This window comes from Hydrogenophaga sp. (genome assembly GCF_030373225.1).
Lineage (GTDB): Bacteria > Pseudomonadota > Gammaproteobacteria > Burkholderiales > Burkholderiaceae_C > Hydrogenophaga.
This window is the reverse complement of record NZ_JAUCZG010000004.1, coordinates 1-111,604: the sequence shown is the minus strand read 5'-3', so window position 1 is coordinate 111,604 and position 111,604 is coordinate 1. Positions and strand designations below refer to the sequence as shown.

The window sequence follows — 111,604 nt, the reverse complement described above, 5'->3', positions numbered from 1 at the left end:
AGGTCTTGCTCTCGCCCTGCTTCATGCCGCGCACGGCGTCCTCGAATTCCTTGAGCATCTGGCCATCGCCGACGATGAACTGGAAAGCCTCGGCCTTGCCGCCTTCGAACGGCTCGCCGTCGATCTTGCCGGCGAAGTCGATGGTGGCCCGGTCGCCGTCCTGGGCGGCCTGGTCCTGGGCGCGCTGCGCAAAGGTGCGGCGCTGCTTGCGCAGGATGTCCAGGGTACGGTCGATGGCGGCAGCGTCCACGTCGGCGGACACCTTTTCCACCGCGGCGGTGGTCAGGTCACCGATCTTGACCTCGGGATACACCTCGAACACGGCATCGAAGGTCAACTCGCCCTCGGGCGCGCCTTCCTTTTCGGTGATCTTGGGCTGACCGGCCACGCGCAGCTGGGCTTCGTTGGCCGCGGTGGCGAAGGCTTCGCCGACCTTGTCGTTCATCACTTCGTAGTGAACCGAATAGCCATAGCGCTGCGCGACAACGTTCATCGGCACCTTGCCGGGACGAAAGCCGTCCATCTTCACATCGCGTGCCAGCCGCTTGAGGCGGTTCGCGACCTCGTTCTGGATCACATTGGCCGGCAGCGAAAGCGTGATCTTGCGCTCGAGCTTTTCCAGGGTTTCAACGGTCACGGTCATGGTTCTCTCCAAAAAGGGGGGGTGCCCAAAAATTGCAGCTCAGCCAGCCTGCCTGGCCGAGCCGGGGAATGCATGTGTCTGTGGTGGTGCGCGGGGGGGGACTCGAACCCCCACACCATTGCTGGCGTCAGGACCTAAACCTGGTGCGTCTACCAATTTCGCCACCCGCGCGCCCTGGATGGGATTCAGGCGGGTTGCAAATGGTGCTTTGCGATCCGCCCTGTTCCTTCACGGCAACCTTCGATTGTAGCCGTTGCCCAGGTCCCTGCCCGGCGGGTCAGGCGGCCAGACGCAGCCGCAGCATGCGCACCGCGCTGCCCGGCGTCGTGAGCACCGGCAGGTCCACCGCCCGGTGCACCGCCATCTGCGCGCGGGCCATGCTGAACTGGGCCAGCGCGATCACATCGCAGCCCTGATCGGCCAGCCAGCGTGCGGCCTCCACCACCTTCGCGTCGTGTGTCTGCACGTCGCCCTCGTTGAGCGCCTCCAGCGCGCCCTCTGCCAGGCGCGTCACGAGTTCGGTGCCGCGCGGGAACTCGGGTGGCATGGACGACAGCGTGGGTGCGAAAGAAGCGATCAGGCCAACCCGACCGCCCAAGGCGACCGCATCGGCCACCATGGCCTCGTTGGGTTTGAGCACCGGCATGTGGGGCCGGCGTGCCGCCGCCGCTTCGATGCAGGGCCCGAACGCCGAGCAGGTGAACAGGATGGCCTGTGCCCCCGTGCCGGCCGCATACGCGGTCAGGGCTTCAAAACGGTCGTGCATGGCGGCGTCCAGCCCTGCTCCGCTGCGCGCCAGATCGGCCGACAGGCTGTCGTCGAGCAGGTTCATTCGCACAGCCTCGGGCCAGGCGCGTTGCAACTCTTCGTTGATCGGCGCCACCGAATGCGCCAGCGCATGGATCAGCGCGATGCGGGGCGCCGGCGGCTTGATGGTCGCGCCCATTTCAACGCGGGCGGCGGGCGCGCTGTGCGACCACCACCACCGCCAGCAACAACAGGCCCGGGATGAAGAACCACTCCTTGGCTGGGCGGTTTGAAGGCACTTCCAGCGAGGTGATGCGAAAGCCCTGCTCGATGCCCAGCTTCTCTGCGACGCTGCCGAATTTCACCCCCATGACCGACAGGCTCTCGCCATCGTTCATGACGGTCAGGCCCGCGCTGGACAGGCGCTTGGTGGCATCGCCGGCTTCACCCAGCGGAATCAGCACGCCCTTGCGCACGTCGTCCCCGTTCATGTTCATGCCTTCGATCCAGACCCGCTTGCCGGTGTTCGGCGGGGCCTCGGCAATGACCTGTGCCATGGCCGCACCCTTGACCTCGTCGAAGGGCGGATACAGCATGTCCATCCAGAATCCGGGGCGGAACAAGGTGAAACAGACAAGCAACAGGGCCACCGACTCGTACCAGCGGCTCTTGACAATGAAGAAACCCTGCGTGGCCGCCGCAAAGATCAGCATGGCCGTGATGGCGATGACCACCGTCAGGATCAGGTGGGGCCACCCGTCCAGTCCGATCAACAACAGCTGCGTGTTGAAGATGAAAAGGAACGGCAGGATGGCTGTGCGCATGCTGTAGTAGAAGGCGGTGATGCCGGTCTGGATGGGGTCGTGCTTGGCAATGGCGGCTGCCGCGAACGAGGCCAGGCCCACCGGCGGTGTCACATCGGCCATCAGGCCGAAGTAGAAAACGAACAGGTGGACCGCGATCAGCGGCACGATCAGCCCGCTCTGGGCACCCAGCTCCACCACCACCGGCGCCATCAGCGTGGATACCACGATGTAGTTGGCCGTGGTCGGCAGGCCCATGCCCAGGATCAGACTGATGACCGCCACCAGCACCAGCATGAGCATGAGGTTGCCACCCGAGAGCAGTTCAACCAGTTCGGTCATGACCAGCCCGACCCCGGTGAGCGACACCGTGCCCACGATGATGCCGGCCGCGGCCGTGGCCACACCGATGCCGATCATGTTGCGTGCACCGGTCACCAGCCCGTCGATCAGGTCGCTCCAGCCTTCGCGGGCCTGTTCGAGGAAGCGATGGTCACCCCGGAAGAAACCGGTGATCGGCTTCTGCGTGAGCATCACGAACACCATGAACATGGTGGCCCAGAAGGCCGAGAGCGCAGGCGACAGGCGTTCGATCATCAGGCACCACACCAGCACCACCACGGCCAGCAGATAGTGCAGGCCCGACTTCACGGTCGGCCCGGTTTCAGGCAACTCGAACACCGGGGCGTTGGGATCGTCAAGCTCGAGCACCGGCTGGCGCGAACCGAACCAGAGCAGCGTCACATAGGCCGACAGCAGCATCGCCCCGATCGCCGGCACCGCCGCTTCACCCAGCGCCGACTTGAAGAAGCCGATCACGTAATAGGTGACGCCGGCCAGCACGACAAAGCCGGTGACCGTCAGGAGGAACGAGACCAGCCGCTGCGAGGCGGTGCTGTTGCCGCGGCGCGGCAGGCCCTCCATGTTGGCCTTGAGGGCCTCGAGGTGGACGATGTAGAAGAGCGCGATGTAGGAAATGATGGCCGGCAGGAAGGCGTGCTTCATGACCTCGACGTAGGGAATGCCCACGTACTCGACCATCAGGAAGGCGGCGGCGCCCATCACCGGCGGCATGATCTGGCCGTTGACCGAACTCGACACTTCAACGGCGCCGGCCTGGTCGCCCCGGTAGCCGACCCGCTTCATGAGCGGGATGGTGAAGGTGCCCGTGGTGACCACGTTGGCGATCGACGAGCCGGAAATGATGCCGGTGGCCGCCGACGAGACCACGGCCGCCTTGGCCGGGCCGCCGCGCATGTGCCCGAGCAAGGCAAACGCGGACTTGATGAAGTAGTTGCCCGCGCCGGCCTTGTCGAGCAGCGAACCGAACAGCACGAACAGGAAAATGAAGCCGCTGGAGACCCCCAGCGCGACGCCATACACCCCTTCGGTGGTGAGCCACTGGTGGGTCATGGCCCGGTCCAGCGAGGCGCCCTTGTGGGCGATGAGGTCGGGCATGTAGGGCCCGGCGAAGGTGTAGCCGAGGAACACCAGGGCCACGATCACCATGGGCAGACCCAGCACGCGGCGGGTGGCCTCGAGCAGCAGCACCACACCGACCACCGCGGTCCACACATCGACCGGCAGGGGCATGCCGGGGCGGGTGGCGAGTTCGCGGTAGAAGATGAAGATGTAGGCGGCGGCATAGGCGCCCGCGATGGCAAACACCCAGTCCAGCAGCGGCACCCGGTCGCGCGGCGAACGCCGGCTCGCGGGATAGGCCATGAAGGCCAGGAACACCGCAAACGCCAGGTGAATGGCCCGTGTCTGGGTGTCGTTGAGCACCGGCATCAGGTTGGACACCAGATAAGGCAATGGCGATGCGATCCAGAGCTGGAACAGCGACCACACCAGGGCCACGCCCATCAGCAGCCTGGCCACGGCCGGGCCTGGCTGTCGCCCACCCGTGTCGTTCTCCTCCACCAGCTTGTTCACATCGATCTCGGCGATGCTGTCTTTTGCGCTCACGGGACGTTTCCTTGCGTTGGACTGAAATGCGGGGTCTCAGGCATGCCGGTGCCGGCTCCAATCAAGATCGCCCCATGTCGGAGCGTCCAACATGGGGCGATGAGAGGGACCGGATCGGGAATTATTTCATCCAGCCCTTTTCCTTGTAGTACTTGGCAGCACCGGTGTGCAGCGGGGCCGACAGGCCTGCCTGCACCATCTTCTCGGGCGTCAGCCCGGCGAACGCCGGGTGCAGCTTCTTGAACTCGTCGAAGTTGTCGAACACCGCCTTGACGAACAGGTAAACCTCTTCGTCCGACTTCTTCGACGACGTCACCACGGTGGCCAGCACGCCGTAGGTGGAGAGTGCATCGGCCTGCGACGGGTAGGTCTTGGCGGGGATCTTCGCATCCGAGTAGAACGAGTTGGCGGCCACCAGCTTGTCGATCGCGGCACCGGTGATGTTGACCAGCTGCGCACCGCAGGTCGTCATCGGGTCCTGGATGTTGGCGCTGGGGTGACCAACCACGTAGAAGAAGGCGTCGATCTTGTTGTCGCACAGGGCTGCGCCGTGTTCGTCGGGCTTGAGTTCGGAGACGGCCGAGAAGTCGCTGCCCTTGAGGCCGGCGTTCACCAGCAGCTCGTCCACCGAGGAGCGGGTGCCGGAGCCGGGGTTGCCGATGGCCACGCGCTTGCCCTTGAGATCGGCCAGGCTTTTGATGTTGGCTTCCTTGCGGGCCACCAGCGTGAGCGGCTCGGGGTGCAGCGAGAAGACGGCGCGCAGGTCGGCCACGGGCTTGCCGTCGAACGCCTTGGCGCCCTTGACGGCGTTGAACTGGGCGTCGGATTGCGCCACGCCGAAATCGAGATCACCACCGTTGATGGTGTTGATGTTGGCCACCGAACCCCCGGTGGACTCGACCGTGCAGCGGTAGCCGTGCTTGGCGCGGTCCTTGTTGATCAGGCGGCAGATGGCGCCACCGGCCACGTAATACACACCGGTCACGCCACCCGTGCCGATGGTCATGAACTTCTGCTGCGCCTGCACCGAAGACAGCGGCGCCGACAGCACCAGGGCGGCCGCCACGAGCGACAGGCGTGACGCGGAAGATTTCAAAAAGGTTTTCATGCTGACTCCTGGGGTGATGAAGATATCCGGCTCGATGCGGTCCGGGGTATGCGGGGGAGCCGGTGATGCTAACCCGCCGGCAGGATGACGCTCACCGGGTTTGCCCATGGTTTTCTGAACACTAATGGTCGAGTAGCCATACTTATAAGGCACTCAGTGCGCGAGCGAGCGGTTGATCGCGGGCACGAGCCTGTCGACGATGTCGGCGAGCTCGGCTTCGCTCGCAATGAAGGGCGGTGCCAGCAGCACATGGTCGCCGCAGCGGCCGTCCACCGTGCCGCCCATGGGATAGACCATCAGCCCGCCGGCCATGGCTTCGCGCTTGATGCGCACATGCAGCTTGCGTGCCGGATCGAACCAGGCCTTGCTGCCACGATCGGCCACCAGTTCCAGGCCCCAGAACAGGCCTCGTCCGCGAATGTCGCCCACATGCGGGTGGTCGCCGAAGGCCTGCTGCAGCAGGCGCTGCAGCACCTGGCCTCGCTCGCGCACCTGCGCCAGCAGGCCGTCGCGCTGGATCACGCGCTGCACCGCCAGCGCGGCCGCGCAGGCCACCGCATGCCCGAGGTAGGTGTGTCCATGCTGGAACAGGCCACTGCCCTGCCCGAAGGCCTCGACCAGGCGGCCCTGCGCGAGCACCGCGCCGATCGGCTGGTAACCACCCCCCAGGCCCTTGGCGATGGCCAGCAGGTCGGGCACCACGCCCTCCTGTTCGCAGGCGTGCAGGCTGCCGCTGCGCCCCATGCCGCACATCACCTCGTCCAGGATCAGCAGGATGCCGTGGCGATCACACAGCTCACGCACCCCCTTGAAGTAGCCCGGCACGGGCATGAGCACCCCCGCCGTGGCCCCGCCGATGGTCTCGGCCACGAAGGCCATCACCCGGTCAGGGCCCAGCGCGTCGATCGCATCCGACAGCTCGCCCACCAGACGCTGGCCGTAGGCCTCGGGCGTTTCGTCGTCGTGGCGGTTGCGGTACTCGTAGCACGGAGCCACATGGGTCACGTCGATCAGCAACGGCTCGAACTGCTCGCGCCGCCAGGCATTGCCGCCCACCGCCAGCGCGCCCAGCGTGTTGCCGTGGTAGCTCTGGCGCCGGGCAATGAAGTGGCGCCGCTGCGGCTGACCGATTTCAACGAAATACTGGCGTGCCATCTTCAGCGCCGCCTCCATCGCCTCGGATCCGCCACTCACGAAGTACACGTGGCTCATGCCCGCCGGTGCGGTGTCGATCAGCAGGTCGGCCAGTTCTTCGGCCACGCGGGTCGTGAAAAAACTGGTGTGCGCATAGGCCAGCTGGTCGATCTGCGCGTGCATCGCAGCGATCACGTCGGGATGGCCGTGGCCCAGGCAGGACACGGCGGCGCCACCCGAGGCATCGAGGTAGGTTTTCCCGCCCGCATCGGTGAGCGTGATGCCCCGCCCGCTGACAGCGGTGGGCAGGGAGTGGCTGAGCTGGCGGTGAAACACCCGCGAGCCGGACAGGCTGGAGACGGTCATGGTGCGATCAGGAAAAGTGTCGGGAAGGAGCCCACACGGGCAGGCCAGTGTAGGCATCGATGGCCGGCGCGAAAAATGCCTTTTTGGCGCCGCGCCATGACTTTTCGGCATGGGCGGTTGGGCAGTCGGCATTGTTCAGCCGCGCGGCGCCTGCCTACAGTCGTCCCCATGCAACAACGACGCCCAACCTCCCTGCATGTCTGCGTCCTCGGCGCCGGCATCGTCGGCCTGGCCACCGCCTGGCAACTGGTCCAGGACGGCCACAGCGTGACCGTCGTCGACAGCGCACAGGCCGGCACCGGCGCGAGCGCGGCCAACGGGGCGCAACTGAGCTACGCCTACGTTCAGCCCCTGGCCGACCCCGGTATCTGGAGCCAATTGCCCAAGCTGCTGCTGGCGCGCGACTCGCCGCTGAAACTGCGGCCGCAGATGGACCCGCAGCAGTGGGCCTGGGGCCTGCGTTTCATGGCGGCGTGCCGCGCCAGCGTGTCGGCCGGCACCACGGCCTCGCTGCTCGCGCTGGCGGCAGAAAGCCGGGCCGGCTTCGATCACCTGCTGGCCCGGGAAGACATCGACTGCGACTTCTCCACCACCGGCAAGCTCGTGCTCTACCCGGACGCCGCCAGCTTCGCGGGCGCGCGCCGCCAGCTGGCGCTGCAGCGCTCGCTGGGCAGCGTGCAACACGCGCTGTCGCCGGCCGAAGCGGTGGCTGTCGAGCCGGCGCTGGCCGGCTACGCGGCGCAGATGGCTGGCGCCATCCACACGCCGGACGAGTGCGCGGCAGACTGCTTCAAGGTGTGCCGCGAGCTGCAGCGCCTGCTGCAGGCGCGCGGCGTGCGCTTCGTGTTCGATACCCCGGTCACGCGGCTGGTGCGCCGCAGCGGCCGCATCGATTCGGTCGAGACCCCGGCCGGACCGATCGAGGCCGACGCCTTCGTCGTGGCGCTGGGCGCCGGATCGCAGCAGCTTGCCCGCCCGCTGGGCTTGCACGTGCCGGTGGTTCCGCTCAAGGGCTACAGCATCACCTTGCCCGCCACGGCAGCAGCGCCCCGCGTCAGCGTGACCGATGTGGCGCGCAAGGTGGTGTTCGCCCGCCTCGGCGAGCGCCTGCGTGTGGCCGGCATGGCCGAGCTGGTGGGACACGACCGGCGCATCGATCCCGAGCGCATTCGCTCGCTGCTGGGCAGCGTGCGCGAGGTCTTTGGCGAGATCGCTCCTGCCACCGGCGTGCAGCCCTGGGCCGGTCTGCGCCCGGCCACACCCACCGGCCTGCCGGTGCTGGGCCGCCTGCGTGGCTCACCGGTCAACCTGTTCTTCAACACCGGTCACGGTGCCCTCGGCTTCACGCTGGCCTTCGGCAGCGCCCGGCGCGTCGCGCGCGAGCTCGGCGCGTCGCTCAGGCCAGCTGCTGCAGCGCTTGCTGCATGCAGCGCGTGAAGGCGCGCGTGGTCAGCGAATGGGGCCGTGCCGTGGGCCGCAGCATGTGCACGGTGGTGGTGATCGCAGGCTCCAGCGTGAGCACATCCACGCGCGCCCGATCGGCCGACGCCGCGGTGCAGCCCTCGACCATGGCCACCCCAACCCCGTGGTGGGCCAGCGCCAGCGCCACGTGATAGGTCTGCACCGTGATGACCTCGTTCAGGCCGGCGCCCGCTTCACGCACGGTGTGGGCCAGCAGCATGCCCAGCGGGTCCTGTCCGTCGAGGGCGATCACCGGCAGCCTGGCGAGCTGGGCCAGGGTGATCGTGCCGGCCTTGACCTGTCTGGCACCCAGCAGGCCTTTGGGCACCACACATTCCACCCGCCGCTGGGCGAGCTGTTCCTGCACCAGCGCCGGGTGGGTGACGGCGTTGAACACATAGCCCACGTCGGCTTCCTGCAGCACCAGGCCAGAGACGATCTGCGGTGAGTGCAGCGCCTGGTGGTGCACCACCACGGCGGGGTGCTTTTCGCGAAACAGCCGCACGGCCAGCGGAAACACCTCGTAGCTCAGCGCCAGCACGGTGAGCACCCGCAACTCGCCCTTGCCGCGGCCGGCCTTGAGGCTGACCGAGAGGCGCTGCACCTCGTCGAGCTGGGCAAACAGGCGCTCGATGTGCGGGTACAGGGTCTGCGCCTCCACGGTGGGCCTGAGTCTTCCGCCGACCCGCTGAAAGAGCTGGAAACCCAGCTGCAACTCGGCATGCTGCAGCGTTCGGCTCACCGCCGGCTGCGTCACATTGATCATGCGCGCCGCAGCGCTCACGCTGCCGGTGAGCATGACGGCATTGAAAACCTCGATGTGTCTTAAGCGCATGCCGCCATTGTTGTTCAGGCACCGGGGGAGAGCCGCGGAGCAGGGCACGCCGCAGCCGCGCGCCTGCACGGCGTTGCGCTCAGACCGCCTCGGGCTCCCTCTTGACCCGGAACCAGGCCGCATACATCGCCGGCAGCGCCAGCAGGGTCAACACGGTGGCCACCACCAGCCCGCCCATGATCGCCACCGCCATCGGGCCCCAGAACACGCTGCGCGACAGCGGGATCATGGCCAGCACGGCGGCCGCGGCGGTCAGCACGATGGGCCGCATGCGCCGCACCGCCGACTCGACCACCGCGTCCCAGGCCGGCACGCCGCGCGCACGGTCCTGTTCGATCTGGTCGATCAGGATCACCGAATTGCGCTGGATCATGCCCATCAGCGCGATCACGCCCAGCAAGGCCACGAAGCCGAACGGGCGGTTGAGCAGCAGCAGCGCTGCGGCCACGCCGGCCAGGCCCATCGGGCCGGTGAGGAACACCAGCACCGAGCGGCTGAAACTCTGCAGCTGCAGCATCAACAGCGTGAAGACGATGAACAGCATCAGCGGAATGCCCACCGCGATCGAGGCCGATCCCTTGCTGCTCTCCTCCACCGCGCCGGCCACCTCGATGCGGTAGTCCGACAGACCGCGCGATGCCCAGCCGTCGCTGATTTCCTTGAGCACCGGCTGCAGTTCGGCCGTGACGGTGGCACCCTGCAGGCCCTCGACCACATCGCCCTGCACCGTGATCGCGTAGTCGCGGTTCTCGCGCCACAGCACGCCGGCTTCCCAGTCGAACACGGGCCGGGCGATCTGCAGCAGCGGAATGCTCTGGCCGTTGCTCGTGGGCAGGTTGGCGTTGGCCAGGTCGGTGATCGCATCGCGCTCGTCCAGCGGCTGGCGCAGCACGATGTCGATCAGCTTGTCGCCATCGCGGTACTGGCCGACCGTGCTGCCACTGAGCAGCGTGCGGGCGGCCTGCGCGATCGACTGGCTGGACACCCCCAGTGCACGCGCCTTGTCCTGGTCGATCTCCAGGCGCAGCCGTTTGACCGACTCGTTCCAGTTGTCGTTGACGCCGCGCATGTTGCTGTTGGCGCGCAGCGCCACCTTCACCTCGTCGGCCAGCGTGCGCAACTGGGTGGGGTCGGTGCCGACCACACGGAACTGCACCGGATACGGCACCGGCGGGCCATTGGGCAGCAGCTTCACGCGGCCGCGCACTTCGGGGAATTCGGTGGCCAGCAAGGCCGGCAGCGCCTTGCGCAACCGCTCCCGCGTCTTCAGGTCTTGCGGCAACACGATCAGCTGGGACACGTTGGTCTGCGGAAAGATCTGGTCCAGCGGCAGATAGAAGCGCGGCACGCCCGAACCGACCCAGGTGCTCACGCTGCGCACGCCCTCCTCGGCCGCCATGCGGGCTTCCAGCCGTTTCGTGACCTCGTCCATGGCCTGGATGCTGCTGCCCTCGGGCAGCCACACATCCACCAGGATCTCGGGACGGCTGGAGTCCGGAAAGAACTGCTGCTGCACCTGGCCCATGCCGACGATGCCCAGCGCAAAGGTGAGCACGGTGGCGCCGATGGTGATCCAGCGGTGCTGCACGCACCAGTCCACCACGGCGCGAAACCGTACATAGAACGGCCCGTCGAAGACCTCGTGCACCGCGCCCACATGCGGCTTCACCTTGAGCAGGCGAACGCCCAGGTAGGGCACGAAAAACACCGCCACGATCCACGACAGCAGCAAGGCAATGACGGTGACCGCAAAGATCGCGAAGGTGTATTCGCCGGTGGTGGAGTCGGCCAGGCCGATCGGCAGGAAACCGGCGGCCGTGATCAGCGTGCCGGTGAGCATGGGCATGGCGGTGGCCTCCCAGGTGAAGGTGGCCGCGCGCATCATGCTGTAGCCCTCCTCGAGCTTGCGCACCATCATCTCCACCGCAATGATGGCGTCGTCCACCAGCAGGCCCAGCGCGATGATGAGCGAGCCCAGCGAAATCTTGTGCAGGCCGATGCCCCAGTAGTTCATGGCCAGAAAGGTCATGGCCAGCACCAGCGGGATCGTGATCAGCACCACCAGACCCGGGCGCATGTCCAGCGTGTAGCCCCGCAGGCCCTTGCTGCCGGCGCGCCGGTGCAGGCCCAGCGCCAGAAAGCTCACCGCCAGCACGATCACCACCGCCTCGATCAGCACCGTGACGAACTCGTTCACGCTTTTGGTCACCGCACTCGGCTGGTCCTGCACCTGGGCCAGCACCATGCCGGCGGGCAGCGCGGCCTCGATGCCGGCGACCGTGGTCTTGAGGGCCTTGCCCAGCGCGATGATGTCGCCGCCCTTGGCCATGGAAATGCCCAGGCCGATGCTGTCCCTTCCGTTGTGGCGCACCAGCACCTGCGGCGGGTCCACGTAACCCAGGCCGATCTCGGCGATGTCGCCCAGGCGGATCTGCGTGCCGCTGGCCGCGCGGATCGGCATGGCAGCGAGTTGCTCCACCGAATTGAAGGCGCCGGCCACACGCACCTGCACCACGTCGTGCGGCGCCTGCACGGCACCGGCTGAGGCCACCGCGTTTTGCTGGCCCAGCGCATCGAACACCTGCTGCAGGTTCAGGCCCAGCACCGCCAGGCGCTTCTGCGAGATTTCAATGAACAGCTTCTCGTCCTGCACACCGAACAGCTCGACCTTGCTCACATCGGGCACACGCAGCAACTGCTGGCGCACCCGGTCGGCCACCTGCTTCTTGTCGGCGTAGGAAAAACCGTCGCCCTGCAGCGCGTAGATGACGCCGAAGACGTCGCCGAATTCGTCGTTGAAGAACGGCCCCACCACGCCCTGCGGCAGCGAGGCCTGCATGTCGCCGATCTTCTTGCGCGCCGTGTACCAGATCTGGGGCACCTCGGCGGCGGGCGACGAGTCCTTCAACTGGAAAATCACCAGCGTTTCGCCGGGCTTGGAATAGCTGCGGATCTTGTCCGCGTACGGCACTTCCTGCAGGGTCTTCTCGATGCGGTCGGCCACCTGTTCGGCGACCTGCTCGGCGGTGGCGCCGGGCCAGTAGGCCCGCACCACCATGGCGCGAAAGGTGAACGGCGGGTCTTCGTCCTGACCGAGCTGGAAGTAGGCGGCCACGCCCAGCAGCATCAGCACGATCATCAAGTACCGGGTGAAGGCCTGGTGGTCCAGCGCCCATTGCGAGAGGTTGAAGCGGGACACCCAGGTCGCGGCCTGGTCGGCGGAGGCGTAGTCGGACGAGCTCATGCCGGCCTCACTGCGTCGCGGCGCCGGCAAACCGGGTCACCTTCTGCCCGGGCGACAGCACGTGCACCCCCGCGGCCACCACCTCGTCGCCCGGTTGCAGGCCCGAGGCGATGACCAGGTCGTTGCCGTCGGCGCCGGCCACCACCACCTCGCGCGGCTGCACCGTGCTGGTGGCGGCATCGAACACCCACACCGCGCTGCCGCTGCGGTCGCCGGTTTCCGAACGCATCAGGGCCGAGGTCGGCAGCTTGATCGCGGCGCCCGGGGCGCCAGCGGGCGCCGCCAGCGTCACATAGGCGGTGGCGCCCAGCGGCACGCTCGCGTCGCCGGACAGGGCGAGCTTCACCTGGTAGGTGCGGGTGACCGGGTCGGCGCTGGCCGCCACTTCTCGCACCACCGCGGCCAGCGGCACGGCAGCGCCGGCCGGTGCACCGGCCCACAGGCGCACCTGGGCCGCCTGCCCGGTGCGCAAGCTGGCCAGCCGGTCCTCGGGCACGGCAAAGACCACGTCGCGCGGGCCGTCCAGCGCCAGCCGGACCACCGGCGTGCCCGCCGCCACCACCTGCCCCACCTCGGCATCCACCGCCAGCACCACACCGGCGCCATTGGCCAGCAGACGGGCATACCCGGCCTGGTTGCCCTGAACCGCGCCCTGGGCCCGCGCCTGGCGCAGCGTGGCCTCTGCCGACTGCAGGGTCGCCTGTCGCCGTTCGATCTCGGCGCCGCTCACAAAACCCTGGGCCAGCAAGTCCTGGTAACGCTTGAGGTCGGCCGCAGCCAGGTCGCGCTGGGTCTGCGCCGCGCTCACCTGCGCCTGCGCCGCCTGGCTGGAGAGGGCCAGGTCCTGCCCGTCGAGCTGCGCCAGCAAGGCGCCGGCAGCCACCCGCTGCCCCACCTGGGCCGGGCGTTGCACCAGCTTGCCGCCGACCCGAAAGCCCAGACGGGACTCGGTTCGGGCGCGAACCTCACCCGCGTATTCGGCCTGGGCGCCCACGGCACTGGCGCCCACCGTCATCAACTTGACCGAACGGATCGGCTCGGTGGCCGCCGGGGGCGGGGAACACGCCGCCAGGGCGAGGGTGGCGGTCATGATCCAGACAAAATGCGGGGTTTTCATGGCGGGGTGGGCGTTGTGAAAATGGGTGGCGCGCGGCAAGATCACGCGCCGACAATGCCCGTATATTACTGACTGACCGGTTAGTAATCAAAATCCCCGACGAAATACCCCCCGATTCATGACCCACCCAACGCCTGCCCCACCGCCTCCGACGCGCGAGCGCGCGGCCGATGCGGCGCCGCTGCCCGCAGCCGGCGCGCTGGGGGCCCTGGGCCCGGGCGTCGGCCATTACGAAAACTTTCCGGTCGCCTCCTGGCTCTGCCCGCCGCGCCTGCGTCCCACGGTGGCGGCCATCTACCGCTTCGCCCGAACGGCCGATGACATCGCCGACGAAGGCCAGGCCGGCGGCGAGGAGCGGCTGGCCGATCTGGCGGCCTACCGCGGTGAACTGGCGCGCTGCATCGAGCGGGCCGCAGGTGGTGCGGTGCTGCCCGCCTCCGAGCGCTGGCCGGTGGTGTTCGGGCCCCTGGGGCTGGCGATCGCGCGCCACGACCTGCCGGTGGCCCTGCTGCACGACCTGCTCAGCGCCTTCGAGCAGGACGTGCGCTACACCATGCAGCAGCACCGCTACGCCAGCACCGACGAGCTGCTGGGCTACTGCCGCCTGTCCGCCAACCCGGTCGGGCGCCTGCTGCTGCATCTGTATGGCGTGCATGACGCCCGCTCGCTGCAGCAGAGCGACCAGATCTGCAGCGCACTGCAACTCATCAACTTCTGGCAGGACCTCAGCCGCGACCTGCCCCAGGGCCGCTGTTACCTGCCCGCCGACACCCTGGCGCGACACGGTCTGCAGGTGGCCGATTTCGAGCGGCCCGACCTGCCAGCGAGCCCCGACCGCCGGGCGGCGGTGGCCGAGCTCTGCGCCCATGCCCGCGGGCTGATGCAGCTGGGCGCCCCCCTGGCGCGCCGGGTGCCGGGGCGTGCGGGCTGGGAACTGCGCCTGGTGGTGCAGGGCGGCCTGCGCATCCTTGAGGCCATTGAGCAGGTTGACCACCGCAGCTGGCAGACCCGGGTGACACTGCAGCGCGCCGACCTGCCGCGGCTGGCCTGGCACGCGCTGTGGATGTGAAGGCGCCCGTTTGTGAAAACCACCGATTCATGGACCTTGTCATGACCTTGTCTTGTGTTTCCCACCGACGCCTGGCGTTCGTGTTCGCGCTGGCGCTGCTGCCCCTGGCCACCGGCTCATGGGCACAGGCGCCCGCCGCCACCGCGCCGGCCACCGCCACGCCCGCGCGAACGCCGGTGGGCGTGGCGCCCTTGAACGAGGTCTGGCTCCAGCCCGCTCGCGAGGCCCCGGCCACGGTGAGCGCGCGCAACGAATCGCGCCTGGCTGCCGAGGTCTCCGGCACGCTGCTGCGCTGGACTGCCGATGTGGGCGCCACGGTGACCAAAGGCGAGTTGCTGGCGCAGATCGACCCGCGCGATGCCCAACTGGCGGTGCAGCGCGCCCAGGCCGCACTGGCCGCCGCCAGCGCCCGTCTGCAACTCGCGCAGGGACAGCTGGAACGCTCGAAGGAACTCGTCGCCCAGGGCTTTTTCTCGAAGGAAGCACTGGCGCAGCGCGAGACCGACGTCGCGCTGCAGCAGACCGAGGTCAACAGCAGCCGGGCCCAGCTCGCCACCGAACAACGCCAGCTGGCCAAGACCACGCTGCGTGCGCCGTTTGCCGGCAGCGTGAAAGAGCGCCTGGCGCAGACCGGTGAGGCGGTCGCGCCGGGCACGGTGCTGTATGTGCTGGTGGAGTCGGGCCGCACCGAGGTGAACGCCACCCTCAGCCCGGGCGACGTGGCCGGGCTGCGCCGCGCGCAGGCGATCCGGCTGGACACGCCCGACGGCAGCCATGCCGTGCGCCTGCTGCGCATCGGTGCAACCGTCACCGAGCCCTCGCGCACCCGGACCGCCCGGCTGGCGTTCGTTGCGCCCGCGCAGGCGCCCGCCGCCGGCACCAGCGGCACGCTGCGCTGGCGGGAAAGCCAGCCCCACCTCGCACCCGACCTGCTGGTCAGGCGCGGCACAGAGCTCGGGGTGTTTGTTCAGCAGGGCACGGGCGACGCCGCCACGGCGCGTTTTGTGCCGGTGCCCGGTGCGCAGGAAGGGCGCGCCACGCCGGTGCCCGCGAGCTTGCCGGCCGACGCGCGCGTGATCGTGCGCGGCCAGGCCATGCTGCAGCCCGGACAGGCCATCAGCGCCCAGGCCGCGGCGCGCTGAACCCGGGGTCACGCCATGGCTTTCCTGCGCGCCCTCATCACCAACCACCCGCTGGCCAACATCGCCTTCGTGGTGGTCTGCCTGCTCGGCCTGGTGAGCTACAACACCATGCCGCGCGAACAGGACCCGGAGATCAACTTCAACTGGGTGGCCATCACCGCGGTGCTGCCCGGCGCCAGCGCCGAAGACGTGGAACGGCTGGTGACCAACCCGCTGGAGGACGGCATCAAGGGCATCTCCGACGTGCGTTTTGTCATCTCGAACTCGCGCGAGAACGTGGCCAGCCTGCTGGTGCGCTTCCGGGAGATCGATGAGCGGACCTTCGACAAGCGCATGAACGACCTGCGCCGCGAGGTGCAGAACAAGACCTCGTCCGAGCTGCCGCCCCAGGCCGAAGACCCCACCATCGTCGAGATCACCACCAGCAACGGCTTTCCCACCGCCTCGCTGATGCTGGTGGGCCAGGCCGACGACGAGAGCCTGCGCCTGAACGCGCGCCGGCTGCAGGCCGACCTCGAACGCATCACCGGCGTCGACCAGGTCACCGCCGCCGGCCTGCGCGACCCGGAGGTGCTGGTCAGCCCGAATGCCCAGGCGCTGGCGGCACGCGGGCTGCTGGCCAGCGATGTGGCCGACGCCCTGTCGCAGTGGTGGCGCGACACCACCGGCGGCACGCTCAAGACGCAGTCCGGTGCCTGGGCGGTCAGCGTGCAGGGTGTGGTGACCGATCCGCAGGCACTGGCCGTGTTGCCGGTCTCATCGTCGGTCAACCCGGGCGCCTCGGCCCGCCTGGGCGAGGTGGCGCGCATCGAACGCGCCCGGGCGCCGGCTCAGCAGCTGGCTTCGCTCGACGGGCGCGATGCGATCTCGCTGACCGTGACCAAAAAATCCGGCACCAACACGCTGGCGCTGGTGGATGCGCTCAAGGCCTTCATCGAACGCGAGAACCAGGTGCTGGCCGCCTCCGGCCTGCAGCTGCTGCTCACCGACGACCAGACCGTGCCCACGCGCGACGCCATCGGCGTGATGGAGAGCAATGCGCTGCTGGGCATCCTGCTGGTGCTGGCGGTGTGCTGGGTGTTCCTGGGTTCGCGCATCGGCCTGCTGGTGGCCATCGGCATCCCGTTTTCGCTGCTGGCCACCTTTGCCGTGCTCGACAGCCTGGACTACACGGTCAACGTCTCGGTGCTGCTGGGCGTGGTGATTGCGCTGGGCATGCTGGTGGACGACGCGGTGGTGGTGGTCGAGGCCATCTACTACCGCATGGAGCGCGGCCAGCAGGCGCTGCAGGCCAGCCTGGACGCGATCGCCGAGGTCTGGAAACCGGTGCTGGCTTCGGTGGCCACCACGCTGGCGGCCTTCCTGCCGCTCATGCTGCTGCCCGGCATCGTGGGCAAGTTCATGTTCGTGATTCCCTTCGTGGTCACGCTGGCGCTGGTGATCTCGCTGATCGAGGCGTTCTGGATGATGCCGGTGCATGTGAGCGCCATCGGTGTGCGCTTCGACAACCCAGGGCGCGTGCAGCGCTGGCGCAACCGCTTCAACCGTGGCTTGCGGCTGCGCTACGGCCAGGCCCTGGCCTATGTGCTGCGCCGGCCGAAACGCTTTGCCCTGGTGGGCCTGCTGTCGGTGGCCGGTGCGGTGGCCTTGCTGGCCACCGGTGCCATTCGGGTGCAGTTCTTTGCGTTCGATCCGATCCGGGCGTTCTACGTGAACGTGGACATGCCGGCCACGGCCTCGCTGGAAGACACGCTGGGCGAGACGCGGCGCGTGGAACAGGCGGTGCGGGCGCAGCTGCGCGGCGTCGGACCACAGGGCGAAGCCCGCGAGGCGAACAGCTTTGCCGGCATCAAGTTCACCGAGACCGACATCGTCTATGGCGACCTCTACGGCCAGGTGTTCGTCTCGCTCAATCCGCGCACCGACGGCGCCCGCGAAGTGACCGAGGTGGTGGACCAGATGCGCGAGGCCATCACCAGCATGGGCGGCCCGGGTGAAAAGAGCTTCACCGTGCTCTCGGGCGGGCCACCGGCCGGCCGGCCGATCAGCGTGAAGGTGCGCGGCGACGACTTCGCCCTGATCGAAGCCGCGGTGGCCGACCTCAAGACCATCGTGAAGCGCATTCCGGGCACCACCGACGTGAAGGACGACGACGTGCCCGGGCGGCCTCAGCTGCTGCTCACGCTCGACCACGAGGCGGTGCGCCAGGCCGGCCTGGACGCCGCCAGGGTGGCGCGTCTGGTGCGGCTGGCGGTGGACGGCGAAGTGGTGGCCTTCACGCGCGACGGCGGCGACAAGATCGAGCTGCGCGTGCGCTCCGACGGCGCGCTTCGCGAGGGCGACGCGCGCCCGGTGGACCCGGCCAGCCTGCTGGACGAACCGGTGGCCCTGCCCAACGGCCAGATCACCCGACTGGGCGCACTCGTCACGGCCGAAACCGGCCCCGGGCGCGGCTTCATCCGCCACTACAACCTGCGCCGCACCATCACGGTGGAGGCCAACCTGGACAAGGACGTGACCGACACCACGGTGGCGAACAACGCGATCAAGGCCGAATGGGAGCAGATCCGCGCACGCCATCCCGGCGTGGACCTCGACTTCTCCGGCGAGCTCGAAGACATCGAGGAAAGCCTGGCCGCGATGCAGGTGCTGTTCATGCTGGGCCTGGGCCTGATCTACCTGATCCTGGCCGCGCAGTTCAAGAGCTACTTCCAGCCGCTGATGATTCTGGTGACGGTGCCACTGGCCTTCACCGGCGTGGCCTTTGGCCTGGCGATCTCGGGCAACCCGCTGTCGCTCTACACGCTGTACGGCGTGATCGCGCTCACCGGCATCGCGGTGAACTCCGCCATCGTGCTGATCGACGCGGCCAACGACCGGCTGCGGCGCGGCATGGGCGCGATCCACGCCATCATCCAGGCCGGGCGCCGGCGCGTGGTGCCCATCCTCATCACCACCACCACCACCATCGGCGGCCTGTTTGCACTGGCCTTCGGCATCGGCGGCAAGAGCCTGCTGTGGGGACCGGTGGCGGCCAGCATCGTCTGGGGCCTGGCGTTCTCCACCCTGCTCACCCTGTTCGTGGTGCCGCTGCTCTACCTGGCCTTCATGCGGCGCCAGGGACGGATCGCACAGGCGACAGCGGCCGCACACGAAGTCGCTGAAAGGCCCCTGCAGCCCGGCGCGTGAGTGCAAGCCCCGGGGTGAGGGGCGCAAGCCGTGTGCCATACTGATTTCCCTATGGCACAGGCATTCCCTTTCTCCGCAATCGTTGGTCAGGACGAGATGAAAACGGCGATCCTGATCGCCGCCATCGATCCCCATATCGGCGGTGTTCTGGTTCTGGGTGACCGGGGCACCGGCAAGTCCACCGCGGTGCGGGCGCTGGCCGCCCTGCTGCCGAAAATGCGGGCCGTGAACGGTTGCCGCTACAGCTGCGACCCGGCCGACCCCGCCAGCCGCTGCGCCGACTGCGCCAGCTTGCGTGCACCCGACCAGCCGCCGCCCAAAACCCACCTCATAGCCGTGCCGGTGGTCGACCTGCCGCTGGGTGCCACCGAGGACCGCGTGGTCGGTGCGCTTGACCTGGAGCGCGCGCTGTCGCAAGGCGTGAAGGCCTTCGAGCCCGGCCTGCTGGCACAAGCCAACCGCGGCTTTCTCTACATCGACGAAGTCAACCTGCTCGAAGACCACCTGGTCGATCTGCTGATCGACGTGGCGGCCTCGGGCGAGAACGTGGTGGAGCGCGAAGGCCTGTCGGTTCGCCACCCCGCGCGCTTCGTGCTGGTGGGCAGCGGCAACCCCGAAGAAGGCGAGCTGCGCCCGCAGCTGCTCGACCGCTTCGGCCTGTCGGTGGAAGTCAGGACGCCCGAGCTGCTGCAGGAGCGGGTCGAGGTGGTGCGCCGGCGCGATGCCTTCGAGCAGGACCGCGAGGCCTTCATCGCGCAATGGCAGAAGGAAGACGAGCGCATCCGCCGCAGGCTGGTGGCCGCGCGCAAGCGGTTGCATGCGGTCGAGGTCAGCGACGCCGCGCGCCAGCGCGCTGCCGCGCTGTGCATGGCCCTGGGCACCGACGGCCTGCGCGGCGACCTCACCCTGATTCGCGCCGCGCGCGCCATGGCCGCGCTGCAGGGCGACGCCGCCGTGACCGACGCCCACTTCAAACGCGTGGCCGGCCCGGCGCTGCGCCACCGCCTGCGCCGCAACCCGCTGGACAACGCGGGTTCGACCGCGCGGGTGGACCGCGCAGTGACCGAACTGATGGGCGCCTGAACGTCGGTCTCGGGCGCACCACCGATGTTCGACCACTTCGCCGCGCCCACTCCGAACGCCGACGCAGCCCTGGTCGCCGCCCTGCTGGCGGTGGACCCCACCGGCCTGGGTGGCGTGGCCTTGCGTTCGCCCGCCGGCCCCTTGCGCGACGCCTGGCTGGCGCTGCTGCGCCAGCACCTGCCACCGCAGACGCCGATGCACCGCGTGCCCCTGCACGCCAGCGACTCGGCCCTGCTCGGCGGGCTCGATCTGGCCGCCACCCTGCACGCCGGGCGCCCGGTGGCCCAGCAAGGCTTGCTCACGCGCTGCGACGGCGGTGTGCTGCTGCTGGCCATGGCCGAACGCGTGGGCGCCGGCGTGGCCTCGCAACTCGCGGCCGTGCTCGACACCCGGGTGGTGGCACTCGAGCGCGACGGCCTGACCCAACGCCGCCCCGCCCGCGTGGCGCTGGTGGCGCTGGACGAAGGTGATGGCGACGAAGAACAGATGCCCGCCACCCTGCTCGACCGGCTGGCCTTTCACCTGCCGCTGCAGGCCGCCGACTCCGAAGACGATGAGCCGGTGGACTGGACACGCGATGACATCGCCGGGGCGCGCGCGCGGCTGGCCCACACCACCGTGCCCGAGAGTGTGGTGCAGGCGCTGTGCGCCGCTTCGCTGGTCTGGGGCGTGAACTCGATGCGCGCGCCGCTGCTGGCGGTGCGCGTGGCGCGTGCTGCGGCGGCCTTGTCGGGCATGGAAGAAGCGGAAGAAGTGCACGCCTCGCTCGCGGCGCGGCTGGTGCTGGCACCGCGCGCCACGCGCCTGCCCGCGCCCCCCGCCGAAGAAACCGACGACACACCGCTGCCACCGCCCGAGGCGCAGCAGCGCACGCCAGAAGAAGACGAATCAGACGCACCCCCGCCTGAATCGCCACCGGACGAACAAGACAAGACCGATGACGATGAAGACGCCCCCGGCGCGCTGGACGACCGGCTGATCGAGGCGGTGCGCGCAGCGATCCCGCCGGGTCTGCTGGCTGCCCTGCAGATGGGCCAGGCGCGGCAGGCGCGCGCCACCGCCGCGGGCCGATCGGGCGAGCTCATGAAGAACCAGAACCGCGGCCGACCCGTGGGCACCCGCCGCGCCGAACCCCGCTCGGGCGCGCGGCTGCACATTCTGGAAACCCTGCGCGCGGCCGCGCCCTGGCAACGGCTGCGCCAGCAACAGGCACAAGGCCCGCGCCGCATCCAGGTGCGGCGCGAAGACTTCCACGTGGTGCGTTTTCGCCAGCGCCGGCCCACCACCACGCTGTTCGTGGTGGACGCCTCGGGTTCGGCCGCGCTGCACCGGCTGGCCGAGGCCAAGGGCGCGGTCGAGCTGCTGCTGGCCGAGTGTTATGTGCGGCGCGACAAGGTGGCGGTGCTGGCGTTTCGTGGCGACGGCTGCGAGCTGCTGCTGCCGCCCACGCGTTCGCTGGCGCGCGCCAAGCGCAGCCTGGCCGCGCTGCCCGGCGGCGGTGGCACGCCGCTGGCGGCCGGCATCGAAGCCGCGCGCGAACTGGCCCAGCAGATCGGGCGCCAGGGTGAAACGCCGGTGGTGGTGCTGCTCACCGACGGCCGTGCCAACGTGGCGCGCGACGGTCGGCACGGCCGGGCCCAGGCCACCGAAGACGCGCTCCAGGCCGCGGATGCGTTTCGCCTGGCCGGCTTCGCCGCCCTGCTGATCGACACCTCGGCCCAACCGGGCGAGGCCTCGCGCACCATGGCCGAGCGCATGGGCGCCACCTGCGTGCCGCTGCCGCATGCGGGCTCGGCCGGCCTGTCGCAGGCGGTGCGCCTGGCCACGCTGCCCGCCGCCCGCTGAGCGCCGCCCCATGGCACAAGGCCTCGACTGGCAACGCGACGGCCCCCACTGGCCGCACCACGAGCTGAGCAGCTTTGTCTGGGCGTCTGGTCTGCAATGGCATGTGCAGCGCTTTGCCGGACCGGCGAACGCGCCGTGTCTGGTGCTGCTGCACGGCACCGGCGCGTCCACCCACTCGTGGCGCGATCTGGCGCCCCTGCTCGCCCGGCGCTTCGAGGTGGTGGCCATGGACCTGCCCGGCCACGCCTTCACCGGCATGCCACCGGGCGGTGTTGGCGCGCCCCAGTTCTCGCTGCCCGGCATGGCGCGGGCCGTGCATGGCCTGCTGCAGACCCTGGACATCAGAGCGGCCATGCTGGTGGGTCATTCGGCCGGTGCCGCCGTGGCGGTGCGCATGTGCCTGGACGGTCTGGCCGCGCCGCGTTCGGTGCTCGGTCTCAACGCCGCGCTCATGCCGCTCGGTGGCCTGGCCGGTCAGCTGTTTTCTCCGGTGGCCAAGCTCATGGCCTCGGCACCGTTCGTGCCGCGCCTGTTTGCCTGGCACGCCAAGGAACCGGCGGTGTTGCAGCGCCTGCTGCAGAGCACCGGCTCCACACTCGACCCGGCCGGCACAGCGCTTTACCAGCGGCTGGTGCGCAGCCCCGGTCACGCTGCGGGTGCGCTGGGCATGATGGCCAACTGGGATCTCGATTCACTCTGGCGCGACCTGCCCCGCCTGGCCGTGCCGCTGGACCTGCTGGTGGGCGAACGCGACCGCACCGTGCCACCCGAGCAGGCCACCCGCGCCATGGCCCGGCTCTCACCCGCGCTCAAGGCGCAATACATCCAGCTCGACGGCCTGGGGCACCTGGCGCATGAAGAACAACCCGACACCGTGGCGCGGCTGGTCTTTGAGCGCTTTGACGCACGCGCCTGACAGCGTCTGACCCGGGCCCTCAGGGCACGACGCTGTCGATCGTGATCTGCAGTTGCGCGCTGTTGCTGGCCACCGGGCCGCTGGTGCCTTGCAGGTCGCCGCTTTGCGGCATGGCCTGGCCCGTGCGGCTGATGCGGGCTTCCACCACCACCTGAGGGTGCATCGACAGACGCAGCTCGGGTGCCATGGCCTGGCTGTCGTCGAGCGAAAACGGCAGTGGCCCGGCAGTGGCCGCCACCCGCAAGACGGCCAGCGGCATGCGTGGGCCCTGGACCGGTCGCGCGAACACGAACAGGGTGTCGCCCGCCACCAGCCGGGATTGCAGCTCGGGCGCGATGCGGATCTGCCCTTGCAAGCCGGGGTGGCGGGTGGCGGCCCGGGGCGCATCGGCGGGCGCTGCGGCCAGGCGTGCCGCGCCGCCGGGTTGGGCCGCGATGCCGGCGCGCGCGGCCTCCAGGCTGCTCTCGATGCCTTGGGCAAACGGACTCCCTGGCGCAGCCCGTTCGCGCGCGCGCTGCCAGAACCCTTCGGCCGCCACAAAGTCCTGCCGGCCGTAGGCCGAACTGCCGGCCAGCGCGAGTGCCTTGGGGTGCCCGGGGTCGATCGCCAGCGCCCGGTTGACCAGGCGCATGGGTTCACCGTCGGCGCTCTGGCCCTGCAGCAGCGACAGCAGGTCGGCCCGGTCAGCGAGCAGGTCGGGGTTGTCGGGTGTCAGCGCCAGGGCGCGCTGGTAGGCCTGGTCGGCGTCGGCGAAGCGCTGGCGACTGGCGTGCGCGCGCGCCAGCATGGCCCATGCGGGCGCGTCCTTCGCCTGTCCGGGCGGCAGGCTCTCGAGTTGCTGCGCCATCTGCCGGACCATGGCGTCGACCTCCTGGTCGGACACGTTGGTCGCCAGACGGGCCTGCTCGGCTTCGAACCGCACCGCATCGGGCTCGCCCAGCCAGACGTACAGGCCGATGGCCAGCGCGGGCACGGCCAGCAGCAAACCCGTGGCGGTGGCCGTGCGGTGGGTGGGGCGCACGCGCTGGTCGAGCGGCGCCGATTCGTCGATCACGCGCCGCGCCAGCTCGGCGCGTGCCTGCTCGCCCTGCCCGGGCGTGAGCCGGCCTTCGGCCAGATCCGCATCGAGCTGGGCACGCTGCTCGCGCAATAACGCCAGGTTGGCCTGTTGCGGCGAGGCCGGTACAGCGGTCGAACGCGTGCGCCACAGCACCGACAGCAAAGGCCACATGGCCAGCGCCAGCAGCGCCAGGGCCAGGGCAACGAAGAGCGTCATGGCGGGCCTCCGGCATCGTCGAGCAGGCGCTGGGCGCGCTGCAGTTCGGCCGCACTCAGCGGCGCAGGGCCGGCCTGCGGGTCGCGCCGCCGCAGGTTCGTCACCAGCACCAGGGCGGCCACCAGCAGCAGCACGAACGGGCCGACCCACAGCAGCACGGTGCTGAATTTCAGCGGCGGGCGGTAGAGCACGAAGTCGCCATAACGCTGTGCCATGAAGTCGAGGATCTCGGCTTGCGTGCGACCTTCGCCCAGTTGCACCCGGATCTGCTGGCGCAGGTCCTTGGCCAGGTCGGCGGTGGAGGCGGCGATGGTTTCGTTCTGGCACACCAGACAGCGCAGTTCTTCGGCGATCTTCAGCACGCGCAGCTCCAGCGCCGGGTCGGCGGCCAGCGGGGCCGCCATCGACGGTGGCGCCGCCTGCGCGGCCACGCCGCCCGCCGCCAGCGAGGCGCTCAACATGAAGGCGAACCACACGGCACGCATGGCTCAGGCACCCAGCTGTTTCATCAGCGGCAGCAGCGTGCCCTGCACCACCTCGGGCGTGACCGGCCCGGTGAACTTGAGGCGGATCACGCCCAGCTTGTCGATCACATAGGTCTCGGGCACGCCGTACACGCCGAAGTCCAGGCCGACGCGGCCGTCAACGTCGAACAGGGTGGTCCGGTAGGGGTTGCCGTGTTTGCCCAGCCAGGTCAGTGCCAGGTGGCGCTGGTCCTTGTAGTTCAGGCCGACCAGGGGCACGGATGAACGGCGCGCCAGGTCCATGAGCACCGGGTGCTCCTGCTGGCAGGCCACGCACCACGAGGCCCACACGTTGAGCAGCCAGACCTGCCCGCGCAAGTCTTCGGGAGCGACCAGCGTGTCGGGCGCGGCCAGCGTGGGAAGGCGAAAGGCCGGCACCGGCTTGTTGATCAGCGGCGAGGGCACGTCGCGCGGGTTGAGCTGCAAGCCCACGCCCAGAAAGCCCAGCATGACCACGAAGATGGCCAGCGGCCACAGGTAGGGTTTCATGGGCGCGCGCTCCGCGCCATCACCCCGCGCGCCACCGCCGGGCTGTGCGGCGCCGGCACAGCGGTGGTGGCCGCCTTGCGCACGCGGTAGCGCCGGTCCGTGACCGCCAGCAGGCCGCCCAGGGCCATCAGCAGGCAGCCGCCCCAGATCCAGTTGACCATGGGCTTGTGGTGCAGGCGCACGCTCCAGGCGGTCTCGCTCACCGGCTCTCCAAGCGCCACGTACACATCACGCATCACGCTGCGGTCGATCGCCACTTCGGTCATGGCCGTGCGGCTCACGGTGTAGATGCGCCGCTCGGGCCTCAGCACCGCCACCAGCTCGCCGTTGCGGCTGAGGTTCAGCGTGCCCTGCACCGAGGTGAAGTTGGGCCCCTGCACCAGGTTCATGGCGTCCAGCCGGATGCTGTAGCCCCCCACCTCGGCGCTCTGCCCCACTTCCATGCGAACGTCGTTTTCGGTCTGGAAACTGCTGACCACCGTGACCCCGGCAATGAACACCGCCACACCGAAGTGGGCCAGCAACATGCCGAAGTAGCTGCCGGGCTGCGCGCGCAGGGCAGCCCAGGCAGACGCCGGGTGCGAGCGCACGCGTTGAACCAGGTTGAGCACCGCCGTGCTCGCGACCCACACCGCCAGCAACAGGCCCAGCCCGGTCAGCGGCGTCCAGCGCTGCAGCACCAGCGGCGCGATCACCGCGCTGGCCACGCTCACGCCGGCGGCCCAGCGCAGCTGGTGCGCCAGGTCGCCCAGCGAGGCCTGGCGCCAGCGCGCCAGCGGCCCCACGCCCATGAGGAACAGGGCCGGCGCAACCAGCGGCACGAACACCGCGTTGAAATACGGCGGGCCGACCGACAGCTTGCCCATGCCCAGCGCATCGATGAGCAGCGGGTAGAGCGTGCCCAGCAGCACGGCCGCCGCGGCCACCACCAGCAGCACGTTGTTGGCCAGCAGCAGGCTCTCGCGCGAGAGCATTTCAAACTGGCCGCCGCCGCCCACCCTGGGCCCGCGCCAGGCAAACAGCGTGAGCGAGCCGCCCACCACCAGCGTGAAGAACACCAGGATGAACAGGCCGCGCTCGGGGTCGGTGGCAAACGCATGCACCGAGCTCAGCACGCCCGAGCGAACGATGAAGGTGCCCAGCAGCGAGAGCGAAAACGCCAGGATGGCCAGCAGCGCCGTCCACAGCTTGAAGCCGCCGCGCTTCTCGGTGACCGAGAGCGAATGGATCAGCGCCGTGCCCACCAGCCAGGGCATGAAGGAGGCGTTCTCCACCGGGTCCCAGAACCACCAGCCACCCCAGCCCAGTTCGTAATAGGCCCAGAAGCTGCCCAGCGCAATGCCCGCGGTGAGGAAACACCAGGCCAGCGTGGTCCAGGGGCGCGACCAGTGTGCCCAGGCCGCGTCGACCCGGCCGGCCAGCAGGGCCGCCACGGCGAACGCGAACGGCACCACAAAACCCACGTAGCCCATGTAGAGCATGGGCGGGTGGATCGCCATGCCAGGGTCTTGCAGCAAGGGGTTGAGGTCCTTGCCGTCCAGCGGCACCGGGTACAGGCGCTCGAACGGATTCGACGTGAGCAGGGTGAACAGCAGAAAGCCCACGCTGATCAGCCCCATGATGCCCAGCACGCGCGCGCGCATCGGCTCGTCGAGCTGGTCGGAGAACACCGCAACCGCCAGCGTCCAGCCGGCCAGGATCAGGCTCCACAGCAGGATGGATCCTTCGTGGTTGCCCCAGACCGCGGTGATGCGGTAGATCAGGGGCGCGCTGGTGTGCGAATGTTCGGCGGCGAGCAAGACCGAGAAGTCACTGGTCACGAAGGCCTGCGTGAGGCAGGCGAAGGACACCAGCAGCAGCATGAACTGCGCGAACGCGGCGGGCCGTGCCAGTGCCATCCAGTGGCGGCGACCCTGCTGCGCGCCCACCAGCGGGAACACGCTTTGCACCAGCGCCATCACCAGCGCCAGCAAGGCGGCGAAATGGCCAAGTTCGGGAATCATCGAGGGCTTCCTTCCGGCAGGACCAGCGACGTCTGCCCCGGCAACTGCACCGCCGACGCCTTGGCCTGGCGGGCTTTCGCCAGCGCTTCGGCCGCTTCGGGCGCCATGTAGTTTTCGTCGTGTTTGGCCAGCACCTGGTCGGCGCGGAACACGCCGTCGGCGCCCAGCTTGCCTTGGGCAACCACACCCTTGCCCTCCTGGAACAGGTCGGGCAGCAAGCCGGTGTAGGTCACCGGAATGCTCTGCGCGGTGTCGGTCACCTTGAAGCGGATGGTCAGTCCCGTGGGCTCGCGCGCCACGCTGCCCTCTTCCACCAGGCCACCAACGCGGAAGTTGCGCTCACGCGGCGCCTCGTTGGCCATGACCTGGGTCGGGCTGAAGAAGAACACGAGGTTGCTGTTGAAGGCGTTGAGCACGAGGGCGGTGGCCGCCCCCAGCGTGAGCAGACCCACGGCCAGTGCAACCAGGCGGCGGCTGCGCGCCTTCATGCGGTGCGCTCCACAGCGGCGTCGTCGCGCGCTTGCTGCGCCTCCTGCACCAGCAGGCGCCGGCGAAAGCGGATCGCCATCAGCTCGGCCGCCACCACCGCCGCGCACATGCCCAGCGAGCCCCACACATAGAGGCCGTATCCGCCCATGGCCAGGAAATCACCCAGGTTGTTCATGCGAGTCTCTCCAGTGCCTGCCGCGCCCAGGGCGCATGGCGTTCGCGCTCCAGCATGATCAGCCGCACCCGGGCCAGCGCCACCGCGATGCAGTACATCCAGCAGGCCAGCGCCATCACCAGCATGCCCAGCAGCATCGGCGTGGCCATGCTCGGTGCCTCGGTGAAGCTGACCGACGCGCCCTGGTGCAGCGTGTTCCACCACTGCACCGAGAAATAGATGATGGGCAGGTTGACCACGCCCACGATGGCCAGCAGGCCGGCGGCCCGGTCGGCGCGGCGCGTGTCGTCGATGGCGCTGTGCAGCGCCATGAAGCCGATGTAGAGGAACAGCAGCACCAGCTCGGAGGTCAGGCGTGCGTCCCACACCCACCAGGTGCCCCAGGTCGGTTTGCCCCACAGGGCGCCGGTCCACAGCGCGAGAAAGGTCATGAGCGCACCGGTGGGCGCCAGCGCCGTGGCCATCATCGAAGACAGGCGCGAGTTGAACACCAGGCCGATCGCCGCCCAGGTGGCCATGACCAGGTACACCAGCATCGACATCCAGGCCGTGGGCACGTGCACGAAGATGATGCGGTAGGCCTCGCCCTGTTGCGCATCGGTGGGCGCGACCCACAGGCCGATGTAAAGCCCGACCGCCGTGAGCACCACCGCCAGTGCACCGAACCACGGCACCAGCCTGCCGGCCAGCGGGTAGAAGCGCTGCGGCGCCGCGTAATGGAACCAGTTGATTGAAGCCATCGGTCACTCCATCGAGATGCGCAGGGCAGCGCTGGTCACCAGCGGTGCGGCGAACAGGCTGAGCAGCAACAAGGCGCCGAGCAGGGAAAAGTGCCCGGCCACACCGAGCCCGGCGCTGTGCGCCTGCACCGCCCCGGCACCGAAGATCAGCACCGGAATCACCAGCGGCAGCGTGAGCAGCGACATCAGCACGCCGCCGCCGCGCAGACCCAGCGTGAGCGCCGCGCCAATGGCGCCCACCAGGCTGAGCACCGGCGTGCCCACCAGCAGCGTGAGCAACAGCACGCCGGTGCTGGATGCCGGGAGATCGAACTGCAGCGCCAGCAGCGGCGACACCAGCACCAGCAACAGAACAGAGCCGCACCAGTGCGCGCAGATCTTGCCCAGCACCAGCAGCGGCAGCGGATGGGCCGAGACCAGCAGTTGTTCGAGCGTGCCATCCTGCAGGTCGTCGGCAAACAGGCGGGCCAGCGGCAGCGTGCAGGCCAGCAGTGCGGCGACCCACACCACGCCCGGCGCCATGGTGCGCAACAGCGCGGGCTCCGGCCCCACGCCCAGCGGGAACAGGCTCACCACCATCACGAAGAACACCACCGCGGCCAGCGAGTCGGTGCGTCGGCGCAGGGCGATGCGCAGGTCGCGCTGGAACATGCAGCGAAAGCCTTCCAGCCAGCCCGGCGACGCGGCGGGGGCGGGCACGCTGGTGGCCACCTGGGTGTTCACAGGTCGAGCACCTGGTGCGGCGTGTCGTCGAGCGCCACGCCCTGGTGGCTGGTGAGTACCACCGAGCCGCCGCGCAGCAACTGGGCACGGATCAGGCCCTCGAGCCAGGCGGTGGCGGCGGTGTCCAGCGCGTTGAAAGGTTCGTCGAGCACCCACAAGGGCGCCGAACGCGCCAGCACCAGGCGGGCCAGCCCACAGCGGCGGCGCTGGCCTTGCGACAGGCGGCGCGCCGGCGTGCGTTCGAAACCGCGCAGCCCGGCGTCGGACAGCGCCTGCAGGGCGGCCGCGCGCACCACACCCTGGCCGCCCAGCGTGCAGGCGTGCTGCAGGTTGTCCAGGGGAGACAGGTCTTCCTTGAGTGCGGCCGCGTGGCCCAGGTACACCAGTTCGCGGCCCCAGCGCTCGCGCTGCGCCGCCAGTGGCTCCCCGCGCCACAGCACCTCGCCCTCGGTGGGCGCGAGCAGGCCGCACATCAGGCGCAGCAGGCTGGTCTTGCCGGCGCCGTTGGCTCCGGTCACACGCAGCAGTCGTCCGCCGGACAACTGCAGGTTCAGGCCGCTGAACAGGCTGCGTTCGCCGCGCACGCAACTCACCTGGTTCAGGGCCAGGGTGCCGCTCATGGGCGAACTTTCGTTCGGGACGTCGGATGCTTCACCGGAGTGTCTCAAATTTGGTATGTCAACTTGGTGTGACACTTATAGCACCAGTCGTTTTGCCCATCCAAGCGGAAAAACCCATGGCGGGGCTGAGTTTCCGGCGTTTCGGCCCGGTCGCGGCCCGATCGTTCGGGCCATCGGACCTGTGTGCGCTGCACAAGAAAAGACCCTTTGACAATCTCAAGTGTCATGTTAGATTGACAGCCATTGATGTCACATATCGATGACATCCGACCACGGTCAAGGGGCGCTCATGGACATGATGACTCGCATACAAGCCGCGCTGGACCACGAGCTGACCCTGGCCTGCAGCCCCAGCGCCCCACCCCGTCTGATGGCCGCGATGCGCCACGCCGTGTTTCCGGGTGGCGCGCGCATTCGCCCGCAACTCTGCCTGGCCGTGGCCGGCGCCTGCGGCGAAGACGCGCCCGCCCTCACCAACGCCGCCGCGATGGCCATCGAGCTGCTGCATTGCGCCTCGCTGGTGCACGACGACATGCCCTGCTTCGATGACGCCGACACCCGCCGCGGCCAGCCCGCCGTGCACAAGGTTTATGGCGAGCCGCTGGCCCTGCTCACCGGCGACGCGCTGATCGTGATGGCCTACCAGATCCTCGCTCGTGCCGGCAGCCTGCACCCCGAGCGCCTGGCCGGCCTGATCGAGACCGTGTGCATCGGCACCGGCGCGCCCGACGGCATCGTCGCCGGGCAGGCCTGGGAATGCGAGAACCGGGTCGAACTCGGCCAGTACCAGCGCGCCAAGACCGGCGCCCTGTTCGTGGCCTCCACCTGCGCCGGTGCGCAGGCCGCAGGCGCGGACCCGCAGGCCTGGCGCCCGCTGGGCGAATGCCTGGGCGAGGCCTACCAGGTGGCCGACGACATCCGCGACGTGCTGATGCAGGCCGACGAGCTGGGCAAGCCCGCCGGCCAGGACGCACAGCATGGCCGTCCCAGTGCCGCATCCAAGCTCGGGCTGGTCGGCGCGATCGACCATTTCCACGGGCTGATGCAGGCCGCCATCGACTCGGTGCCCGCCTGCCAGAGCCGCAGCGCCATGCGCCAGCTGGTGCTGCACGAGTCGCGCCGCCTGATCCCGCAAAGCACCTGCGACCGCATCGAGTTGCAGCGCACCGCCGACCACCCCGCCGTGCGCCTGGCCGCCTGAAGGCGCTGCACCATGACCACCCTGGACAGTTTCAAGCCGATCGCGGAAGGGCCGCCACCCTCCTGGCGCGAGCGGCTGGCCAGCCGCATCGACCGCTGGATGACCAGCCCCGCGCTCAACCGCTGGGCCAGCCGCAGCCCGCTCACCCGCTGGCTGGTGCGCCGCCGCTCGGCACAACTGTTCGACCTCATGGCCGGCTTCGTGCACACCCAGGTGCTGCTGGCGTGTGTGCGTCTCAAGCTGTTCGAGCAGGTGCTGGACGCGCCGCGCACGGCCGACGAACTCGCCACGCTGTGCAGGCTGCCCACCGCCCAGCTGCAGCGCCTGCTCGATTCGGCCGTGGCCCTGCACCTGCTGGAGCGGCGCGGCGGCGCCCGCTACGGCCTGGGGCGCATGGGTGCGCCGGTGGTGGCGCACGCCGGCATCCGCGACATGGTCGAACACAACGCGGTGCTCTATGACGACATGCGCGACCCGCTGGCCCTGTTGCGCGACCCGAATGCGGCGCGCATGCACGCCTGGTGGCCCTACACCGAAGACCCGGCCGGGCAGCCGCAGGCACCGGCGCCGGGTGAACAGTTCGCGCGCTACTCCTCGCTGATGTCCACCTCGCAGCGTTTCGTGATCGAAGAGCTGCTGGCCTCGTACTCGTTTGCCGAACACCGCGTGGTGCTCGACGTGGGCGGCGGCATGGGCGGCTGGGTGAGCGCGCTGGCGCGCCGCCACCCTCACCTGCAGCTGCAGCTGTTCGACCTGCCGCCCGTGGCGGCCCTGGCCTCGGAGCAGGTGCAGCGCCAGGGCCTGGGCGATCGCATCAGCACCCACGGCGGGAGCTTCACCAAAGACGCGCTGCCGCGTGGTGCCGACCTGGTGACCCTGGTGCGCGTGGCCCACGACCACCCGGATGGCGATGTGCGCACCGTGCTGCGCGCCATCTTCAACGCCCTGCCCCTGGGCGGCGCGCTGTTGCTCGCCGAGCCGATGGCCCAGGCCGGCGGTGCGCCCGAGCCCAGCGACCCGTATTTCCATTTTTACCTGATGGCCATGGGATCGGGCCGCCTGCGCACCCCCGCCGAGCTCACGTCGCTCATGGAAGAGGCCGGCTTCACCCACATCGAACGGGTACCGAACCCGATTCCGCTGCATGCCCAGCTGCTGCTCGGCCGCAAATCCCGCGACGAAGCTAGGGGTTTACCCGGCAAAGCCCAAAGCAGTGTCACTTTCTCTTGACACTTTTTGATGTCAACTCTTTAATACACATCATGCAAGCCCAAGCCATCGTTTTCCAGAGCCCGTGCAACCTCTCGGTGCGGACCCTGGAACTGCGCAGCCTCATCGACGGCGACCTTGTGGTCGAAGTCGAGCACAGCGGCATCAGCACCGGCACCGAACGTCTGCTCTGGGACGGCAGCATGCCGCCCTTCCCGGGCATGGGTTACCCCCTGGTTCCCGGTTATGAAACGGTGGGCCGTGTGGTTCACACACAAGGCGACTGCGGCCAGGGCCAGGCCCGCATCCAGAGCGGTGACCGGGTCTTCGTGCCGGGCTCCTACAGCTTCGAGGGGGTGCACAACCTCTTCGGTGGCGCCGGCTCCCGCCTGGTGGTGTCGCACGACCGCGTGGTCAAACTCAACGAAGACCTGGGCTCGCAGATGGTGCTGCTGGCGCTCGCCGCCACCGCCTACCACTCGGTCACCTTCGGCGGCAGCCGCGCACCGGCCACGCCGCCCGACCTGATCATCGGCCACGGCGTCATGGGTCGCCTGCTGGCGCGCCTGACCGTGGCCGCCGGCGGCCCCGCCCCCGTGGTGTGGGAAACGCAGGCCGCTCGCCGTGTCGGCGCCGAGGGCTACAGCGTGATCAGCCCCGATGAAGACACCCGCAAGGACTACCGCGCGATCTACGACGTCAGCGGCGACTCCGACATCCTCAACCGCGTCATCCCGCGCATGGCCAAGGGTGGCGAGGTGGTGCTGGCCGGCTTCTACAAGAACGACATCTCGTTCTCGTTTGCCCCGGCCTTCATGCGCGAAGTGCAGATCCGCGCCGCCGCCGAATGGAAGCGCCCCGACCTGGTGGCCGTGACGCAACTGGTGCAGACCGGGCGCCTGTCGCTCGACGGCCTGATCACCCACACCGAAACGCCGGCGCGCGCCAGCGACGCCTACGCGGCCGCCTTCGGCGATCCGCAGTGTCTGAAGATGGTTCTGGACTGGAGAAACTGATGAATTCGATCCCTGTCACCCAAGTGCAATCGGCGCAGTTCATGGAGCAGCTGCGTGCTGAAGCGGCGCTGGAGCCCGCACCGGTGCACACCGGCGAAGTGAAGAAGGAAACCCAGATCATCGCCATCTACGGCAAGGGCGGCATCGGCAAGAGCTTCACCCTGGCCAACCTCTCCTACATGATGGCCCAGCAGGGCAAGAAGGTCCTGCTGATCGGATGCGATCCCAAGAGCGACACCACCAGCCTGCTGTTCGGTGGCCGCGCCTGCCCCACCATCATCGAGACCTCGTCGAAGAAAAAACTCGCCGGCGAAGCGGTGCAGATCGGTGACGTCTGCTTCAAGCGCGACGGCGTCTACGCGATGGAGCTCGGCGGCCCCGAGGTGGGTCGCGGCTGCGGCGGTCGCGGCATCATCCACGGCTTCGAGCTGCTGGAAAAACTCGGCTTCCACGAGTGGGGCTTCGACTACGTGCTGCTCGACTTCCTGGGCGACGTGGTGTGCGGTGGCTTCGGCCTGCCGATCGCCCGCGACATGTGCCAGAAGGTGATCGTGGTGGCCAGCAACGACCTGCAGTCGCTCTATGTCGCCAACAACGTCTGCAGCGCGGTGGAGTACTTCCGCAAGCTCGGCGGCAACGTGGGCGTGGCCGGCATGGTGATCAACCGCGACGACGGCACCGGCGAAGCGATGAACTTCGCCGAAGCGGTCGGCATTCCGGTGCTCTCGGTGATCCCGGCCGACGACGACATCCGCCGCAAGAGCGCCAGCTACGAAATCATCGGTCGCCCCGAATCGGTCTGGGGCCCCATGTTCGCCCAGCTCGCCGAAAACGTGGGCAACTCCACCCCCATGCGCCCCAAACCCATGACGCAGGACGAGCTGCTGGGTCTGTTCTCAGCCTCCGCCGTGGGCCGTGACGTGGTGCTGGAGCCGGCCACCCAGTTCGACATGTGCGGCAAGACAGAAAACACCAAGCCCACGCTTGAAGTGGTTTACGACGAAGTCTGAGTTTCGAGGGAACACCCCATGACCGGCACCACCATCCCCATCGTTCCCGTGAAGGCGGGCACCGCCATCGAAGGCGACGGCATGGGTTGCCACGCCGGCGGCGAGACGCTGCTGGCGGCCGCGAAATCGGCCGGCAAGAGCGAGGTGCTGGCGCAGTACGCCGCCGACTACCCGAAACGCGAGAACGCGGGCCCGCACGACCAGCCCCAGAGCATGTGCCCGGCCTTCGGTTCGCTGCGCGTGGGCCTGCGCATGCGCCGCACCGCCACCATCCTCAGCGGCTCGGCCTGCTGCGTGTACGGCCTCACCTTCACCAGCCACTTCTACGGCGCACGCCGCAGCGTGGGCTATGTGCCATTCAACAGCGAATCGCTGGTGACCGGCAAGCTGTTCGAGGACATCAGCGAGGCGGTGCACGCCCAGGCCGACCCCGAGCAGCTCGACGCCATCGTCATCATCAACCTGTGTGTACCCACCGCCAGCGGTGTGCCCCTGCAGATCCTGCCCAAGGCCATCAACGGCGTGCGCATCATCGGCATCGACGTGCCCGGCTTCGGCGTGCCGACCCACGCCGAAGCCAAGGACGTGCTGACCGGCGCCATGCTGAAGTACGCCCGCAGCGAGATCATGGCCGGCCCGGTGCCCGCACCGCGCCAGGCGCGCAGCGACAAGCCCACCATCACGCTGCTCGGTGAGATGTTCCCGGCCGACCCGATGCTGATCGCGCAGATGATCGCGCCCATGGGCCTGGCGGTGGGCACCGTGGCGCCCACGCGCGAATGGCGCGAGCTCTACACGGCGCTCGACAGCGTCGCGGTTGCCGCCATCCACCCGTTCTACACGGCCAGCATCCGCGAGTTCGAGGCCGCTGGCCGCGCCATCGTGGGCTCGGCCCCGGTGGGCGTGGACGGCACGCACGACTGGCTGGGCGCCATCGGCCAGGCCACCGGTGTGGCGCAGGCGCAGATCGACGCCGCGCGCAATGCCACGCTGGGCGCCATTCGCGGCGTGCTGGCGCAACAGAGAATCAACGGCCGCATCACGCTCAGCGGCTACGAAGGCTCCGAGCTGCTGGTGGGGCGCCTGCTGGTGGAATGCGGCGCCGACCTGCGCTACGTGGGCTCGGCCTGCCCGGCCACGCCCTGGAATGCGTTGGATGCCGAATGGCTCAAGTCCAAGGGTGTGCAGGTGCAGTTCCGTGCCTCGCTTGAAAACGACCTGGACGCGATGCGCGAGTACCAGCCGCAGCTGGCCATCGGCACCACGCCGGTGGTGCAGGCGGCCAAGGAAGCCAGCATCCCGTCGCTGTACTACACCAACCTGATTTCTGCCCGCCCGCTCATGGGTGTGGCCGGTGCCGGTTCGCTGATCCAGGTGATCAACGCCGCCATGGGCAACCAGCACCGCTTCGACCAGATGAAGGACTTCTTCGGCAGCGTGGGCAACGGCGACAAGGCCGGCGTGTGGGAAGAGGTGCCGAAGGACTATCCGGATTTCCGCAAGGAACAGCGCCGCCAGCTGGACAAGCAGGCGAAGAAGCGCAAAGCGGAAGAGATGGGGTGATTGAGATGAACCGCACACCAAAAAACCCCGCTCGCCCTGAGCTTGTCGAAGGGCCCACCAGCACCTGGGCGAAGGCTTCGACAGGCTCAGCCCGAACGGAGTTTTCTTCGGGTGTCGGGAGTTGCGAATGCTAGTTCTCGACCACGATCGCGCTGGCGGCTACTGGGGTGCCGTCTATGTGTTCACCGCCATCAAGGGCCTGCAGGTGGTGATTGACGGCCCGGTGGGCTGCGAGAACCTGCCGGTGACCAGCGTGCTGCACTACACCGACGCCCTGCCTCCGCACGAGCTGCCCATCGTGGTCACCGGCCTGGCCGAGGAGCAGCTGGGCCGCGAAGGCACCGAGGGTTCGATGAAGCGCGCCCACGCGGTGCTCGACCCCGAACTGCCGGCGGTGGTGGTCACCGGATCGATCGCCGAGATGATCGGTGGCGGCGTGACGCCCGAAGGCACCAACCTCATGCGCTTTTTGCCGCGCACCATCGACGAAGACCAGTGGCAGTGCGCCAACCGCGCGATGTTCTGGCTCTGGAGCGAGTTCGGCATGAAGAAGGTGCCGGCGCGCAAACCGTTTGCCGACCGCCCCGCCGGCGAGAAGCCACGCGTCAACATCATCGGCCCGAGCTACGGCACCTTCAACAGCCCGAGCGACCTGGCCGAGATCCGCCGCCTGGTGCAGGGCATCGGTGCCGAGATCAACATGGTGTTTCCACTGGGCAGCCACCTGTCCGAGGTGTCGCGCCTGGTCGAGGCCGACGTGAACATCTGCATGTACCGCGAGTTCGGCCGCATGCTCTGCGAAGCCCTCGACCGGCCCTACCTGCAGGCCCCCATCGGCCTGCACAGCACGACGAAGTTCCTGCGCACGCTCGGCGAGCTGCTCGGCCTGGACCCGGAACCCTTCATCGAGCGCGAGAAGCACACCACCATCAAGCCGGTGTGGGACCTGTGGCGCAGCGTGACGCAGGACTTCTTTGCCACCGCGAGCTTTGCGGTGGTCGCCGGTGAAACCTATGCGCGCGGCATCCAGCACTTCCTCGAAACCGAGATGGGCATGCCCTGCCGATTTGCCGTCTCACGCAAGGCCGGCGAAAAAACCGACAACGCCGCCGTGCGCGAGCTGGTGCGCACGAAGATGCCGCTGATCCTCTTCGGCAGCTACAACGAACGCATGTACCTCGCCGAGGCCGGCAGCCAGGGGCCGATGAAGGCGACCTACATACCGGCATCGTTTCCGGGCGCGATCATCCGGCGCCACACCGGCACACCGTTCATGGGCTACAGCGGCGCCACCTACCTCATTCAGGAGGTGTGCAACTCGCTGTTCGACGCCCTGTTCCACATCCTGCCGCTGGGCACCGACATGGACAAGGTCGACCCCACGCTGGCGCGCGGCGAAGTCGCCGGCCTGTCCACCCCGTGGGACGACAAGGCCCAGGCCCGGCTGCACGCGCTGGTCTCCAACCAGCCGGTGCTGGTGCAGATCTCGGCCGCCAAGCGGCTGCGCGACGAGGCCGAGCGCCAGGCGCGCGAAAGCGGTGAAGCCGCTGTCAACGAATCCCATGTGAACACCGCCGGCCAGTCGATGGGCCTGGGGGAATTCGCATGAGCCGGTTTTCATTCTTCGATCACGGCGTGTGCGCCGGATCCACCTCACGTTGCGGCATGTCGCTGCAGCTGCCCATGGTGCGCGGGCTGGGCGCATTGATGGCCTCACGGCCAAACTGAAAAGGAGCATCCCATGTCGACACGGACATCTGTTTCCGGCCTGACGGACGATGAAGCTCAGGAGTTCCACCAGTACTACATCCAAGGCACGATCGGGTTCACGGCCATCGCCGTTGTTGCCCACCTCCTGGTGTGGTTCTGGCGGCCCTGGTTCGTCTGACCCACAAGGCCTTTTTGTCGTGAAAGGAAAACTGCCATGAACGATATGTCTTATGAATCCCATAAGCCTTCCCTGAGCGGAGACAAGCTTTCGTTTGTCCTGATCTTCGCTCCGTGTTTCCTGCTGTTGCTGTCGCTTGCCGTGCTGGGCCAACTGGTCGGCATGCACTGGCAGTTCTGGCTGCCTGGCGCGGAGCACAAGACCAGCATCTTCTCGGGCGTGCATGCCGCGGTCTACACCTTCATGTCTCACATCATCTGAAATTAGGAGATCCCATCATGTGGAGAATCTGGCGCCTTTTCGATCCTGTCCGCGCCCTGGTTGCGCAGGCCGTGTTTCTGTTTGCTCTTGCCGCGATGATTCACCTCATCCTGCTGAGCACCAACAAGTTCAACTGGCTGGACGGCCCCAAGGTTGGTCCGGCAAAGACGGCACAAACCATGCCGGCGGCCACCCCCGCAGTGAAGTCCTGACTTCACCCGAGGTGTGCAGGTGCTGAAACTGGCGCGGGCCAGTGCAGCATCTGCTCCCCTCCCCCATTTGTATCGACGCACGAAGTCCACACCACCTGAGACAGGAGGGCCGCACCATGGCCATGCTCAACTTTGAAAAGAAATACCGGGTTCGAGGCGGAACACTGGTTGGCGGCGACCTGTTCGATTTCTGGGTGGGTCCCTTCTACGTCGGCTTCTTTGGTGTCACAACGCTGTTCTTTGCGTTTCTCGGCACCGCCATGATTCTCTGGGGCGCCTCGCAAGGCCCGACCTGGAATCTGTGGCAGATCAGCATCGCGCCCCCCGACCTTTCATACGGCCTGCGCTTCGCGCCGCTGATGGAGGGCGGCCTGTGGCAGCTGATCACCGTGTGTGCGATTGGCGCCTTCGTGTCATGGATGCTGCGCGAGGTCGAGATCTGCCGCAAGCTGGGCATGGGCTACCACGTGCCCGCCGCCTTCGGCGTGGCCATCCTGGCGTATGTGACGCTGGTGGTGATTCGCCCGGTGCTGATGGGCGCCTGGGGACACGGTTTCCCCTACGGCATCTTCAGCCACCTCGACTGGGTGTCCAACGTCGGCTACCAGTACCTGCATTTCCACTACAACCCGGCGCACATGCTGGCGGTGAGCTTCTTCTTCGCCACCACCTTCGCCCTGTCGTTGCACGGCTCGCTGATCCTCTCGGCCACCAACCCGGCACCGGGTGAAAAGGTCAAGACGCCCGAGCACGAAGACACCTTCTTCCGCGACACCATCGGTTACTCCATCGGCACCCTGGGCATCCACCGCCTGGGCCTGTTCCTGGCGCTGGCCGCCGTGCTGTTCAGCGCCCTGTGCATCGTGATCAGCGGACCGTTCTGGAGCCGCGGCTGGCCCGAGTGGTGGGGCTGGTGGCTGAACCTGCCGATCTGGTCCTGAAGCGTCCGAAGAAAAACCAGGAGCACACCATGCAATACCAAAACCTCTTCACAACGGTGCAGGCCGTCGGCCCGGTGCATCACGGCGTCGAGCTCGGTCGCGGCCAGGACCTTCCCCGCCTGGGCAAGACGCCGGCGATCGTCCACCTGTTCGGCCGCTTTGGCAACGCGCAGATCGGCCCCATCTACCTCGGCACGCTCGGTGTGGCTTCGCTGATCTTCGGCATTCTCGCGTTCAACATCATGGGCATGAACATGCTGGCCTCGGTCAACTACGACCCGATCCAGTTTGTGCGCCAGCTGTTCTGGCTTTCGCTGGAGCCGCCGGCGGCGGGTGCGGGTCTGGGCCTGGCCCCCCTCAACGAGGGCGGGTGGTGGCAGATCGCCGGCCTGTTCCTGACCATCTCCGTGATGCTCTGGTGGGCCCGCACCTACCGGCGCGCGCGTGCGCTCGGCATGGGCACCCATGTGGCCTGGGCTTTTGCGGCCGCCATCTGGCTGTTCCTGGTGCTCGGCCTGATCCGCCCGGTGCTCATGGGCTCGTGGAGCGAAGCCGTGCCCTTCGGCATCTTCCCCCACCTCGACTGGACCGCCGCCTTCTCGCTGCGCTACGGCAACCTGTTCTACAACCCCTTCCATGCTCTCTCGATCGCGTTCCTGTACGGCGCCACGCTGCTGTTTGCGATGCACGGCGCCACCATTCTGGCGGTGAGCCGCTTCGGTGGTGAACGCGAGATCGAGCAGATCGTCGACCGCGGCACCGCGAGCGAGCGGGCCGCCCTGTTCTGGCGCTGGACCATGGGCTTCAACGCCACCATGGAGTCCATTCACCGCTGGGCCTGGTGGTTCGCCGTGCTGTGCCCGCTCGTGGGTGGCATCGGCATCCTGCTGACCGGCACCGTGGTGGACAACTGGTACCTCTGGGCCATCAAGCACGGCGTGGCACCGCCCTATCCCGATGTCTTCCCCGCCGTGATGGACCCGGCACTCGCACCAGGAGCCAAGTGATGAACACACCCACCTTCAACCCCCGTGCCTGGCTGGGCGTCATGGCCCTGGGAACCCTCCTGCTCGCCGGCTGTGAGCGCCCGCCCATGGAGTCGGTGCAGAACGGCTACCGGGGCACCGGCATGGTCCAGGTTGTCAACCCGCGCATCCAGGCCGATGTCGTTGCTGCCAACCAGGTGCCCGAGTCGCCGCCGGCGGCCAGCGCCGACGGCCCCAAGGCCGGTGCGATCTACCAGAACGTGCAGGTGCTTGGTGACCTCAGCGTGGGCGAGTTCACCCGCCTCATGGTCAGCATGACGGCCTGGGTGTCACCCGAACAGGGCTGCAACTACTGCCACAACGGTGCCAACTTCGCCGACGACAGCCTCTACACCAAGGTGGTGGCCCGGCGCATGGTGCAGATGACGCAGCACATCAACACCGACTGGAAGCCCCACGTGGCCGAAACCGGTGTGACCTGCTACACCTGCCACCGCGGCAACCCGGTGCCCAAGGAGGTCTGGTTCACCGCCGACAGCCAGCCCTACGGCTCGAACTTCATGGGCAACAAGACCGGGCAGAACACACCGGCCGACAGCGTGAAGCTGGCCTCGCTGCCCTACGACCCGTTCACGCCCTACCTGCTCGGCGACGAGCCGATCCGGGTGAACGCGCCCAAGGCGTTGCCCACCAGCGGCGCGAGCGGCGAGAGCATCCAGCGCACCGAGAAGACCTATGCCCTCATGACGCACATGTCGGCTTCGCTGGGCGTGAACTGCACCTTCTGCCACAACACGCAGAACTTCGGAAAATGGGACGGCGCGCCGCCCCAGCGCGTGACGGCCTGGCACGGCATCCGCATGGCACGTGACCTGAACCTGGCCTACATGGAACCCCTGGCCGACGTGTTCCCGACCAGCCGCAAGGGAGAACTGGGCGACGTGGCCAAGGCCAACTGCGCCACCTGCCACCAGGGTGCCAACAAGCCTTTGCTGGGGGTGTCCATGCTCAAGGACCACCCCGAACTGGCGGCCTACCGTCCCTACACGGCGCCCGCGCCAGCCGCCGCACCCGATGCGGCACCGGCGGCGCCCGCCGCGCCAGCCCCGGCCAAGTGAGTCGCCAGGCGGCGACCTCCAGGCACCCGGCAGAGTCCCCGCCATGCAAGCCGTTCTGGCCCAACCGCGAGGCTTCTGTGCCGGGGTGAACCGGGCCATCGACATCGTCGATCGCGCCCTTGAGCGCCACGGCATCCCGGTGTACGTGTTCCACGAGATCGTCCACAACCAATGGGTGGTGGACGATCTTCGTTCGCGCGGCGCGGTGTTCGTCGACGACCTCGACCGCGTGCCCGCCGGGTCGGTGGTGGTCTTCTCCGCCCACGGCGTGTCCAGTGCGGTGGTGGCACAGGCGGCCAGCGCGGGCCTGCACGCCATCGACGCCACCTGCCCGCTGGTGAGCAAGGTGCACCAGCAGGCGCAACGTTTCGTGAAGCAGGGCCACACGCTGCTGATGATCGGACACGCCGGCCACGAGGAAGTGGTCGGCACGATGGGCCGGGTCGACGCCACCGTGCATCTGGTCAGCAGCGTGGCCGATGTGGCCGGGCTTGATTTCCCGCCCCACACGCCGCTGGCCTACGTGACCCAGACCACCCTGAGCCTGGAGGACACGCGCGAGATCATCGCTGCCCTCACCGACCGTTTTCCCCGCATCCACGGCCCCGATGTGGACGACATCTGCTACGCCACCCAGAACCGCCAGATCGCCGTGCGCCGCCTCGCGGCCCGGGTCGACCTGGTGCTGGTGGTCGGCGCGCGCAACAGTTCCAACTCGAACCGGCTGCGCGAAGTGGCCGAGCGCAGCGGCGTGCCGGCGCACCTGGTGCAGGACGAAAGCGAACTCCAGGCCGCCTGGCTGGCCGGCGCACCGCGCGTGGGTGTGACCTCCGGCGCGTCCACGCCCGAGTTGCTGGTGCAGGGCGTCGTGGCCGCGCTGCAGCGGCACAGCCGCGGCACACCGCTGCAGGTCGTGCATCTGGCCGGTGCGCGCGAGGACGTCAGCTTTCGCCTGCCCGCCGAACTGGACGGGCCGCGCGCAACGGCACTCGCCCATGGCTGAGGGCGCACCCGATGTGATCACCCTCTCGGGGGTCGTGGTGGTCGTACTCGTGAACTACCTGCGCGAACACCAGGCCTGGGGCTGGATGCGCATGGTGCAGGGATCGGCTTCGCTCAAGGGCGTGCCCGGCGTGGTGTTTGCCAAGGTGATGGGCAGTGGCCACGGCGGCGGCTTCAGCATACGGCCCAGCGCCAGCCACCAGGGCCTGATCGTGATGTTCGAACAGGCCGGACAGGCCGATGCCTTTCTCAACGGTCCGATCGTGCAGGCCTACCGCCAGCGCGCCGAGCATTTCTGGAGCGGTGTGCACGAAGTGCTGTCCTCGCGCGGCCAGTGGGACGGTGAAGCCTGGGGCCCCACCCCGGCCACCCACCTCAAGCCCGACCACACGGTGCACGACGACGCGGGTGCAGCGCGCCCGCTGGCCGTGATCACGCGCGCCAGCATCCGGCCCGCCAAGGCCATGGCCTTCTGGCGCAACGCACCCGCCACGCAGGCGGCCATGCAGTCGGCCGCGGGCTGCACGCTGGCCATGGGCCTGGGCGAGGCGCCGCTGGTGCGCCAGTGCACCTTCAGCCTGTGGAAAGACACCTCGGCCATGCTCGACTACGCCCACCAGGGCGCACACCAGAGCGCCATCGAGGCGGCCTACCGGCACAACTACTTTTCCGAATCGATGTTCGTGCGCATGCGGCTGCTGGAACACCATGGCCAGTGGATCGCGCCCAACGCGATGAACACGCAGGAGTCTGCCGAGCCACCGGCCGAGGCCGCAGCGCCCAAAGACCATGGCTGAACACAAGGTCGTCGTCATCGGCGCCGGCATGGCGGGCCTGGTTTGCGCCCTGCAACTGGCGCAGCAGGGGCTGGACGTGACGGTGGTCGAGGCCGCGGCCACACCGGGCGGCAAGGTGCGCCAGCTGGTGGTGGACGGCGCCGCCATCGACAGCGGCCCGACGGTGTTCACCATGCGCTGGGTGTTCGACCAGATCCTGGCCTCGGTGGGCACCACGCTCGAAGCCGAGCTGCGCATCCGGGCGCTGCCGGTGCTCGCGCGCCACTGGTGGGACGATGGCAGCTCGCTGGACCTGTTCGCCGATCCGGCGCGCTCGTTCGATGCGGTGGCGCAGTTCGCCGGCCCCGCCGAGGCCCGGCGGTTCCAGGGCTTTTGCGCGCAGGCCAGGGCCGCCTACACCGCACTGGAAGGACCCTACATCCGCAGCCCGTCGCCCAGCATGCTGGGCATGTCGATGGGCCTGGGCGCGCGCGGCCTGGCCACCCTCGCAGCGCTGGGCCCCATGCGCAGCCTGTGGCAAAGCCTCGGCCGGCATTTCACCGATCAGCGCCTGCGCCAGCTGTTCGGCCGCTACGCCACCTACACCGGCTCGTCGCCCTGGGAAGCGCCGGCCACGCTCATGCTGATCGCCCAGGTCGAGCTCGACGGCGTCTGGGCCATCGACGGCGGCATGCATGCACTGGCGCGCTGCCTGGAGCGCCTGGCACGCGAGCGGGGCGCTGCGTTCCGCTATGGCAGCGCCTGCGAACGCATCGAGGTGAGCAAGGGCCGGGTGTGCGGTGTGCGGCTCGCCAGCGGGGAAAACCTGCGTGCCGACAGCGTGATCTTCAATGGCGACGTGGCCGCGCTGCGCGGCGGCCTGCTCGGCCCGGCGGTGCGCCGCGCCGTCAAGGCCAAGGTACCGCCGCGCTCGCTCTCGGCCATCACCTGGTCGATCCACACCGGCACCAGCGGCCTGGCGCTGGACCGGCACAACGTGTTCTTCCAGGGCGATTACGCCAGCGAGTTCAGCGACATCTTCCAGCGCGGCCAGCTGCCTGGCCAACCCACGGTGTACGTGTGCGCGCAGGACCGCGGCACCGACCTGCCCCCGCCCGAGGGCCGCGAACGCCTGCTCTGCCTGGTCAACGCACCGGCAGCCGGCGATCTTCAAACCATCACACACGAGGCGATCGAACAATGCGAGAACTCCAGCTTTGCCCTGCTGCGCCGCTGTGGACTTCGGATCGAGAGCGCCGAGCCGCCGTCGGTGCGCACCACGCCGGTGGACTTTCACCAGCTCTTCCCGGCCACGGGGGGCGCCCTGTATGGGCAGGCGACCCACGGCTGGACTTCGGCCTTCGCCCGCTCCAGCGCCAGCACACCGGTCACGGGCCTTTTCCTGGCGGGGGGGAGCGTCCACCCGGGCCCGGGGGTCCCGATGGCGGCTCTTTCGGGCCAGCTGGCGGCCGCGGCCGTGATGGCGAGCCCCGCTTTGACCAGGTGGTCCCCTCGGGTGGCTACCTCTGGTGGTACGTCGACGCCCTGAGCGACGACGGCCGCTTCGGTCTGTCCATCATCGCCTTCGTCGGCAGCGTGTTCTCGCCCTACTACGCCTGGGCACGCAAACGCGGCCCGACCGACCCCGACAATTTCTGCGCGCTCAACGTGGCGCTGTACAGCGCGGGCGCGCGGCGCTGGTCGATGACCGAGCGCGGTGCGCGGCACAACCAGCGCGACGCATCGCATTTCCGGATCGGCCCCAGCCAGCTGGAATGGGACGGCCGCGCGCTCACCATCCACATCGACGAGGTCGGCGTGCCGATTCCGCGCCGCATCCGCGGCACCGTGAAGCTGCACCCGCGCCAGCTGTTCCACTTCAGCACCGCACTGGACGCCCACGGCCGTCACCGCTGGGGACCGCTGGCGCCCCATGCCCGGGTCGAGGTGAAGCTGCAGCACCCCGAGCAGCGCTGGAGCGGCCACGCCTACCTCGACAGCAACGAAGGCGACGAGCCGGTGGAGCGCGCGTTCACCGAGTGGGACTGGTCACGCAGCCAGATGAAGGACGGCAGCACCGCCGTGCTCTACGACGTGGAACCGGGCAAGGCCCAGGGCAGATTGCTGGCGCTGCGTTTCGGGCGCCACGGCAGCGTGCAGCCGTTCGAGCCACCGCCGCTGCGGGCCCTGCCGCGCACCGCCTGGCGCATCGACCGGCGCATGCGCAGCGACTCGAGCGTGCTGGTGTCACAGCAGCTCGAAGACACGCCGTTCTACCAGCGCGCCGTGCTGCAGAGCAGCCTGCTCGGCGAGAGCGTGTCGAGCTTCCATGAAACGCTGCATGTGCCGCGTCTGGTCTCGCCGGTGGTGCAGGCCATGCTGCCCTGGCGCATGCCGCGGCGGGGCTGAAGCCCCCCGCCTCAGGGTCGCACGTAGGCCCAGCCCTGGTGCTGGCGCTGCATGATGTGCACCACCCCGGCCGGCACATAGGTGATGGACGGGTTCATGTCGGCCTTGACGATCTTTTGTGCCGTCATGGTGTTCTCGCAGGCCACGATCTTCACGCCGCTCTTCACCGCATCGCTCACGCGGTTGGCGGTCACGGCGTCGAACCTGAGCATGTTGATGCCCGGGCCGTAGGCCACGATCTCGATGTCCACCTTGTCGGCGCCCAGGTCGGCCTGCGCGTTGCGCGCATTGTTCAGCGCCAGGTTCCACTTGGCCGGATCGGGATCGCTGACCTGCAGCACCACCTGGGTTTTCTGGCGGGCCGGGGTGTAGGCGCAGCCGGCGCCGAGCAGCGTGGAACTGCCGAGCGCAAGCGCCAGCACAAGGGTGCGTCGTTTCATGAGAGGGACTCCTGTTCGGTGAATCGATTCGTCATTGCTGATATTTGCCACTGCGAATATCTCAATTGCATCCGCGCCCGGCCATCGTGGTAATCCCTTGCCTCAGCGCAGAAACGCCAGCACGGCCGGCAAGGATGCCTGCGCGGCTTCTTCCTGCGGCAGGTGGCCCGCGCCCGGCAACGACAGCAACCGGCTGCCCGGGATGGCGCCCAGGTAGTCCTGCGCATGGGCCACCGGAATCATGGCGTCGGCCTCGCCCCAGACCAGCAAGGTGGGCGCTGCGATCCTGGCCAGCCAGGGCCGGGGATCGGTCAGCACCGTCTGCCGCAGCCGGCTGAGCATCGCATCGCGCGCACCCGGTGCCAGCAGCAGGTCGTGGTAGCGCGTGGTGAGTTCGTCGGTGAGAAAGGCGGGGTCGGCGTAGGCCGGCTCCAGGCTCATGCGCAGCACGGCCTTGGGCATGGCATGGCGCATGAGGCCCAGCGAGGCGGGCACCTCGGCCGCCTGGCCGTATTCAAAGCCCGGGCTGGCAAAGCCGTCGGGGGCCACCAGCACCAGCCGTGCGGTTCGCCCCGGGTGGCGGGACGCGAACGTCCAGCCAATGCGCCCGCCGATCGAATGGCCGACCACGCTCGCACGCGCCACGCCGAACTGGTCCATGAGCGAGAGCATCAGCTGCAGGCTGCGCGCATCGGTGTAGTCGTTCGCGGGGTCGGGCTCGCTCAGGCCATGGCCCGGCCAGTCGAAACGGATCACGCGGTGGGTCGCGCTCAAGCCCTGCGCCCACGCCTCCCAGGTGTGCAGGCTGGCGCCGAACCCGTGCAGCATCAGCACCACCGGCGCGTCCCGCGGGCCGCTGTCGCGCACATGCAGCCGCCACTGCCCCACCTGCACCAGGTCGCCGGGCGCGGCCAGGTAGCGGGCCTCCAGCGTGCTGCGCGGCTGGTCGGGTGTCCAGAGCCAGGCGCCCAGCGCCAGCACCGCCAGCAGCGCCGCCAGCAGCGCCAGGCGCCACGAGAGCCAACTCCTGCGCATGCCCTCCCCTGCCCCTCAGAACAGCACGCGGCTGCGCAGCGTGCCCGGCACCCGCGCCAGCTCCGAGAGCGCCAGCTCCGAATGGGCGGCGTCGATGTCCATCACCACATAGCCCAGGTCTTCGCGCGTCTGCAGGTACTGCGCGGCGATGTTGATCTGGTGGTCGGAAAACACACGGTTGATGCCCGAGAGCACACCGGGCACGTTGCGGTGGATGTGCAGCAGGCGGTGCTGGCCGGGATGCGCCGGCAGCGCGACCTCGGGGAAGTTCACGGCCGAGGTGGTGGTGCCGTTGTCGCTGTAGCGCACCAGCTTGTCGGCCACTTCGATGCCGATGTTTTCCTGTGCCTCCAGCGTGGAGCCTCCGATGTGGGGCGTGAGGATCACGTTGTCCAGCCCGCGCAGCGGCGACTCGAAACGGTCGTCGTTGCTGTGCGGCTCCTGCGGGAACACGTCGATGGCCGCGCCCAGCAAGGCCTGGCGGCGCAGCGCGTCGGCCAGGGCGTCGATCACGACCACGCTGCCGCGCGAGGCGTTGATCAGCACCGCGCCGGGCTTCATCAGCGCGAGCTGCGGGGCATCGATCATCCACTGCGTGTCGGCGGTCTCGGGCACGTGCAGGCTGACCACGTCGGCGCTGCCGAGCAAGTCGGCCAGCGTGCCCAGCGGCCTCGCATTGCCCAGCGGCAGGCGGGTGGCCACGTCGAAGTACACCACCTTCATGCCCAGCGCCTCGGCCAGCACCGAGAGCTGGGAGCCGATGGCGCCGTAACCCACGATGCCCAGCGTCTTGCCGCGGATCTCGTGCGAATGGCTGGCCGATTTCAGCCAGCCGCCGCGGTGCGCCTCGGCGTTCTTTTCGGGCACGCCGCGCATGAGCAGGATCGCTTCGGCCAGCACCAGCTCGGCCACCGAGCGGGTGTTGGAAAACGGCGCGTTGAAGACCGCCACACCACGCTGGCGCGCGGCGGCCAGGTCCACCTGGTTGGTGCCGATGCAGAAGCAGCCCACGGCGGCCAGCCGCCGCGCGTGCGACAGCACCTCGGCGCTGAGCTGGGTGCGCGAGCGGATGCCCAGGAAGTGAACGTCGGCGATGCGGGCCTTGAGCTCGTCGTCGGGCAGCGCGCCCGGCAGGCTTTCGATCTGCGAATAGCCCGCCGCCCGCAGCACCGCCACGGCAGAAGGGTGAATGCCTTCGAGCAGCAGGAAGCGGATCTTGTGCCGGTCGGTCGAGGTGGCAGCGGCGCTGGCGGATGGGGTCGGAAGAATGGCGGTCATGGGGCACTGTAGCCCCCTCGGGCGCCCGTGGGCTCAGGCCCTCACAATGGCCGGCGCTGCGCAGGGGCAGCGGGCAGCTCGAAGGTGAGGTTGCCCCAGTGGCTGTCCCAGTCCTGGCCCTGTCCGTCCGGGTTGGGCACCATGTGCACCACACTGACCATCCAGACTCCGCCCCAGGGCAGGGGCATGCGGGCCCGGCCCGCGGCGTCGGTGCGCTCGGTCGACACGTCGAACCGCTCTGCGCGCCGGTTCCAGACCCGCACCAGCGCGCCGGGCAGTGGCGCACCCTTGAACAGCACCTCCACCGGCATCGCATCACCCGCCCGCAGTCCTTGCGGATCGAGCAATGGCACGATCTCCAGCGTCTGGCCGGTGCGCACGCCAAACACCGCGTCGCTCTGGCCGCCCACATTGAGCAGCGTCTTGACATGGCGGCGGTAGCGCTCGCGCCCGGGTGCTGCGCCCTGCCCGCTGGCCTGGCGCTGGGCGATCACGTGTTCGAGTCCGTCTTCGCGCAGGTAGGCGGTGAACTCGTCGGCCGCCAGCTCGGTGGTGACCGGCTGCGTGTCGAGTGCGATGAGCTGCGTGCCGGTCTGATCGAAGGCGATCTGCACGGACGGCCCGGGGCTGGCGGGCAATTGCGCCGTCAGGTTCTGCTGTCCGCGCAAGCGGTGCCAGTGCAGCGAGACAGCCATTGGCCGGTCGAAGCCCACGGGCTCACCCAGGAAACCTTCGCCGACCCGCAGCGACAGCGTCACCGGCGCGTTCACGGCGGGCGAAAACCGGTCGGGCGCCATCCAGAATTCGTGCGCATGTGCGCTGGAAACCAGCCACAGCAGGCTGGAGAAGATCCATTTGTTCATGTGATCAGCGGGTCGGCGCACGGCGTGCGTCGACCCGTCCCTTTCAGTGTTGAAGAAGCCGTGTCAGACCGTGTCGTCCACCGGCAGCGGCGTGCTGTCCACCGGTTCGGGCTCGGTGGTTTCGCTGGTCTGTGCGATCAGCTGATCCATGTAATCGAGCAGCGACTGCACGGTGCTGCCCATGAAGGGCGTGGTGGCTTCGGGCCGGGCCGGTGCAGCGGCGTCACCGCCGCCACCGCCGCAGCCCACCAGTGCCGCGGTGGCCGCCACCGCCAGCAGGGATGTCGCGAGATGTTGTCTCATGGTGTGTCCTTGGTGTGCAGGGTCGGCATCACAGGTTCGACGAACCGGCGTTGGGCGTGTTCAGGTAGGGGAACGCGGGCAGGAAGGGCACGACGGCCTGGTCGACCGCGTCGTGGATGCCGGCCGAGCGGGCGCCCAGCGGAACGCTCGAAGGCCTGCAGGCCGAGGTCAGCGAGGGCACGCCCGGCACGCTGTTGAGACCCAGCGCGTCGTTGTCACCGTTGATCACGCACAGGCCACCGAGCACCGCCACCAGCGCGATGTCGACCACGTCGTCCTTGGGCCGGCGGCCGTTCGGAAAGCCGGCGTTGTCGTTGACCTTGGCCGGGTCGGCGTTGAGCGCGTTGCCAGCCACACCCAGGCGGTTCTGGCTGGCGAACGGCACCGGTGGCACGGCTGTGTTCAGGCGCAGCATCTCCGAGGGCGTCGGGTTGGACGGCTTGTTCACGCCGGTGATGCCGGTCAGGAAAGTGGTGGCCAGGTCGGTGCGCGGCAGGTTGGTGGGCGCCACGGCGGCGGGGTTGCCGGCCAGCACCAGCCCCAGCAGGGCGGGCAGCGTGGGGTGGGTCACGTAGGTGAGGAACTGGCCATCGTCCCGCGGGGCGGAGGCGTTGAACCTGTCCTTGTCACCCAGACCGATCACCACCTCGTTGACCAGCGGATTGCCCAGGCGCGACACCTGCGTCCACGCACCGCCGGCCTTCTCGCTCGCCTGGTGGCCCGATGGCGGGCTGCCGTTGAGCAGTCGCGCCTGGCGCAGGCTGGCCGTGGTCCAGCCACCAATCACCGTCTCGCTGCCTGCGGTCAGGCAGCTCTGGTGCACTTCAAGCGCCAGCGAAGTCACGTTCTGCTTCTGGATGACATGGTTGCCGTTGGCGCCCTCGGCGTCCTTGAGGTCGGGGTTGAGCAACACGTCCACCGGTGCGTTGACCAGATCGAAGATGCGCCCGAGGTTGACCGCAAACCCTTCCTGGCGCTGGCCCACGAACACCCTGGCGGGCACGCTGCAGCCCGGAATGGTCACGCTGTGGATGTGCCGGTCGGCGTAGGCCTTGTAGGCGGCGGCGTCGCCCAGGGTTTTCTGGCCGATGTAGTCCACCGGCTTGGCCAGCGAGGCCGCCACCGTCTGGATGGCACCCTTGCGGCGGTCGCCGCGCACCACGGTCAGGCTGTAGCTCTCGTTGAGGTTGAGGTTGGGGTCGTTGACGGAGGACACGGTGCCGGCCTGGATCAGCGGAATCGGCACGTTCTGGTTGCCGATGGGCAGGGCCACGCTGTTGAGCCGGTTCTGGAAGCGGAACTGGAAGGTGATGTCTTCGCGCGCGTCGCCGTTGTTGTCCACATGGATCTCGTACAGCGCGTTCGGGTCCATCGAGAAATAGTTGGGGCCACCGTAGGGGCCTTGCAGCGGCTGGTAGTTGGCGATCAAGGTCACGAAATCGGAGCGCCCGCCCGCGCCGTTGGCGGCCACACCTTCGTAGCTGCGGAACATGTAGAAGTCGGTGCCGTCCACCTTGGGCGTGGTGGTGATGAAGGGGGCTTCACGGTGGCTCGACGCGATGGCGGCGCCGGCAACGGCCATCAGCAGGCATCCTCTGGCGAGGGAGGCGGGTTTGAGTTTCATGGGGGTGCTCCTGGGTGGTGTTTGCAGTCATCTGCCTACCCAGTACGTGCCACGCGGCGTGATGGATTCAACAAACCGAATGCCCCACAGGCAGCAGGGGCAAGCGGGCGCGGAGCGCGCCGCGTCAGGTCAGCAAGGCCGCCAGACCACCCTCGGCCTCGAAACGCTGGTTGCGGTAGCTCAGGCGCGTGGGCCCGGGCCACACCCGCTGCGCCACGCTGTGCGCCGGATCGCCCGGGTAACAGATCACGCGCACACCGTCCAGGTCGAACGGTTCGGGCTCGATCAGCGCGGGTGCCCGGCTGGCGGCCGTGGCCATCACCTCTGCGGCACTCTGCAGGCGCGCCAGCTGGCACAGGCTCATGATCTGTGGCGGTGCGAGATCGATCTCGCCCGCCCAGTAGCGTTCCAGCCCCAGGCGCGGCGCCATCCACACCGCTTCGGTGGCTTCAAAGACGCAGTGCTCGGCCAGCTGGCCGGCGGGTGCCAGCGCCACGAAGAATCGCGTGTCGAAACGCTTGTTGGTCACCGAGGGCACCCGCGGTGTGACCCAGCGCGACCAGGGCCGCACGCTGTCGGTGGACACCACACAACCGAGCTGCTGCAAGGCGGCGGCGAAGGCGGTGCCGCCAGCGGTGAGTTCGCGCACGCGAACGGCCAGGTCGGCCTGGTGCAACTGCCCGAGCAGCAGGCCGCTTTCTTCGAAGGTTTCGCGCAGGGCCGCCACATGCAGGCCGAGCGCGGTGTCGGCATCGATACCGGGTTCGTTCAGCGCCAGCGCGCAGTCCGGCGCCGAGCGGTCCAGCCAGGCCGCTTCGACCAGGCGGTCGCCGGCATCGAGCTTGCCGCCCGGAAACACGTGCACCCCACCCAGCACGCCCGAGTTGCCGTGTCGGCGCACCAGCAGAACTTCCAGCCCGGCGGGTCCGTCGCGCACCACCATCACGGTGGCCGAAGGCAGGGGCGGGGTGAGAACGGTGTCGGAGTGGATCGGGATGGCCATGCACGGATTGTCGGCGAGCCCCGGGCCGCGGCCTGTCGCCTGCAGGCCCCGGGTCGCACGGCGGTTGGACGCAGGCCGAGGGCCGGCCGCGGCTCTTTTTTGAGCGCAGCTTGAATCCAGTCGGGCTCCTGGCCCGTATTCAGGGTGTCCCGCTCGCAACGCCAGGCTCTCTGGCTTCTTACAACCTCTTCAAGGATCCCCCATGAAAAACCTTCGCCACTCCGTCATCGCCCTCACCCTCACCACGCTCTGCGCCGGCTCGGTGTTCGCCGCCGACATGACCCCCAGGACGCGCGACCAGGTTCGCGCCGAGCTGGCCCAGGCCCAGCGCGACGGCAGCCTGATCGCCGATGGCCAGACCGGCCTCAGCTTCCGTCAACTGTTCCCCGGCCGGTACGCACAGCCCGCGGCCATGTCTTCCATCTCGCGCGACCAGGTTCGCGCCGAGCTGGCGCAGGCACAACGCGACGGCACGCTGGTGGCCGACGGCCAGACCGGCGCCACCTTCCGCGACCTGAACCCCGGGCTCCATCCCATGAACGGCATGCAGGCCACGGGCAACACCGACACCACCGTGGGCATGGGCCGGATGAACCGCTCGACGCAGTCCAACTGACCGGTCGCGGCTCCTGAAACCCCGGGGCTGCCTGTCGGCTCCGGGGTTTGCTGGCGTTCAGAACACCGCGTGGTCGCCCCGCTCGGGCGCGGCTGCGCCGCCCAGCACCTGGGCATAAAAGTCGAACAGCGTCTGGCTGCCGGTGGACGGGGTGGCCGCAGCGTCGTAGCGGCCGCTCACGGGGTCGAGCACCAGCATGGACTCGGTGGCGTAGTAGCGCCCGATGCGCGCGAGCTCGGCCTTGTCGGCGAGCGCGGGCACCACCCGCCCGGCCGCACCCAGCACCGCGATGATCGCGTCGAGCAAGCCCAGCGGCACGCTCTTGAAACGCGGCGCCCGCCCGAGCAGCGCGAACAGGTGTTCGCCCTGCTGCCGCGGCGTGATGGCCTCGCCCGGGCCGCCAATGGGCAGCACCCGGTGGTGGCGGTTGGCATCGGTCAGGCAGTCGGCCAGGAAAGCGCCGAGGTCGTCGTCGCTGATCGGCTTGCAGGCCGTGGCACGACCGTCTCCGAACAGCAGAAAGGGTTTGCCCTGCTGAACCCGCCGGATCTGCCCCGAGAGCGATTTGAAGAACGCCGTGGGCCGCACGATGGAATACGTCAGACCCGAATCGATCAGCACCTGCTCGAACGCCAGCTTGGCCTGTTGAAACGCCAGCAAGGGTTTCTGCACACAGATGGCCGACAGCAGCACCATCTGCGTCACGCCGGCCCGGCGCGCGGCGTCCAGCGCGTGCACGTGGGCCTGGTGGTCGATGGCCCAGGCGTCCCGGGGAACGCCGGTGCGCGAAGCCATGCAGGACACCAGCGCGTCGAAGCGCTCGCCGCGAAAACCATCCCGCTGCAGCGACACCGGGTCCTGCACCTCGCCCACGCGCACGCTGGCGCCCGGCAACAGGCGGGCCGTGTCGTCCACCTGCAGACCTCCCCCGGCACCCGCGCGCGGGCGCACCAGGCACACCACCTCGTGCCCGCGCGCCACCAGCGCGCGCACGGTGGCCTGGCCGATGGTGCCGGTGGCGCCCAGCACGAAGACTCGTCGGGCAGAGGTGGTCGGGTCCAGCAAGGTCGGCATGGGCCCGATCTTAGTGAAGGCGCGCCCGGGCCGCCCCACGCGCAAGGGCAAAGCCCGCTCAAGAAGCCCGGGCAGGTGCCGATACCGAGGCATCAACCCCACATTGCGGACCCATGGACACCATCCCCACCCCCACCGTCAGCGTCTCGTCTTCCCACATCCTGGCCCGCGGCCAGTCGCCGTCGTCGGCCCGCGCCGGCGAGTTCCTGAGCTTTCGCCTGGGGGCGGAGGAATACGGGATCGACATCCTGAGCGTGCAGGAGATCCGCTCGTACGAAGAACCCACCCGCATCGCCAACGCTCCCGGCTTCATCAAGGGCGTGGTCAACCTGCGTGGCGTGATCGTGCCGATCGTGGACATGCGCATCAAGCTGGGCTGTGAGAAGGTCGACTACAACGCGCTCACCGTGGTGATCGTGCTCAGCGTGCACGACCGCGTCGTGGGGCTGGTGGTCGATTCGGTGAGCGACGTGATCCGCCTCGGGCAGGACCACATCAAGGCGGCGCCGCAGATCAGCACCACGCTGGACGCCGGCTTCATCACCGGCATCGCCAGCGTGGGCGAGCGCATGCTCATCCTGGCCAACATCGAAGCCCTCATCGGCAGCGCCGACATGGGCCTGGTGACCCACCCCACGCCCGTTCAATAAGTCCTCGTGCCGCACCGGATCCGACCGGCCGCGGCCCGCTCTCCTTCGTCTGCTGGAATCCCATGAACCTCTTTCGCAAGCTCTCCGTGGGCGCCCGCCTGTGGGCCGGTGTCATCGCCATCATCGTGGCCCTGTTTGTCGTCGTTGCCACCGCAGGGGCGCGGTCGGCCATGCTCAACCAGGAATCCGAAAAGGTGCTCTCGGCCCTCGCCCACAAGACCACCATCGCCACCGAATGGGCGGGTCTCACCGAGACCAACGTCACGCGCGTGCAGGCCTCGATCGCCAGCTCGGACCCGGTCGTGGCCGAGATGTACAAGGACCTGATCCCGGCCGGCGTGGCGGCCATTTCTGCCCTGCAGAAGGAACTGCAGACCATGGACATGAACGGGCAGGAACAGGCCCAGATGGCGAAGATCGCCGAGTTGCGCAAGAACGTGCTGGACTCGCTGGGCAAGGCCAACGAACTGAAACAGGCCGGCGATGCCGCTGGCGCCGCGCTGGAGATTTCGACCCGCTTCAACCAGACCGTGCCGCCCTACCTCGCCGCCCTGCGCGAGTTCGCCCGCCTGCAGGCGGAGATCCGTCAGCAGGCCCAGGCCAGCTTCAGCGAGCAGCGCGCGACCAGCCTGACCATTGCCACGTTCCAGGTCGGCGCGCTGATCGCCGCCATCGTCGCCGGCGCCTTCTTCCTGATCCGCAACATCCGCAATCCGCTGCGCGAAGCCATGGCCTTCGCCGAACAGATCGCCAGCGGCGACCTCACCGCGCAGATCCGCAACGACCGCAAGGACGAGTTCGGCGCCATGTCGGCGGCACTGCTCGGCATGCGCGACCGCCTGGTCAACGTGGTGGCCGATGTCAAGCGCGGCACCGACAACATCACCGTGGCTGCGAAGGAAATCGCCGCCGGCAACAACGACCTCTCGGCCCGCACCGAGCAAACCGCCTCCAACCTGCAGCAGACCGCCGCCAGCATGGAGCAGATGTCGGGCGCGATCCGCCAGTCGGCCGACTCGGCCCGCGTGGCCAACCAGCTCGCCGACGTGGCCGGGCAAAGCGCACAAAAGGGTGGCGACGTGGTGCAACAGGTGATCACTACCATGGAAGAGATCAACCAGTCCTCACGCAAGATCAGCGACATCATCGGCGTCATCGACGGCATCGCCTTCCAGACCAACATCCTGGCGCTCAACGCGGCGGTGGAAGCGGCCCGCGCCGGCGAGCAGGGCCGCGGTTTCGCCGTGGTGGCCGGCGAGGTGCGCAACCTGGCCCAGCGCAGCGCGCAGGCCGCCAAAGAGATCAAGGTGCTGATCGGCACCAGCGTGGACAAGGTGACCGCCGGCACCGAGCTGGTGAACCAGGCCGGCACGACCATGGGCGAGATCGTGGCCAACGTGGTGCGCGTGCGCGACATGATCGGCGAGATCGCCAGCGCCTCGGGCGAACAGGCCGACGGCGTGAACCAGATCAACTCGGCCGTGGCCAACCTGGACCAGCTGACCCAGCAGAACGCAGCCCTGGTCGAAGAAAGTGCCGCCGCCGCATCGAGCATGAACGACCAGGCCGACCGGCTGGCCGAGGTGGTGCGCGTGTTCCGGGTGGATGCACACAGCACGTCGCAGAGCACGATCGCGCAGGTCCGGTCGGCCGACCTGCACAAGCCCGGCAGCGGCGCCGTGCGCAGCATGCCGGCGGCAAAGAAGCCGGTCGTCGCCAATGCCAGGCCGGTGCCGGTGGCCCCGAAGAAGCCGGCGCTGGCCAGGCCGGCACCACAGCCGGTGGCCAAGGTGGCCGAGCGGGCCGGGGCTTCGGACGATTGGGAATCGTTCTAACGACTCGCTGACCTTGGGGCATCAAGCCCAGTTGCCGGCCTCGGGGCTCCAGCTGGCGTTCGCAGAACTTCGCTCGGCAGCGACCTGTGTGGCCGGCCACAGCAGCCTGTACAACAGCTCCACGGTAAGCACCAGCGAACCCGCCTCCCGGCGGTTCTTGCCCAAGAAAGCCTGCCATTGCCGCACTTTGGCAGCGTCTTCGCTGAATCGGGCAGTCAAAGCCAACGGCGGCTCGCTTGGCAACGCAGTGGCTCGCCGGGCAAAGGTGGCAGCCACGGCGGCGGCCAGCGTTGCGCCGTCCAGCCGGGTGCGCTGCGCGATGACCATGAGGTCGTAGAAATCCTTCATGCGGCTGTTCGCCAGGTCAAGCACCACCATGGCGTGGTACTTCTCTGCGATCACCGTGTAGACCGGATACGCACGAAGCTGCGGCGCTTCGAAATCCGGCAACAAGGCGGGAAACACCACTGTTCTTGCTGGGGGCGTCACTGCATCGCCGAAACCTATGTCGATCTGCAACACGCAGCGAGCAGGACCGATGTGGGCGGTCAGGTGAATCCGCGTGCCGCCGTAGGTGTTGTCCTCGCGGATGCTGCTGGCGCGCACCGATGCGGCATCGAACACGATGCCGTCGTCCAACGCCATGTTGGCCAGTTCACGAAACGTCGCCACCAGACTCGCGTCGTCGTCCGGACCAAAGCCCAGCAGATCGGCATCTCGGGTGGGCCGATGGGGGTCGTCGTACCAAAGTGCGAACAGCAATGCGCCCTTCAGTAAAAACTGCTGTGAGTGCCTTGAGATTCCGACCCTGTACAACAACCGCTCCAGCGCAAACCGGTTGAGCAGCAGGCTGTGGTCCTCACCGCGTTGCTTCGACAAGTTCAACAAGCGCGCCAGCACCGATGCCGACAGGTCCTTCTTCATGCCACCACCGCCTCGAGATAAGGCCGCATCACCTGTTCCACCCGGTTGATGCGCGCGAAGTGCGCGACGTCGTCCATGGTGACCTTGCGGGACCGCCATGCGTCCTTGAGCGCTTCAAGCGCCACATCCAGTCCGATCTTGTTGCGGAACTTGAAGCAGTCGGTGACTGTCTTGGCGGCGCTGTAAACGCGGATCGGTGAACCCCGCTCCATCACAGTGACTACCCCTGAGGCATAGGCGTCCCCGCGCAGACGCGAGACGCGCAGTGGCGGGTAATCCCCCGCCGGGGTTTGCGCGCCCTCGGGCAGCGCGATCCAGACCTCGTGAGGCAGTTGGGTGCCGATGCCGTGGAACTGCAAGGCGGACAGCAGGCAGATCACCGCCTTGGGCACGCGCTGACACACTTCTGCCAGCCCCTTGTACTCGGTGAAATCCGCATCGGGAAGGCTGTAGATTCCACGGGCCACACGCTCCAGTTGCCCCATTGCATGCAGACGTATCAGCAACTGAGGCGACCAACCCTGCTCGCGCACGTCGGCCGCGCGCAGCAGGCGCTGGCGCCGGGCAAGGTCCAGGATGCTTTCAGATTGGTTCATGCCAGGGAGTTTAAATAACTCATGACTTATCAACAAGTCATGAAAAAACTCCGCAAAATAGCGCGATGACCTCACCCGCTGCAGCCCGATACTGGTTGATGAAATCCGAGCCCGACGAGTGCTCGATCGACGACGCACTCGCCGCACCCGGCGCCACCGTGCCCTGGACCGGCGTGCGCAATTACCAGGCGCGCAACTTCATGCGCGACACCATGCGCATCGGCGACGGCGTGCTGTTCTACCACTCGAGTTGTCCGCAGCCCGGCATCGCCGGCATCGCACAGGTCGCGTCCACCACCCGGTCCGACCCCACGCAGTTCGACCCGCAGTCGCCCTACTTCGACGCCAAGTCCAAACCTGATGCACCGCGCTGGCTGCTGCTCGATGTGAAGGCGCTGCGCAAGACGCGGCTGCTCGGCCTGCCCGAACTTCGGGCGAACCCGGCCCTGGCCGACATGACGCTGCTGCAGCGCGGCAGCCGCTTGTCGATCACGCCGGTGAGCGAGGCGCACTGGAGGTTGATCACCGGCACGCTGTTGGGCTCCTGAGGGAAGCAGGTGATTCATTTATTCGTCGAATGTTTGCAATCGACGAATAAATGGAACATACTGCGATGGCATGTCTCCTCAGAACGAAACCCACACCCAGCGCATCCTGGATCTGCTCGCGCACAAGGGTTTGCTGCGCCCCAGCGATCTGGAGGCGACCGGCGCGTCTCGCGCGGTGCTCGCGCGCATGACAGCCGCCGGACTGCTGGAGAAAGTTGATCGAGGTCTCTACCGTCTGCCCGACCAGGACCTCTCTGAAAACGAGAGCCTGATCACTGTTGCCACCAAGGTGCCACAGGCTGTTTTTTGCCTGCTCACTGCGCTGCAGTTTCATGGCGTCACCACACAGCTTCCGAACCAGATCTGGATCGCCATGCCGCGTGGCAGCCATGTGCCGAAGATCGACTACCCACCGCTCAAGATGGTCCAGGTCACCGGTGACGCTTACGCGGCAGGCGTCGAAATCTTCAAACACGATGGAGTTCCACTGCGGGTCTATGGCGTGGCCAAGACCGTGGTTGACTGCTTCAAACACCGCAACAAAATCGGTATCGACGTGGCACTGGAAGCGCTGCGCGACGCACGTGCGCAGAAGAAGGTTTCGGCCGACGATCTCTGGCGATACGCAAAGATCTGCCGCGTCGCCAATGTGATGCGCCCCTACCTGGAGGCCATTGAATGAGCAAGGACCGTGCAGCATCGGTGCGGGCACGCCTGCTCAATATCGCCAAGGCACAAGGTGTGGATTTCAATCAGGTGTTGGTCCGTTTTGCGCTCGAACGCATGCTTTATCGCCTGAGCCAGTCGGCACACGCCGATGACTTTTTGCTCAAAGGAGCGCTGCTGTTCACGCTCTGGTACGACATGCCCCACCGCGCCACGCGCGATGCGGACTTGCTGGGTTTCGGGCCCAGCGATCTGGCGTCCGTGGTTCAGACATTCCGCGACATCGTGAGCGTTGAAGCAGACGACGGCATTCACTTCGATCCCGCGTCGATCACGGCCGAAGACATTCGCAAAGAGGCGGGTTATGCCGGAGCCCGGATCTTGATCACGGCCGACGTGGCCAAAGCGCGTTGCAAGACGCAGATCGACATCGGATTCGGCGACGCAGTCACGCCCGGACCCGTGGCCGCGGTTTACCCCGTGCTGCTGACCGATCTGCCTGCGCCGCGCCTGCGCACTTACCCGGTCTACACCGTCATCGCCGAAAAGCTTCATGCCATCGCCTTGCTTGGCATGACCAACAGCCGGTTGAAAGACTACCTGGACCTGTCGATATTGCTGGACCGCGAAACCCTGAACACCAGGACATTGGCACGGGCGATCGCAGCCACGTTTGACCGGCGAGGCATGGTGGTTCCCGCTGCATTGCCCTTGGGCTTGACGGACGAGTTTGGAACCGATCCGTCACGCCAGGCGCTCTGGCATGCATTCCTCAAGAAAAATCAACTGAATCATCGACCGCTACCCGACACCGTGGCCGCGTTGCGCAGAGCCCTGCAGCCGAGCCTGCTGGAGGCAGGTTCCTTGCCGACCCCTCAATGAAAATCCCGGCTCACCGTCGACAGCCCCCTGAGCAGCGGCGTGAGGTCTTCCAGGTGGCCGGCGATCAGGTTCTTTGCTTCGCCTTCGCGCTGCCACACACCGTACACCGCCAGCAGGCGTGAGCGCAGCAGCACGGTGCGCTGGCGTTCGCGCAGGTGTTTCCACACGATCACCTGCACCACACCGGTCTCGTCTTCCAGGCTCACGAACACCACGCCGGAAGCGGTCTCGGGTTGCTGGCGCAGGGTGACGATGCCGCAATGGCGCACCAGCCTGCCGTTGGGTGCGTGCTGCAGCGCTTCGGCGGTCATGAGCTTTCGCTGGTCGAGTTGCGGGCGCAGCAGCGCCAGCGGGTGGCGGCGCAGCGTGAGGCCCAGGCTGGCGTAGTCCCACACCACCGCTTCGCCCTCGGGCGCCTCGGGCAGGTCCAGCGGGTCTTCGTCCACCGGCGCGTCCTGCAACAGTTCGGGCGCGGTCTTCAGGGCGGCGGCGTCCCACACCTGCTGGCGGCGGTGGCCACTCAGGCCCGCCAGCGCATCGGCAGCGGCGAGCTGCTGCATGTCCTGCTGGTCCAGGCCGGCGCGGCGGGCCAGGTCTTCGGCACTGTCGAACAGGCGCTGGGCGCGGGCCGCCACGATGCGTTGGGCGGCCCCGGTCTTCAGGCCCGAGACCAGGCGCAGGCCCAGGCGCACGGCGGGCAGGGCTTCGACAGGCTCAGCCCGAACGGGTGTGGGCTCAGCCCGAACGGGGGTGGGATCGGCCCGGACGGCAGAGCGCTCTTCGAGCGTGCAGTCCCATTCGCTGTGCAGCACGTCCACGCGGCGCACCTCCACCTGGTGGCGCCGGGCGTCCTGCACCAGCTGGCTCGGGGTGTAGAAGCCCAGCGGCTGGCTGTTGAGCAGCGCGGCCAGAAACTCGGCCGGGTGGTGGCGCTTGATCCAGCAGCTGGCATAGACCAGCAGCGCAAAGCTGGCGGCGTGGCTCTCGGGAAAGCCGTAGCTGGAGAATCCCTTGATCTGCTCGTACACACCCTGGGCGAACTCCAGCGTGTAGCCGCGTTCGGTCATGCCGTCGATCAGGCGGCGTTCGTAGTGGCCCAGGCCACCCTTGCGCTTCCAGGCTGCCATGGCGCGGCGCAGGCCGTCCGCCTCGCCGGGCGTGAAGCCCGCGGCCAATATGGCGATCTGCATGCACTGTTCCTGAAAGATCGGAATGCCCAGCGTTCGGCCCAGCGCCTGCTCCAGCGCAGCGCTGGGGTAGCTCACCGGCACCTTGCCCTGGCGGCGGTCCAGGTACGGGTGCACCGCGCCGCCCTGGATGGGGCCGGGGCGCACCAGCGCCACTTCGATCACCAGGTCGTAGAAGCAGCGGGGTTGGAGGCGCGGCAGCATGCTCATCTGCGCGCGGCTCTCGATCTGGAACACACCCACGGTGTCGGCGGCGCAGATCATGTCGTAGGTGGCCTCGTCCTCGGGCGGGATGTCCTGCATCTCGAACACATGGCCCTTGCGCTCGCCGATGAACGCCAGCGACTTGCGGATGGCGGTCAGCATGCCCAGGGCCAGCACGTCCACCTTGAGCAGGCCCATGGCGTCCAGGTCGTCCTTGTCCCACTCGATCACCGTGCGCCCGGCCATGCTGGCGTTTTCGATCGGCACCATGCGCGAGAGCGGCAGGCGCGTGAGCACGAAGCCGCCGCTGTGCTGCGAGAGGTGGCGCGGAAAACCCATGAGCTGGCCGGTGAGCGCGATCAACTGGCGCACCGCCAGGCTTTGCGGGTCCAGCCCCGCTTCGCGCAGGCGCTCGGGCTCGATGCCGCGGCTGTCCCACCACTGGTGGCCCTTGGCCAGCGCGTCCAGCGTGGCCTCGGCGAAACCCAGCGCCTTGCCGACATCGCGAATGGCGCTGCGCGGGCGGTAGCTGGCCACCGCGGCGGTCAGCGCGGCGCGCTCACGGCCGTACTTGCGGTAGAGGTACTGGATGATTTCCTCGCGCCGCTCGTGCTCGAAGTCCACGTCGATGTCGGGCGGCTCGTTGCGCTCGCGCGAGATGAAACGCTCGAACAGCACCGACATGCGCGCCGGGTCCACCTCGGTGATGCCCAGGCAGTAACACACCACGCTGTTGGCCGCCGAGCCACGGCCCTGGCACAGGATGTTCTGCGAACGCGCGAAGGCCACGATGTCGTACACGGTGAGGAAGTAGTGCTCGTACTTCAGCTCCTCGATCAGCGCGAGTTCGTGTTCGATCTGTTGCTGCACCGCAGCCGTCGCACCTTCGGGCCAGCGCCGCCCGGCGCCCTCGTAAGCCAGCCGGCGCAAATGGCTGGCGGGCGTCTCGCCGGCGGGCACCACCTCGTCCGGGTACTGGTAGCGCAGTTCGTCGAGCGAAAACGCGCAGCGGTCGGCCACCACCAGCGTTTCAGCGAGCAGCCCGGCCGGGTAACGCTGGCCCAGTGCCAGGCGCGAGCGCAGGTGCTGCTCGGCGTTTTGCGACAGCGCCAGCCCGCAGGCGCTCAGCGGCTGGCCGATGCGCGTGGCGGTGAGCACGTCCTGCAGCGGCTTGCGCGAGCGCAGGTGCATGTGCACGTCGCCCACGGCCACCAGCGGCACCGCGGTGAGATCGCTGCTCTGGCGCAGCTTGTGCAGCAGCATCTCGTCGTCGAGCCGGCGCAACTGCTCCACCCCGAGCCAGCAGCGGCCCATGAAATGCTGCAGCAGCCAGCGCGCCACCGTGTCCATCTGCGCCTGCTCGCCCGTGCGCTCGGGCACGGCGATCACCACGCAGTCGGCGAGCGCGGCGGCGTCGATGCCGTCCAGGCCCAGGTGGTAGCTGCCCTTGGCCGAGGCGCGGCGCAGGCGCGTGATGAACTCGCACAGGTTGCCGTAGCCGTTGAGGTTGCAGGCCAGCACGATGAGGGTGAAGGCTGCGTCCGCCTGCACCCGGAACTGGCTGCCCACCAGCAGCTTCAGGCCCTTGTCTTTTGCCGCCCCGTGCGCGCGCACCATGCCGGCCATGGAGCATTCGTCCACCAGCGCCAGCGCGCGGTAACCGAGCGCATGCGCCCGCTGCACCAGCTCCTCGGGCCGGCTGGCGCCGCGCAGGAAGCTGAAGTTGGAAATGCAGCGCAGCTCGGCGTAGTCGGGCAGGTTCATGCAAAGTGCCCGTGCAGGTACCACGCAGGCGTCTCGTCCAGCCGCGTCTGGAACACCCACAGCACACCCGCGTGCGCCGAGAGCGCCACCCAGTAGTCGCGCACCACGTTGCGCGTGGTGGCCACGTCGTCCACGCGGTCCCACCAGCCGCCCTCCACCCGCTGCGGGCCGGCGAGCAGCTGCAGTTCACCCTGGTAGATCGGCCGGTTGCCGCGCACCGCCAGCTTCAGAGGCTCGGGCAATACAAAGGTGGGTTGTGGCAGGCCGGTGGTGCAGGCCGGTGCCTTGCCGGTTTTGCGTGGCAGCGGTTCGGGCGCGCTCTGCCAGCGGCACATCCATTCCTGGCGGTGGTCGGGCAGCAGCACCGGGCGCAACACGCGCCCGGGCCCCAGGCGTGCGGCCAGCCGCTCCAGCACCAGGTGCAGCGTCTCACCCTGGCGCACGGTGTCGGGCAAGAGCGAGGCGCTGGTCTCCACCAGCGGCTGCACCTCGGTGGCCAGCAGCTGCAGGTCGCCCACGGGCGCGAGCAGCTGCACATGGGCCAGGTGCTCGGCCAGCAGGCGGCAGAGGTGTTCGGTGTCGCGCGTGGGCTCGGCCGTGCGCACCGTGATCTCGCCGCCCTCGCCCGCGTCCCGCGCTCGCATGGCGTCGTGCGCCCAGCGCAGCGTGAAGGCCGTGACGCCCGCGCGCCGCGCCGCCAGCCAGCCGCTCATCACCAGCAGCAGGCGCCGCGCACCAAACAGCAGGGCCGGCGCCTGTTCCACGCGCGCCATGAGCTCCAGCCGTTCCTCGAACCGTTCGGGCAGCGCCACCCACACATGGGCCTCGGGTTCGGCACCGTAGGCCTGGTCGAGTGCCTGCAGCAACTGCTTGTCAAAGCGCCGGCCCATGCCGCCGCGCGGCAGCGCGCGGATGTCGCCCAGCGTGCGGCAGCCGATGTGCGCCAGCGTGGTGTGGTGGGGCTGTGTGGCGCTCAACACCGCCATGGGCAAGGCATCGAGCAGCACCGGCAGCGCCTGCCGCAAGCCGTTTTCACGGCCGGCGCGCGCCAGCGCCAGCGCGGCCAGGCTGTTCGGCGCCCAGGCCACCTGCACCACACCGAGCTGCGGGCTCTCGATCACCACACGGTCGCGCAGCGCACGCTTGCCGCCAAACAGGCGCACGCTCGCCGCCACCTCCATGAGCACCGCACCATCGGCCAGCGCCACGCGGGGCGTGAACTGCAACGCCCAGGTGGCCACGGCTCGGCGCGCCGCCTCAGTGGACGGCGTGACGGGGGCGGTCGGGAGCAGGAGTGCTGACCACAACATGTTCGGCCTCTCGGTGCGCATCGGAGGGCAGAAGGCGGCTGGGGAAGCGCAGCCGCGGCGTGAGGATGGCGCGCAGCCCGCCGGGCACCGAGCCCAGGCGCAACGTGTCTTCCAGCGGCGGGCCCTTGCGCTTGAAGATGCTCAGGTGCAGTTCCCAGTCCGGTCCCACGCGGGCCTGCAGTCGCAGCGGCGCGGCCGACGACTCGCGCGCCGCCGTGATCGGCCGGCACAGGAACACCGGGCCTTCGCAACCGGCGGCCAGCACCTGCAGGCGACGCACCTGCTCGGCACGCACCTGCGGCAGCCATACCACCAGCGCACCGCAGGCGTTGGCCTTGACGAGTTGTTCGGCCGACCACAGGCGCTCGGACGGCGTGTCGGCCCGCACCCACACCAGCTGGCGCTCGTCGATGCCTTCGAAACGCAGTCCCGGCAGGTGCGGCGCCTTGGGTGGCCCGACCACCACCACCGCGCGCCCGGCGGCGCACACCTGGCGCAGCGCCGGCCCGAGCAGGCGCCATTCCAGGATGCCGCTTTGCGGCGCCAGGATCTCGATGACCCCGTGGCACGGCCAGCCGCCGCCGGGCAACTGCGCGTCCAGCGCGTCGAAGCCGCTGGCCAGCACGGCCGAGACCGGGCCACCGAGCTGGTCGCCGCGCCAGATGGCCGCGGCCACCGCCATCGGCAGTTCACCGGGCAGGCGGGCCGGTCGGGGCGTGGGGGCCGGGGCGGCGGGTGTGAAGGCGGAAGACAGGTCGTCCTCCTGCCAGTCGAGGGCGGGATGCATGGCGGGTGAACCGGGGTGTGGGGGTGGGGTTGAAAGGCCGAATCGATACTGTATACACGTACAGTATATGAAAGGCCAATCCGTGTCCAGTGGTGGCGCCGTGCGCATGGTTTGCCCCGATTGCCGGTCCGGCCTGGGTCCTGCATGCTCTGAAGCACCACCTCAAGGACTGCCATGGCCCAGCACGCGACCGACTACCTCATCATCGGCGCAGGAGCCACCGGCCTGGCCTTCGCCGACACGCTGCTGCACGAGAGCGACGCGCACATCACCCTGGTGGACATGCACGGCCAGCCCGGCGGCCACTGGAACGACGCCTATCCCTTTGTATCCCTGCACCAGCCCTCGGCCTTCTACGGCGTGAATTCGCTGGCGCTGGGCACCGGCCGCAAGGACACCGTGGGCCACAACGCGGGCATGTACGAGCTGGCCAGCGGCGCCGAGGTGAGCGGTTATTTCCATCAGGTGATGCACCAGACCTTGCTGCCCAGCGGCCGCGTGCGCTACCTGCCCATGAGCCGTTTTGAAGGTCTGGACGCCGGCACCGCCCGTGTGACCTCATTGCTCTCGGGCGCCGTGTCCACCATCACCGTGCGCAGAAAGCTGGTGGACGCGCGCTACTTCAGCCCCAGCGTGCCGGCCACCACCAAGCCGAAATTCAGCGTGGCCGAGGGTGTGCGCCTGGTCACCCCCACGCAGCTCACCCAGCTCTGGCAGGGCAGCCTGGACGGCACGCAGGAACGCCCCACCCGCTTCTGCATCCTGGGCGCCGGCAAGACCGCGATGGACGCGGCCGTCTGGCTGCTCGAATGCGGCGTGCCGCAACAAGCCATCAGCTGGGTGATGCCGCGCGACTCGTGGGTGGTGAACCGGCTCACCACGCAGCCAGGCGAAGAGTTCTTCAAGCACTCCATCGGTGGACAACTGGCACAGATGAAAGCCCTGGCCGAAGCCAGCAGCGTGGACGACCTGTTCGAGCGCCTGGAGGCCGGCGGCCAGATGCTGCGCATCGACACGCGGCACACCCCGCGCATGTTCCACTACGCCACGCTGTCCGAAGGCGAGGTGCAGTTGCTCAGACAGATCCAGCACGTGATCCGCAAGGGCCGCGTGCTGGCCATCGAAGCCGGTGCGCTCGTGCTCGAACAAGGCCGCGAGGCCATGGACGACAACACGCTCTTCATCAACTGCACCGCCTCCGCCGTGGAGCCGCGCGACATCGAGCCGATCTTTCAACCCGGCAAGATCGTGCCCCAGCTCGTGCGCGCCCCGCTGGTCACGTTCAGCAGCGCCGTGTGTGCGTATGTGGAAGCGCACCACGAAGACGACGCCACCCGGAACCAGCTCTGCACGCCCGTGCCCTTTCCGCGCAACGTGGGGGGCTACGTCCAGTCCACCCTGGTCAGTCTGTCCAACCAGATGCGCTGGAGCCAGGACAAGCCCCTGCGCAACTGGATGCGCGAAAGCCGCCTCGACGGCTTCAGCAAGATGACGGCCGGCATCGACCCTGCGGACACGGAAAAAACCGCCATCCTGGCCGAGCTGCGCCAGCAGGCGATGGCAGCGATGGGCAATGTGAAGCGCTTGATGGGTGGATCAAGCCCGGGGCAAAACAGCACAGGCTGACCCCCGTTGCGGTGAGCACGCGTCCGCCTGGGTCTGCACGGTGCCATGGCGTGATCGATGGCCTGCACGCTGCCCGCTCCATGACGAGACGTTGGTGAGCCTCTGCCGAGCGGCTGACCACTGCCTGTTTTCAAGGCACATCGCGCAGCGTGAGGCGGGCGGCGGCCTGTGGCGGTTGTCCACCTCGTTATCCACAGCCTAGGGCACAGTCTCTGTGCGTAAGGTCACGCGCTCACGACAGCGACAGCATGTGCCCCACGCGCGGATCCCCTTGCCCACCCAGCACCAGCGCGTGCGCGGCCCGCACGGCATCGGGGCCGCTGTGGTGCTGCACCACCACCCAGGGCTGGGCGGGATCGTTCACCTGGGCGATGAAAGCGTGCCAGGCCCGGGCCAGGCGCTCGTTGAAGCCGGCCGGCCCCCAGTCGCCGTGGCGCTTCTTGGCCTGCGCGGGGGCAAAGAACAGCACCGGGCGCGGGCCGGCCAGGTCGCGGCCCCCGGCGAGCTGGTCCACGTGCGTGCCGCCGATCGAGCAGCTGTAGGCCAGCGCGGTGAAGCGGCTGTGGATGGCCTTGCGCAGTGCGCCGTTGCCGGCAAAGTCCACGTACACCATCGGCGTGTCCGGCGCCAGCCGATCGAGCTGGTCGTAGGTGAGCACGCGGCTGTACACGCCCAGGTTTTCACAAAATGCCACGTTGCCCGGCGAGGTCAGGCCCACCACCTCGACCTCGGGACGTTGCGCCAGTTGTGCGGCCGTGGCGCAGGCGGTCTTGCTGCTGGCCGACGAGAGCAGCATCACGCCGCGCTGGCCGCCGTTGTTCGTGCCGAAGAAGTCGTTGTCGGCCAGGAAGTCGTCGATCAGCCAGGCGGTGAGGAAGAGCGGGCGCAGCAGCGCCTGCAGGGACTCGGTGGCCGGGTCGTGCAGCGGGTCCGCCGCGCAGCGCAGGTAGTGGTTGTAGACCGGGTGCAGCGCCGCACGGTGGGGCGCGCCGTCCATGAAACCCTCGGGTGAGAGGCGCGCAGGCACGAGCTCCGCATGGGTGGCCATCGGCCAGTAGCCGTAGAGGCGTTCACCCACCGCCACGCCGGCGCACCGGGTCTCTTCGACCACGCCGAAGCCCCAGACCGGCACCATGCCCCAGGCCGGCGTGTCGGCCGCCCCGGGCGCCACCGGGAAAAACGCCCAGTAGTTCATCGCGTCGCCGAAAGCGGCGTAGGTGATGTTGTTGGAGGTGTAGGCAAACTGCTCGATGCGCACGCGGATCGCGCCGTCCGGCGGGGGCGTGTCGGGCAACTGCACGGTGCGGGTGGTGGCGAGCTGGTCCTTGCGGAGCTGGAACTGGGTGGTCATGGTGGGCGGCGCCGGAAGATGGAGGGCGGCACGATGTTGCACCGAAGCGCCGGCGGGCGTTGTCGCGCGTGTTCGCGCCGCAGCCAGAAACCCCGTACCCGTGCCAGCCGGCCATGCGCGGGTAACCTGCTGTGCATGATCTCCTTCATCGTGCCGGCCTACAACGAAGAACGCCTGCTGGGCGCCACCCTGCAGGCCTTGAATGCGGTGGCAGGCGCGCTCGACGAGGCCTGCGAGGTGATCGTGGTGGACGACGCCTCCACCGACCGCACGGCCGAGGTCGCGCGCGAGCACGGTGCACAGGTGGTGACGGTCGCGCACCGGCAGATTGCTGCCACGCGCAACGCGGGTGCACGGGTGGCTCAAGGCGAGGTGTTCATCTTTGTCGATGCCGACACGCGGGTGCACCTGGCGCTGGTGCGTCTGGCCTTGCAGGCCTTGCGTGGCGGGGCGGTGGGCGGTGGCGCCGTGGTGCGCTTTGACGGCGCCATGCCGCTGCACGCGCGCCTGATGGTGCCGCTGGTGGTGAAGCTGTTGCAGGTCAGCCGGCTGGCGGCGGGATGCTTTTTCTTTTGCACCCGCACCGCGTTCGAGGCCGTGGGCGGATTTGACGAGCGTTACTTTGCAGCCGAGGAGCTGGGCTTGAGCCGGGCGCTCAAGCGGCAGGGAAGGTTCTTGATCCTGAGCGAGCCGGTGCTGAGCTCGGGGCGCAAGCTGCGCACGCATTCGGCACGCGAGATGTGGGCACTGCTGGGCCGCCTGATCCGGGGCGGCCTGGGCGCGGTGAGACAGCGCAAGGGGCTGGACCTTTGGTACGCCCAACGTCGCGAAGACCCGCACAACGGTGTGTAAGCCCTCGCGCCCTGGTTCAACGGAACACGAGGAAGAGGATGATGATGAGCAATAGAGCGCCGCCGCCGATGTACATGGTTTTCTCCTGAGGGCTGCCGGTCCTCGACGAGGGCCATGGGCGTTTGCCTGCACCCCATCTGATCATCTGACCCATCTGCGGTCTGTTCGCCATCACACAGAGACTTCGCATCCACCATGTGCAACCTCTACAACATGACCGACAAAGGCACGGCCGAGCGTTACCTGGGCAGCGTGGGTGCGAGCGTGGACGTGGAGAACTACACGCAGGCCACGGTGGGACCGTTCCAGCACGGCCTGATGGTGCGGCCCGGGCAGCCGGGTGAAGCCGCACAGCTGGTCGGGCGCCTGGGCCAGTGGGGCATGATCCGCCCCGGCAGCACCACGCGGCGGCCCGCCTCGCGCGCGGTCCTCACGAACAACGCGCGCGTCGAAGGCATCGCCGAGCGCGTGACCTACCGGGGTCCGTGGGCACAGGGCCAGCGCTGCCTGATCCTGGCGCAGTGGTACCAGGAGCCCAACTGGGAAACCGGCAGGAACATCTGGTGGCGCATGCGCCGCGCCGACGGTGCACCCTGGGCGCTGGCGGGCCTGTGGTCGCACTGGACCGATCCCGCCACCGGGGAGCTGGTGCCCAACTTCACCATGATCACCTGCAACTGCGACGCGCACCCCCTGCTCGCGCGCCTGCACAAACCCGATCCCAAGCTGCCCTCCGAGCAGCAGGACAAACGCGCCGTCGCCCACATCGACCCGGAGGACTGGTCCGTCTGGCTGCACGGCACGCAGGCCGATGCCCGCGCGCTGGTGCGGCCCCAGCCCGCCGAGGTGTTCGATCTGGCGGATGCACGCGCCACCGACGCGCTGCTGACCTCGCGCGAACGCGGCGCCAACGTCCAGGGCAGCCTGCTTTAGGGACCGCTGCGCTGCGGCGGTGGTCTGCCAGGCCGGCGGCGGTTCAGCACCGCTTGCGCCACCAGCGCCACGCTGCCCAGGCCCAGCATCAGCCAGCCCAGGTTCACCGCGCCGTCGTGCGGCACCAGCCCCACCGCGTATCCCCCCACCGCGCCCATGAGCTGCTGTGCCAGGCCCGCCACTGCAGCAGCGGAGCCAGCCAGCGCCGGCACCAGTCCCACCGTGCCGGTGAGCGCCGGCGGCACCAGAAAGCCGTTGCCCAGGCCCAGCAGCATGAGCGGCAGGGCAAAGGCCAGTGGCGTGTCCACGTTGGCCAGCGCCAGCACCAGCATGAGTGCGATGCCACCGACCGAGAAGACCTGCCCGATCATCATCATGGCGCGGTCGCCGGTGCGGTGCACCAGGCGGGTGGTGAGGTAGTTGCCCAGGATGTAGGACAGCGGCACCACCATGATGTAGTAACCGATGCCGGCCGGCCCCACGCCGTAGCTGCCCAGCACGATGGGCGCGCCGGCCAGGAAGGCATAGAAAGTGGCGGTCGTCATGGCCAGGATGAGCACGAACAGCAGGAACGAGGGTTCGCGCGCCAGCCGGGCATACGACGACAGCATCGCGCCCAGCCAGTGCGGCTGCACCGTGGTGGCGGGCCGGTGCTCGGGCAGCCCCTTCCACGCGGCCACGAACAGCACGACCGCCAGCACCGCGATGAGCACGAAGTTGGCCTGCCAGCCCAGCCGCACATGGATCTGCCCGCCCAGGATGGTGGCGGTGGGCGGAATCAGGCCCATGGCCATGCCCACGAAGGCCATCACCCGGGTGCGCTCGGGACCGGTGAAGAGGTCCTGCACCATGGCCCGCCCCACCACCATGCCGGCCGCGCAGCCCGCGCCCTGCAGCACCCGCGCCGCGGTCAGCCAGGCCAGGCTCGGCGAGAGCGCGGCCAGCACCGAGCCCAGGCCGGCGAGCGCCAGGCCGAACATCAGCACCTTCTTGCGCCCCCACCGATCGGACCAGGGACCGTAGAGCAACTGCAGCCCGCCGTAGGCCACCACGTAGCCGCTGAAGGTGAGCTGCACGCTGGCCTGGTCCGAGCCGAACAGCGCGCCCCACTCCTGCATCGACGGCAGGCAGATGGTCATGGCCAGCAGCCCGAAGGCCAGCTGCGCGATCAGGTTGGCGATCAGCGGCGCGTGTGAGGGGGAAGGGGAGGCGGAAACAGACATGAGGGGAGGCGGCAGTCTAAGCCAATGGCACCGACTTGACCGGTGTCAAGGACACACGATGGTCCGGGTGGTGCAATCAGTGGCGGCCATTTGTGCCCGATCACCCGATGAACGCCGTTCCCCACGATGCCGAACCCGTCTTCATCGCCCAGGGCCTGACCAAGGTTTACGGCGAGGGCGACACCGCCGTGCACGCCTTGCGCGGGGTGGACCTGTCGATCGTGCGCGGCGAGTTCGTGGTCTTGCTCGGTGCCTCGGGCAGCGGCAAGTCGACCCTGCTCAACATCCTGGGCGGACTGGACAGCGCCAGCGCCGGCACGGCGCGCTGGATCCACGCCGGTGAGTCGCACGAGCTCACCGGCGCCTCCGATGCCGAGCTCACGCGCTACCGGCGCGAACACGTGGGCTTCGTGTTCCAGTTCTACAACCTCATCCCCAGCCTGACCGCGCTGGAGAACGTGGCCCTCGTCACCGACCTGGCCGACGACCCGATGCCGCCCGAAGACGCCCTGGCGCTGGTGGGTCTGGGCGAACGCATGAACCACTTTGTGTCGCAGCTCTCCGGCGGCGAGCAGCAGCGGGTGGCGATCGCGCGCGCCATTGCCAAGCGGCCGGCCGTGCTGCTCTGCGACGAACCCACCGGCGCGCTCGACTGCGCCACCGGCGTGATGGTGCTGCAGGCGATCGAACACGTGAACCGCACCCTGGGCACGACCACGGTGGTGATCACGCACAACGCACCGATCGCCGACATGGCCGATCGCGTGCTGCGCCTGGCCGACGGCCGCATCAAGGAGACGCATGTCAACGCGCACAAGGTGGCGGCAGCCACCCTGAACTGGTGACACCGCCATGAGGGCCCTGGACACCAAGCTCTGGCGCGACCTCAAACGCCTGCGTGCGCAGGTGATCACCATCGCGCTGGTGGTGGCGATCGGCGTGGCCGGCTTCGTGGGCATGTTCTCGGTGCACGAGTCGCTGCAGGGCTCGCGCGATGCCTTCTACCGCGACAACCGCCTGGCCGACGTGTTCGCCAGCGTCAAGCGCGCGCCGGTGCACCTGGGCGCGCGGCTGGCCGCCGTGGCGGGTGTGGCCGAAGTGAAGCTCGACGTGGTGATGGACGCGCAGATCGCGCTGCCCGATGCCGACGCGCCCGTGACCGGTCGCTTCATCGGGCTCGACCTGGCGCAGGTGCACGACCAGCGCCAGGGCCTCAACGCCCTCACGCTGCGCAGCGGCCGCTGGCCCGAGCGCGGGCGTGCGCTCGAGGCCGTGGTGAGCGACCGCTTTGCCGTGGCGCGGGGCCTGCGTCCCGGTGACCGGGTCAACGCCATCCTCAACGGCCGGCTGGAACAGGTGCACCTGGTGGGCACCGCCATCTCGCCCGAATACGTGTTTGCCTCGCGCGGCGGCGCACCCGACGACCAGACCTTCGGCATCTGGTGGATCGACGACGAACACATGGCCCATGCCTTCGACCTGCAGGGCGCCTTCAACCAGGTGTCGCTGCGGCTGGAGGCTGGCGCATCAAGACCCGCCGTGATCGAACAGGTCGACCGGCTGCTCGACGCCCACGGCACGCTGGGCGCGGTGGGCCGCGACAAACAGCTCTCGGCCAAGATCGTGGCGGACGAACTCTCGCAACTCAAAGTCATGGGCACGGTGCTGCCATCGATCTTTCTGGCGGTGGCCATGTTCATCCTCAACGTGGTGATCAGCCGCCAGGTGGCCACGCAGCGCAGCCAGATCGCCGCACTCAAGGCGCTGGGCTACAGCGACGCGGCGATCGCCTGGCACTACATCTCGCTGTCGCTGGTGATCGCCGGGCTGGGCGTGGTGGCAGGGCTGGGCCTGAGCGTGGTCATCGGGCAGCTGATGCTGGGCCTGTACGACGAGGTGTTCCGCTTCAACCAGCTCGCCTACATCACCACGCCGTGGCTGGTGGTGGCGGCCACCGCACTGTCGTTTGCCGCGGCCGCGGCCGGCACCTGGACGGCCATCCGCGCGGTGGTCAGCCTGCGGCCTGCGCAGGCCATGCAGCCCCCGGCACCGCCCAGCTACCGGCAGACGCTGATCGAACGGCTCGGTCTGGGCCGGCATGTGAGCACGGGCGCGCTCATGGTCATCCGCAACTTCGAGCGCCGCCCGCTGCGCGCGGCCTTCACCGTCACCGGCATCGCGATGTCGGTGGCGCTGCAGATCTCGGGCGCCTTCTGGCTCGACGCCATCGCCCACATCGTGGACGTGCAGTTCCGCCAGGTGCAGCAGGGCGATGTGCTGGTCAACTTCCACCGCCCGGTGCCGCTGTCGGTGGTGCACGAGCTGCAGCGCCTGCCCGGCGTGATGAAGGCCGAGCCCTACCGCAGCGAACCGGTGCGCGTGCGCCTGCGCGGCCAGACCGAAGACGCTTCGCTGATGGGCCTGATCGATGGTGCGCAGCTCCTGCGCACGGTGGACGACACACGCGGGCCGGTGGCGCTGCCCACGAGCGGCCTGGTGATGTCGTCCCTGCTGGCCAGGGCCGTGGGTGCGCGCGTGGGTGACCGCGTGGACGTGGACTTCCGTCTCTGGAACCAGACACGCACCACGGTGGAGGTGGTGGAGATCGTGCACACCCTGATGGGCAAGCAGGCTTTCATGAACCTCGATGCGATGAACACGCTGGCGCGCGACGGGTCCGGCGTGGCCGAAGCCGCGCTGCGCGTGGACCCGCTGGCCATGGGCGAGTTCTGGGCGGCGGTCAAGCGCGCACCGGTGATCAACGCCGTGTTCGACAAGGCCGGCACCATGGCCAGTTTCAACGAGACCACCTCGCGCAACATGGGCGTGTTCAGCGGCATCCTCACGCTGTTCGCCGTGGCCATGGCGGTGGGCATCGTCTACAACGCCGCACGCATCACGCTCTCGGAGCGGGCCTGGGAACTCGCCAGCCTGCGTGTGCTGGGCATGACGCGCGCCGAGGTGTCGGTGCTGCTGCTCGGCGAGCTCGGGGCCGAACTGCTGCTGGCCCTGCCCATCGGCGCGGTGGCGGGCTGGGCGCTGGCGTCGCTGATGATGCGGCTCATGTCCTCCGACAGCATCGATTTCCCGGTGGTGATCGAACCCGCCACCTACGCCTGGGCCGCCCTGATCGTGCTGGCTGCGGGTGTGGTCAGCGCCCTGATGGTGCGCCGCCAGATCGACCGTCTCGACCTGGTCGCTGTTTTGAAAGTCCGCGAATGAACCACACGAACCACAACAACCGCTGGCGCCACTGGGCGCCCTGGGGGATCGCTGCCCTGCTGGTCGGCGCCCTCGCCTGGTGGGCCTTCCAGCCGCGTCCGCTGCTGGTGGAGGTGGCGCCGGTCACCGTCGGTCGTTTCGAGCAGGCGATCGAGGAAGACGGGCAGTTGCGCCTGAAACACCGTTACCTGATCTCGGCGCCCACCCAGGCCGAACTGGCGCGGCCCACGCTCAAGGTGGGCGACCCCGTTCGCGCCGGCGACGTGGTGGCCACGCTCACTCCCGTGGCGCCACAGATGATCGACGCGCGCACCCGGCTCGTGCTGCAGCAACGTGTGGGCAGCGCCGACGCGGCGCAGCGCGCGGCGCGTGCTCAACTGCAGCGCCTGGACACGGCGCTGGCCCAGGCCAGCCTGGAAGCCGAGCGCGCACAGAAACTGGCACGCGAGAACTTCATCGCGCCCTCCGCGCTCGATCAGGCGGTGCTGGCGCGCCGGTCGGCACAGCAGGCGCTGGAAGCCGGGCGCGCCGAGTTGCGCGCTGCCGGGTTCGCACTGGCCGAGGCACAGGCCGCGCTGGCCCGCTCGGAGCCCGGTACAGGGGCTCGCCCGGAGGGCCTGTGGACGCTCAGGAGCCCGGCCGATGGCCAGGTGATCAAGCTGCACCTGGACAGCGCCGCCCCCGTGACCGCGGGACAGCCCCTGCTGGAAATCGGCGATGTCTCGGCGGTGGAAGCCGTCATCGACGTGCTCTCCAGCGAGGTGCAGGCCATCGCGCCGGGTGCACCGGTGAGCCTGGCGCTGAACACCGGGGCGGCGGCGCTGGCGGGTCATGTGGTGCGCATCGAGCCGGTGGCCTTCACCAAGGTCTCGGCGCTGGGCATCGAGGAGCAGCGGGTGAACGTGATCGTGGACCTGGACACCACCGCGCCAGGGACGCAGCGGTTGGGTGATGGCTTCCGGGTCGACGCGCGCATCACCGTCTCCAGCCAGGAAGGCGCCCTGCTGCTGCCCGGCGCTGCGCTCGTGCGCGACGGCACCGCGTGGCGGGTGTTCGTGATCGAGGGTCAGCGTGCGGTGGCGCGCGCCGTGACGCTGCGCGAGCGCAACGCCGACGTCGCCTGGGTCAGCGATGGCGTGCGCGAGGGCGAGCAGGTGCTGCTCTACCCGGGCAGCACCATCAGCGACGGCCAGGCGGTGAAGGTCCGGTGAGCGCCAGCGTCAGGACCTGGCGTCGGCGGCCGGCGGTGTGGTCACCACCTGGCCGTCTTTCACCGGCAGCGTGTCGCCGGGTTTGAAGCTGGTGCGCACCGTGCCGTCCTTGCCGTCGAGGCGGTAGGTCACGTCGTAGCCCACCACCTTTTGCGACTTGTCCTGCACGGTCTTGCAACGCTGCTCGTTGGTCGTGACCACGTCTTTCTGCTGCATGTTCTTCTGCACCTGGTTGCCCGCATAGCCGCCGGCGGCCGCGCCCACCACGGTGGCCACGGTCTTGCCGGTGCCGTTGCCCACCGCACTGCCCAGCAGCCCCCCGGCCAGACCCCCGACCACTGTGCCGGCGATGCGGTTCTGGTCCTTCACCGGTGCCGTGCGCTGCACGGCGACCGTTTCGCAAACCTCGCGCGGGGTCGACACCGTCTTCATGACCTCCTTCACCGCCACGACCTCGGCCACCTCGGGCTGCGTCAGCGCCTGGTAGCCGGTGACGCCGCTGGCCCCCAGCACCACCATGGCCAGGCCGCCCACGGCGATGCCCTTCATCATTGACTTGTCCATGTGCATGTCCTTTCAAAGCGTTGCAACGTGCACGCAATCTAACCGGCCTGGCCGCAACGCCGGTGACAAAACGTGTTTGTCGAACCGCGTCGGACGGCCCACGGTTTCACGCTGTGGGAGGGTGCGGACGGCGGCAAACGCCTTCATTCCAGCTTTACCGCACCATGACACTCACCGGCCCGTGCTGGCAGATCCGGGCACAATGCCGGCCAGCAGCGCGGTGCTGCGTCGACCCACACCCCCGCCATGGACCTGCCCACCCACCAACTCGCCATGACGGTGCTCATGACGCCCGACATGGCCAACTTTTCGGGCAATGTGCACGGCGGCACCGTGCTCAAGCTGCTCGACCAGGTGGCCTATGCCTGCGCCAGCCGCTACGCACGCAGCTACGTGGTCACGCTCTCGGTGGACCAGGTCATGTTCCGCCAGCCCATCCACGTGGGCGAGCTCGTCACCTTCATGGCCTCGGTCAACTTCACCGGCACCTCGTCAATGGAAATCGGCATCAAGGTGGTGACCGAGAACATCCGCAACCAGGTGGTGCGCCACGCCAACAGCTGCTTCTTCACCATGGTCGCGGTGGGCGACGACGGCAAGCCCGTGGCGGTGCCGCCGCTCGTGCCCGTGACACCCGACGAATGCCGCCGCCACGCCGCGGCCAAGGTGCGCAAACAGTTGCGCCAGGAATTCGCCAGCCGTTTCGACGAACTGCGAACCCCGTCGTCTGAAACGGATCACAAGCGGCCATGAAACACCCGCAGCGTTTGTTCACCGGCCTGCTGCTGGCGGCGGCGGCCCAGGCCGCGCTGGCCAACGACCGCGTGCGGCTGGCCCGGTTCTCGATCGACCGCACCGAAGTCACCATCGCGCAGTTCAGCCGTTTTGCCCAGGCCACGGCCACCGTCACGCGGGCCGAGACCGAGGGCGGCGGCTTCGAGTTCGAAGGCGGCTGGCAGCGCCGCGCGGGCTGGACCTGGCGCACGCCCGACGGCGTTGCGGCCTCTCCGCAACTGCCCGCCGTGCACCTCACGCACGCCGAGGCCGAGGCCTACTGCCGCTGGGCCGGCGGGCGCCTGCCCACCGCCGCCGAGTGGTTGAGCGCGGCATTCACCGAACAGCGCGCTGCGCCGCCCGCACCCTGGCAGCGCGGCACCACCTACGCCTGGCCCACGGGCAACAGCCCGCAAGGCGCCAACACCAGCGACGCCGACCGCTGGTCCCGCGCCGCGCCGGCGGGCGAAACGGCGGCCGGCGTCAACGGGCTGCACGACATGGGCGCCAACGTGTGGGAATGGGTGAGCGACCAGCAGGGCAACGAGCGCCGCACCATGGGTGGCTCGTGGTGGTATGGCGCCTCGCAGATGAAGGCCGACGTGGTGGCCTGGAAGCCGGCCGATTTTGTCGCGGTCTACATCGGCTTTCGCTGCGTGTACGCCTGAGCGGATCACCCGTCAGGGTTTGCGCGCGACGATGGTCGCGAACGACTTCACCGTGTTGCCCGGTGCCGCAAAGTCCTGGTGGATCTGCCGTTCGAACTGGCGGTCGAAAAAATCAACGCTGCGGCTGCTGCTCATGGTGGCCTTGCAAGTCCGGACCGTGCGCCTGGTGGCTCGGTGGTTTCAGAAGATTCAAAATCGGCACACAATATCAGTGATTGCTGATTTACTACCAAACAATGGAGACAAGATGCGCCCACACCACCTCGCCCAGACGGTGCTGAGCACCCTCGCCCTGCTCGGCCCCGGCGCCGCCCTGGCCGACAAGGCGGCCGCCATCGACGAAATGGAGGCGTATCTGGAGTTCGTGGACTACGGCGGCGGCGTGATCTTCGCCGAGCAGATTCCCAGGGACGACTGGAAGAAGTTCGTGCTGATCGACGCGCGCGACGCCGGGCAGTTTGCCAGGGGGCACATTCCTGGCGCCATCCACATGGACTGGCGCCAGGTGCTGGCCAAACGCGATTCGATCCCCAAGGACAAACCCGTGCTGATCTACTGCAACACCGGCTCGCTGTCGGCGCAGGCCGGCTTTGCGCTGCGCGTGGCCGGCTGGGACAACCTGCGCATCCTGCAGGGCGGCATGGAAGAGTGGAAGGCCAAGGGCGGATTCGACGCCGCGAGCCGCACGATACCCGCCGCCAGACACTGAGCCCCACCCGAGGAGCGCCCCATGATCTCGACCGCACCCACCTTGCGCCAACGGTTCGCCCGCGTGCTGACACTGAGCCTGGCCGCCCTGAGCCTCTCGGCCGCGGCGCAGAACCTGTCCGACATGCAGCCGCAGAAGGTCGGCCCCAACAGCTGGTTCGTGCAGGGGCTGGCCGCCCTCGGCTCACCGGCCAACCAGAACTTCATCAGCAACGCCGGCTTCGTGGTGGCGCCACAGGGCGTGGTGGTGATCGACGCGCTGGGCTCACCCGCGCTGGCGCGCCGCCTGGTGCAGAAGATCGCCGAAATCACGCCCAAGCCCATCACCCATGTGATCGTGACGCACTACCATGCCGACCACATCTATGGCCTGCAGGTGTTCAAGGAACTGGGGGCGCAGATCGTGGCGCAGCAGGACGCCCGCGAGTACCTGAATTCCGAGACCGCCGCGCAGCGCCTGGTGGCGTCGCGCACCGAACTCGCGCCCTGGGTGGACGACAAGACCCGTCTGGTGCCGGCCGACCGCTGGCTCAAGGAATCGACCACGCTGGAACTCTCGGGAATGCGCTTCGTGCTGGAGCGCGTGGGGCCGTCGCACACGCCCGAGGACATGGCCGTTCATGTGCCGGCCGAACGTGTTCTTTTCGCCGGCGACCTGATGTTCAGCGGGCGCCTGCCCTTCGTGGGCCAGGCCGACAGCGGCCAGTGGATCCACTCGCTGGAACGCCTGCTGCGCTTCGACGTGGACGTGGTCGTGCCCGGTCACGGCGCCGCGTCGACCGAGCCGCGCAAGGACATGGTGATCATGCGCGACTACCTGAACTACCTGCGCACCACCATGGGCCGCGCGGTCAAGGAACTGGTGCCGTTCGAAGAGGCCTACAGCAGCACCGACTGGCGCGACTTCGAGCCCATGCCGATGTTTCGTTTTGCCAACCGAATGAACGCCTACAACACCTACCTGCTGATGGAGAAGGAAAGCCTGGGCGGTCGCTGAAACCCGCCGGCCTGGCCTGGCGCTGGCCGGGGTCTTTCAGTTCTCCAGCGTGATGAGTCCTTCGGCCACCTGCCGCTGGAAGTCGGTCAGCGGCATGGCGGCCGAACCGTGCGTCTCTTCATCGGTCCAGCTCAGCGTGACGTCGTTGATGCCGGTGGTCACGTCCACCGGACCGGGGCGGATCACGACATTCGGGCCGTCGCCACTGCGGTACTCGACCTTGCCGACGATGTGTGCTTTTTGTGCCATGTGCATTCCTGATGGAGGGGACCTCAGCATGGCTGCGGCAGGGAGGGCCGGTCGGTGCGCTGACGCACAGTCGGTGCGGCAGGCCCGGGCCCTGGCATACGCTTCAAACCGCAAACAGAGGTCCCAGGATCAGCACCGCCGCCTGGATCATCGCCCACAACACGCCCGACACCACGGCCCCCGCCACCACCGAGGCCAGCAGGCCCAGCACGATCCACACGCCGTCACGCTCCAGCACGCCCAGCGACAGCACGCTGATGGCCAGCGCCGGCAGGATATTGCCCAGTGGCACGGGCAAAAACAGGATGGTGGCGAGCACCAGGCAGACGAGGCCCACGGCGTGCTCGGTCGGTGGCCGAACCAGCACCTGCATCCGCGGTTTGAGCAGCCGCTCGGCCTTGGTCAGCCAGGGCACGATGCGCCGCACCAGCGTGGCCAGGTCATCGCGCGACAGCGAGCGTCGCGTCACGAAACCCGGCAGCCAAGGCCGCATGCCCAACATGAGCTGGACCGACAGGAACAGCAAGGGCGCGCCGAGCAGCGTGGACACGCCCGGCGGCACCGGCAGGATGTTGGGGGCCGCGAAAAAGAACATCAGCGCGCCGATCGCACGGTCGCCCAGCACCGTGAGCAGATCAGCGACCGAAATGCGCTCGCGGCTGGTGTCGTTCGCCAGGCGGAACAGCACCACCGACAGGGGCACGCTGCCCTGGGTTGCTGGTGCGATGAGGTCGGTCGGGGTCAAGGTCGGGTTCCCGGGTCGGTCGCGCCAATGCGTGGGCGGTCTGTGGTGACAGCGACAGCGTACCCGTGCGCTGCGCCGTGCGTGCGCCGGCCCTGTTTTGCGCTCATGTGCCGGTGGGCGCTTCCTCGATGTCGCCCTCTGCAGCCGCGGCAATGCGGGTGGCCAGCACCTTGTCGATGGTGCGTCCGTCCATGTCCACGATCTCCAGCCGCCAACCCTCCCAGGTCACCATGTCGGCCTCTTTCGGCAGCCGACCAGTGAGCAGCATCATCATTCCGCTGAGCGTGTGGTAGCGGCCCCGCTCCTCGTCGGGCACGCTGTCGAGCAACAGGCGGTCCTTGAGCTCGGGCACCGGTATGTGTCCGTCCAGCAGCCAGCTGCCGTCTTCACGCAACATGGCCCAGGAGGTCTCGGGGTCCTTCGGGCTGAACTCGCCGGTGATGGCCTCGATCAGGTCCTGCAGCGTGACGATGCCCTGCACCTCGCCGTATTCGTCGATCACGAAAGCCATGTGCACGTCGGACTGGCGGAAGTTGTCGAGCAGCTCCATGCCGGTGATGGTTTCGGGCACGTAGAGCGGCGCCTGCAGGGGCTGGCTTTCCAGCTCGCGCAGGTCGCCTCGCAAGGCCTGGGACAGCCACTTGCGCGCGTTCACCACGCCCATCACATGGCTCATGTTGCCGCGCACCACCGGGAAGCGGGCGTGGTCGGAGGCTTCCACGCGCGCCATGTTGACGTCGAACGACTGATCGAGGTCGAGCACCACCACATCGCTGCGCGGCACCATGAGGGAGCCGATCTGGCGGTCGTCGAGCCGGAACACGTTGCGCACCATGGCGTGCTCGTGCGACTCGATCACACCCGCGGTGGTGCCCTCGGCCAGCATGGCGTGAATCTCTTCCTCGGTCACGGCGCTGAAGTTGTTTTCCTTGATGCCCAGCAGGCGCATGAGCGCACGCGTGGACACCGAAAGCAGCAGCACAAAAGGCTTGGTGGCGATCGCCAGCCAGTTGATCGGCCGCGCCACCAGGCGTGCGAGCACCTCGGGGTGCGACTGGCCCAGCCGTTTGGGCACCAGCTCTCCCACCACGATCGAAAAGTAGGTGATGACCACCACGACAAGGATCGTGGCGCCGTAGCTGCTGAACGGCTCGGCCACGCCGAGCGATGTGAGCCAGATCGACAGCGGCGCGGCCAGCGCCGCTTCACCGACGATGCCGTTGAGCACGCCGATCGAGGTGATGCCGATCTGGATGGTGGAGAGAAAGCGGGTCGGGTTCTCGCCCAGCTTCACGGCGGCTGCGGCAGCAGCGTCCCCTTCGTCAACGAGTTTTTGCAGACGCACCTTGCGGGCGGTCACCAGCGCGATCTCGGACATGGCGAACACGCCGTTGAGCAGGATCAGCGCAAAAAGTATGGCGATTTCCATGGAAAGTCAGAAAGGCTCCGGCAAGTTCAGGAATGGAGGCGCAGCGGGGCGCCACACGGCATGGGCGGAAACGCGGTCAGCCCCTGCGCCGGACCGGCCAAGGCCGGCCCTGCCTGTGCAATGGCGTTCACCCGCTCAAGCAGAGCGCCCACCGAAGGCGAAATTCACTCGTCGCGCGAACCACCCAGGCCCAGCAACATCAATAGGCTCTGGAACACATTGAACAGGCTCAGGTACACGCCCAGGGTGGCGGTGATGTAGTTGGTCTCCGAGCCGTCCTGCACGCGCTTGAGGTCGTACAGGATGAAGGCCGAGAAGATGCCGATGGCCAGCACCGCCAGGGTGATCATGAGCGCGCCCGACTGGATGAACACATTGGCCACGCCCGCCACCAGCAACATGATGGCGCCGATGAACAGGAACTTGCCCATGCTGGTGAGGTCGCGCTTGATGATGGACGACAGCATGGCCATGCCCAGAAAGATCGCGCCGGTGCCGGCGAACGCCGTCATCACCAGGCCCGCGCCGTTGGACAGGCCCAGCACCGCACCCACCAGGCGCGACAGCATGAGCCCCATGAAAAAGGTGAAGGCCAGCAGCACCGGCACACCGGCGGCCGAGTTCTTGGTCTTTTCAATGACGAACATGAAGCCAAAGGCGCCACCCAGGAACACGGCGAGGCCCATGAAGCCGGTGAGGCCTGCGGTGATGCCGGTGGCCAGGCCGACCCAGGCGCCCAACACCGTGGGAATCATCGACAGGGCGAGCAGCCAGTAGGTGTTGCGCAACACGCGGTTGCGCTCGACCAGCACGGCAGCGTTGAAGGACGGGGCAGAAAGATCGGGGGTCATGGTGATTTCCGTTCAAGGAGTGAAGACAAGGGATGGGAAAGGGGGCTGCGAACAGCAGGCCGCAACGCATCGGCGTCGGGCTCGTCGGTGGACGGGGTTGGGGGCCGCGCAGGGGCGGGCCCCGCTCAGGCCGCTGAAAAGGCCTGCTGTGGCGGACGGAGCAGGCCGTCCAGCGAAGGGGGCAAAGCGGCGCGCTGCCGGTAGCCGATGGTGGGACCGGTCTCGACCGGCGGGCGCTGCGCGGACGCGATCCGGGGCAGGCTGTCGGGGAGCTCGGGCAATTCGTCGACCAGCGCATGCGGCGCGGCGGTGTCGGCGCCGACCTGGTCTTCGGACACCACGGACACCACCACCGCAGCTTCGGCGTGAAGCACCGCCCCGGCACGGGCCTGCCCGGCCGGTGCGCCGTGCAGGCTGCCAAAAGCAAACGCGCTCACACTCAGGAAAAAGTGGAGCGCGAAGATCGCGATGAGGCAGCGGCGCATGGTCCCCCAGTATATCGGCGCGGCGGCTTGCACGCCTGCCCGGCGAGGGTGCCGGGGCTGATGGAGAATCCATGGGTTTCAACAACCTCGAATGCACCATGCCCAAGGCCTACTGGATCGCCACCTACCGATCCATCTCCGATCCCGCCGCCCTTGCCGCCTACGCCGCCCTGGCCGGCCCTGCCATTCAGGCAGCCGGAGGGCGCTTCCTCGCGCGCGGCATGCCCGCGCAGGTGTATGAGGCAGCCGTCAACCAGCGCGCGGTGCTGATCGAATTCGACAGCGTGGCGCAGGCCACAGGCGCACACGAGAGCGCGATGTACCAAGAGGCCCTCAAGGCCCTCGGCCAGGGCGCCGAGCGGGACATCCGCATCATCGAAGCGCTGGCCTGAGCCTGACGCGAGAGGCCCAGCGGGCCTCATCTGACTGCCTGCGCCCACCGCCGGTGCGGCACTTCGACGCGCCTTTGCCTGGTTCGATGTGTTCGTGATGGCCACCGCGGCGATCGGGTCGCTGCTGTGGCTGTCACACGATGGGTTGTCGGCTGCCCTGCTGGCGGCGGTTGCAACCCCTACACCAGCGGTTTGAACGGACACGGCAAAGTGCCTTTTCCTTGAGGCATCCCCTGCTGGACAGGCTCAGGCCATGAACACCGCAATGAAGGCCAGCATGAAGATCAGCAAAGCCCCCATGACGGGCAGGACGACCGGCATGTAGTGCACCACGGTGTCCAGCATGTCCTCCGCCTGCTCCTCGGTGTAGGCGCGCAACTCCGGATCGGAATAATCCAGCGGGTGTTCGGCCAAGGCGTCGTCGGGGGCGGGTTGTTTGTTTTGCACGGGGTCTCCTGGCAAGGGTTCTTTGGAAGGGTGGCAGTTCGCTGCACCTCATGCACACAGCCTGAGTGATGGAACGCTTCCCGTCAACCAGACAAGACACCGGCCATGCCGTGGTGGTGGTCCACCGGATCCGGCAGGGGCATTGCCGCCACGGCGGGTTGGACCTGCAACACCGCATCGTTCGTCAGGCGCGCATAGGCATCGCGGATCACGCCGTGGCATTCGCAGCTGTGGGCTTGCAGGCCGGCACGGTCGATGACCGACATCTGCCCCCGGCCATAGCGGATCACGCCGGCTTTCTGCAGTCGCAATGCCCCACCGGTCACGCCTTCGCGGCGCACACCCAGCATGCTGGCAATGCGCTCCTGCGTGATGTGCAGTTCACCGTCGGCCTGGCGATCGAGGTGCACCAGCAGCCAGCGCGCGAGCTGCTGGTCGAGCGAATGATGGCGGTTGCAGGCCGAGGTCTGCGACATGTGCAGGAACAGCGTGCGTGTGTAGTTGAGCAGGTGGTGCATCACATGCTCCGAGCGTTTGGCCTGGTGCGCGATCGACTGCGCGCTCATGCGGTAGCCGTGGCCGCTGCGCAGCACCAGGGCCGAGTTCTGCGCCGTCACGGTGCCGCTGGCGGTGGTGCCGTTGTTGGCGTTGCTGCTGCCCATGAAGGCGTCCACGCCCACCATGCCTTCGTTGCCCACGGCGGCCACTTCCACGGTGGAACCATCCAGCATGGTCGAGACCAGCGACACCACGGCGGTGGTGGGAAAGTACACGTGGCGCAGGCTGCCGCCAGCCTCGTGAAGGGTGCTGCCGGCGAGCATTTCGACCCACTCCAGGTGGGACTCGATGTAGCGCCAGTCGTCAAACGGCATGGCCGCCAGCAGCTGGTTCTTTTCGCGGTGGGAAATGGCAGAAGGAGTCATTGCGGTGCGCCTCATGGTTGTTCTGCGGAGCGCATCAAGGGTTCGATGTGCCTGGCCGATGAGTCAATGTAGGTTGACCCATATGGATATTCCATGTCGAAAGACACAGGCAGCCCGACCTTTACGAAACTTGTCAATCGGTTACATCCCCGGAGCGACAGACCCCGGTGGGGGGGGGTCAGACCAACGGTCGTGGAGGGGGATGCCCGTCACCATAGAGGTCGGCCAGGCGGACCAGCGCTTTGACATCTCGCAAATACAGGCGGCCGTCCTTGATTTCGTGCAGGCCCCGCTTCTCGAGTTTTCGCAAGGTCTTGTTGGTGTGCACCAGCGACAGGCCCAGCGCATCGGCGATGTGCTGCTGCGTGAGCGGCCACACCACGCCGCCCTTGCCGTTGTCGCCCTGCAGCGCGCCGGCCCGCTTGAACAGCAGGATCAACATGCTGGCAATGCGCTCTTCGGCACTGCGCCGCCCCACCGACAGCAGCGTGTCGTCCACCAGCGACTCTTCGTGCGCGGTGAGCCAGGTCACGTTGAAACCCATGGTGGGCGAGCGGCGATGGATCTCCCACAGCGCATCGCGCTGGAAGACGCAGAAGCTCGCCGAGGTCAGCGTGTCCACGCCGTGCGCCGCGGCATCACCCATCTTCTGCTGGACGCCGACGAAATCACCCGCCAGCAGAAAGGTCAGGATCTGGCGCCGGCCGTCGCTCAACGTCTTGTAGCGAAAGGCCCAGCCCTGCAGCAAGGTGTAGAGCGGCGAATCGGTCTGGCCTTCGTGGATCAGGGTCTCGCCCGCCTCCACCCGCAGCGAGCGGCGCTTGAGCGACTGGACCAGCTCGAGCTCCTCGGGGGTGTGGTCGACAAACAGCGGGAGGGGCCGCAGTGGGCACTCGGAGCAGGGCATGGCGGTTGGAGGGGCCGTGTCAGGCCATTCAAGGGAGTCCCTGGACGGAGCATTGGTGGTCATTGTTCTTGTACTGATGGAGACCAGGGCGACAGGCCGGATGTCGCGGGACACGCCGGTTCAGGCGCATGGGCCGCAAGTGTATTTCCGCGCAAGGAGAAGGGGCCAGTCTGTTCGTTTTCTCACACGTCGGCCAGAGGGTTATCGCGTGGGAAGTGTGTTTGACAGCGCACCGACCGACGCGTGGCAGCACTTTACGGTCGACAGTCTGCCCACCCTGCCGTGGTGGTGCCTCAAAAGACGCCCGAAAGCCCTCATGATTCCACCCAGTCTCCGAGACCGCAAACCCCGCCGGGTCGAGCCGAGCCGTCCGGTGAGCAATGCCATCACGCAAATGGCGGTGGACCACGACGAATTGCAACAGATGTTCACGGCCTTCGAGAACACCCGTTCGGTGAACAACAAGCGCTTTCTGGTGCGGCGCATCTGCACCACCCTGGTGGTTCACGCGCAGCTCGAGGAAGAGATCTTCTTTCCGGCGGTCGAGTCGGTGGTGCCCCAGGCCACGCCGCAACACACGGCGATAAAGGCCATGGTCGCGCATATCCAGAGTCTGGAGCCGGTGGCCGATCAGGTGGATGGGCCGATTCAGGTGCTCGCCCAGGAGATGAAGGAACACGCGTCCACGCTCCACACGAGCCTGTTCCCCCAGGTCAAGGCATCGGACATCGATCTGGTGGAACTCGGCGACCGCATGGCGCGGCGCAAGGCCGAGCTGATGGCCCAACGGGCTTGAGGGCCGGGGCTGAACGCTCAGGCCCGAACAGCGACGCCGAAGCACCGCGCGGCACCGCTCAGTGCGAGAACCGCTGCCCCGTCGGCGCTTCGCCTGCAGGAGTTGCGTTGCGCTCCTCCAGCCGGCGCACCTCCACCCGTTCGAACATCTCCAGCATCCAGGCCATGCGCTGGTTGAGCGGCCGGGTCGAGATGCCGCTGGAAAACGCGGCGCCTTCGATGGTGTGGCAGTGGTCCACGAGGTAGGCGATGGCGGCCAGCGGCGGCACCGCGGCCGAGGAGCGGCCGACCCAGCTGGACTGCAGGGACGCAGCGGCCAGCAACACCAGCTTGCGCGAGGCCGGCACCACCGCCCGCCGGGCACACGGGTCCAGGCCGTCGCGGCGCAGCTGCTGGCCGATCTCGGCGTAAATGAGGCGGGCCGCCAGAATGGCCGAGCGGCAATCCCGCGGCAGTTGTGCAATGCCGGCGGCGGCCTGCCCGTAGAGGCGATCGGCCTCATCGAGCAGGCGCCCCACCACGGTCTGCAGCCCGGGCCCACCCACCGGATCGCGCAGCCAGACATCGGCGTCGAGTCCGGCCTGCGCCATCCACTGGCGCGGCAGGTACAGGCGACCGTTGCGCGCGTCTTCGCCCACGTCGCGCGCGATGTTGGTGAGCTGCATGGCCACACCGAGTTCGCAGGCCCGGGCCAGCGCCTGCGGGCTGCGCACACCCATGATCCAGCACATCATGGCGCCCACGCTGCCGGCCACGCGTGCGCCGTAGTCGTGCACCTGCTCCAGCGTGTCGTAGCGGCGCGCCTGGGCGTCCCAGGCAAAACCGTCGAGCAGCGCCTCGAGCAACGGGCGCGGCAGTTCGTGCCGCTGCACCACCACCGCCAGCGCCCGGTCTTCCACACAATCGATCGGATCGCCCGCGTAGATGCGGTCCAGTCGGCTCAGCAGCACACGCATGGCGTCGTCGACCGCCATGTCGCCGCTGTCCACCATGTCGTCTGCCACACGGCAAAAGGCATAGAGCGCGATCGACGAGGCGCGCACCCGTGCGGGCAGCAGTCGGCTGGCGGCAAAAAACGTTCTGGAGCCGGTGCGCATGAGCGCCACGCAGGCCTGCAGGTCCTGTTCGGCGCGCGCTGATCGGGACTCAGGCCGCGGCATGGGTACGTCCATGGGTTTGTTGCCAGAGGCTGGCGGTGGGCACCACCGAATCGAGCGCCTTGGCCGACATCAGCACGCCCGGCACGCCCGCGCCGGGGTGGGTGCTGGCGCCCACCATGTACAACCCCTCCACGTCTTCGCTGCGGTTGTGGGGGCGGAACCAGGCGCTTTGCAGCAGCAGGGGCTCCAGTCCGAAAGCCGCCCCCTTGAAGGACAGCAGGCGATCGTGAAAGTCCTGCGGCGTGGTGAGCATGGACGCGCTGAGGTGTTTCTCGAAGCCGGGCAGCACGGTGCGGTCGAGCACCTCGGCGATGGCCCGGCGAAACGACTCTGCCTGCGTGGCCCAGTCGGTGCCACTGCCCAGGTGCGGCACCGGGGCCAGCGCGTAAAAGGTGTCGTGTCCGGCGGGCGCCATCGAGGCATCGCTGGCGGTGGGGCGGTGCAGGTACAGGCTGAAATCGTCGGCCAGCTTGTGGCGGCGAAAGATGTCCTTGAGCAGTTCCTTGTAACGCGGGCCGAGCAGCATCATGTGGTGCGGCACATCGGTGTACTGGCGGTCGGTGCCGAAGTACCAGACGAACAGGCTCATGGAGTAACGGCCCCGCTCGACGCGGCGGTCGGTCCAGTGGCGGCGGTGCTGCGGCTCCACCAGATGGCGGTAGGTCCAGGCGGTGTCGGCGTTCGAGACCACGATGTCGGCGCCGATGCGCTCGCCGCTGGCCAGCGTCACGCCGGTGGCCACGCCCTGGTCGACCTCGATGCGACTGACTTCGGCGTTGCAGCGAAGCACCCCGCCCTGCCCCTGCAGCAGGCTCACCAGGCCCTGCACCAGCCGCCCGGTACCGCCCACGGCCCAGTGCACACCGTACTTGCGCTCGAGCGCATTGATGAGGCTGTAGATGCAGGTCACCGAGAACGGGTTGCCCCCGATCAGCAGGCTTTGCAGGCTCATGGCCATGCGCAGCTTGGGGTGCTTGAGGTGCGCCGCCACCATCGCATGCAGGCTGCGCCAGCCGCGCATCTTCAGAATGGCCGGGCTGGCCTTGATCAGGTCGCCCACGGTATCGAAGGCCTTGTCGCCCAGGGCCTCGAAGCCCAGCCGGTAGCAGTGGTCGGCCTCGGCCATGAAACGTTCGTAGCCGGCGGCGTCCGACGGGCTGATGCGGCGCACCTCGGCGCGCATCTTGTCGGGGTCGCCGCTGTAATTGAATTCGTCGCCGTCATCAAAGCGGATGCGGTAGAACGGGTCGAGTGCGCGCAGCTCAATGTCGTCCGACAACTTGCGGCCCGCCAGTGCCCAGAGCTCCTCGAACAGGAACGGCACGGTGATGATGGTCGGGCCGGCGTCGAAGATGTGGCCGTTCTGACGGTGCACGTAGGCGCGGCCGCCGGGCGCATCGAGCTTTTCCAGCACGGTGACGCGCCAGCCCTTGGCGGCCAGGCGAACGGCAGACGCCAGGCCGCCGAATCCGCTGCCGATGATGACCGCGTGCGGCGCATCGGTTGCGGGCCGGGCGGCCGGGGAACAGGACGACGGGGGCAGGTCCCAGAGGTCTTCGGGGGTGCGAAAAGCGTTCATGCTTTTTCCGGTTTGATCGCCACGCGGGCCGGTGCCGCGGCACCCTCGCCCTGGGAGCGACCACTCGCCGGGCTGCGCGACATGGCCCAGCCCCAGAGTTTCTGCATGGGCGTGGGAAACGCCATGATCACGTGTTCGACAATCGCCAGGCCCAGCAGTGCCGCCAGCAGCACCCAGCCGGTGGTGATGAGCGCAGCGCCGCTGGCGACCTGCCACACCATCCATGCCCACACCAGGCATGAGAGGCCGACCGTCAGGTAATAGAACAGCGTGAGCGGACCGCGCTTGAAATAGCTGGCCAGGTAGGCCAGCTGGCCCGGCAGGTATTGCTCGCCGGTCTCCGGCACGCCGAGAAAGAGGTTCATCTTGGCCGAGAAGCGCATGCACCACAGCAAGGCAAAGGTGCAGATCGCCACATGGCCGCTCTGCCCTTGCTGCATCCACAGCAGCACACCGAAGTTGGCCAGCAGCGCCAGTTCGTGCCAGATCACCGCCTGCACCGACTGGGTGAAGCGCGTCCAGCCACGGGCGCCGGGCTGCAGCGGCTCGCGGCGCGGACCGGTGAGCCAGCCGGTGAGAAAGGCCATTTCGTGCCAGCTCCACAGCACGATCACGCTGGCGAACGCAAGGTAGGCGCTGGCCACGGTGGGCTCGCGCATGCTGAGGTGGGTGGTCCACAGGCTGCCGGCCAGCAGCAGGCTCAGGAACCCCAAAGACCAGGGAAACGTGGCGGGCGCGCGGCGCACCAGCCACAGAATGGCGCCAGTGCCGAACCACCAGCACAACAGCGCAAACAGCGCAGGCGCGGCGACCTCGTTCACACGGTCACCCTGCGCCTGTCGAAGGGTTCACGCAAGGGTTCGTGCGAGGGCTTGGACAAGCTCAGCCCGAACGAACAAGTGGTTCGCATCACGGCCACTACCAGACCGGCTCCATGCGGATGGCCTGCGGCAATGCCTGCTTCTTCACCGGCAACAGGTACAGGCGCCCGAAGGTGAATGCGGCCTGGACGCTGCGGAAGGCCACCTTCAGCTTGCCCACCAGCCCGCCCTGCTTCTTCGCGCGGTCCGCCGCCAGCGAGATCTCCAGCAGGCGTTCCATGCCGCGGCGGAAGGCCGGGTTGTCGATGTCGACCTCGACCGGGAACACCTGGCGGCAGATGTCGTTGGTGATGCGGAACACCTCGTAGTCGTAGGTGGTGGACTCCAGTCCCATGGCTTCGTGCAGCAGCGGGCGCGTGTGGTCGCGCACGTACATGGTGGCGTAGACGGCAAGGATGAAGAAACGGATCCAGAGCTTGTTGCCGCCCTGCAGCAGGCCGGGCTGCGAACGCATGATGAGCGCGAACGACTCCCCATGGCGGAATTCGTCGTTGCACCAGCGTTCGAACCAGCGAAAGATCGGGTGGAAGCGCTTGTCGGGGTTGCGCTCGAGCTGGCGGAAGATGGTGATGTAGCGCGCATAGCCGATCTTCTCGCTGAGGTAGGTCGCGTAGAAGATGTACTTGGGCTTGAAGTAGGTGTAAGCCTTGTTGCGCTTCAAGCTGCCCAGGTCGATGCCGAGGTTGAAGTCCTTGAGCGACTGGTTGATGAAGCCGGCATGGCGCGATTCGTCGCGCGCCATGTAGGTCATCAGCTGCTTGATGTCGGGGTTGCTGATGTTCTTGCGGATCTCGTTGTAAAGGATGCAGCCCGAAAACTCCGAGGTCAGCGAGCTGATGAGGAAGTCGAGGAATTCCTGGCGCATCTCGGGCGAGAGCTGCGGCATGAGGGTGCGCACCTCGTCGGCGAACGCGGCGTCGCGCTGGAAGTGGTCGTGGTTGTTGTCGCCCTCGTACTCTTTCATCATCACGTCCCAGTCGGCCCGCACGCTGGAGATGTCCAGCGCGTCCATGGCCTTGAAATCGGTGGTGTAGAAACGCGGTGACAGCATGGTGCTCTTCACGGCCTTGGCATTGGCGTCTTCGGCGCTCTCGACGTTGTCCATGAGCAGGGCAACGTGGTCGATGTCGGCGCTGGCGGTGGTGGTGTTCATGGAGGACTCCTGACGGTTGTCGGTTCGGTTCTTCGGAGAAGCTCAGGATGCAGGCCGGGCCCACTGAAGCTGCGAGAACACGGCCGAGTTGGTCGGACCGAAGGACTCCAGGCTCAGGCGCTGGCCGGTGGCCGTGTCGAGCAGCGTGATGCGGCCGTCCACATGGCCGGTCAGCTTGAACGGCAGGTCGGGGTTCATGCCGCTGCGCTTGCGCTCGCGGTTGAGTGCGCGCAGGCTGCCGCGCAGGAAGCCCTGCTCGCCCTGGAAGCGCGCCACTTCCTGCCGGGTGGCGGCGTCCAGCACGGCGATGTCGCCGTTGGACTGGCCGACAAAGGACAGCGAGCGTTCCCATTGAACAGCCTCGGTCGGCTGGGGCGCTGCGGCGCCATGCAGCTTCATTTGCAGGGTCACGCCCGCCAGGACCGCCAGCAGCAGGAGGCCGAGGACCCAGATCGGCCAGGGCGTGTCGCTGCCCAGGGGCGAGGGATGGTGCTGCGTGCTCATCGGGGTTCTCCGGTTGGGGCTCAGGCGGTGGCCGTCGAGATGTCGCGCTCGCGCGGCTGACGCGCCGGCGCAGTGCTGGCAGGGGAGACGGTGCCGCTGTTGCCGACGATCGCCAGCGCATCGGCGTTCTGCGCGCTCCAGGCCTGCAGGATCATCTCGCCGATCTTCTGTGCCTCGGGGACGCAGCGCAGGCTCGGCTGGGGCTGTTTGAGCAGCCACGGACGGGCGTGCGGCCAGAGGTTGAGGTAGGCAATGCGCTCCTCGCCGGCCAGGGTGAGCGCAATGTCTCCATGGCCACCGGCTTGCGGACGGATGGCGGCGGCGGCGAGTTTGCGCAACGGCAGGTTGAAGGTGAGCGTGAGCACAATGCCCACGCGCATGAGGATGCGGCGGTCGGTCAGGGTGTAGATGGTGGTGCGGGCCGAGAACCAGGCGGTCAGGGCCAGCAGGCTCAGGGCCACCGAGGCCAGCACCCCGCTGGTGAGCAGCGGCATCAGCACCGCGCCACCGGGCTCGCCCAGCAGGTACAGCCACTGCACAGCCAGCATGCCGGCGAAGTAGATCGAGAGCTTGCGCACATGAAAGGCATGGATCGCCAGCGTGCGCCAGTCGGGGCTGCCTTGCCAGAGCAGGCGCTCGCCTTGCGGCAGCGGCTCGGGCAGGCCGGGTGCAGCCTCGAATTCGTGTTCGTGGTGCGCGTTCACAGCAGCGGCTCCATGCGGTCGGGCGTCGCGTAGAGCAGACCGGCACCGTAGTACGCCATGATCTTTTCTTCCTCGAGCAAGGTGATCTGCTCGGGGTTGCGCGTCTTGGGCACGTTGGCGAACTGCGCGGCCAGGATCGCGTGCACGCTCACACCGTCCTTGCGGATGCGGGAGAAGTTGACCGGCAACAGCACCGAACCGCCGGCCTTGAGGTTCACCTCGATGTAGCGGAACATCATTTCCGACTTGTCGACCCACATGTCGTGCACCACGCCGGCCACTTCCTTGTCGGCGCCATAGACCGGCAGGCCGCGCGGGTCGGTGTCCTGGCGGGCCACGCCGTGGTCGGCCGCCGCGCGCAGCGGAACGATCTTTGCTTCGCCTTCCAGCGTCATGTCGGGGTGGTCGGCACGGGCCGCCCAGGCGCCCGGGCCCACGCCGGCCAGCAGCGGATCGCCCACCGGGTCGAGCGGTGAACCTGCCCAGTTGTGCGTTGGCGTGGCGGAGTAGGCGCCGTCGGGGCGATTCACGTCGGGCGCCAGAAAGCTGCGGCCGTCTTCGAGTTCGTAGGTCTTGGGCGTGGCGGTGGGCCAGCCCGGTGTGACCGGACCGTTCTCACGGCCCGGGTCCATCGGGTAACCCTCACGATGGCTCTCTCGCTGGAGGTAGTAGATCAACCCGAAGAAGAAGATCCAGAAGGCGTAAAGCACGAGTTGTGCAACGTCGACATACTGGGTGATTGCGCCTGTATCCATGGTGGTTCTCCTTCAATGAGGGCTGGCTCGGTGACTCGTCTTCAACGCGGGTTCAGCCTGGCAGCTCTGCCAGGCCAATCGGGTGGGGTTTGCGGGGGGTGTCCGAGGAACGTCGGCGCACCAGCGGGCCCAACGCGATGAGCACCGCGAAGAGCAGGTAGATTTCCAGGTGGAACACAAAGCTGTAGCCGGTGGCCGGCGCGTTCAGCGATTCGCCCAGCCAGCCGTTGACCGCGAGGCTGGAGACCACATCACGCAGCACACCGCCCAGGGCCATGGACAGGCCAGCCGCGGTGGCCTGCACGGCACCCCAGGCGCCGAGCACCAGGCCGGTGAGTTCGCGCTCGGGCAGGTCCATGGCGGTCAGCAGCATGCTCACCGAGAACAGGCCGCCGGCAAAGCCGATGAGCGCTGCGCCGAACTGGAACAGCAGGGCCGAATTCAAGGGCGCCGAAAAGATCACGCAGGCGAACGCCGGCAAACCGAGCAAGGCCCCGATGGCGGCCAGCCGGATGGTGTCGAGCCCGCGCGACATGAAGCGCGCCGACAGCACGAAGGCCAGCAGGGCACCACCGGCGCTCATGGCGGTGAGCGAGCTGGTGAGGCTCACGTTGAGACCCAGCACCTGGCCACCGTAGGGTTCCAGAATGATGTCCTGCATGTTGAAGGCCACGGTGCCCAGGCCGACCGTCCACAGGAAGCGCTTGATCTTCGGGATCGCCATCAGTCGCGCCCAGCTGCGCGAGAAGCCTTGCGGTTCGCGGGCACCGCGGCGCGCTTGCCGGGGCTCCTGCTTCCACAGCGAGGCGATGTTGAGCACGGCCACCATCACGGCAGCACCCTGCACCACCTGCACCAGCCGCGTGGGGCTGAAGTCGATCAGCACAAAACCCAGCAACGCGCTGCCCACGATCATGCCCACCAGCAGCGTGCTGTAGAGCAGGGCCACCACGCGCGGGCGCTTGTCTTCGGGCGACAGGTCACTGGCCAGCGCCATGCCGGCGGTCTGGGTGATCTGCATGCCGGCACCCACCAGCAGGAACGCCAACGCGGCGCCAATGCGCCCGGCCCACACGCTGGCATCGGTCACGGTCAGCAGCAACAGCGCAAACGGCATGATCGCCAGCCCGCCGAACATCAGCAGCGTGCCGATCCACATGTAGGGCATGCGCTTGAGGCCCAGTGCCGAGGGGTGCGTGTCGCTGCGGTAGCCGATCAATGCTCGCAGCGGAGCGAACACCAGCGGCAGAGCCACCGACAGCGCGACCCACCAGGCCGGCACGGCGAGCTCGACGATCATCACGCGGTTGAGCGTGCCCACCAGCAAGGCGATGGTGATGCCGATCGAGAGCTGGAAAAGAGAAAGACGCAGCAGGCGCCCCAGGGGCAGGTCGACAGAGGCCGCGTCCGCAAACGGTGCGTAGCGCCGGGTGATGTTCATCGCCCAGGCGGGGGACAGCATCCGGCTCAGGTTCACCGCGTCCACTCCCAGGCTTGAGACGTGTAGAAGCCACCGGAGACACGCTGCGTGCGGCCTTCGGTCCAGCCGGTGCCTCCCAGGCCCTGCGTCAACAGGGCGCGCAAGCGGGCTTGTGACACCGGGGTGAGCGCCGGCGAGCGGTCGCTGCTGGGAAAGAAGCGGCCCATGGCATGGGCCACGCTCAGCAGCGGGCTGCTGGGCGCGATGGTGAAGAGCACGCTGCCCCGGGTGCGCGCGGCCAGGCGCTGGATGGCGTGGGCGATGTCGGGCGTGTCGTAGTGAATGACCGAGTCCATCGCCACCACGTGGTCGAACTCACCGAGTGCGTCGTCGAGCATGTCGCCCGACAGGTAGGTGATGCTGCCGCCGCGCCCGTTGGGTGTGAGCGTGGCGTTGCGTTCACGCCCGAGTTGCACCAGCGTGGGCGACAGGTCGATGGCCACCACCTCGGCGCCGCGCTGCATGGCCTCCATGGCCAGTGCGCCGGTGCCACAGCCGGCATCGAGCAGGCGAAGGCCCTCCATGTCCTGCGGCAACCAGCCCAGCAGCGTGTTGCGCATCTCGTCGCGTCCGGCACGCACCGAGGCGCGGATGCGGCCCACCGGGGCGTTGGAGGTCAGTCGCTCCCAGGCCTTGGCGGCCGTGCGATCGAAGTAATTTTCGATCTCCGAGCGGCGCTCGATGTAGTTGGCGTTGGAGGTTTTCATGCGGTGTGCCTGCTCAATCGAAACCCAGCAGGTCGAAGATGTCGCGGTCCTTCATGGGCACGGCGGCCAGCGGCTCCACACCGAGCCAGAGCGAGGCGGCCAGGCGCATGTATTCCTTCTTCACCGCTTCGAGCTCGGGCGATGTCTCCATCTCGAACAAGGTGCTCTTCTTCAGGCGGCTGCGGCGGATCACGTCCAGGTCGGGGAAGTGCGCCGCCAGCTTCAGACCGATCTGGTTGTTGTACTTGTCGATCTGGTCGGTGGCCGAACTGCGGTTGGCGATCACGCCGCCCAGCCGCACGTTGTAGTTCTTCGCCTTGGCACCAATCGCCTGCACGATGCGGTTCATCGCGAAGATCGAATCGAAGTCGTTGGCGGTGACGATGAGTGCGCGGTCGGCGTGTTGCAGCGGAGCAGCGAAGCCACCACACACCACGTCGCCCAGCACGTCGAAGATCACCACATCGGTGTCTTCGAGCAGGTGGTGCTCCTTGAGCAGCTTCACGGTCTGGCCGACCACGTAGCCACCGCAGCCGGTGCCCGCCGGCGGACCGCCGGCCTCCACGCACATCACGCCGTTGTAACCCGGGAAGACGAAGTCCTCCACGCGCAGTTCCTCGGCGTGGAAGTCGACCGTTTCCAGGACATCGATCACCGTGGGCAGCATCTTCTTGGTCAGGGTGAAGGTGCTGTCGTGCTTGGGATCGCAGCCGATCTGCAGCACGCGTTTGCCCAGGTGGGAAAACGCGGCCGACAGGTTCGAACTGGTGGTGCTCTTGCCGATGCCGCCCTTGCCATAAATGGCAAACACCTTGGCATTGCCGATCTTGAGAGAAGGGTCGAGCTGGACCTGAAGGCTGCCCTCCCCGTCTTCACGGCTGGACCGGCCGGAGGCACGCCTCAGGTCGGTCAGGGGAACGCTGGTTTCCATCATTCGGTAGCTCCTTCAAAAACACCTTCAAGCCGGTCCTCGAGTTCTTCGCTGGCCTGGCGCAGCGCCGCAAGCACCTCGGGATCGGGTTGCCAATATTGGCGGTCGGACGCTTCGAGCAAGCGGTTGGCCACCCGCGCCGAAGCGGTCGGGTTGAGTCTGGCCAGGCGGTTGCGCATCTGGGGGTCGAGCATGAAGGTCTCGCTCAGTTGTTCGTACACCCAGGGCTGCACCTGCCCCGTGGTGGCCGACCAGCCCATGGTGTTGGTCACATGCACTTCAATCTGTCGCACGCCCTCGTAACCGCTCTCCAGCATGCCCTCGTACCACTTGGGGTTGAGCATGCGGGTGCGGGTCTCGAGTGCCACCTGTTCCTTGAGGCTGCGCACGGCGCCATCACCCTTGGTCTGGTCGCCGATGTAGACCGGTGGCGTGATGCCGCCCCGCGCACGCTTGACCGCCTGCGTGATGCCGCCCAGCGTGTCGAAGTAGTTGTCCACCGTGGTCACGCCGAGTTCGACCGAGTCGAGGTTCTGGTAGGTCAGCTCGACGTCGGCGAGCGCGCTTTGCAGCAGCGCGGTCTGCTGCACCGCCAGACCGGTGCGCCCGTAGGCAAAGCCCTTGCGCCGGCTGTAGGTCTCGGCGATTTCGTCGCCACCCGTCCAGCGGCTGCTCTCGATCAGGTTGTTGACGTTGGAGCCATAGGCACCCTCGGCGTTGCCGTAGACGCGCAGCGAGGCCGTCTCCAGGGTGCAGCCGTGCTCCTTCTGGTAAGCCAGCGCGTGCTTGCGGATCCAGTTCTGCTCCACCGCTTCGTCGGCCGAGGCGGCCATGAACGCGGCTTCGGCCAGCATGCGGATCTGCAGCGGCATGAGGTCGCGGAAGATACCCGAGAGCGTGATCACCACATCGATGCGCGGGCGGCCGAGTGTGGCCAGGGGAACGAGCGTGGCGCCGGCAATGCGGCCGTAGCTGTCGAAGCGCGGCAGTGCACCCATGAGCGCCATGGCCTGGGCGATCGGAGCGCCTTCGTTCTTCAGGTTGTCGCTGCCCCAGAGCACCATGGCCACCGACTCGGGCAAGGCGTTGGACTCCTGCATGTGGCGGTCCAGCAGGCGCTGTGCCTGCTCGGCGCCGTCTTTCACCGCGAACGCGCTCGGAATGCGGAACGGATCGAAGCCGTGCAGGTTGCGTCCGGTGGGCAACACCGCCGGCGTGCGCAGGATGTCGCCGCCGGGTGCGGGGCGGATGTAGCGGCCGTCCAGCGCACAGAGGATGGCATCGACTTCGGTGTCTTTGGCCAGCATGCGACCGGCATCGGCCAGGCCGTGCATGGCCAGCACGGTGCTGTCGTCGCTGTGCATGTGGCCCAGCTTCATGGCCTGCTCGACACTGTGACCGTCGACCAGCGCACGCACGGCTTCGCGCGTGGGACGCTGGCCTTCCCAGGCCTCGCTCATGGCCAGCAGCATGTCGACACACTCGGCTTCGCCGGGCGCGCGACCGGTCACGTGCAGGCCGCAGGGAATGAGGGTGTATTCGAGTTCCAGCACCTGCTGGGCGAGCACGAACACCTGTCGGTCTGCATCGCCGCCGGGCTCGGCATTCCACACCGGTTCGATGGACGCCAGATCGAGTGCAGCGGCCTGGGCCTGCAGCATCGCCACGCACTCCACGCGTTCGCGCGAGGTGGGCTCCAGTCCGCGCCAGCGCTCGATCGCCGATTTCAGATCGATCAATCCTTTGTAGAGCCCGGCCTGAGCCACCGGCGGCGTGAGGTAGCTGATCAGCGTGGCGCCCGAGCGGCGCTTGGCGATTGCGCCTTCCGAGGGGTTGTTGGAAGCGTAGAGGTAGATGTTGGGCAGATCGCCGATCAGGCGGTCGGGCCAGCAGTTGCCCGACATGCCGCTCTGTTTGCCGGGCATGAATTCGAGCGCGCCGTGGGTGCCGAAGTGCAGCACGGCATGGGCGTTGAAGTCTTCCCGCAGGTAACGGTAGAAGGCCGAGAACGCGTGCGTGGGCGACAGGCCCTTTTCGAACAGCAGGCGCATCGGGTCGCCTTCGTAGCCGAACGAAGGCTGCACCGCCACCAGCACGTTGCCGAACTGTTTGCCCAGCACCAGGATGTCACTGCCGTTGCTGAGCTGCTTGCCCGGCGCCGGACCCCACTGCGCCTCGATCTCGCTGAGCCAGCGCTCGCGCTTGACATGGTCGTCGGCGCTGATGAGGGTGTGCACGTTGGCATCGGCCCCGTGCAGCGCGGCGTTGCCTTCAAGGATGCCCTCGCGCAGGGCATCGATGCTCTCGGGCAGGTCCACCGTGTAGCCCTGTGCCTTCATCGCGGTCAGGGTGTGGAACATCGACTCGAACACCGACAGGTACGCGGCACTGCCGACGTTGCCGGCATTGGGCGGAAAGTTGAAGATCACCACCGCCACCCGGCGGCTGGCGCGCTCGCTGCGGCGCAGGCTCACCAGGCGCGACACCCGCGCGGCCAGCATGACGGCACGCTCGGGACACGATTGCATGTCCTGTGCACTGTCGCTTTCGTGGAAGGTGCACGCAAAGTGGCAGCCCGCGCAGGCCACGCCGACCGGGCCGGCGCGGCCCCCGAAGACGATGGGGCTGGTGGCGCCATCGAGCTCGGGAATGGCGACCATGATGGTGCTCTCCACCGGCAGCAGACCGCGCTCGGAGCCGCCCCACTGCGCGAGGTTCTGGAACTCCACCGGGTGCGCGGCCACGTAGGGCACATCGAGCTGGGCCAGAATCTCCTCGGCCGCCTTGGCGTCGTTGTAGGCCGGGCCCCCCACCAGCGAGAAGCCGGTGAGTGAGACCACGGCATCGACGATGCAACGGCCGTCCTGCATGAAGAAGGCTTCGATCGCGGGCCGGGCGTCCAGTCCGGCTGCAAACACGGGCACCACGCGCAGGCCACGGGCTTCCAGCGCAGCGATGGCGCCGTCGTAGTGCATCGAATTGCCCGACAGCAGGTAGGAGCGCAGCAGCAGCACACCCACCGTGCCGGTCACGGGACGCGCCGCCGGCATGGGCAAGGCGGCCACGTTGTCCGCCAGCCGCCCGGCCATGCGGGGGTGGTAGACACCCACCTCGGGGTACTCGATCGGCGGCTGCGCCTTGATCAGCGAGCGCATGACCTTGCGTTCGCCATCGGCACCACGGTTCACCACATGGCGCACCAGGTTGAGGATGTTTTCGTCAGAGCCGCCGAGCCAGTACTGCAACGTCATGAAGTAGGCACGCACGTCCTGCGCGGTGCCGGGCACGAAGCGCAGCAGTTGCGGAATGCGGCGCAGCATCTTCATTTGCGCCGCGCCGCCGGTGGCGGCCTTTTCCTTGCTGCCGCGCAGCTTCTTGAGCATGGCCATGGGGCCACTGGCGGGCTTGGCCATGTCGAAGTTGCCCAGGCGCGTGAGCTTGACCACCTCGGCCGCGGACGCCATGCAGATCATGGCGTCGCACAGATCGCGGCGGGCCTGCAGCGCGGGCAGGATGGGCAGGAAGTGGTCTTCCATGAAGAGCATGCCGGCCACGATGATGTCGGCGCTGGCGATGTCCTCGATACAGCGCTCGATGGCAGCCTCGTTGCCCGCGTACTCCGACGCGGCGTGCAGCGTGAGGGTGAGGCCCGGGATTTCGCTGTTCAGGGTGCGTTGCGCGCGCTCGATCGCCCCCGCCAGATGCGTGTCCATGGTCACCACCACCAGCCGCACGGGCAGCTGTGCGCTGGCCGGCGAGGTCTTAGCGCCCATAGTGAGCTTTGGCGTCATACAGCGTCTCCACGGTGATCAGGGACACCCCTCGGTCGATGGCAAAACGCTCGGTGTTGCGCTTGGCTTTTCCGCGAACGAAGAAGGGGATCTTTCGCAGTTCTTTTTCGGCATCGAGACCCCAGGTGGCCTCCTGCGGGGTGAGGGTCTCGTTGGCGGCCGACTGCTCCACCGGCGCGACGACGGCCGGGGGCACCTCGGCCTTGGGGACCACACCCCCGCCCAGGTGCGAGGGCGCGGCGTCCTCGTGGAATTCGGCATCCCCACGGAACATGCCGATCAGGTGCTCTTCAAGTCCCATCATGAGCGGGTGCACCCAGGTGTCGAACAGCACGTTGGCGCCTTCAAAACCCATTTGCGGCGAATAGCGTGCGGGGAAGTCCTGCACATGGACAGGCGCCGAGATCACGGCACACGGCACGCCCAGGCGCTTGGCGATGTGACGCTCCATCTGCGAGCCCAGCACCAGCTCGGGCTGCAACTCGGCGATGCGGGCCTCCACTTCGAGATAGTCATCGCTGATCAGGGCTTCCACGCCGTAAAGCGCGGCAGCGTCGCGCACCTCGCGCGCAAACTCGCGGCTGTAGGTGCCCAGGCCGACCACGGTGAAACCCATCTCCTGCGCGGCAATGCGTGCAGCCGCCACCACGTGGGTGGCGTCGCCGAACACGAACACGCGCTTGGAGGTGAGGTAGGTGGAGTCAACCGATTTCGCGTACCAGGGGGCGCGTGCTTCGGCGTTGGCCAACACGTCGGAAGGATCCACACCGGCGAGCTCGGCGACCTCCTGGATGAAGTCGCGGGTGGCGCCCGAGCCGATCGGCACGGTGCGGGTCGACGGCTGACCGAAGGTTCTTTTGAGCCAGCCGGCCGCCACGTTGGCGATTTCCGGGTAGAGCACCACATTGAAGTCGGCATCGCCCAGGCGGGCCATGTCGGCGGGTGAGGCGCCCAGCGGCGCCGTCACGTTGATGTCCACCCCCATGCCGGTGAGCAGGCCGGTGATCTCGCGCAGGTCGTCGCGGTGGCGAAAACCCAGCGCGGCAGGGCCCAGGATGTTGCAGCGGGCGCGCTCACCGGCCTGGCGCGGGGCGCGCTTGATGCTGGTGTCGGCCAGGTGGCGCACCATCTGATAGAAGGTTTCCGAGGCGCCCCAGTTTTCCTTGCGCTGGTAGGACGGCAACTCCAGCGCCACCACCGGCACGGGCAGGTCGAGCGCCTTGCACAGGCCACCCGGATCGTCCTGGATCAGCTCGGCGGTGCACGAGGAGCCAACCATCATGGCCTGGGGTTTGAAGCGCGCGTAGGCCTCGCGCGCCGCGTTCTTGAACAGCTCGGCGGTGTCGCCGCCCAGGTCGCGCGCCTGGAAGGTGGTGTAGGTCACCGGCGGACGCCTGGCATTGCGCTCGATCATGGTGAACAGCAGGTCGGCGTAGGTGTCGCCCTGCGGTGCGTGCAGCACGTAGTGCACGTCCTTCATCGCGGTGGCGATGCGCATCGCTCCCACGTGGGGAGGGCCTTCGTAGGTCCAGAGCGTGAGTTGCATGTTGGGTGTGCCGTGAAAAAGTCAGGCCGCCAGGCGCAGACGGCGCACCAGCGGACGGCTGAACAACTCGGCCAGATCGGCCGCCTGCTCGTAGCCCTGGATGGGGGTGAACACCAGTTCGATCGCCCACTTGGTGGTCAGGCCTTCGGCCTCCAGCGGGTTGGCCAGGCCCAGGCCGCAGACCACGATGTCGGGCTGGGCAGCGCGGCAGCGGTCGAGCTGGTTCTCCACGTGCTGGCCTTCGCTCAGGAACGTGCCTTCGGGCAGCAGCGCCAGTTCGTCGGCCATGTGCTGGCGATGCAGGTAGGGCGTGCCGACCTCGGACAGCACCATGCCGAGTTCGCGCGAAAGGAATCGGGCCAGCGGGATCTCGAGCTGGGAATCGGGAAAAAAGAAGATGCTCTTGCCGGCCAGCTGCGCGCGCTGGCGGGCCACGGCGGTGGTGGCGCGGTCGCGGGCCGGGGCAACGGCGGCGTCAAACGCTGCCGGGGCAACGCCGAAGGCCGTGGCCGCCGCCTGCAACCAGGCGGTGGTGCCTTCGACGCCCAGCGGAAACGGCGCTGGGAGCCGGGTGGCGCCTCGCGCCTCCAGCGCCAGGGCGGTGTCGGCCAGGAACGGCTGGGCCAGCAAGAACACGGTGTCCGGACCGACCGTGGGCATCTGCGTGGCCTGACGAGGGGGGAAAAACTGCACCGGACCGATGCCCAGCTGCTTGAACAGTCGGGCGAACTGGTCTTCCACCACATCGGCCAGCGCCCCCACCACCATCAGCGAGGCGGGCGCGCCGGCCACGGAGGGCGGCAGCACCGGCACCAGCGAGGCGAGGCAGGCGTCTTCGCCCTGGGTGAAGGTGGTCTCGATGCCGCTGCCCGAGTAGTTGAGCACCCGCACATCGGGCGAGAAGCGGCCGGACAGTCGGGACGCGGCACGCGACAGGTCGAGCTTGATGACCTCGGACGGGCACGAGCCCACCAGGAACAGCAGCTTGATTTCAGGGCGGCGCTCGATCAGGCGGGTGACCACCCGGTCCAGCTCTTCGTTGCAATCGGCCAGGCCCGCCAGATCGCGCTCGTCGATGATGGCGGTGGCGAAACGCGGCTCGGCAAAGATCATCACGCCGGCGGCGCTCTGGATCAGGTGCGCACAGGTGCGCGAGCCCACCACCAGGAAAAACGCGTCCTGGATCTTGCGGTGCAGCCAGATGATGCCGGTAAGACCGCAGAACACCTCGCGCTGGCCGCGTTCCTTGAGCACGGGCGCATCGAGGCAACCCCGGGACGCCAACTGGATCGGAATGACCGGGCTCACTGGAGCACCCTCGCGCGGCGAGCTGGCTTCAAAACGGTCCGCCACCGCGCTCATGCCTGCACCGCCACGGTGCCCGACGGGCTCTGGAGCCGCGCCATGCGCAGCTTGTAGATGAACTGGCCGGCGTTGACCACGTAGGTGGCGTAGGCGGCGAGCGCCAGCCAGGCCAGGCCGCGGGCATCGAGCCAGCCACCGAACAAGGCCACCAAGTAGGCCGTGTGCAAGGCCAGCACCAGCATGCTGAACACGTCTTCCCAATAGAAGGCCGGAGCAAACAGATAACGACCGAAGACCACCTTTTCCCAGATGCACCCGGTGACCATGATGGTGTAGAGCGTGAGGGTCTTGACCACCACCGAGACCGTGGCAGCCGTCTGCCCGTCTCCGGTGGCCAGAAAGCGCAGCACCAGCACAAGACTGACCAGGAACACCAGGAATTGCACCGGCGCCAGAATCCCCTGCACCAGCGTCCACACCGAGGCGTCTCGCCGCACCCGCTCTTCGGGGGTGTACAGGGGACGGCTCGCAGGCCGCTGGCGGTCGGGTTGCATCGGTTGTGTCTCCATGTCCATGGGAAATCGCTTGGGTCCAATTTAGATGCTCCCGCTGTTTGTGTCAACTTAACTTGACGTATTTTTTGATTGACACATGCAGACGTCCCCAGTACATTTTTTTGGACAGATTCCGAAATGTTTTGACGCATCCAGTTGACAGCAGTACAACGCGTCCGAGGGAGCTGGCACCAGGCACGCCGCCGGTCAGTCAGCCCTCGACGGACAGCACCCCGTTATTTCTGATTTCGTAAGAAAGCTCCGGCAAGCACCGTGGCCCCTGCGTATCGGCATCGCGCACCCGCGCCAGGAGACAGGCACATGGGCTCTTATTCCCGGCAAACGCCGGCTTCCGAGGCAGAACTCTTCGGGACGCCCTCCCCGGACGGCTGGCCCGACGGCATGTGTGCGCCTTCAGGCCCACCCGGCATCGACGACCTTCTTCGCATGGAACCGGTGGAAGCCTCCGGCGACGACGGCCTGCGGGCGGTGCTGCTGGCCAAGGCGGTGGAATACGAGATCATTCCCCGGCTGATGCTCGCGCACCGTGTATCCCATGAAGGGGGGGTCCAGCCCGTCTCCGAGGGCCGGCAGGTGTCTGCCGAGGACGTGATTCCATTCGCCGGGATGGTGCTGCACGAGGACGACGACGCGCTGCGCAATTTCGTGGCTGCGCTGCGCGGTCGTGGTGTGTCCACCGAATCGATCTTCCTGGACTTGCTCGCGCCGGTGGCCCGCTACCTGGGTGAGTTGTGGGAGCGCGATCTGTGCTCCTTCACCGAGGTCACCGTGGCGCTGGGGCGGCTGCAGCAGTTGCTGCGTGAGAACAGCAACGCGTTTTCCCAGTTCGACCGCGAAGGCGGCCGGGCGCATGCACGACGTGTCCTGTTGATGCCTTGCCCGGGGGAACAGCACACGTTCGGGCTGTCACTGGTGGGCGAGTTTTTTCACCGGGCCGGCTGGGAAGTGATCACGAGTTTCGTGGCCTCCGATGGTGCACCCGGCATGGTCCAGAAAGATTGGTACGACGTGGTCGGTTTCTCGCTCGCCTGCGAGACCGGCATCGAGCGCCTGAGCGACACGATGGCGCAAGTCCGGCGCAAAAGCCTCAATCCCGGCGTCTCTATAATTGCCGGCGGGGCCATCTTTGCCTTGCGCCCGGATTTCGGTCACCAGCTGCCCGCCGATGCCATCATCACCGACGGACCTGCTGCCCCGGCTCTGGCAGAAAAACTTCTGGCCGACAACCAGGTGAGACGTCAGCTTGAAGCCCGCTCGCCCACATATTGATCTTGCCAGTACCACGAAAGTCCAACATGTCGCAGGCGTCACAGGCCTATGTCCACAGGCCCTTTCAAAAGGCCGACCAGTTCCTGGCCGGTCTGGACGCAGAGGCGGCAGCGGAACTCGTGACCGCCTCGGCTGACGTGGTCCTGATCCTGGACAACGAGGGCGTGATCCAGGACATGGCCCTGATCGGCAAGGACATGATGGGCCTGGGCTGCCAGGACTGGATCGGCAAGCCCTGGTCCCAGACGGTCACGATCGAGAGCAAGCCCAAGATCGAGGACCTGCTCGGTCCGCAGGACGACCAGGGGCCTGAGAGCATCCGCTGGCGCCATGTGAACCATCCCATGAGCGACCGGGCCGACCTGCCCTTGTCCTACTCGGTGGTTCAGGTTCTTCGCAAGACTCAGGGCCAGGCCGACCAGGTCTCCCACAGCGTGGCGTTCGGCCGCGACCTGCGCGGCCAGGTGGCGCTGCAGCAGCGCCTGGTCTCGGCGCAGCAGTCCATGGAGCGCGACTACTGGCGTCTGCGCCAGGTGGAAACGCGCTACCGCCTGCTGTTCCAGATGGCCTCCGAGCCCGTGCTCATTCTGGAAGGCTCGATCGACAAGCTCGAGGAAGCCAACCCCGCGGCCCACGAACTGTTCGGCGAACCGTCGCGCCTGCCCGGCTGGACCCTGCTCAGCAGCCTCGACGTGGCCAGCCAGACGGCGGTGCGCGACATGCTCGACCGCTTGCGCTCCAGCGGCCGCGCCGATCCCTGCACCATCCGTCTGGTCGATTCCACGCAGGACATGGTGGTGTCTGCCTCTCAGTTCCGGCAGGAAAACACCCTGCACTTCCTGCTGCGCTTCACCCGCCCGATGGACATGGCAGCGCCCAGCATGGCGGCCAGCAAGCGCCAGCTGCTCCAGGTGATGGAGAGTGCACCCGATGCGCTGGTCGTGACCGATCTCGACGGTCGTATCCTGAGCGCCAACCGCGCGTTCCTCGAACTCGGTCAGCTCGGCAGCGAAGACCAGGCCCGGGGCGAAGTGCTGGAAAAATGGCTGGGGCGCACCGGCGTGGATTTCCGCGTGTTGCTCACCAACCTGCGACAACACGGCAGCGTGCGCCTGTTTGCCACGCAGCTGCGCGGCGAATACGGCTCCACCTCCGAGGTCGAGATCTCGGCGGTGGCGGTGAACGCCGGTTCCCAGCGGTGTCTGGGCTTCACCATCCGCGATGTGGGCCGGCGCCTGGGCATTGAAACCCGCGCCAGCAAGGAACTGCCCCGCTCGGCCAGCCAGATGACCGAGCTGGTGGGCCGCCTGCCGCTCAAGGACATCGTGCGAGAAACCACCGACCTGATCGAGCAGCTCTGCATTGAAGCCGCGCTCGAACTCACCGGTGACAACCGCGCATCCGCTGCGGAAATGCTCGGCCTTTCGCGCCAGAGCCTCTACATCAAGCTGCGCCGCTTCGGCATCCTCGAAGGCGTTGGCGAAGACACGCACTGAGGGAAACACCCCCCGCGCCGCTTTGCGGCTCCCCCCTCTCTCGCCTGCGGCGGGAGGGGGGCGGCACCTGGGACCGGCGCAGCCGGATCCGCGGTGCCCCTGAAAATGACCAGTCGCTCCGGCTGGTTTTTTTTCGTCCGGTCGGCTTCCCGGAGCTTCGGCTTGCCCGGGTTTTCCCTTGGTTGACACTTCATGTGTCATTTTTCTTTGACACTTGTTCGTGAGAGAGGTACAACCTTTCCCATGCAACTCCCGGCGCTTTCGGCTGTCACCGAGCTCTTCAAACCCATCACCTGGTTTCCACCGATGTGGGCGTTTGCCTGCGGGGTGGTGGCCTCCGGTGTGTCGATGGACGGGCGCTGGTTGCTGGCGGCGGTGGGCGTGGCGCTGGCCGGGCCGCTGGTGTGCGCCACCAGTCAGGCGGTGAACGACTGGTACGACCGCCATGTGGATGCCATCAACGAGCCGCAGCGACCGATCCCGTCCGGCCGCATCCCCGGCCATTGGGGCCTGTACCTGGCCGTTCTCTGGACCGCGGTGTCGCTGGCGGTGGCGACCTTGCTGGGTCCCTGGGGCTTCGGCGCCGCTGCACTCGGGCTGTTGCTGGCCTGGGCCTACAGCGCGCCACCGGTGCGCCTGAAAGAAAACGGCTGGTGGGGCAATGCGGCCTGCGGCATCAGCTACGAGGGCATCGCCTGGATCACCGGCGCGGCCGTCATGGCCGGCGGCGCCATGCCCGGCGGCGAATCGCTGGTGCTGGCCGCGCTCTACAGCGCCGGCACCCACGGCATCATGACGCTCAACGATTTCAAGGCGGTGGCGGGCGACCGCCAGATGGGCGTGCGCTCCCTGCCGGTGCAGCTGGGCGTGGACCGAGCTGCTCGCGTGGCCTGCTGGTTCATGGCCGTGCCGCAGTTGGTGGTGATCGCGCTGCTGCTGGCCTGGGGCCAGCCCTGGCACGCCGCCGGAGTGACGGCCTTGCTGCTGGCGCAGGGCGTGATGATGCGCCGCTTCCTCGCCGACCCCACCCCCCGCGCGCTCTGGTACAGCGGTTTCGGTGTGCCCCTGTTCGTTTCAGGAATGATGGTCAGCGCCTTCGCCCTGCGGTCCATGACGGGAGCGGGCGCATGACACCGTTCGGCTGGGGCAGCATCGCGCGCCTCGGTCTGGTGCAGATGGCCCTGGGGGCCATCGTGGTGCTGACCACCTCCACCCTGAACCGCGTGATGGTGGTCGAGCTGGCCTTGCCCGCCCTGTTGCCGGGCATGCTGGTGGCCTTGCATTACCTGGTGCAGATCGCGCGACCCCGCATGGGTCACGGCTCTGACGTGGGCGGGCGCCGCACACCCTGGATCGTGGGCGGCATGGCGGTGCTGGGCATCGGCGGCGTGGTGGCGGCGCTGGGCACGGTGTGGATGGCCACCGATCGCGCATCCGGCATCGCGCTGGCCGTGCTCGGATTTGCGCTGGTGGGCCTGGGCGTGAGCGCCAGCGGCACCTCGCTGCTGGTGATGCTGGCCAAACGCGTGCCGGCCGGGCGCCGGGCGGGTGCGGCCACCCTGGTCTGGATGATGATGATCGCAGGCTTTGCACTCACCGCCGGACTGGCCGGCCACTTTCTCGAGCCCTACTCACCCGAACGCCTTCTGGCGGTCACCGCCGGCGTGTCACTGATCGCCTTTGTGCTCGCGCTGGCGGCCCTGCGCGGGCTGGAGGGCGAACAGGCACGGTACGAGCGCCCAGACGGCGACGCACCCGGCTTCAAGGAGGCACTGGCCCAGGTGTGGGAAGAACCGGTGGCACGGCGCTTAACCATCTTCGTGTTTGTCTCGATGCTGGCCTACAGCGCGCAAGACCTGATCCTGGAGCCGTTTGCCGGCACGGTGTTCGGCTACACGCCGGGCGAATCCACCCAGCTCTCGGGTGTTCAGCACGGCGGTGTGCTGGCCGGCATGTTGCTGGTGGCGTTTTCCGGCGCGTTGGCGGCGCGCTTCCCCTCGCACAGGATGCTGGGCCGCATCGGTTCCCTGCGCGGCTGGACCATCGGCGGCTGCATCGCCTCGGCCCTGGCCCTGCTGGGTCTGACACTGGCGGGCCTGCACGGCGAGGGCGCACCGCTGAAGGCCACGGTGTTTGCCCTGGGCCTGGCCAACGGTGCGTTCTCCATTGGTGCCATCGGCTCGATGATGCGGCTGGCCAGCGAAGGCCGGCAGGCGCGCGAAGGGGTGCGCATGGGCCTGTGGGGCGCGGCACAGGCGGTGGCCTTCGGGCTCGGTGGCCTGGTGGGCACCGGGGCCAGCGACCTCGCGCGCTGGCTGATCGCCACACCGGGATCGGCCTACGCCACGGTGTTCGCCCTCGAAGCCCTGCTGTTCCTGCTTTCGGCCGCGCTGGCCTGGCGCATCTCGGCCCCCACGCCGTCACACGCTGCCCGGGCCCTGGTCCGGAGCTCCCCTTTCCCCAACGCCGGTGACGCTTTCGCCGTCGGCCCCAACCCCAGGCAACTGTCATGAACACAGAAGAAATCTTCGACGTGGTGGTGATCGGTGGCGGCCCTGCCGGCGCCACGGCAGCACACGAGCTTGCCCGCCAGGGCCGTTCGGTGCTGCTGCTCGATCGCGCCGGCCGCATCAAGCCGTGTGGCGGCGCCATTCCGCCGCGCCTGATCAAGGATTTCGAGATCCCCGACGAGCTGCTGGTGGCCAAGGCGCAGTGCGCGCGCATGATCGCGCCGTCGAACAAACACGTCGACATCCCGATCGACAACGGCTTTGTCGGCATGGTCAACCGCGACACGTTCGACGAATGGCTGCGCGCGCGCGCTGCCACCGCAGGTGCCGAGCGACGCACTGGCCTGTTCGAAAAAATCAGCCGCGACCCCGATGGCACCAGCGTCGTGCACTACACCGCTCGAGAGCGCAACCAGCGCACAGAGGGCACGCCGGCGCGGGTGCGCGCACGCGTGATCGTCGGTGCCGATGGCGCGAAGTCACAGGTGGCCCGCCAGGGCGGCGTGCCCGGCGTGGAGGACACCCAGTACGTGTTCGCCTACCACGAGATCGTGCGCGCACCCGCCCCCGGGGTGCAGCCCGCCGGCTACGACGGCACGCGCTGCGACGTCTATTACCAGGGCCGTTTCTCTCCCGACTTCTACGGCTGGGTGTTTCCGCACGGGGACACCATGAGCATTGGCACCGGCAGCGCCGACAAGGGCTTCTCGTTGCGCGGCTCGGTTCAGAAGATGCGCGAAGCGAGTGGTCTGGCGGGATGCGAGACGCTGCGCCGCGAAGGCGCACCACTGCCCATGAAACCGCTCAAACGCTGGGACAACGGCCGCGACGTGGTGCTCGCAGGGGACGCAGCCGGCGTGGTGGCACCGGCTTCGGGTGAGGGCATTTACTACGCCATGCTCGGCGGGGAACTGGCTGCACAGGCCGCGCATGAACTGCTGGCCACTGGTGATGTGCGTGCGCTCAAGCTGGCACGCAAGCGCTTCATGAAGCTGCACGGCACCGTCTTCATGGTGCTCGGCATCATGCAGTGGTTCTGGTATGTCAACGAGAAGCGCCGCGAGCGTTTCGTGAAGATCTGCGAAGACCGCGACGTCCAGCAACTCACGTTCGAGTCCTACATGAACAAGCAGCTCGCGCGCAAGAAACCGATGGCGCATGTGCGCATTTTTCTGAAGGACATGAGCCACCTGCTGGGCTTTGCGCGCGTGTGACGGACTTCTGGCCGATCCGCTGGCTGCTCGACGCCGTCATCGTTTTCACCGTGCTAGAGGGGGTGGGTCTGTGGCTTTACCACCGCATCTCAGGCCGTGGCCTGGCGCCACGCGAATACGCCTTGAACATGCTCTCGGGCCTGTGCCTGATGCTGGCCGTGCGTGCGGCTCTGGGCGGGCTGGCCTGGCCCTGGGTCGCCGTGTGCCTGAGCGCATCGGGCGTGGCACACGGCTGGGACATCGTGAAGCGCTGGCAGCGCCAGCGCCCCACTCAGGCGGTGGTCAGCCGGCCTTCTTGACGTAGGCGCTGCACCAGCCCTTGCCGGCCACCAGCTTGCCGGGAAACAGGGCGCAAGGGCCCGCCGGGTCGGTGGCTTTGGCCGCATAGAGCTGGCAGTTGCTGCACAGCTGCGTGGCGGCATGCTTGGGATACTTCTTGGCGTCCACCTTGGTGGAGTCGGCCACATAGCCGAGTGCGGCAGCCTGGGCGTCTTTCTCGTTGACCATGGCGGCCTGGGCCTGGGCCGCAGACGCGGCCATCAGAGCCGTGCTGCCGGCCGCGACCTGAAGCATGAAAACGCGACGATTCGAACCGTTCATTGTTGACCTCGTGGGAAATTGCAAGATTGCAGGCGGATGCTACGCCTCGCGGGCTGGTTTGCGGCACGAGCCGCCGAGCGCTTGAGCAAAGCAGTAGTCCATTGCAGGGGCGGGCTTTTGCCAGCGGGAGGACGGCAGGTCAGCCCGGCTGCGTCGGGGGCGAGCGGCGGTACGTACACTTGGCAAAACAAACCGCCCATGACTCCCCAAGACTACGTTCAGCAAAAAGCCGCAGCGTCGGGCAGCAGCTTTTACTACGCCTTCCTGTTCCTGCCCGCCGAGCGACGCGCCGCGATCACCGCGTTCTACGCGTTCTGCCGCGAGGTGGACGACGTGGTGGACGAGGTGAGCGACCCGGCACTGGCGCAAACCAAACTGGCCTGGTGGCGGCGCGAAGTGGCGCAGGCCTTTGCCGGCGCCCCCACCCACCCGGTGATGCGTGCGCTGATGCCCCTGAGCGCGACCTACGGCATCGAAGCCCGGCACCTGAGCGCCGTGATCGACGGTTGCCAGATGGACCTGGAGCAGAACCGCTACCTGGATTTCGCCAACCTGCAGCGCTACTGCCACCTCGTGGCCGGCGTGGTGGGTGAAGTGGCCGCCAACATTTTTGGCCAGACGCAGCTGCAGACCACCGCCTACGCGCACCGCCTGGGCCTGGCGTTCCAGCTCACCAACATCGTGCGCGATGTGGGCGAAGACGCTGCTCGCGGGCGCATCTACCTGCCGGTCAACGAACTGCAGAGTTTCAACGTGAGGGCGCACGAGTTGCTGCAGCGCGGCGCCGCACCCGGCACCGACGTGGCCGACTTCAACCGCCGCTTCACCGCCCTCATGCAGTTCCAGTGCACGCGTGCGCTGCAGACCTACGACGACGCGCTGGCCCTGCTGCCTGCGGCCGACCGCCGCGCCCAGAAGCCCGGGCTGATGATGGCCAGCATCTACCGCACCTTGCTGCGCGAGATCGCCGCCGACCCGCTGCTGGTGCTGACGCAGCGCGTGAGCCTGACGCCCTTGCGCAAGTTCTGGCTCGCCTGGAAAGTCCAGGCCCTGGGCAGGTTGTGAGTCCGTTGCCCCCACGCTCCCCCGCTGCGCGTGGTCCGCTGCCCCCCGAGGGGGCTGACCCGCCTTGGGGCGGCCCGGCGGCGAGTCCGTTGCCCCCACGCTCCCCCGCTGCGCGTGGTCCGCTGCCCCCCGAGGGG

106 protein-coding genes and 1 tRNA gene (1 of these 107 cut by a window edge) are annotated in these 111,604 nt (G+C 68.0%); 49 read left to right on the top strand and 58 right to left on the bottom strand.

Annotated elements, in window-relative coordinates:
* From tig to QUV35_RS03695, 6 genes are all read right to left on the bottom strand, one after another.
* Nucleotides 1-643, bottom strand: partial view of a trigger factor gene (gene tig / locus QUV35_RS03720; RefSeq protein ID WP_300870983.1) — the start only. 668 nt of this gene lie to the left of the window's left edge; 643 of the gene's 1,311 nt are visible here — the first part of the coding sequence; its start codon is at nt 641-643; the stop codon falls past the left edge of the window.
* Between the two features lie 84 nt (nt 644-727).
* Nucleotides 728-814, bottom strand: a tRNA-Leu gene (locus QUV35_RS03715).
* Between the two features lie 106 nt (nt 815-920).
* The gene (locus QUV35_RS03710) at nt 921-1,589 is read right to left on the bottom strand and encodes an aspartate/glutamate racemase family protein (protein ID WP_300870981.1); all 669 of its coding nucleotides are present in this window, start codon (nt 1,587-1,589) and stop codon (nt 921-923) included.
* A 1-nt stretch (nt 1,590) separates the two neighbouring features.
* Entirely contained in the window at nt 1,591-4,161 is a 2,571-nt protein-coding gene (locus QUV35_RS03705; RefSeq protein ID WP_300870979.1) for a TRAP transporter permease, read from the bottom strand.
* 121 nt (nt 4,162-4,282) lie between these two features.
* Nucleotides 4,283-5,269 (bottom strand): TAXI family TRAP transporter solute-binding subunit, encoded by a 987-nt coding sequence (locus tag QUV35_RS03700; protein ID WP_300870977.1) that lies wholly within the window; start codon nt 5,267-5,269, stop codon nt 4,283-4,285.
* Nucleotides 5,270-5,422: 153 nt separating this feature from the next.
* The gene (locus QUV35_RS03695) at nt 5,423-6,754 is read right to left on the bottom strand and encodes an aspartate aminotransferase family protein (RefSeq protein WP_300871070.1); all 1,332 of its coding nucleotides are present in this window, start codon (nt 6,752-6,754) and stop codon (nt 5,423-5,425) included.
* A gap of 183 nt (nt 6,755-6,937) precedes the next feature.
* Here QUV35_RS03695 and QUV35_RS03690 point away from each other — a divergent pair, with 183 nt between their 5' ends.
* Complete coding sequence (locus QUV35_RS03690; protein WP_300870975.1) at nt 6,938-8,206, top strand: D-amino acid dehydrogenase; 1,269 nt, start codon at nt 6,938-6,940, stop codon at nt 8,204-8,206.
* Here QUV35_RS03690 and QUV35_RS03685 read toward each other — a convergent pair.
* The 3 genes from QUV35_RS03685 to QUV35_RS03675 form a co-directional block, all read right to left on the bottom strand.
* Entirely contained in the window at nt 8,166-9,065 is a 900-nt protein-coding gene (locus QUV35_RS03685) for a LysR substrate-binding domain-containing protein (protein WP_300870973.1), read from the bottom strand. The genes QUV35_RS03690 and QUV35_RS03685 overlap by 41 nt on opposite strands.
* A 79-nt stretch (nt 9,066-9,144) precedes the next feature.
* On the bottom strand, nt 9,145-12,309 hold the full coding sequence (locus QUV35_RS03680) for an efflux RND transporter permease subunit (RefSeq protein ID WP_300870972.1): 3,165 nt from the start codon (nt 12,307-12,309) through the stop codon (nt 9,145-9,147).
* 7 nt (nt 12,310-12,316) lie between these two features.
* Nucleotides 12,317-13,426, bottom strand: coding sequence for an efflux RND transporter periplasmic adaptor subunit (locus QUV35_RS03675; RefSeq protein WP_300870970.1), 1,110 nt, complete (start codon nt 13,424-13,426; stop codon nt 12,317-12,319).
* Nucleotides 13,427-13,544: 118 nt separating this feature from the next.
* On the opposite strand from QUV35_RS03675, the gene hpnC reads away from it, so the two are divergent.
* The 6 genes from hpnC to bchO are packed head-to-tail and all read left to right on the top strand — an operon-like array spanning nt 13,545 to nt 22,670.
* Nucleotides 13,545-14,495 carry a squalene synthase HpnC gene (gene hpnC / locus QUV35_RS03670; protein ID WP_300870968.1) on the top strand — a complete coding sequence of 317 codons (951 nt, stop codon included), beginning with the start codon at nt 13,545-13,547 and terminating at the stop codon, nt 14,493-14,495.
* A 41-nt stretch (nt 14,496-14,536) separates the two neighbouring features.
* Nucleotides 14,537-15,637 (top strand): efflux RND transporter periplasmic adaptor subunit, encoded by a 1,101-nt coding sequence (locus QUV35_RS03665; protein ID WP_300870966.1) that lies wholly within the window; start codon nt 14,537-14,539, stop codon nt 15,635-15,637.
* A 15-nt stretch (nt 15,638-15,652) separates the two neighbouring features.
* Nucleotides 15,653-18,826 (top strand): efflux RND transporter permease subunit, encoded by a 3,174-nt coding sequence (locus QUV35_RS03660; protein ID WP_300870964.1) that lies wholly within the window; start codon nt 15,653-15,655, stop codon nt 18,824-18,826.
* A gap of 51 nt (nt 18,827-18,877) precedes the next feature.
* On the top strand, nt 18,878-19,909 hold the full coding sequence (gene bchI, locus QUV35_RS03655; protein ID WP_300870962.1) for a magnesium chelatase ATPase subunit I: 1,032 nt from the start codon (nt 18,878-18,880) through the stop codon (nt 19,907-19,909).
* A 24-nt stretch (nt 19,910-19,933) separates the two neighbouring features.
* Nucleotides 19,934-21,754, top strand: coding sequence for a magnesium chelatase subunit D (locus tag QUV35_RS03650; protein ID WP_300870960.1), 1,821 nt, complete (start codon nt 19,934-19,936; stop codon nt 21,752-21,754).
* Between the two features lie 10 nt (nt 21,755-21,764).
* Nucleotides 21,765-22,670 (top strand): alpha/beta fold hydrolase BchO, encoded by a 906-nt coding sequence (gene bchO, locus QUV35_RS03645; protein WP_300870958.1) that lies wholly within the window; start codon nt 21,765-21,767, stop codon nt 22,668-22,670.
* 19 nt (nt 22,671-22,689) lie between these two features.
* On the opposite strand, the gene ccmI is transcribed toward bchO, so the two are convergent.
* From ccmI to ccmA, 9 genes are all read right to left on the bottom strand, one after another.
* Complete coding sequence (ccmI, locus tag QUV35_RS03640; RefSeq protein ID WP_300870956.1) at nt 22,690-23,946, bottom strand: c-type cytochrome biogenesis protein CcmI; 1,257 nt, start codon at nt 23,944-23,946, stop codon at nt 22,690-22,692.
* A complete protein-coding gene (locus QUV35_RS03635; RefSeq protein WP_300870954.1) occupies nt 23,943-24,431 on the bottom strand; it encodes a cytochrome c-type biogenesis protein in 489 nt (162 codons plus the stop codon). The genes ccmI and QUV35_RS03635 overlap by 4 nt, the downstream gene beginning before the upstream one ends.
* Before the next feature lie 3 nt (nt 24,432-24,434).
* Nucleotides 24,435-24,959, bottom strand: coding sequence for a DsbE family thiol:disulfide interchange protein (locus QUV35_RS03630; protein WP_300870952.1), 525 nt, complete (start codon nt 24,957-24,959; stop codon nt 24,435-24,437).
* Complete coding sequence (locus tag QUV35_RS03625) at nt 24,956-26,962, bottom strand: heme lyase CcmF/NrfE family subunit (RefSeq protein WP_300870950.1); 2,007 nt, start codon at nt 26,960-26,962, stop codon at nt 24,956-24,958. The genes QUV35_RS03630 and QUV35_RS03625 overlap by 4 nt, the downstream gene beginning before the upstream one ends.
* The gene (gene ccmE, locus QUV35_RS03620; protein WP_300870948.1) at nt 26,959-27,450 is read right to left on the bottom strand and encodes a cytochrome c maturation protein CcmE; all 492 of its coding nucleotides are present in this window, start codon (nt 27,448-27,450) and stop codon (nt 26,959-26,961) included. The genes QUV35_RS03625 and ccmE overlap by 4 nt, the downstream gene beginning before the upstream one ends.
* On the bottom strand, nt 27,447-27,626 hold the full coding sequence (gene ccmD, locus QUV35_RS03615; protein ID WP_300870947.1) for a heme exporter protein CcmD: 180 nt from the start codon (nt 27,624-27,626) through the stop codon (nt 27,447-27,449). The genes ccmE and ccmD overlap by 4 nt, the downstream gene beginning before the upstream one ends.
* Nucleotides 27,623-28,366, bottom strand: coding sequence for a heme ABC transporter permease CcmC (gene ccmC, locus QUV35_RS03610; protein WP_300870945.1), 744 nt, complete (start codon nt 28,364-28,366; stop codon nt 27,623-27,625). Before ccmC ends, ccmD begins: the two co-directional genes overlap by 4 nt.
* 3 nt (nt 28,367-28,369) lie before the next feature.
* Nucleotides 28,370-29,017, bottom strand: a complete 648-nt coding sequence (gene ccmB / locus QUV35_RS03605; protein ID WP_300871069.1) for a heme exporter protein CcmB — start codon at nt 29,015-29,017, stop codon at nt 28,370-28,372.
* A gap of 68 nt (nt 29,018-29,085) precedes the next feature.
* Nucleotides 29,086-29,709 carry a cytochrome c biogenesis heme-transporting ATPase CcmA gene (gene ccmA / locus QUV35_RS03600; protein WP_300870944.1) on the bottom strand — a complete coding sequence of 208 codons (624 nt, stop codon included), beginning with the start codon at nt 29,707-29,709 and terminating at the stop codon, nt 29,086-29,088.
* Nucleotides 29,710-29,968: 259 nt separating this feature from the next.
* Here ccmA and QUV35_RS03595 point away from each other — a divergent pair, with 259 nt between their 5' ends.
* The 17 genes from QUV35_RS03595 (at nt 29,969) to QUV35_RS03515 (ending at nt 45,301) form a co-directional block, all read left to right on the top strand.
* Nucleotides 29,969-30,910, top strand: a complete 942-nt coding sequence (locus QUV35_RS03595) for a polyprenyl synthetase family protein (protein WP_300870942.1) — start codon at nt 29,969-29,971, stop codon at nt 30,908-30,910.
* 12 nt (nt 30,911-30,922) lie between these two features.
* A complete protein-coding gene (locus tag QUV35_RS03590; protein WP_300870939.1) occupies nt 30,923-32,140 on the top strand; it encodes a methyltransferase in 1,218 nt (405 codons plus the stop codon).
* A 32-nt stretch (nt 32,141-32,172) separates the two neighbouring features.
* The gene (bchC, locus tag QUV35_RS03585) at nt 32,173-33,135 is read left to right on the top strand and encodes a chlorophyll synthesis pathway protein BchC (protein ID WP_300870937.1); all 963 of its coding nucleotides are present in this window, start codon (nt 32,173-32,175) and stop codon (nt 33,133-33,135) included.
* Nucleotides 33,135-34,145 (top strand): chlorophyllide a reductase iron protein subunit X, encoded by a 1,011-nt coding sequence (locus QUV35_RS03580; protein WP_300870935.1) that lies wholly within the window; start codon nt 33,135-33,137, stop codon nt 34,143-34,145. Before bchC ends, QUV35_RS03580 begins: the two co-directional genes overlap by 1 nt.
* A gap of 18 nt (nt 34,146-34,163) precedes the next feature.
* The gene (gene bchY / locus QUV35_RS03575) at nt 34,164-35,708 is read left to right on the top strand and encodes a chlorophyllide a reductase subunit Y (protein WP_300870933.1); all 1,545 of its coding nucleotides are present in this window, start codon (nt 34,164-34,166) and stop codon (nt 35,706-35,708) included.
* A gap of 127 nt (nt 35,709-35,835) precedes the next feature.
* Nucleotides 35,836-37,317 carry a chlorophyllide a reductase subunit Z gene (gene bchZ, locus QUV35_RS03570; protein WP_300870931.1) on the top strand — a complete coding sequence of 494 codons (1,482 nt, stop codon included), beginning with the start codon at nt 35,836-35,838 and terminating at the stop codon, nt 37,315-37,317.
* A complete protein-coding gene (locus tag QUV35_RS03565; protein ID WP_300870929.1) occupies nt 37,314-37,436 on the top strand; it encodes a hypothetical protein in 123 nt (40 codons plus the stop codon). Before bchZ ends, QUV35_RS03565 begins: the two co-directional genes overlap by 4 nt.
* Before the next feature lie 13 nt (nt 37,437-37,449).
* Nucleotides 37,450-37,596 carry a light-harvesting antenna LH1, beta subunit gene (pufB, locus tag QUV35_RS03560; protein ID WP_300870927.1) on the top strand — a complete coding sequence of 49 codons (147 nt, stop codon included), beginning with the start codon at nt 37,450-37,452 and terminating at the stop codon, nt 37,594-37,596.
* Between the two features lie 36 nt (nt 37,597-37,632).
* Nucleotides 37,633-37,857, top strand: a complete 225-nt coding sequence (locus tag QUV35_RS03555; protein ID WP_300870926.1) for a hypothetical protein — start codon at nt 37,633-37,635, stop codon at nt 37,855-37,857.
* 17 nt (nt 37,858-37,874) lie between these two features.
* Nucleotides 37,875-38,069 (top strand): light-harvesting antenna LH1, alpha subunit, encoded by a 195-nt coding sequence (gene pufA, locus QUV35_RS03550; protein ID WP_300870924.1) that lies wholly within the window; start codon nt 37,875-37,877, stop codon nt 38,067-38,069.
* Between the two features lie 116 nt (nt 38,070-38,185).
* Complete coding sequence (gene pufL / locus QUV35_RS03545) at nt 38,186-39,010, top strand: photosynthetic reaction center subunit L (protein ID WP_300870922.1); 825 nt, start codon at nt 38,186-38,188, stop codon at nt 39,008-39,010.
* A 29-nt stretch (nt 39,011-39,039) separates the two neighbouring features.
* The gene (gene pufM, locus QUV35_RS03540) at nt 39,040-40,017 is read left to right on the top strand and encodes a photosynthetic reaction center subunit M (RefSeq protein ID WP_300870920.1); all 978 of its coding nucleotides are present in this window, start codon (nt 39,040-39,042) and stop codon (nt 40,015-40,017) included.
* Nucleotides 40,017-41,114, top strand: coding sequence for a photosynthetic reaction center cytochrome PufC (gene pufC / locus QUV35_RS03535; RefSeq protein ID WP_300870918.1), 1,098 nt, complete (start codon nt 40,017-40,019; stop codon nt 41,112-41,114). Before pufM ends, pufC begins: the two co-directional genes overlap by 1 nt.
* Before the next feature lie 43 nt (nt 41,115-41,157).
* On the top strand, nt 41,158-42,117 hold the full coding sequence (ispH, locus tag QUV35_RS03530; protein WP_300870916.1) for a 4-hydroxy-3-methylbut-2-enyl diphosphate reductase: 960 nt from the start codon (nt 41,158-41,160) through the stop codon (nt 42,115-42,117).
* Nucleotides 42,110-42,913 carry a hypothetical protein gene (locus tag QUV35_RS03525; protein WP_300870915.1) on the top strand — a complete coding sequence of 268 codons (804 nt, stop codon included), beginning with the start codon at nt 42,110-42,112 and terminating at the stop codon, nt 42,911-42,913. Before ispH ends, QUV35_RS03525 begins: the two co-directional genes overlap by 8 nt.
* Nucleotides 42,906-44,441, top strand: a complete 1,536-nt coding sequence (gene crtD / locus QUV35_RS03520) for a 1-hydroxycarotenoid 3,4-desaturase CrtD (protein ID WP_300870913.1) — start codon at nt 42,906-42,908, stop codon at nt 44,439-44,441. The genes QUV35_RS03525 and crtD overlap by 8 nt, the downstream gene beginning before the upstream one ends.
* On the top strand, nt 44,396-45,301 hold the full coding sequence (locus QUV35_RS03515) for a carotenoid 1,2-hydratase (RefSeq protein ID WP_300870911.1): 906 nt from the start codon (nt 44,396-44,398) through the stop codon (nt 45,299-45,301). Before crtD ends, QUV35_RS03515 begins: the two co-directional genes overlap by 46 nt.
* Before the next feature lie 11 nt (nt 45,302-45,312).
* Here the strand turns inward: QUV35_RS03515 and QUV35_RS03510 are convergent, their stop codons facing one another.
* From QUV35_RS03510 to QUV35_RS03480, 7 genes are all read right to left on the bottom strand, one after another.
* Nucleotides 45,313-45,741, bottom strand: a complete 429-nt coding sequence (locus QUV35_RS03510) for a DsrE family protein (protein WP_300870909.1) — start codon at nt 45,739-45,741, stop codon at nt 45,313-45,315.
* 102 nt (nt 45,742-45,843) lie between these two features.
* The gene (locus QUV35_RS03505; RefSeq protein ID WP_300870907.1) at nt 45,844-46,776 is read right to left on the bottom strand and encodes an alpha/beta fold hydrolase; all 933 of its coding nucleotides are present in this window, start codon (nt 46,774-46,776) and stop codon (nt 45,844-45,846) included.
* 15 nt (nt 46,777-46,791) lie between these two features.
* Nucleotides 46,792-48,054: a phosphoglycerate dehydrogenase gene (gene serA, locus QUV35_RS03500; protein ID WP_300870905.1), complete on the bottom strand. Its 1,263-nt coding sequence runs from the start codon at nt 48,052-48,054 to the stop codon at nt 46,792-46,794.
* 41 nt (nt 48,055-48,095) lie between these two features.
* Entirely contained in the window at nt 48,096-48,917 is an 822-nt protein-coding gene (locus tag QUV35_RS03495; RefSeq protein ID WP_300870903.1) for a DUF4198 domain-containing protein, read from the bottom strand.
* A 63-nt stretch (nt 48,918-48,980) separates the two neighbouring features.
* Nucleotides 48,981-49,220, bottom strand: a complete 240-nt coding sequence (locus tag QUV35_RS03490; RefSeq protein ID WP_300870901.1) for a hypothetical protein — start codon at nt 49,218-49,220, stop codon at nt 48,981-48,983.
* Nucleotides 49,221-49,248: 28 nt separating this feature from the next.
* Nucleotides 49,249-50,844 (bottom strand): DUF4331 domain-containing protein, encoded by a 1,596-nt coding sequence (locus QUV35_RS03485; RefSeq protein WP_300870899.1) that lies wholly within the window; start codon nt 50,842-50,844, stop codon nt 49,249-49,251.
* A gap of 124 nt (nt 50,845-50,968) precedes the next feature.
* Nucleotides 50,969-51,847, bottom strand: coding sequence for an NUDIX hydrolase (locus QUV35_RS03480; RefSeq protein ID WP_300870898.1), 879 nt, complete (start codon nt 51,845-51,847; stop codon nt 50,969-50,971).
* Nucleotides 51,848-52,049: 202 nt separating this feature from the next.
* Between QUV35_RS03480 and QUV35_RS03475 the strand changes: the two genes are divergently transcribed.
* Nucleotides 52,050-52,463, top strand: a complete 414-nt coding sequence (locus QUV35_RS03475) for a DUF4148 domain-containing protein (RefSeq protein WP_300870897.1) — start codon at nt 52,050-52,052, stop codon at nt 52,461-52,463.
* 57 nt (nt 52,464-52,520) lie between these two features.
* Here QUV35_RS03475 and QUV35_RS03470 read toward each other — a convergent pair whose 3' ends face one another.
* A complete protein-coding gene (locus QUV35_RS03470) occupies nt 52,521-53,537 on the bottom strand; it encodes an NAD(P)H-binding protein (RefSeq protein ID WP_300870896.1) in 1,017 nt (338 codons plus the stop codon).
* Nucleotides 53,538-53,650: 113 nt separating this feature from the next.
* Between QUV35_RS03470 and QUV35_RS03465 the strand changes: the two genes are divergently transcribed.
* Nucleotides 53,651-54,187 carry a chemotaxis protein CheW gene (locus QUV35_RS03465; RefSeq protein WP_300870894.1) on the top strand — a complete coding sequence of 179 codons (537 nt, stop codon included), beginning with the start codon at nt 53,651-53,653 and terminating at the stop codon, nt 54,185-54,187.
* A 62-nt stretch (nt 54,188-54,249) separates the two neighbouring features.
* Nucleotides 54,250-56,022, top strand: a complete 1,773-nt coding sequence (locus tag QUV35_RS03460; RefSeq protein ID WP_300870892.1) for a methyl-accepting chemotaxis protein — start codon at nt 54,250-54,252, stop codon at nt 56,020-56,022.
* 21 nt (nt 56,023-56,043) lie between these two features.
* Here QUV35_RS03460 and QUV35_RS03455 read toward each other — a convergent pair whose 3' ends face one another.
* Both QUV35_RS03455 and QUV35_RS03450 read right to left on the bottom strand, forming a co-directional pair.
* The gene (locus tag QUV35_RS03455; protein ID WP_300870891.1) at nt 56,044-56,922 is read right to left on the bottom strand and encodes a nucleotidyl transferase AbiEii/AbiGii toxin family protein; all 879 of its coding nucleotides are present in this window, start codon (nt 56,920-56,922) and stop codon (nt 56,044-56,046) included.
* 20 nt (nt 56,923-56,942) lie between these two features.
* On the bottom strand, nt 56,943-57,542 hold the full coding sequence (locus QUV35_RS03450) for an AbiEi antitoxin N-terminal domain-containing protein (protein WP_300870889.1): 600 nt from the start codon (nt 57,540-57,542) through the stop codon (nt 56,943-56,945).
* Between the two features lie 65 nt (nt 57,543-57,607).
* Between QUV35_RS03450 and QUV35_RS03445 the strand changes: the two genes are divergently transcribed.
* The 3 genes from QUV35_RS03445 to QUV35_RS03435 all read left to right on the top strand — a co-directional run bounded on the left by QUV35_RS03445 (nt 57,608) and on the right by QUV35_RS03435 (nt 59,638).
* A complete protein-coding gene (locus QUV35_RS03445) occupies nt 57,608-58,090 on the top strand; it encodes an EVE domain-containing protein (RefSeq protein WP_300870887.1) in 483 nt (160 codons plus the stop codon).
* Nucleotides 58,091-58,160: 70 nt separating this feature from the next.
* Nucleotides 58,161-58,772: an AbiEi antitoxin N-terminal domain-containing protein gene (locus tag QUV35_RS03440; protein ID WP_300870885.1), complete on the top strand. Its 612-nt coding sequence runs from the start codon at nt 58,161-58,163 to the stop codon at nt 58,770-58,772.
* A complete protein-coding gene (locus QUV35_RS03435) occupies nt 58,769-59,638 on the top strand; it encodes a nucleotidyl transferase AbiEii/AbiGii toxin family protein (RefSeq protein ID WP_300870883.1) in 870 nt (289 codons plus the stop codon). The genes QUV35_RS03440 and QUV35_RS03435 overlap by 4 nt, the downstream gene beginning before the upstream one ends.
* Here the strand turns inward: QUV35_RS03435 and QUV35_RS03430 are convergent.
* The 3 genes from QUV35_RS03430 to imuA are packed head-to-tail and all read right to left on the bottom strand — an operon-like array spanning nt 59,632 to nt 64,890.
* Nucleotides 59,632-62,793 carry an error-prone DNA polymerase gene (locus tag QUV35_RS03430; protein WP_300870881.1) on the bottom strand — a complete coding sequence of 1,054 codons (3,162 nt, stop codon included), beginning with the start codon at nt 62,791-62,793 and terminating at the stop codon, nt 59,632-59,634. The two genes, QUV35_RS03435 and QUV35_RS03430, sit on opposite strands and share 7 nt — an antisense overlap.
* The gene (locus QUV35_RS03425; RefSeq protein ID WP_300870879.1) at nt 62,790-64,103 is read right to left on the bottom strand and encodes a DNA polymerase Y family protein; all 1,314 of its coding nucleotides are present in this window, start codon (nt 64,101-64,103) and stop codon (nt 62,790-62,792) included. The genes QUV35_RS03430 and QUV35_RS03425 overlap by 4 nt, the downstream gene beginning before the upstream one ends.
* Nucleotides 64,051-64,890 carry a translesion DNA synthesis-associated protein ImuA gene (gene imuA, locus QUV35_RS03420; protein WP_300870878.1) on the bottom strand — a complete coding sequence of 280 codons (840 nt, stop codon included), beginning with the start codon at nt 64,888-64,890 and terminating at the stop codon, nt 64,051-64,053. Before imuA ends, QUV35_RS03425 begins: the two co-directional genes overlap by 53 nt.
* Before the next feature lie 174 nt (nt 64,891-65,064).
* On the opposite strand from imuA, the gene QUV35_RS03415 reads away from it, so the two are divergent.
* Nucleotides 65,065-66,516, top strand: coding sequence for an NAD(P)-binding protein (locus QUV35_RS03415; RefSeq protein WP_300870876.1), 1,452 nt, complete (start codon nt 65,065-65,067; stop codon nt 66,514-66,516).
* A gap of 232 nt (nt 66,517-66,748) precedes the next feature.
* On the opposite strand, the gene QUV35_RS03410 is transcribed toward QUV35_RS03415, so the two are convergent.
* Nucleotides 66,749-67,867, bottom strand: a complete 1,119-nt coding sequence (locus tag QUV35_RS03410; RefSeq protein ID WP_300870874.1) for a DUF2855 family protein — start codon at nt 67,865-67,867, stop codon at nt 66,749-66,751.
* Nucleotides 67,868-68,002: 135 nt separating this feature from the next.
* On the opposite strand from QUV35_RS03410, the gene QUV35_RS03405 reads away from it, so the two are divergent.
* Complete coding sequence (locus tag QUV35_RS03405) at nt 68,003-68,719, top strand: glycosyltransferase (RefSeq protein WP_300870873.1); 717 nt, start codon at nt 68,003-68,005, stop codon at nt 68,717-68,719.
* A 195-nt stretch (nt 68,720-68,914) separates the two neighbouring features.
* Complete coding sequence (locus tag QUV35_RS03400; RefSeq protein WP_300870871.1) at nt 68,915-69,652, top strand: SOS response-associated peptidase family protein; 738 nt, start codon at nt 68,915-68,917, stop codon at nt 69,650-69,652.
* Here QUV35_RS03400 and QUV35_RS03395 read toward each other — a convergent pair.
* Nucleotides 69,649-70,875 carry a multidrug effflux MFS transporter gene (locus QUV35_RS03395; protein ID WP_300870870.1) on the bottom strand — a complete coding sequence of 409 codons (1,227 nt, stop codon included), beginning with the start codon at nt 70,873-70,875 and terminating at the stop codon, nt 69,649-69,651. The genes QUV35_RS03400 and QUV35_RS03395 overlap by 4 nt on opposite strands.
* Nucleotides 70,876-70,982: 107 nt before the next feature.
* Here QUV35_RS03395 and QUV35_RS03390 point away from each other — a divergent pair, with 107 nt between their 5' ends.
* The 3 genes from QUV35_RS03390 to QUV35_RS03380 are packed head-to-tail and all read left to right on the top strand — an operon-like array spanning nt 70,983 to nt 75,308.
* Nucleotides 70,983-71,720, top strand: a complete 738-nt coding sequence (locus QUV35_RS03390) for an ABC transporter ATP-binding protein (RefSeq protein WP_300870868.1) — start codon at nt 70,983-70,985, stop codon at nt 71,718-71,720.
* 7 nt (nt 71,721-71,727) lie between these two features.
* Nucleotides 71,728-74,097: an FtsX-like permease family protein gene (locus QUV35_RS03385; RefSeq protein WP_300870867.1), complete on the top strand. Its 2,370-nt coding sequence runs from the start codon at nt 71,728-71,730 to the stop codon at nt 74,095-74,097.
* Complete coding sequence (locus tag QUV35_RS03380) at nt 74,094-75,308, top strand: HlyD family efflux transporter periplasmic adaptor subunit (RefSeq protein WP_300870865.1); 1,215 nt, start codon at nt 74,094-74,096, stop codon at nt 75,306-75,308. The genes QUV35_RS03385 and QUV35_RS03380 overlap by 4 nt, the downstream gene beginning before the upstream one ends.
* 9 nt (nt 75,309-75,317) lie before the next feature.
* Here the strand turns inward: QUV35_RS03380 and QUV35_RS03375 are convergent, their stop codons facing one another.
* Nucleotides 75,318-75,872 carry a glycine zipper 2TM domain-containing protein gene (locus QUV35_RS03375; RefSeq protein WP_300870863.1) on the bottom strand — a complete coding sequence of 185 codons (555 nt, stop codon included), beginning with the start codon at nt 75,870-75,872 and terminating at the stop codon, nt 75,318-75,320.
* A gap of 246 nt (nt 75,873-76,118) precedes the next feature.
* Here QUV35_RS03375 and QUV35_RS03370 point away from each other — a divergent pair, with 246 nt between their 5' ends.
* Together QUV35_RS03370 and QUV35_RS03365 are read left to right on the top strand one after the other, a co-directional pair.
* Nucleotides 76,119-76,625, top strand: a complete 507-nt coding sequence (locus tag QUV35_RS03370; RefSeq protein ID WP_300870861.1) for an acyl-CoA thioesterase — start codon at nt 76,119-76,121, stop codon at nt 76,623-76,625.
* On the top strand, nt 76,622-77,314 hold the full coding sequence (locus tag QUV35_RS03365; RefSeq protein WP_300870859.1) for an SUMF1/EgtB/PvdO family nonheme iron enzyme: 693 nt from the start codon (nt 76,622-76,624) through the stop codon (nt 77,312-77,314). The genes QUV35_RS03370 and QUV35_RS03365 overlap by 4 nt, the downstream gene beginning before the upstream one ends.
* A gap of 12 nt (nt 77,315-77,326) precedes the next feature.
* Here QUV35_RS03365 and QUV35_RS03360 read toward each other — a convergent pair whose 3' ends face one another.
* The gene (locus QUV35_RS03360) at nt 77,327-77,449 is read right to left on the bottom strand and encodes a hypothetical protein (RefSeq protein ID WP_300870857.1); all 123 of its coding nucleotides are present in this window, start codon (nt 77,447-77,449) and stop codon (nt 77,327-77,329) included.
* Nucleotides 77,450-77,561: 112 nt separating this feature from the next.
* Between QUV35_RS03360 and QUV35_RS03355 the strand changes: the two genes are divergently transcribed.
* Nucleotides 77,562-78,023 (top strand): rhodanese-like domain-containing protein, encoded by a 462-nt coding sequence (locus QUV35_RS03355; RefSeq protein ID WP_300870856.1) that lies wholly within the window; start codon nt 77,562-77,564, stop codon nt 78,021-78,023.
* 123 nt (nt 78,024-78,146) lie between these two features.
* Nucleotides 78,147-79,019, top strand: coding sequence for an MBL fold metallo-hydrolase (locus QUV35_RS03350; protein ID WP_300871068.1), 873 nt, complete (start codon nt 78,147-78,149; stop codon nt 79,017-79,019).
* Between the two features lie 36 nt (nt 79,020-79,055).
* Here QUV35_RS03350 and QUV35_RS03345 read toward each other — a convergent pair whose 3' ends face one another.
* From QUV35_RS03345 to QUV35_RS03325, 5 genes are all read right to left on the bottom strand, one after another.
* Nucleotides 79,056-79,268 carry a hypothetical protein gene (locus QUV35_RS03345; protein ID WP_300870855.1) on the bottom strand — a complete coding sequence of 71 codons (213 nt, stop codon included), beginning with the start codon at nt 79,266-79,268 and terminating at the stop codon, nt 79,056-79,058.
* Between the two features lie 103 nt (nt 79,269-79,371).
* Nucleotides 79,372-80,013 carry an exopolysaccharide biosynthesis protein gene (locus QUV35_RS03340; RefSeq protein ID WP_300870853.1) on the bottom strand — a complete coding sequence of 214 codons (642 nt, stop codon included), beginning with the start codon at nt 80,011-80,013 and terminating at the stop codon, nt 79,372-79,374.
* 103 nt (nt 80,014-80,116) lie between these two features.
* Nucleotides 80,117-81,442, bottom strand: coding sequence for a hemolysin family protein (locus QUV35_RS03335; RefSeq protein WP_300870851.1), 1,326 nt, complete (start codon nt 81,440-81,442; stop codon nt 80,117-80,119).
* 164 nt (nt 81,443-81,606) lie between these two features.
* The gene (locus tag QUV35_RS03330) at nt 81,607-82,293 is read right to left on the bottom strand and encodes a Bax inhibitor-1 family protein (RefSeq protein ID WP_300870849.1); all 687 of its coding nucleotides are present in this window, start codon (nt 82,291-82,293) and stop codon (nt 81,607-81,609) included.
* 125 nt (nt 82,294-82,418) lie between these two features.
* The gene (locus QUV35_RS03325) at nt 82,419-82,778 is read right to left on the bottom strand and encodes a hypothetical protein (protein WP_300870847.1); all 360 of its coding nucleotides are present in this window, start codon (nt 82,776-82,778) and stop codon (nt 82,419-82,421) included.
* Nucleotides 82,779-82,876: 98 nt separating this feature from the next.
* Here QUV35_RS03325 and QUV35_RS03320 point away from each other — a divergent pair, with 98 nt between their 5' ends.
* Nucleotides 82,877-83,170 (top strand): DUF1330 domain-containing protein, encoded by a 294-nt coding sequence (locus QUV35_RS03320; protein ID WP_300871067.1) that lies wholly within the window; start codon nt 82,877-82,879, stop codon nt 83,168-83,170.
* Nucleotides 83,171-83,416: 246 nt separating this feature from the next.
* Here the strand turns inward: QUV35_RS03320 and QUV35_RS03315 are convergent, their stop codons facing one another.
* The 3 genes from QUV35_RS03315 to QUV35_RS03305 form a co-directional block, all read right to left on the bottom strand.
* Nucleotides 83,417-83,617 (bottom strand): hypothetical protein, encoded by a 201-nt coding sequence (locus QUV35_RS03315; RefSeq protein ID WP_300871075.1) that lies wholly within the window; start codon nt 83,615-83,617, stop codon nt 83,417-83,419.
* A gap of 83 nt (nt 83,618-83,700) precedes the next feature.
* The gene (locus tag QUV35_RS03310; protein WP_300870845.1) at nt 83,701-84,540 is read right to left on the bottom strand and encodes a Crp/Fnr family transcriptional regulator; all 840 of its coding nucleotides are present in this window, start codon (nt 84,538-84,540) and stop codon (nt 83,701-83,703) included.
* Nucleotides 84,541-84,718: 178 nt separating this feature from the next.
* Nucleotides 84,719-85,447, bottom strand: coding sequence for a Crp/Fnr family transcriptional regulator (locus tag QUV35_RS03305; RefSeq protein WP_300870844.1), 729 nt, complete (start codon nt 85,445-85,447; stop codon nt 84,719-84,721).
* Nucleotides 85,448-85,763: 316 nt separating this feature from the next.
* Between QUV35_RS03305 and QUV35_RS03300 the strand changes: the two genes are divergently transcribed.
* Nucleotides 85,764-86,243, top strand: coding sequence for a hemerythrin domain-containing protein (locus tag QUV35_RS03300; RefSeq protein WP_300870842.1), 480 nt, complete (start codon nt 85,764-85,766; stop codon nt 86,241-86,243).
* Between the two features lie 58 nt (nt 86,244-86,301).
* Here the strand turns inward: QUV35_RS03300 and QUV35_RS03295 are convergent, their stop codons facing one another.
* The 14 genes from QUV35_RS03295 to bchF all read right to left on the bottom strand — a co-directional run bounded on the left by QUV35_RS03295 (nt 86,302) and on the right by bchF (nt 103,292).
* A complete protein-coding gene (locus QUV35_RS03295) occupies nt 86,302-87,414 on the bottom strand; it encodes a phytoene/squalene synthase family protein (RefSeq protein ID WP_300870840.1) in 1,113 nt (370 codons plus the stop codon).
* The gene (locus QUV35_RS03290; RefSeq protein WP_300870838.1) at nt 87,389-88,981 is read right to left on the bottom strand and encodes a phytoene desaturase; all 1,593 of its coding nucleotides are present in this window, start codon (nt 88,979-88,981) and stop codon (nt 87,389-87,391) included. Before QUV35_RS03290 ends, QUV35_RS03295 begins: the two co-directional genes overlap by 26 nt.
* Nucleotides 88,978-89,802 (bottom strand): putative photosynthetic complex assembly protein PuhE, encoded by an 825-nt coding sequence (gene puhE, locus QUV35_RS03285; protein WP_300870836.1) that lies wholly within the window; start codon nt 89,800-89,802, stop codon nt 88,978-88,980. Before puhE ends, QUV35_RS03290 begins: the two co-directional genes overlap by 4 nt.
* A gap of 97 nt (nt 89,803-89,899) precedes the next feature.
* Nucleotides 89,900-91,015, bottom strand: a complete 1,116-nt coding sequence (gene acsF, locus QUV35_RS03280; protein ID WP_300870835.1) for a magnesium-protoporphyrin IX monomethyl ester (oxidative) cyclase — start codon at nt 91,013-91,015, stop codon at nt 89,900-89,902.
* Nucleotides 91,016-91,057: 42 nt separating this feature from the next.
* The gene (puhC, locus tag QUV35_RS03275; RefSeq protein WP_300870833.1) at nt 91,058-91,519 is read right to left on the bottom strand and encodes a photosynthetic complex assembly protein PuhC; all 462 of its coding nucleotides are present in this window, start codon (nt 91,517-91,519) and stop codon (nt 91,058-91,060) included.
* A 20-nt stretch (nt 91,520-91,539) separates the two neighbouring features.
* Nucleotides 91,540-92,223 (bottom strand): photosynthetic complex putative assembly protein PuhB, encoded by a 684-nt coding sequence (gene puhB / locus QUV35_RS03270; RefSeq protein WP_300870831.1) that lies wholly within the window; start codon nt 92,221-92,223, stop codon nt 91,540-91,542.
* The gene (puhA, locus tag QUV35_RS03265; protein ID WP_300870830.1) at nt 92,220-92,978 is read right to left on the bottom strand and encodes a photosynthetic reaction center subunit H; all 759 of its coding nucleotides are present in this window, start codon (nt 92,976-92,978) and stop codon (nt 92,220-92,222) included. Before puhA ends, puhB begins: the two co-directional genes overlap by 4 nt.
* 52 nt (nt 92,979-93,030) lie before the next feature.
* A complete protein-coding gene (locus QUV35_RS03260; protein WP_366945389.1) occupies nt 93,031-94,455 on the bottom strand; it encodes a BCD family MFS transporter in 1,425 nt (474 codons plus the stop codon).
* Nucleotides 94,452-95,165, bottom strand: a complete 714-nt coding sequence (gene bchM / locus QUV35_RS03255) for a magnesium protoporphyrin IX methyltransferase (protein ID WP_300870829.1) — start codon at nt 95,163-95,165, stop codon at nt 94,452-94,454. Before bchM ends, QUV35_RS03260 begins: the two co-directional genes overlap by 4 nt.
* Nucleotides 95,166-95,178: 13 nt before the next feature.
* Nucleotides 95,179-96,099: a ferredoxin:protochlorophyllide reductase (ATP-dependent) iron-sulfur ATP-binding protein gene (bchL, locus tag QUV35_RS03250; protein WP_069046106.1), complete on the bottom strand. Its 921-nt coding sequence runs from the start codon at nt 96,097-96,099 to the stop codon at nt 95,179-95,181.
* Nucleotides 96,096-99,887 (bottom strand): magnesium chelatase subunit H, encoded by a 3,792-nt coding sequence (locus QUV35_RS03245; RefSeq protein WP_300870826.1) that lies wholly within the window; start codon nt 99,885-99,887, stop codon nt 96,096-96,098. The genes bchL and QUV35_RS03245 overlap by 4 nt, the downstream gene beginning before the upstream one ends.
* Nucleotides 99,859-101,433 (bottom strand): ferredoxin:protochlorophyllide reductase (ATP-dependent) subunit B, encoded by a 1,575-nt coding sequence (bchB, locus tag QUV35_RS03240; RefSeq protein WP_300870824.1) that lies wholly within the window; start codon nt 101,431-101,433, stop codon nt 99,859-99,861. Before bchB ends, QUV35_RS03245 begins: the two co-directional genes overlap by 29 nt.
* A gap of 21 nt (nt 101,434-101,454) precedes the next feature.
* Nucleotides 101,455-102,795, bottom strand: coding sequence for a ferredoxin:protochlorophyllide reductase (ATP-dependent) subunit N (locus QUV35_RS03235; RefSeq protein ID WP_300870822.1), 1,341 nt, complete (start codon nt 102,793-102,795; stop codon nt 101,455-101,457).
* A complete protein-coding gene (gene bchF / locus QUV35_RS03230) occupies nt 102,792-103,292 on the bottom strand; it encodes a 2-vinyl bacteriochlorophyllide hydratase (protein ID WP_300870820.1) in 501 nt (166 codons plus the stop codon). The genes QUV35_RS03235 and bchF overlap by 4 nt, the downstream gene beginning before the upstream one ends.
* Nucleotides 103,293-103,613: 321 nt before the next feature.
* Between bchF and QUV35_RS03225 the strand changes: the two genes are divergently transcribed.
* The 6 genes from QUV35_RS03225 to QUV35_RS03200 all read left to right on the top strand — a co-directional run bounded on the left by QUV35_RS03225 (nt 103,614) and on the right by QUV35_RS03200 (nt 110,101).
* Entirely contained in the window at nt 103,614-104,582 is a 969-nt protein-coding gene (locus QUV35_RS03225) for a B12-binding domain-containing protein (RefSeq protein WP_300870818.1), read from the top strand.
* Nucleotides 104,583-104,608: 26 nt separating this feature from the next.
* Nucleotides 104,609-106,078, top strand: a complete 1,470-nt coding sequence (ppsR, locus tag QUV35_RS03220) for a transcriptional regulator PpsR (RefSeq protein ID WP_300870816.1) — start codon at nt 104,609-104,611, stop codon at nt 106,076-106,078.
* Nucleotides 106,079-106,321: 243 nt separating this feature from the next.
* On the top strand, nt 106,322-107,209 hold the full coding sequence (chlG, locus tag QUV35_RS03215; RefSeq protein WP_300870814.1) for a chlorophyll synthase ChlG: 888 nt from the start codon (nt 106,322-106,324) through the stop codon (nt 107,207-107,209).
* Nucleotides 107,206-108,591: a BCD family MFS transporter gene (locus QUV35_RS03210; RefSeq protein WP_300870812.1), complete on the top strand. Its 1,386-nt coding sequence runs from the start codon at nt 107,206-107,208 to the stop codon at nt 108,589-108,591. Before chlG ends, QUV35_RS03210 begins: the two co-directional genes overlap by 4 nt.
* On the top strand, nt 108,588-109,802 hold the full coding sequence (locus QUV35_RS03205; protein WP_300870810.1) for a geranylgeranyl diphosphate reductase: 1,215 nt from the start codon (nt 108,588-108,590) through the stop codon (nt 109,800-109,802). The genes QUV35_RS03210 and QUV35_RS03205 overlap by 4 nt, the downstream gene beginning before the upstream one ends.
* A complete protein-coding gene (locus QUV35_RS03200) occupies nt 109,799-110,101 on the top strand; it encodes a hypothetical protein (RefSeq protein WP_300870808.1) in 303 nt (100 codons plus the stop codon). Before QUV35_RS03205 ends, QUV35_RS03200 begins: the two co-directional genes overlap by 4 nt.
* Here the strand turns inward: QUV35_RS03200 and QUV35_RS03195 are convergent.
* Nucleotides 110,085-110,402, bottom strand: a complete 318-nt coding sequence (locus tag QUV35_RS03195; protein ID WP_300870806.1) for a high-potential iron-sulfur protein — start codon at nt 110,400-110,402, stop codon at nt 110,085-110,087. The genes QUV35_RS03200 and QUV35_RS03195 overlap by 17 nt on opposite strands.
* A gap of 198 nt (nt 110,403-110,600) precedes the next feature.
* Between QUV35_RS03195 and hpnD the strand changes: the two genes are divergently transcribed.
* On the top strand, nt 110,601-111,467 hold the full coding sequence (hpnD, locus tag QUV35_RS03190) for a presqualene diphosphate synthase HpnD (RefSeq protein ID WP_300870804.1): 867 nt from the start codon (nt 110,601-110,603) through the stop codon (nt 111,465-111,467).
* Nucleotides 111,468-111,604: the final 137 nt, after the last annotated feature.

Coding starts and splice junctions, on each gene's coding strand:
- QUV35_RS03590 (WP_300870939.1), top strand. CDS start 30,923: ATGACCACCCTGGACAGTTTCAAGCCGATCGCGGAAGGGCCGCCACCC.
- bchZ (WP_300870931.1), top strand. CDS start 35,836: ATGCTAGTTCTCGACCACGATCGCGCTGGCGGCTACTGGGGTGCCGTC.
- QUV35_RS03430 (WP_300870881.1), bottom strand. CDS start 62,793: ATGAACCTGCCCGACTACGCCGAGCTGCGCTGCATTTCCAACTTCAGC.
- QUV35_RS03450 (WP_300870889.1), bottom strand. CDS start 57,542: ATGAACCAATCTGAAAGCATCCTGGACCTTGCCCGGCGCCAGCGCCTG.
- hpnC (WP_300870968.1), top strand. CDS start 13,545: ATGACCCACCCAACGCCTGCCCCACCGCCTCCGACGCGCGAGCGCGCG.
- ccmD (WP_300870947.1), bottom strand. CDS start 27,626: ATGAACAACCTGGGTGATTTCCTGGCCATGGGCGGATACGGCCTCTAT.
- QUV35_RS03685 (WP_300870973.1), bottom strand. CDS start 9,065: ATGCGCTTAAGACACATCGAGGTTTTCAATGCCGTCATGCTCACCGGC.
- QUV35_RS03690 (WP_300870975.1), top strand. CDS start 6,938: ATGCAACAACGACGCCCAACCTCCCTGCATGTCTGCGTCCTCGGCGCC.
- QUV35_RS03710 (WP_300870981.1), bottom strand. CDS start 1,589: ATGGGCGCGACCATCAAGCCGCCGGCGCCCCGCATCGCGCTGATCCAT.
- bchY (WP_300870933.1), top strand. CDS start 34,164: ATGACCGGCACCACCATCCCCATCGTTCCCGTGAAGGCGGGCACCGCC.
- QUV35_RS03325 (WP_300870847.1), bottom strand. CDS start 82,778: ATGCGCCGCTGCCTCATCGCGATCTTCGCGCTCCACTTTTTCCTGAGT.
- ccmI (WP_300870956.1), bottom strand. CDS start 23,946: ATGACGCTCTTCGTTGCCCTGGCCCTGGCGCTGCTGGCGCTGGCCATG.
- QUV35_RS03310 (WP_300870845.1), bottom strand. CDS start 84,540: ATGACTCCTTCTGCCATTTCCCACCGCGAAAAGAACCAGCTGCTGGCG.
- QUV35_RS03680 (WP_300870972.1), bottom strand. CDS start 12,309: ATGAGCTCGTCCGACTACGCCTCCGCCGACCAGGCCGCGACCTGGGTG.
- QUV35_RS03475 (WP_300870897.1), top strand. CDS start 52,050: ATGAAAAACCTTCGCCACTCCGTCATCGCCCTCACCCTCACCACGCTC.
- QUV35_RS03435 (WP_300870883.1), top strand. CDS start 58,769: ATGAGCAAGGACCGTGCAGCATCGGTGCGGGCACGCCTGCTCAATATC.
- QUV35_RS03495 (WP_300870903.1), bottom strand. CDS start 48,917: ATGAACAAATGGATCTTCTCCAGCCTGCTGTGGCTGGTTTCCAGCGCA.
- hpnD (WP_300870804.1), top strand. CDS start 110,601: ATGACTCCCCAAGACTACGTTCAGCAAAAAGCCGCAGCGTCGGGCAGC.
- QUV35_RS03225 (WP_300870818.1), top strand. CDS start 103,614: ATGGGCTCTTATTCCCGGCAAACGCCGGCTTCCGAGGCAGAACTCTTC.
- pufC (WP_300870918.1), top strand. CDS start 40,017: ATGAACACACCCACCTTCAACCCCCGTGCCTGGCTGGGCGTCATGGCC.
- imuA (WP_300870878.1), bottom strand. CDS start 64,890: ATGCATCCCGCCCTCGACTGGCAGGAGGACGACCTGTCTTCCGCCTTC.
- chlG (WP_300870814.1), top strand. CDS start 106,322: ATGCAACTCCCGGCGCTTTCGGCTGTCACCGAGCTCTTCAAACCCATC.
- serA (WP_300870905.1), bottom strand. CDS start 48,054: ATGACCGCCATTCTTCCGACCCCATCCGCCAGCGCCGCTGCCACCTCG.
- QUV35_RS03700 (WP_300870977.1), bottom strand. CDS start 5,269: ATGAAAACCTTTTTGAAATCTTCCGCGTCACGCCTGTCGCTCGTGGCG.
- puhC (WP_300870833.1), bottom strand. CDS start 91,519: ATGAGCACGCAGCACCATCCCTCGCCCCTGGGCAGCGACACGCCCTGG.
- QUV35_RS03660 (WP_300870964.1), top strand. CDS start 15,653: ATGGCTTTCCTGCGCGCCCTCATCACCAACCACCCGCTGGCCAACATC.
- QUV35_RS03360 (WP_300870857.1), bottom strand. CDS start 77,449: ATGAGCAGCAGCCGCAGCGTTGATTTTTTCGACCGCCAGTTCGAACGG.
- QUV35_RS03440 (WP_300870885.1), top strand. CDS start 58,161: ATGTCTCCTCAGAACGAAACCCACACCCAGCGCATCCTGGATCTGCTC.
- QUV35_RS03555 (WP_300870926.1), top strand. CDS start 37,633: ATGAACGATATGTCTTATGAATCCCATAAGCCTTCCCTGAGCGGAGAC.
- acsF (WP_300870835.1), bottom strand. CDS start 91,015: ATGAACACCACCACCGCCAGCGCCGACATCGACCACGTTGCCCTGCTC.
- QUV35_RS03465 (WP_300870894.1), top strand. CDS start 53,651: ATGGACACCATCCCCACCCCCACCGTCAGCGTCTCGTCTTCCCACATC.
- QUV35_RS03580 (WP_300870935.1), top strand. CDS start 33,135: ATGAATTCGATCCCTGTCACCCAAGTGCAATCGGCGCAGTTCATGGAG.
- QUV35_RS03365 (WP_300870859.1), top strand. CDS start 76,622: ATGAAACACCCGCAGCGTTTGTTCACCGGCCTGCTGCTGGCGGCGGCG.
- bchC (WP_300870937.1), top strand. CDS start 32,173: ATGCAAGCCCAAGCCATCGTTTTCCAGAGCCCGTGCAACCTCTCGGTG.
- QUV35_RS03505 (WP_300870907.1), bottom strand. CDS start 46,776: ATGCGCAGGAGTTGGCTCTCGTGGCGCCTGGCGCTGCTGGCGGCGCTG.
- ccmC (WP_300870945.1), bottom strand. CDS start 28,366: ATGGCTTCAATCAACTGGTTCCATTACGCGGCGCCGCAGCGCTTCTAC.
- QUV35_RS03485 (WP_300870899.1), bottom strand. CDS start 50,844: ATGAAACTCAAACCCGCCTCCCTCGCCAGAGGATGCCTGCTGATGGCC.
- QUV35_RS03290 (WP_300870838.1), bottom strand. CDS start 88,981: ATGAACGCTTTTCGCACCCCCGAAGACCTCTGGGACCTGCCCCCGTCG.
- QUV35_RS03665 (WP_300870966.1), top strand. CDS start 14,537: ATGACCTTGTCTTGTGTTTCCCACCGACGCCTGGCGTTCGTGTTCGCG.
- QUV35_RS03300 (WP_300870842.1), top strand. CDS start 85,764: ATGATTCCACCCAGTCTCCGAGACCGCAAACCCCGCCGGGTCGAGCCG.
- QUV35_RS03400 (WP_300870871.1), top strand. CDS start 68,915: ATGTGCAACCTCTACAACATGACCGACAAAGGCACGGCCGAGCGTTAC.
- QUV35_RS03350 (WP_300871068.1), top strand. CDS start 78,147: ATGCAGCCGCAGAAGGTCGGCCCCAACAGCTGGTTCGTGCAGGGGCTG.
- QUV35_RS03375 (WP_300870863.1), bottom strand. CDS start 75,872: ATGGACAAGTCAATGATGAAGGGCATCGCCGTGGGCGGCCTGGCCATG.
- crtD (WP_300870913.1), top strand. CDS start 42,906: ATGGCTGAACACAAGGTCGTCGTCATCGGCGCCGGCATGGCGGGCCTG.
- bchL (WP_069046106.1), bottom strand. CDS start 96,099: ATGATGGAAACCAGCGTTCCCCTGACCGACCTGAGGCGTGCCTCCGGC.
- QUV35_RS03370 (WP_300870861.1), top strand. CDS start 76,119: ATGGACCTGCCCACCCACCAACTCGCCATGACGGTGCTCATGACGCCC.
- QUV35_RS03405 (WP_300870873.1), top strand. CDS start 68,003: ATGATCTCCTTCATCGTGCCGGCCTACAACGAAGAACGCCTGCTGGGC.
- bchO (WP_300870958.1), top strand. CDS start 21,765: ATGGCACAAGGCCTCGACTGGCAACGCGACGGCCCCCACTGGCCGCAC.
- pufB (WP_300870927.1), top strand. CDS start 37,450: ATGTCGACACGGACATCTGTTTCCGGCCTGACGGACGATGAAGCTCAG.
- QUV35_RS03235 (WP_300870822.1), bottom strand. CDS start 102,795: ATGAGCGCGGTGGCGGACCGTTTTGAAGCCAGCTCGCCGCGCGAGGGT.
- bchB (WP_300870824.1), bottom strand. CDS start 101,433: ATGCAACTCACGCTCTGGACCTACGAAGGCCCTCCCCACGTGGGAGCG.
- QUV35_RS03390 (WP_300870868.1), top strand. CDS start 70,983: ATGAACGCCGTTCCCCACGATGCCGAACCCGTCTTCATCGCCCAGGGC.
- bchM (WP_300870829.1), bottom strand. CDS start 95,165: ATGAAAACCTCCAACGCCAACTACATCGAGCGCCGCTCGGAGATCGAA.
- QUV35_RS03480 (WP_300870898.1), bottom strand. CDS start 51,847: ATGGCCATCCCGATCCACTCCGACACCGTTCTCACCCCGCCCCTGCCT.
- bchF (WP_300870820.1), bottom strand. CDS start 103,292: ATGCAACCCGACCGCCAGCGGCCTGCGAGCCGTCCCCTGTACACCCCC.
- QUV35_RS03470 (WP_300870896.1), bottom strand. CDS start 53,537: ATGCCGACCTTGCTGGACCCGACCACCTCTGCCCGACGAGTCTTCGTG.
- ppsR (WP_300870816.1), top strand. CDS start 104,609: ATGTCGCAGGCGTCACAGGCCTATGTCCACAGGCCCTTTCAAAAGGCC.
- QUV35_RS03320 (WP_300871067.1), top strand. CDS start 82,877: ATGCCCAAGGCCTACTGGATCGCCACCTACCGATCCATCTCCGATCCC.
- QUV35_RS03625 (WP_300870950.1), bottom strand. CDS start 26,962: ATGATTCCCGAACTTGGCCATTTCGCCGCCTTGCTGGCGCTGGTGATG.
- QUV35_RS03490 (WP_300870901.1), bottom strand. CDS start 49,220: ATGAGACAACATCTCGCGACATCCCTGCTGGCGGTGGCGGCCACCGCG.
- QUV35_RS03345 (WP_300870855.1), bottom strand. CDS start 79,268: ATGGCACAAAAAGCACACATCGTCGGCAAGGTCGAGTACCGCAGTGGC.
- QUV35_RS03425 (WP_300870879.1), bottom strand. CDS start 64,103: ATGTTGTGGTCAGCACTCCTGCTCCCGACCGCCCCCGTCACGCCGTCC.
- QUV35_RS03460 (WP_300870892.1), top strand. CDS start 54,250: ATGAACCTCTTTCGCAAGCTCTCCGTGGGCGCCCGCCTGTGGGCCGGT.
- ispH (WP_300870916.1), top strand. CDS start 41,158: ATGCAAGCCGTTCTGGCCCAACCGCGAGGCTTCTGTGCCGGGGTGAAC.
- QUV35_RS03635 (WP_300870954.1), bottom strand. CDS start 24,431: ATGCGTGCCGTGTGGTTCGCCTTCATGTTGAGCGCCTCGCTGGCGGCG.
- QUV35_RS03445 (WP_300870887.1), top strand. CDS start 57,608: ATGACCTCACCCGCTGCAGCCCGATACTGGTTGATGAAATCCGAGCCC.
- QUV35_RS03245 (WP_300870826.1), bottom strand. CDS start 99,887: ATGACGCCAAAGCTCACTATGGGCGCTAAGACCTCGCCGGCCAGCGCA.
- QUV35_RS03595 (WP_300870942.1), top strand. CDS start 29,969: ATGACATCCGACCACGGTCAAGGGGCGCTCATGGACATGATGACTCGC.
- QUV35_RS03330 (WP_300870849.1), bottom strand. CDS start 82,293: ATGACCCCCGATCTTTCTGCCCCGTCCTTCAACGCTGCCGTGCTGGTC.
- QUV35_RS03355 (WP_300870856.1), top strand. CDS start 77,562: ATGCGCCCACACCACCTCGCCCAGACGGTGCTGAGCACCCTCGCCCTG.
- pufL (WP_300870922.1), top strand. CDS start 38,186: ATGGCCATGCTCAACTTTGAAAAGAAATACCGGGTTCGAGGCGGAACA.
- QUV35_RS03295 (WP_300870840.1), bottom strand. CDS start 87,414: ATGGACGTACCCATGCCGCGGCCTGAGTCCCGATCAGCGCGCGCCGAA.
- QUV35_RS03335 (WP_300870851.1), bottom strand. CDS start 81,442: ATGGAAATCGCCATACTTTTTGCGCTGATCCTGCTCAACGGCGTGTTC.
- QUV35_RS03410 (WP_300870874.1), bottom strand. CDS start 67,867: ATGACCACCCAGTTCCAGCTCCGCAAGGACCAGCTCGCCACCACCCGC.
- QUV35_RS03675 (WP_300870970.1), bottom strand. CDS start 13,426: ATGAAAACCCCGCATTTTGTCTGGATCATGACCGCCACCCTCGCCCTG.
- QUV35_RS03525 (WP_300870915.1), top strand. CDS start 42,110: ATGGCTGAGGGCGCACCCGATGTGATCACCCTCTCGGGGGTCGTGGTG.
- QUV35_RS03395 (WP_300870870.1), bottom strand. CDS start 70,875: ATGTCTGTTTCCGCCTCCCCTTCCCCCTCACACGCGCCGCTGATCGCC.
- puhA (WP_300870830.1), bottom strand. CDS start 92,978: ATGGATACAGGCGCAATCACCCAGTATGTCGACGTTGCACAACTCGTG.
- QUV35_RS03510 (WP_300870909.1), bottom strand. CDS start 45,741: ATGAAACGACGCACCCTTGTGCTGGCGCTTGCGCTCGGCAGTTCCACG.
- QUV35_RS03210 (WP_300870812.1), top strand. CDS start 107,206: ATGACACCGTTCGGCTGGGGCAGCATCGCGCGCCTCGGTCTGGTGCAG.
- QUV35_RS03385 (WP_300870867.1), top strand. CDS start 71,728: ATGAGGGCCCTGGACACCAAGCTCTGGCGCGACCTCAAACGCCTGCGT.
- bchI (WP_300870962.1), top strand. CDS start 18,878: ATGGCACAGGCATTCCCTTTCTCCGCAATCGTTGGTCAGGACGAGATG.
- ccmE (WP_300870948.1), bottom strand. CDS start 27,450: ATGAAGGCGCGCAGCCGCCGCCTGGTTGCACTGGCCGTGGGTCTGCTC.
- QUV35_RS03565 (WP_300870929.1), top strand. CDS start 37,314: ATGAGCCGGTTTTCATTCTTCGATCACGGCGTGTGCGCCGGATCCACC.
- QUV35_RS03380 (WP_300870865.1), top strand. CDS start 74,094: ATGAACCACACGAACCACAACAACCGCTGGCGCCACTGGGCGCCCTGG.
- pufA (WP_300870924.1), top strand. CDS start 37,875: ATGTGGAGAATCTGGCGCCTTTTCGATCCTGTCCGCGCCCTGGTTGCG.
- QUV35_RS03650 (WP_300870960.1), top strand. CDS start 19,934: ATGTTCGACCACTTCGCCGCGCCCACTCCGAACGCCGACGCAGCCCTG.
- QUV35_RS03415 (WP_300870876.1), top strand. CDS start 65,065: ATGGCCCAGCACGCGACCGACTACCTCATCATCGGCGCAGGAGCCACC.
- QUV35_RS03630 (WP_300870952.1), bottom strand. CDS start 24,959: ATGAAACCCTACCTGTGGCCGCTGGCCATCTTCGTGGTCATGCTGGGC.
- pufM (WP_300870920.1), top strand. CDS start 39,040: ATGCAATACCAAAACCTCTTCACAACGGTGCAGGCCGTCGGCCCGGTG.
- QUV35_RS03205 (WP_300870810.1), top strand. CDS start 108,588: ATGAACACAGAAGAAATCTTCGACGTGGTGGTGATCGGTGGCGGCCCT.
- ccmA (WP_300870944.1), bottom strand. CDS start 29,709: ATGAGCGGCACCCTGGCCCTGAACCAGGTGAGTTGCGTGCGCGGCGAA.
- QUV35_RS03305 (WP_300870844.1), bottom strand. CDS start 85,447: ATGCCCTGCTCCGAGTGCCCACTGCGGCCCCTCCCGCTGTTTGTCGAC.
- QUV35_RS03195 (WP_300870806.1), bottom strand. CDS start 110,402: ATGAACGGTTCGAATCGTCGCGTTTTCATGCTTCAGGTCGCGGCCGGC.
- ccmB (WP_300871069.1), bottom strand. CDS start 29,017: ATGTTCCAGCGCGACCTGCGCATCGCCCTGCGCCGACGCACCGACTCG.